Annotated in this window: 80 protein-coding genes and 1 pseudogene; 48 read left to right on the top strand and 33 right to left on the bottom strand. The window is 44.6% G+C overall.

The window, feature by feature from the left end; genetic code table 11:
- Positions 1-229: 229 nt before the first annotated feature.
- Positions 230-1387 carry a phosphodiester glycosidase family protein gene (locus CA598_RS09380; protein WP_094876355.1) on the bottom strand — a complete coding sequence of 386 codons (1158 nt, stop codon included), beginning with the start codon at positions 1385-1387 and terminating at the stop codon, positions 230-232.
- A 176-nt stretch (positions 1388-1563) separates the two neighbouring features.
- Here CA598_RS09380 and CA598_RS09375 point away from each other — a divergent pair, with 176 nt between their 5' ends.
- Entirely contained in the window at positions 1564-2142 is a 579-nt protein-coding gene (locus tag CA598_RS09375) for a histidine phosphatase family protein (RefSeq protein ID WP_094876354.1), read from the top strand.
- Positions 2143-2233: 91 nt separating this feature from the next.
- On the top strand, positions 2234-3037 hold the full coding sequence (locus CA598_RS09370) for a GGDEF domain-containing protein (RefSeq protein ID WP_179281683.1): 804 nt from the start codon (positions 2234-2236) through the stop codon (positions 3035-3037).
- A 67-nt stretch (positions 3038-3104) separates the two neighbouring features.
- Here CA598_RS09370 and CA598_RS09365 read toward each other — a convergent pair whose 3' ends face one another.
- The 7 genes from CA598_RS09365 to CA598_RS09335 all read right to left on the bottom strand — a co-directional run bounded on the left by CA598_RS09365 (position 3105) and on the right by CA598_RS09335 (position 10390).
- On the bottom strand, positions 3105-4322 hold the full coding sequence (locus CA598_RS09365; RefSeq protein WP_094872477.1) for an SLC45 family MFS transporter: 1218 nt from the start codon (positions 4320-4322) through the stop codon (positions 3105-3107).
- Positions 4323-4339: 17 nt separating this feature from the next.
- A complete protein-coding gene (locus CA598_RS09360) occupies positions 4340-5068 on the bottom strand; it encodes a glycerophosphodiester phosphodiesterase (RefSeq protein ID WP_094876353.1) in 729 nt (242 codons plus the stop codon).
- 165 nt (positions 5069-5233) lie between these two features.
- On the bottom strand, positions 5234-6091 hold the full coding sequence (locus CA598_RS09355) for an STM4011 family radical SAM protein (RefSeq protein WP_094876352.1): 858 nt from the start codon (positions 6089-6091) through the stop codon (positions 5234-5236).
- Entirely contained in the window at positions 6088-7437 is a 1350-nt protein-coding gene (locus CA598_RS09350; protein WP_256990434.1) for an STM4012 family radical SAM protein, read from the bottom strand. The genes CA598_RS09355 and CA598_RS09350 overlap by 4 nt, the downstream gene beginning before the upstream one ends.
- 28 nt (positions 7438-7465) lie before the next feature.
- Positions 7466-8248, bottom strand: coding sequence for an STM4013/SEN3800 family hydrolase (locus CA598_RS09345; protein ID WP_094876350.1), 783 nt, complete (start codon positions 8246-8248; stop codon positions 7466-7468).
- Positions 8248-9582: an STM4014 family protein gene (locus CA598_RS09340; RefSeq protein ID WP_256990433.1), complete on the bottom strand. Its 1335-nt coding sequence runs from the start codon at positions 9580-9582 to the stop codon at positions 8248-8250. The genes CA598_RS09345 and CA598_RS09340 overlap by 1 nt, the downstream gene beginning before the upstream one ends.
- Positions 9545-10390, bottom strand: coding sequence for an STM4015 family protein (locus tag CA598_RS09335; protein WP_094876348.1), 846 nt, complete (start codon positions 10388-10390; stop codon positions 9545-9547). The genes CA598_RS09340 and CA598_RS09335 overlap by 38 nt, the downstream gene beginning before the upstream one ends.
- Before the next feature lie 203 nt (positions 10391-10593).
- On the opposite strand from CA598_RS09335, the gene CA598_RS09330 reads away from it, so the two are divergent.
- From CA598_RS09330 to CA598_RS09315, 4 genes are read left to right on the top strand one after another with little or no spacing between them, the layout of a single operon-like run.
- Complete coding sequence (locus tag CA598_RS09330; protein ID WP_094876347.1) at positions 10594-12069, top strand: amidase family protein; 1476 nt, start codon at positions 10594-10596, stop codon at positions 12067-12069.
- A gap of 36 nt (positions 12070-12105) precedes the next feature.
- Positions 12106-12639, top strand: coding sequence for an NAD(+) diphosphatase (locus CA598_RS09325; protein ID WP_094876346.1), 534 nt, complete (start codon positions 12106-12108; stop codon positions 12637-12639).
- Position 12640: 1 nt separating this feature from the next.
- A complete protein-coding gene (locus CA598_RS09320; RefSeq protein ID WP_094876345.1) occupies positions 12641-12991 on the top strand; it encodes a cupin domain-containing protein in 351 nt (116 codons plus the stop codon).
- Positions 12992-13016: 25 nt separating this feature from the next.
- Positions 13017-13562, top strand: coding sequence for a GNAT family N-acetyltransferase (locus CA598_RS09315; protein ID WP_094876344.1), 546 nt, complete (start codon positions 13017-13019; stop codon positions 13560-13562).
- Positions 13563-13673: 111 nt separating this feature from the next.
- Here the strand turns inward: CA598_RS09315 and CA598_RS09310 are convergent, their stop codons facing one another.
- The 5 genes from CA598_RS09310 to CA598_RS09290 all read right to left on the bottom strand — a co-directional run bounded on the left by CA598_RS09310 (position 13674) and on the right by CA598_RS09290 (position 19586).
- Positions 13674-15362: a glycoside hydrolase family 13 protein gene (locus tag CA598_RS09310; protein WP_094876343.1), complete on the bottom strand. Its 1689-nt coding sequence runs from the start codon at positions 15360-15362 to the stop codon at positions 13674-13676.
- 37 nt (positions 15363-15399) lie between these two features.
- A complete protein-coding gene (locus CA598_RS09305) occupies positions 15400-16221 on the bottom strand; it encodes a carbohydrate ABC transporter permease (RefSeq protein ID WP_179281684.1) in 822 nt (273 codons plus the stop codon).
- The gene (locus CA598_RS09300) at positions 16218-17084 is read right to left on the bottom strand and encodes a carbohydrate ABC transporter permease (protein WP_036680400.1); all 867 of its coding nucleotides are present in this window, start codon (positions 17082-17084) and stop codon (positions 16218-16220) included. Before CA598_RS09300 ends, CA598_RS09305 begins: the two co-directional genes overlap by 4 nt.
- An 82-nt stretch (positions 17085-17166) precedes the next feature.
- Positions 17167-18426 carry an ABC transporter substrate-binding protein gene (locus tag CA598_RS09295; RefSeq protein ID WP_094872497.1) on the bottom strand — a complete coding sequence of 420 codons (1260 nt, stop codon included), beginning with the start codon at positions 18424-18426 and terminating at the stop codon, positions 17167-17169.
- A gap of 155 nt (positions 18427-18581) precedes the next feature.
- A complete protein-coding gene (locus CA598_RS09290) occupies positions 18582-19586 on the bottom strand; it encodes a LacI family DNA-binding transcriptional regulator (protein WP_076284001.1) in 1005 nt (334 codons plus the stop codon).
- A gap of 394 nt (positions 19587-19980) precedes the next feature.
- Between CA598_RS09290 and CA598_RS09285 the strand changes: the two genes are divergently transcribed.
- The 12 genes from CA598_RS09285 to CA598_RS09235 all read left to right on the top strand — a co-directional run bounded on the left by CA598_RS09285 (position 19981) and on the right by CA598_RS09235 (position 30726).
- Complete coding sequence (locus tag CA598_RS09285) at positions 19981-20934, top strand: AraC family transcriptional regulator (RefSeq protein WP_094872500.1); 954 nt, start codon at positions 19981-19983, stop codon at positions 20932-20934.
- A gap of 7 nt (positions 20935-20941) precedes the next feature.
- Positions 20942-22018, top strand: coding sequence for a Gfo/Idh/MocA family protein (locus tag CA598_RS09280; RefSeq protein WP_094872501.1), 1077 nt, complete (start codon positions 20942-20944; stop codon positions 22016-22018).
- A gap of 50 nt (positions 22019-22068) precedes the next feature.
- Entirely contained in the window at positions 22069-22800 is a 732-nt protein-coding gene (locus CA598_RS09275; protein ID WP_042124690.1) for a ThuA domain-containing protein, read from the top strand.
- Positions 22801-23769, top strand: coding sequence for a sugar phosphate isomerase/epimerase family protein (locus CA598_RS09270; RefSeq protein WP_042185436.1), 969 nt, complete (start codon positions 22801-22803; stop codon positions 23767-23769).
- A gap of 152 nt (positions 23770-23921) precedes the next feature.
- On the top strand, positions 23922-24620 hold the full coding sequence (locus CA598_RS09265) for a copper homeostasis protein CutC (protein WP_094876342.1): 699 nt from the start codon (positions 23922-23924) through the stop codon (positions 24618-24620).
- 303 nt (positions 24621-24923) lie between these two features.
- Positions 24924-25838: a L,D-transpeptidase family protein gene (locus tag CA598_RS09260; RefSeq protein ID WP_256989944.1), complete on the top strand. Its 915-nt coding sequence runs from the start codon at positions 24924-24926 to the stop codon at positions 25836-25838.
- 382 nt (positions 25839-26220) lie between these two features.
- Positions 26221-28071, top strand: a complete 1851-nt coding sequence (gene abc-f / locus CA598_RS09255) for a ribosomal protection-like ABC-F family protein (RefSeq protein WP_094876341.1) — start codon at positions 26221-26223, stop codon at positions 28069-28071.
- Positions 28072-28250: 179 nt separating this feature from the next.
- On the top strand, positions 28251-28550 hold the full coding sequence (locus tag CA598_RS09250; protein WP_094876340.1) for a hypothetical protein: 300 nt from the start codon (positions 28251-28253) through the stop codon (positions 28548-28550).
- A 32-nt stretch (positions 28551-28582) separates the two neighbouring features.
- Positions 28583-28741 (top strand): hypothetical protein, encoded by a 159-nt coding sequence (locus CA598_RS32230; protein WP_179281685.1) that lies wholly within the window; start codon positions 28583-28585, stop codon positions 28739-28741.
- A gap of 23 nt (positions 28742-28764) precedes the next feature.
- A complete protein-coding gene (locus CA598_RS09245) occupies positions 28765-29304 on the top strand; it encodes an RDD family protein (RefSeq protein ID WP_094872509.1) in 540 nt (179 codons plus the stop codon).
- 131 nt (positions 29305-29435) lie between these two features.
- On the top strand, positions 29436-29870 hold the full coding sequence (locus CA598_RS09240) for a MarR family winged helix-turn-helix transcriptional regulator (protein ID WP_094872511.1): 435 nt from the start codon (positions 29436-29438) through the stop codon (positions 29868-29870).
- A 46-nt stretch (positions 29871-29916) separates the two neighbouring features.
- A complete protein-coding gene (locus CA598_RS09235; RefSeq protein WP_042185448.1) occupies positions 29917-30726 on the top strand; it encodes an SDR family NAD(P)-dependent oxidoreductase in 810 nt (269 codons plus the stop codon).
- Positions 30727-30813: 87 nt separating this feature from the next.
- Here CA598_RS09235 and CA598_RS09230 read toward each other — a convergent pair whose 3' ends face one another.
- Genes CA598_RS09230 through CA598_RS09220 form a run of 3 tightly spaced genes read right to left on the bottom strand, consistent with a single transcriptional unit; the run spans position 30814 to position 33966 of the window.
- Positions 30814-33126, bottom strand: coding sequence for a hypothetical protein (locus tag CA598_RS09230; protein WP_094876339.1), 2313 nt, complete (start codon positions 33124-33126; stop codon positions 30814-30816).
- Positions 33116-33472 (bottom strand): hypothetical protein, encoded by a 357-nt coding sequence (locus CA598_RS09225; protein ID WP_094876338.1) that lies wholly within the window; start codon positions 33470-33472, stop codon positions 33116-33118. The genes CA598_RS09230 and CA598_RS09225 overlap by 11 nt, the downstream gene beginning before the upstream one ends.
- A complete protein-coding gene (locus CA598_RS09220; RefSeq protein WP_256990431.1) occupies positions 33469-33966 on the bottom strand; it encodes a sigma-70 family RNA polymerase sigma factor in 498 nt (165 codons plus the stop codon). Before CA598_RS09220 ends, CA598_RS09225 begins: the two co-directional genes overlap by 4 nt.
- Before the next feature lie 505 nt (positions 33967-34471).
- On the opposite strand from CA598_RS09220, the gene CA598_RS09215 reads away from it, so the two are divergent.
- The 4 genes from CA598_RS09215 (at position 34472) to CA598_RS09200 (ending at position 38748) form a co-directional block, all read left to right on the top strand.
- Positions 34472-35134 carry a YjgB family protein gene (locus CA598_RS09215; RefSeq protein WP_179283629.1) on the top strand — a complete coding sequence of 221 codons (663 nt, stop codon included), beginning with the start codon at positions 34472-34474 and terminating at the stop codon, positions 35132-35134.
- Positions 35135-35279: 145 nt separating this feature from the next.
- Positions 35280-36431 (top strand): winged helix-turn-helix domain-containing protein, encoded by a 1152-nt coding sequence (locus tag CA598_RS09210; RefSeq protein ID WP_094872517.1) that lies wholly within the window; start codon positions 35280-35282, stop codon positions 36429-36431.
- 81 nt (positions 36432-36512) lie between these two features.
- A complete protein-coding gene (locus tag CA598_RS09205) occupies positions 36513-37811 on the top strand; it encodes an MFS transporter (RefSeq protein WP_094876336.1) in 1299 nt (432 codons plus the stop codon).
- Between the two features lie 370 nt (positions 37812-38181).
- Positions 38182-38748: a histidine phosphatase family protein gene (locus CA598_RS09200; RefSeq protein ID WP_094876335.1), complete on the top strand. Its 567-nt coding sequence runs from the start codon at positions 38182-38184 to the stop codon at positions 38746-38748.
- 76 nt (positions 38749-38824) lie between these two features.
- Here the strand turns inward: CA598_RS09200 and CA598_RS09195 are convergent, their stop codons facing one another.
- The 4 genes from CA598_RS09195 to CA598_RS09180 form a co-directional block, all read right to left on the bottom strand.
- Positions 38825-39607: a TatD family hydrolase gene (locus CA598_RS09195; RefSeq protein WP_094876334.1), complete on the bottom strand. Its 783-nt coding sequence runs from the start codon at positions 39605-39607 to the stop codon at positions 38825-38827.
- Positions 39604-40737: a copper amine oxidase N-terminal domain-containing protein gene (locus tag CA598_RS09190; RefSeq protein WP_094872524.1), complete on the bottom strand. Its 1134-nt coding sequence runs from the start codon at positions 40735-40737 to the stop codon at positions 39604-39606. Before CA598_RS09190 ends, CA598_RS09195 begins: the two co-directional genes overlap by 4 nt.
- A gap of 103 nt (positions 40738-40840) precedes the next feature.
- Entirely contained in the window at positions 40841-41488 is a 648-nt protein-coding gene (locus CA598_RS09185; RefSeq protein WP_094876333.1) for a hypothetical protein, read from the bottom strand.
- 137 nt (positions 41489-41625) lie between these two features.
- Positions 41626-42045 carry a MarR family winged helix-turn-helix transcriptional regulator gene (locus tag CA598_RS09180; protein WP_094872527.1) on the bottom strand — a complete coding sequence of 140 codons (420 nt, stop codon included), beginning with the start codon at positions 42043-42045 and terminating at the stop codon, positions 41626-41628.
- Positions 42046-42305: 260 nt separating this feature from the next.
- On the opposite strand from CA598_RS09180, the gene CA598_RS09175 reads away from it, so the two are divergent.
- The 11 genes from CA598_RS09175 to CA598_RS09125 all read left to right on the top strand — a co-directional run bounded on the left by CA598_RS09175 (position 42306) and on the right by CA598_RS09125 (position 53645).
- Complete coding sequence (locus CA598_RS09175) at positions 42306-42890, top strand: sigma-70 family RNA polymerase sigma factor (RefSeq protein WP_094876332.1); 585 nt, start codon at positions 42306-42308, stop codon at positions 42888-42890.
- On the top strand, positions 42880-43638 hold the full coding sequence (locus tag CA598_RS09170) for a DUF3600 domain-containing protein (protein ID WP_094876331.1): 759 nt from the start codon (positions 42880-42882) through the stop codon (positions 43636-43638). The genes CA598_RS09175 and CA598_RS09170 overlap by 11 nt, the downstream gene beginning before the upstream one ends.
- 256 nt (positions 43639-43894) lie before the next feature.
- Complete coding sequence (locus CA598_RS09165; RefSeq protein WP_094876330.1) at positions 43895-45295, top strand: helix-turn-helix domain-containing protein; 1401 nt, start codon at positions 43895-43897, stop codon at positions 45293-45295.
- Positions 45296-45417: 122 nt separating this feature from the next.
- Positions 45418-45591 (top strand): aspartyl-phosphate phosphatase Spo0E family protein, encoded by a 174-nt coding sequence (locus tag CA598_RS09160; RefSeq protein WP_094876329.1) that lies wholly within the window; start codon positions 45418-45420, stop codon positions 45589-45591.
- Positions 45592-45825: 234 nt separating this feature from the next.
- Positions 45826-46911: a LolA family protein gene (locus CA598_RS09155; protein ID WP_094876328.1), complete on the top strand. Its 1086-nt coding sequence runs from the start codon at positions 45826-45828 to the stop codon at positions 46909-46911.
- 217 nt (positions 46912-47128) lie between these two features.
- Positions 47129-48310 (top strand): alanine racemase, encoded by a 1182-nt coding sequence (gene alr, locus CA598_RS09150; RefSeq protein WP_094876327.1) that lies wholly within the window; start codon positions 47129-47131, stop codon positions 48308-48310.
- Between the two features lie 214 nt (positions 48311-48524).
- Positions 48525-48806, top strand: coding sequence for a CopG family ribbon-helix-helix protein (locus CA598_RS09145; RefSeq protein WP_025698676.1), 282 nt, complete (start codon positions 48525-48527; stop codon positions 48804-48806).
- Positions 48807-48809: 3 nt separating this feature from the next.
- Positions 48810-49160, top strand: coding sequence for a type II toxin-antitoxin system PemK/MazF family toxin (locus tag CA598_RS09140; protein WP_042124727.1), 351 nt, complete (start codon positions 48810-48812; stop codon positions 49158-49160).
- 157 nt (positions 49161-49317) lie between these two features.
- Entirely contained in the window at positions 49318-49926 is a 609-nt protein-coding gene (locus tag CA598_RS09135) for a TetR/AcrR family transcriptional regulator (protein WP_094872536.1), read from the top strand.
- A gap of 172 nt (positions 49927-50098) precedes the next feature.
- Positions 50099-51298 (top strand): MFS transporter, encoded by a 1200-nt coding sequence (locus CA598_RS09130; protein WP_094872538.1) that lies wholly within the window; start codon positions 50099-50101, stop codon positions 51296-51298.
- Between the two features lie 118 nt (positions 51299-51416).
- A complete protein-coding gene (locus CA598_RS09125; protein WP_094876326.1) occupies positions 51417-53645 on the top strand; it encodes a Tex family protein in 2229 nt (742 codons plus the stop codon).
- Positions 53646-53730: 85 nt separating this feature from the next.
- Here the strand turns inward: CA598_RS09125 and CA598_RS09120 are convergent, their stop codons facing one another.
- Positions 53731-55188, bottom strand: a complete 1458-nt coding sequence (locus tag CA598_RS09120) for a methyl-accepting chemotaxis protein (RefSeq protein ID WP_094876325.1) — start codon at positions 55186-55188, stop codon at positions 53731-53733.
- Between the two features lie 448 nt (positions 55189-55636).
- Complete coding sequence (locus CA598_RS09115; RefSeq protein WP_094876358.1) at positions 55637-56398, bottom strand: DeoR/GlpR family DNA-binding transcription regulator; 762 nt, start codon at positions 56396-56398, stop codon at positions 55637-55639.
- A 209-nt stretch (positions 56399-56607) separates the two neighbouring features.
- Between CA598_RS09115 and CA598_RS09110 the strand changes: the two genes are divergently transcribed.
- From CA598_RS09110 to pbfA, 6 genes are read left to right on the top strand one after another with little or no spacing between them, the layout of a single operon-like run.
- Positions 56608-57360: an ABC transporter ATP-binding protein gene (locus CA598_RS09110; protein ID WP_094876324.1), complete on the top strand. Its 753-nt coding sequence runs from the start codon at positions 56608-56610 to the stop codon at positions 57358-57360.
- Positions 57353-58972: an ABC transporter permease subunit gene (locus CA598_RS09105; protein WP_094876323.1), complete on the top strand. Its 1620-nt coding sequence runs from the start codon at positions 57353-57355 to the stop codon at positions 58970-58972. The genes CA598_RS09110 and CA598_RS09105 overlap by 8 nt, the downstream gene beginning before the upstream one ends.
- A 47-nt stretch (positions 58973-59019) precedes the next feature.
- Positions 59020-60021: an extracellular solute-binding protein gene (locus CA598_RS09100; RefSeq protein ID WP_179283628.1), complete on the top strand. Its 1002-nt coding sequence runs from the start codon at positions 59020-59022 to the stop codon at positions 60019-60021.
- 28 nt (positions 60022-60049) lie between these two features.
- Positions 60050-61144 (top strand): 2-aminoethylphosphonate--pyruvate transaminase, encoded by a 1095-nt coding sequence (phnW, locus tag CA598_RS09095; RefSeq protein ID WP_094874048.1) that lies wholly within the window; start codon positions 60050-60052, stop codon positions 61142-61144.
- Positions 61141-61956 carry a phosphonoacetaldehyde hydrolase gene (gene phnX / locus CA598_RS09090; RefSeq protein ID WP_094874047.1) on the top strand — a complete coding sequence of 272 codons (816 nt, stop codon included), beginning with the start codon at positions 61141-61143 and terminating at the stop codon, positions 61954-61956. Before phnW ends, phnX begins: the two co-directional genes overlap by 4 nt.
- Positions 61946-63301: a (R)-1-hydroxy-2-aminoethylphosphonate ammonia-lyase gene (pbfA, locus tag CA598_RS09085; protein WP_094876322.1), complete on the top strand. Its 1356-nt coding sequence runs from the start codon at positions 61946-61948 to the stop codon at positions 63299-63301. The genes phnX and pbfA overlap by 11 nt, the downstream gene beginning before the upstream one ends.
- Positions 63302-63417: 116 nt before the next feature.
- Here the strand turns inward: pbfA and CA598_RS09080 are convergent, their stop codons facing one another.
- On the bottom strand, positions 63418-64584 hold the full coding sequence (locus CA598_RS09080) for a UvrB/UvrC motif-containing protein (RefSeq protein ID WP_256990430.1): 1167 nt from the start codon (positions 64582-64584) through the stop codon (positions 63418-63420).
- A 57-nt stretch (positions 64585-64641) separates the two neighbouring features.
- Here CA598_RS09080 and CA598_RS09075 point away from each other — a divergent pair, with 57 nt between their 5' ends.
- Positions 64642-65388: a hypothetical protein gene (locus tag CA598_RS09075; protein ID WP_094876321.1), complete on the top strand. Its 747-nt coding sequence runs from the start codon at positions 64642-64644 to the stop codon at positions 65386-65388.
- A 188-nt stretch (positions 65389-65576) separates the two neighbouring features.
- On the opposite strand, the gene CA598_RS32225 is transcribed toward CA598_RS09075, so the two are convergent.
- From CA598_RS32225 to CA598_RS09055, 5 genes are all read right to left on the bottom strand, one after another.
- The gene (locus tag CA598_RS32225) at positions 65577-65753 is read right to left on the bottom strand and encodes a hypothetical protein (RefSeq protein ID WP_179283627.1); all 177 of its coding nucleotides are present in this window, start codon (positions 65751-65753) and stop codon (positions 65577-65579) included.
- Between the two features lie 243 nt (positions 65754-65996).
- On the bottom strand, positions 65997-67388 hold the full coding sequence (locus CA598_RS09070; protein WP_256990429.1) for a DHA2 family efflux MFS transporter permease subunit: 1392 nt from the start codon (positions 67386-67388) through the stop codon (positions 65997-65999).
- A 25-nt stretch (positions 67389-67413) separates the two neighbouring features.
- Complete coding sequence (gene trxA, locus CA598_RS09065) at positions 67414-67728, bottom strand: thioredoxin (protein WP_094876319.1); 315 nt, start codon at positions 67726-67728, stop codon at positions 67414-67416.
- A gap of 671 nt (positions 67729-68399) precedes the next feature.
- On the bottom strand, positions 68400-69374 hold the full coding sequence (locus tag CA598_RS09060; RefSeq protein ID WP_094876318.1) for an S-layer homology domain-containing protein: 975 nt from the start codon (positions 69372-69374) through the stop codon (positions 68400-68402).
- Positions 69375-69460: 86 nt separating this feature from the next.
- Positions 69461-70252, bottom strand: a complete 792-nt coding sequence (locus CA598_RS09055; RefSeq protein WP_094876317.1) for an SDR family oxidoreductase — start codon at positions 70250-70252, stop codon at positions 69461-69463.
- Positions 70253-70427: 175 nt separating this feature from the next.
- Here CA598_RS09055 and CA598_RS09050 point away from each other — a divergent pair, with 175 nt between their 5' ends.
- The 3 genes from CA598_RS09050 (at position 70428) to CA598_RS09040 (ending at position 73526) form a co-directional block, all read left to right on the top strand.
- Complete coding sequence (locus CA598_RS09050) at positions 70428-72407, top strand: GTP-binding protein (protein WP_094876316.1); 1980 nt, start codon at positions 70428-70430, stop codon at positions 72405-72407.
- A gap of 51 nt (positions 72408-72458) precedes the next feature.
- Positions 72459-72944 carry a DUF6933 domain-containing protein gene (locus CA598_RS09045; RefSeq protein ID WP_094876315.1) on the top strand — a complete coding sequence of 162 codons (486 nt, stop codon included), beginning with the start codon at positions 72459-72461 and terminating at the stop codon, positions 72942-72944.
- Positions 72945-73007: 63 nt separating this feature from the next.
- Positions 73008-73526, top strand: a complete 519-nt coding sequence (locus CA598_RS09040; protein WP_094876314.1) for a GNAT family N-acetyltransferase — start codon at positions 73008-73010, stop codon at positions 73524-73526.
- A 490-nt stretch (positions 73527-74016) separates the two neighbouring features.
- Here the strand turns inward: CA598_RS09040 and CA598_RS09035 are convergent, their stop codons facing one another.
- Entirely contained in the window at positions 74017-74583 is a 567-nt protein-coding gene (locus tag CA598_RS09035; RefSeq protein ID WP_094876313.1) for a CGNR zinc finger domain-containing protein, read from the bottom strand.
- A 167-nt stretch (positions 74584-74750) separates the two neighbouring features.
- On the opposite strand from CA598_RS09035, the gene CA598_RS09030 reads away from it, so the two are divergent.
- The gene (locus CA598_RS09030; RefSeq protein ID WP_094876312.1) at positions 74751-75245 is read left to right on the top strand and encodes a DinB family protein; all 495 of its coding nucleotides are present in this window, start codon (positions 74751-74753) and stop codon (positions 75243-75245) included.
- Between the two features lie 322 nt (positions 75246-75567).
- Entirely contained in the window at positions 75568-75738 is a 171-nt protein-coding gene (locus CA598_RS32220) for a hypothetical protein (RefSeq protein WP_156113060.1), read from the top strand.
- Between the two features lie 75 nt (positions 75739-75813).
- Here CA598_RS32220 and cmpA read toward each other — a convergent pair whose 3' ends face one another.
- Together cmpA and CA598_RS09020 are read right to left on the bottom strand one after the other, a co-directional pair.
- Positions 75814-75951: a cortex morphogenetic protein CmpA gene (gene cmpA / locus CA598_RS09025; RefSeq protein ID WP_094874036.1), complete on the bottom strand. Its 138-nt coding sequence runs from the start codon at positions 75949-75951 to the stop codon at positions 75814-75816.
- Positions 75952-76016: 65 nt separating this feature from the next.
- A complete protein-coding gene (locus CA598_RS09020) occupies positions 76017-76379 on the bottom strand; it encodes a hydrolase/acyltransferase (RefSeq protein ID WP_094874035.1) in 363 nt (120 codons plus the stop codon).
- Between the two features lie 120 nt (positions 76380-76499).
- Between CA598_RS09020 and CA598_RS09015 the strand changes: the two genes are divergently transcribed.
- Positions 76500-76970 carry a SprT family protein gene (locus CA598_RS09015; RefSeq protein ID WP_081382729.1) on the top strand — a complete coding sequence of 157 codons (471 nt, stop codon included), beginning with the start codon at positions 76500-76502 and terminating at the stop codon, positions 76968-76970.
- Positions 76971-76983: 13 nt separating this feature from the next.
- Here the strand turns inward: CA598_RS09015 and CA598_RS09010 are convergent, their stop codons facing one another.
- Entirely contained in the window at positions 76984-77622 is a 639-nt protein-coding gene (locus CA598_RS09010; protein WP_094876311.1) for a pentapeptide repeat-containing protein, read from the bottom strand.
- A 204-nt stretch (positions 77623-77826) separates the two neighbouring features.
- Here CA598_RS09010 and CA598_RS09005 point away from each other — a divergent pair, with 204 nt between their 5' ends.
- Positions 77827-84648: an S-layer homology domain-containing protein gene (locus tag CA598_RS09005; protein WP_179283626.1), complete on the top strand. Its 6822-nt coding sequence runs from the start codon at positions 77827-77829 to the stop codon at positions 84646-84648.
- Positions 84649-84857: 209 nt separating this feature from the next.
- On the opposite strand, the pseudogene CA598_RS09000 reads toward CA598_RS09005, so the two are convergent.
- A pseudogene (locus CA598_RS09000) lies at positions 84858-85281 on the bottom strand (Lrp/AsnC family transcriptional regulator).
- Positions 85282-85407: 126 nt separating this feature from the next.
- Here CA598_RS09000 and CA598_RS08995 point away from each other — a divergent pair.
- The gene (locus tag CA598_RS08995; RefSeq protein WP_094876309.1) at positions 85408-86160 is read left to right on the top strand and encodes an MBL fold metallo-hydrolase; all 753 of its coding nucleotides are present in this window, start codon (positions 85408-85410) and stop codon (positions 86158-86160) included.
- The last annotated feature ends 180 nt before the right edge of the window (positions 86161-86340 follow it).

Below are 86340 nucleotides of genomic sequence, written 5' to 3'. Positions count from 1 at the left end.
TGAGGAATAGTTGTACGAAATGCAATTAGCAGATGCGTGCGTGCAGGCAATTGATATCCTTCGAGTATCCTTCGAGTAACCATCGAGGATGGATGTTAGTCACGTCGTGCTTAAATGCGTGCTAGCAATGACACGAAAAAAGAATGCTTCTATTGCATGATCTGCAATAGAAGCATCTTCGAAGCCGAAGCCCAGCGTCTCACATTGACACTGGGCTGGCTAGATAAAGCTATTGATATTTAACTACAATCGCGTTGCTAATCTGACGCCCAGGGGTCGTGAGATATTTGCCATTGTAGTATAGTCCGCTGGATGCGCCGCCATCCAGATTCATGGCTTGATACGCACCAGCCTGCTTCATCATTTCTGCCAGCTGTGGGATAGTAGCTCCGCCAGTGGTCAGCAGAATCAGCTTGTGGTCGCGAGTGAGGCCAAGTGCGCTGCGGGCGCCGCCGCCGGTTAAGATCTTGGCATCCTTGAAGCCTTCTGCCACGACATTAAGGGATACCTTGCCATTCACAAGCAGACGTGGCCCAGCTTGGAGTGCTCCTTCCATAGATCCGGAAGCGAAACGGTCTGTAAACTCTAGCCCGGGAATAAGCGAGGCTAGATGGTTGCTGTCATAGGTGAAAATTGTGCGGCGATCGCCGGAGCTATTTTTGAGCATTTTTCCACCACTGACCATATAACCGTAAGGCGCTTTGTATGCCCCTTTGGTGTAGGCATCAAAGAACGTACCGTTAATAGCTACTACGGCATTATTGCGTTTGGCTAGACTGCTTAGTTCCTCCACTTTTCCTACCGTATTTCCTGCTAGTACAACGTCGAGCTTCACTTTAGGATGCAGTAAGGAAACGGTAACCGTTTGGGCTTTGAAGGATTTGCTACCCACCTTGAAAGTTTTACTAGCACTGACAACAGGGGAGGAATCTGCTTTAAGAAGTGAGCCAGACTGTACAGGGACAGTCGATGAAACATCGTTATTCGTAAGGGTTACAGATGAGGCTTCCAGATTCCATTCCAATTGAATGCCCAGCGTTTTGCTGACCAAGGACAAAGGGATATATACCGTACCATTCTCACTAAAAGCGGAGTCGGTTAGTGTTACTGATTTGTCGTTGACGAGCGCAACCGCTTGTCCTACAGTGAGTATAATCTTAGTGTCTGCGTTCGTAATGGTTATACGTTTGTCACTAGTATTCATTTCAGCATGTACGCCGGTGAAATTATTTAAGAGACGCAGTGGGATGTACGAGTGGTTATTTTTGGTTACATACACGGTGTTTTTCGGAACCGCAGCAGCTCCAACAGTGGAGGAACTAAATGTGTAAACCGGAAATAAACATAGAAGGAATGCAAGAAAGAACGGAAACAATAACTTTTTCATATTAACCAAAATCTCCTTATCCTGTAGCTGATGTAAAAAGCAATAAAGGTTTATTATACCTCAAGTTCTAAAACATGGATAACCCTTATTTTTCAAATACTCAAGGGAAGATTCTGATAGAATGTAGATACGATTAAAGAATAGTACTAGAAATCAACAACTAAAGGGAGATCTTTATGACTACAGTAGGTTTAATTCGCCATGGAAGTACAGCGTGGAATAAGGAAGGTAGAGTACAAGGACATACAGATAACTCATTGGATGCAGAAGGCTTTCAGCAGGCAGCGCTTATTGCCGAACGACTTAGCGGTGAACAGTGGGACTACATATATTCAAGTGACTTGCTCAGAGCACAGCAAACGGCAGAGGTTATCGCAAAGCGACTAGGTATTGAGTTAGCAGGTATAGTACCGGGCATTCGAGAGATGTATGCAGGGCTAATTGAAGGTACTACGCAACAAGAGCGGATAGAACGATGGGGACCCGATTGGAAGACGTTAGAGTTGGGATTAGAAACTCCGGAGGCCAGCGAGATCAGAGGCAGCCAGGCCATCGAAGAGCTTGCGGAGAAACATCCGGGTTGTAATATCTTGATCGTTAGCCACGGAGTAATTTTGCGTAGCATTCTTAGAAGACTGATTCCAGAACTAGACGGTACAGTATTACTGAAAAATACGTCCATCACCCGGATCACCAAATCGGGTACTTCTTGGCATTGCGATCTGTACAATTGTGCAGAGCATTTAGAAATCTAACGAAGTGTTCAGATAATGTTCAGAGCATTTTAATATAGTGATTGTCCAGCAATCTAATCATTTTTGTAGTAAAAGGATGTGCGAATTTAAGGTGGCAGAGGTTCAGATTTACTTACAAACGTTATTATCCCTTCTCATCGCAGCCGCGGCCGGTTATTTAGTACTAAGGCTTTACCGGGATATTTCTTCTAAAACGCCTCAAAAAAGAGCGATTCATACCGGTCTTTTCGTTATAATAATCATCATTGGACTATGGAGCATGCATCAGTTAGGCGTAAAAACCTTATTGGGAAATGAAGTGGCCGATGATGGAATTATCATATCACTGGTGGTCTATAGTCTTACGATAGCCCTATTTATGTTTTTGATTACACGAATGAACCTAGTATGGGCTGAAAGAGAGCAATTGAAAGAACTGGCGTATAAGGATGCTTTAACAGGGTTATTGAATAAGAATGGAATGGATCATTTTTGGGATCGGTGCAAGGTAAATGAGCAGCTTGCCGTTTTGTTTCTGGATCTGAATCGCTTTAAATCGATCAATGATAGCTTGGGGCATCATGTGGGGGATTTACTGCTGGAAGAAGTGGGTAAAAATTTAATTCAATTCTCCAGCAAAAGAAAACGTCATATCTTCCGCGTGGGCGGTGATGAATTTGTGATTGTCGCTAAAGGCAGCAACCAGAAGGAAGCAGAGCAGCTTGCTGTGCGAATTCTGGAGAAGACGACTAAGAGTTACCAGCTAGGTGAGCATAACCTGTTCGTATCTATGAGTATAGGGATCAGCATAAGTCATGGTAAGGTGGATCATTTCAGGCTGCTTAATGAAGCAGACACAGCGATGTACGCCGCCAAACAGCTCGGTACAGGGCGTTACTCCGTCTATAAGAATTAGAAGAAGTGGATGTAAAATAAAAACGGCAGCCATAGACCTTGTACATCGTCCATGGCTGCCGCTATTGTTATTGGAAAGGCGAATGAATGCTGTTCGTCACATCCTTACGGCCTTTCATGAGGAACAAGCAGACAAGAGCAACGGCCATACTAATCGCCGCTACGTAAAACAGGATAGAGTAATCAAAAATATCAATCATGAGCCCCAGTAGTGGAGGCGAACTGATGGCGGCAAGGGAAGAGACCAGATAATACATCCCTGTTCGTGTGCCGATACTCTCTTCGGTTCCTGTTGCCACAACATAAGGATAGGAATTGATATTAATACAAGCCCAGAAGACTCCACCTAGCAACAGTAACCCTCGAAGGAGCATCAAGTCCTTTGCAAAACCGACGAGAGCAAAAATGGTCATTAATCCGCATACGCCGATGATGATCATTTTTTTCTTCCCGAATCTTCCGCCCAGCCAACCGCTCGGAATGGCGAACAGCACAAAAGCCAAAGAGAAGAAAGTGAGCGAGAAAGAGGCCGCCTGTTCGCTTAGGCCGAGATGATGTTTGCCATATAAGGTAAACAGCGTCTCAACGCCTTGATACGCTACGAACCAGAAGAAAATCGCCGCTAGCAAAAATACTGTGGTACGGTCAAGCTGACTTCGAAAGGAAATACGAGAGGGCTTGGTGGCAGCATTGTCTTCTGAGGGAAGCTTCATTTGCACGTTTACGCCGTCCCGATTTTCTTTAATGAAGCGTGACACGATAAACATACATAATAAGGTAATCAGTCCAGCGACGATAAACGGAAGTGCTGGATTGGATTTATACAGGATCGAACCTACGCCGAAAGCGAGAATAGAACCGAACCCACCCATGAAATTAATCAGCCCGTTGGCCTTTGTGCGCTGCTCTTCTGGCGTAATGTCCGGCATGAGGGCGACGGTTGGTGAACGGTATAAGCTCATGGCCAGATTCATTAGCATCATAAACAACAGAAGTGTAAATAGTCCGGTATGAAACGGAATCAGCATGGTTAGCACGGCAGCGAAAGGCATACCGATCATAAGATAAGGCATTCTGCGTCCAAAACGCGAGGTCGTGCGGTCACTACGGTTGCCAATCCAAGGCTGCAGGAATAAGGCAAAGTAATTATCAATCGTCATCAAGAAGCTGATAAGCGCCACACTATGTACGTATTTTTCTAGAAAAAAGGGTACAAATGCATTATACAGACTCCACGTAATGCTGATGCTGAAAAAGCCGAATCCGAGCAACCAGACTTTTTTCACATGTTCACACTCCCTTATTATTTAGCTAGAAGCCCAGCCAGCACATCTGGATGATCTGTAATAATACCTGACACTCCAGCTTCGATTAAAGCCTTCATCCGCTCTGGATCATTAACAGTCCAAGGATGATAAGCAATGCCATGCTTAGCTGCTTCTTCGACGAATTCAGGAAGTACTGCTTGATGATACGCATGCAGCGCATTTGCGCCAAGCGTAGCTGCATAATCCCAAGGACGATACAGACCTTCCCCGTATAGAATTCCTGTCCTGATCTCAGGTGCAATTGTTTTACTGTGAGCTAGTGAATAATGGTTGAAGCTTGAAAAAATCACGCGATCACTCATCTTGAACTCCCGTACAGCCGCGATAACCTTTTCCTCCATACCCGGGTAAAAGAAAGTACCATTCTTAAACTCGATGTTCAGTACTGTATCTCGTCCTTGCAGCAGATCTAATAAATCTTCTAGCAAGGGGAGCTTCTCGCCTTTGAACTCGGGACTGAACCAAGAGCCTGCGTCCACTTCCAAAATTTCTGCAAGGGTCTTATCTTTTACATAGCCTGTTCCGTTTGTCGTACGGTTCAGGGTTTCATCATGAATAAGAACGAGCCCGCCATCCTTGGTCATTTGTACATCGGTTTCAATTCCGGTTGCACCTAACTCAAGACCTTTGCGGAACGCTGCCATAGTATTTTCCGGACACACTGCCGATGCGCCGCGATGCGCAAAATTAATAATGTTCTTCATCAGCTATTCATCCCTCCAACATAGTGTTTGCTGTCGCCCTGTAGACGAGGGCTACTTTTCATATTCCACATAGAGTAAAGAAACCCTGTTTAGAAATGCTGGCAGGGCTCTATTTCTTGAAATTTAACATGCAGTTTACCTTACAGCAATTCTCGCTTCAATGATTCATAGCCCATAAGGAATTCGTTCCAGCAGACCTGATCCATAGATGTCTTGCAGCTTCAGCTCTGGCATATGGATATAACCGATATAACAGTCGCACACCTTCATTCGGCAGCTTCTTATAGCGGACAGACCTTCCAAGCCATCGCGATAGAGGTTGCCAATGACACCTCTGTCCTTATAACAGCGTTTCACCAGTCCAGCACCTTGTACATAAAAGACTTCTTTTCCTGCATTGCAGGTCTGCCCCAGACTCTCGTAATCCATAGCATTCACAGCAAAATGTGGATCAATCTGGCTCAGAATGGAAAGATCCTCGGCTGTATAGTAATCTGGTTTATCTTTATAAGCATTGACCCATAGATATACGCTCTCTGGTAATGCTGCGCGAAGCGAGGTTATAGCTGGAAAGGCACTGCGAATCCCAACGCTTCCTACACTGAAAGGTACATCATTCTCGTACAAAGCCATACATTGCGTTAGAAACTTATCCTCGCTCACCTGTCCGGGGTGGTAAGTAGCCCAAAAGGCAGCTTTGCTTCGATTCAGCTGATGAACGAAATCAAGATTTGCTGATAGGTTAGTCTGAATCGCTACCTTTTCCACATGTTCCATATTGGAGAGTGAAATCATCGCTTCTTTATACCAGCGGTGAATCAGCCCTTCGCCATAAGGATTGAAAAAGATAGATAGCCTGTGGCCAGCTGCACCCTGCAGAGAGGCCCACTCGACAAAAGTTTCCAGCCCTTGCCGATCCTTGGCGAGAGTGGCTGCATTGTCCTTATTTTTGCCGAAAGGACAGTAGGGGCAGTCATAATTGCAAGAGGTGAGAGATCCGCGGTAATAGAGAACGGTATTCATGGTAATACGAACCTTTCCATTTGCTCCCGAATCTCTCCTGAAATAAACCAATCCCCAATCGAATCAGAGTAGCCCATGCCTTCGGTAGTGAGGCGCAGTACGCCATCTATTTCCATTCCCAAGCCAGTTTGAAGCAGGTTCGACAGCTCAGGATAATCATCCCAGAGCGAATTTTTGAAGCGCAGGCTGTAGTCTTCTATCCTCAGACCTTCACTATGTAAAATTGCCTTCAGAATAAAGCGGCGCTTCTGTTCCTCTAGACTTAGCACAATGCCGTAATCAGCCGTATCGTAACGATCCGCTGCGACGTAATCAGCAATAATGCTTTCGGTTGCTTTACGGCTCACCCCGTAACGAGAAGCGTAATGCACATGGCGCGTGTAGGATCTTGCCCCGCAGCCCAATCCAACCATCCCTTCTTCTTGGCAACTATAATCGATAATAGGTTTGTCTGTTCCCGCGCTTTCTTTGGCGAATCGACGCATGGAATATTGGCGATAACCTCTAGCTTTAAGCAACTGTCCAGCAACTTTGTAGCAATCTAGGCGAATATCCTCCTGACGCTGGATATCGTCAGGCTTCACAATCGTATGCTCACGGGTGTAGAGCGGATAAATAAAGATTTCCTCTGGCTCATAGCTAAGCGCCTGATTTAGTGAATACAGCCAAGAATCTACGGTCTGCCCCGGAAGACCATAGATCAGATCCAAATTTAGAATAGGAAAATCATATTTCCCCAGCAGCTCCAGTGCCCGGTACACCACATCCGGGTTTTGGGGGCGATAGATGGCTGCTGATTCAGCAGCGACGAAGCTCTGGATGCCCATACTAACCCGATCTACTGTATATTCTTTCAGAATATTTAGCTTTTCTTCGCTAAGAGTCTCGGGGGAAGTTTCCACCGAGATGGAGGCTGTACGCGTATCCAGTCCCATCGTATCAACGGCAATGTGGAACAAACGGCGAAGCTGATCTGCCGCCAGCAATGTAGGCGTTCCACCACCAATCGCGAAGCGGGCATACGGCTTATGATCGGTAAATACTGCCCACTGCTTGGCTTGACGTTCTAGCGCGTCCACGTAAGTAGCGTGAACATTCGCGCGTTTATCAGGCAGGGTGAATAGGTTGCAGAATCCACAGCGAGCGCCGCAAAAAGGAATATGCATATATAAAAAAAAGGATTCTGCAGGCTCATCTCGCCATAAGGCTTCTAGTGGAAGCGGAGGCTGTAGATCACTGTAAGCTGTTTTGTGTGGATAGGAATACAGATAAGATCGGTAAGGGTAAGCCGTAATTTGGTCTTTCCATTTGTGAAGTTCTTCTAAAGAGAAGGACGATAACGTCATACAGTGCTCCATCCTTTCCTTTTCCTTGTTATAGAATAAATTCGCGGTAGGGGACATTCCATACGGTTTCGTGAGCTAGGCGATGCCCCTGATAGCCATCCTCGCCAAAGGCGGTCCCATGATCGGAAAACGCCAAACAGAAGGTAGGATTACCGCGTTCCCGGTAAGCGTCGAATAATCGGCCCAGTTCACCATCCACATATCGTAGTGCGGCGCGCTGGCTGTCTACGGAGTCTTTTTTAGCACCAGGTATAAAATAGTGGTTTGGCCCGTGGATGGCAGAGACATTAAGGAACATGAACAATCTTTGTTGGCCCGGAGTATCCTTCAACAGCTTCAAGGCATGATTCACCTGATGCTCTGTGGAACGCGGATTGGTGACCCCGAACGTCATCCGCCAGTAGCTTTGCTGGAAATAACTTGGTAACACACGAGCGAGTGGATTTTTTTTGGTGAAAAAAATAACGCCCCCTATACATACTGTGCGATAGCCCTCAGCAGCAAGCCCAGACACAATATCCGGTGTATCGAATAGCCAGGTATGGGGATGTGTCTTCATCCCGGTATTTCTGGAATGGAACATGCGGATATGCTCGCTCTTATCCGTTGTGGCCGGCGTAGGCAAGAAGCCGCCGAAGAAGGCGTGATGAGCCGCATAAGTAAAGCTGCCTGGGGTATGTCTTCTCTCCCATGATCCGGTCCCGCACAAGTTGGGACAGTTCGCTTCTTCCATTACAGCAGCATCATAACGAAGCGTATCGAGTGTGATCATAAGAATATCATGCGTGCCGACGATGGTGTTCATATCCATTAAGATAAACCTTCCTTTATAAGCGGTGTGGAGGGAGGCGTGATATAGTCTCTAGCCGACAATACCTTCATTTCCCATTCGTAGGTGCTGCATCCGCGGTATTTCACATCGTAGAGCAAATCGCCAAATGGATTGACATCCGCGACAAAACACTGCTGAGAACCCCCGGATACCAGTACATCTATTCCGGCTACCCCGGAACGGGGAAAAGCAGCCAGTGCTTGCAGGGCGGTATTCCGCACCTGCTCCTGTACGGATTCAGACAGACCAGCTTCCGAAAGAGACATCCGCTGGTTGCGTAAATGCAGATTCGTAATCGGAGTAGGACTGACCCGAGCAACCGCGTGGCAGGCCTCGCGGAGAACGACTAGCTGGCGAATATCAAATGCTTTTCCCTTAAGCCCCGCTTTAGGGATCCATTGCTCAGCATAACCCCCGTGCTGGTAGATCCAGTTCATAATTCCCGAGATCGTGACAGTATCTGTGTACCGTCGCAGTTTACCGGAATTATAGTAAATGGGTGGTCGAGTGATGTAATTCTCGACCCCCACAGTTGTTAAGGCGATTTCGGCACCGGTCACGGGATGGATTTGATAGGCGACCACCCCAGAAGCCGCAGAGCCGAAGGCCAGCTTAATGAATACCCGGTGCATTCGCCGGGATAACATCATCTCCCGGAGAGAGGTATAATCCGTAGGCTGTTGATCCTCGCCTACTGGGCGAGGGACTGGAATTCCTGCCTCACTTAGAATCTGTTGTGTCTGGCGTTTATCGGTCATGGCGGCAATGTCAGCAGGATCATTTAACCATAGCGAACCTGGATATGCGATTGTCGCCTCACGTTGTAGTCTAGCCAGCATTCGGCAGTAGCCGCGGAACCATTGGGATGGATGATGCAGAACCCCCTGCCTTTCCTTCAATTGACGAGCCACCTTCACACGGAGTGGTCGCGGGTCAGGTCTATCGGCGTAGGGATGAAGCGAATCGTCCATATCATCCGAATCTGGTGCACCTAGAGCGATTAAGGCTCGTTCTACCTCAAAGCTGCTTCCAGGTGATTCCAGTCTCAGCAGCGGGGGAGCTGTACTAAGATCTATTCCGTTATAAATGGAGGGCTGACTGGATATCTGCTTCTTCTGCTCTTCCATAAGATCACCTAATGATCTACCTTGCAGAAACTCAGTGTACGATAAAATAAGGGCAGGGGGCATTCCGAGATCGGAACGCGCTTGCTGGATGCCGCTAGTCCGTTTATCACCGGGAATACCGATAATGATCATCGGCCTCATGAGAGGCTCACTCTGTGATGGAAGGATAACGCCAGTCTTCCTCATCGTCGCTTTCCTGCTTGTCGCTGACATCAACAGGCAATCCACTCTGTTTCCAGCGGTTAATCATCTCGTCAGACATATAATGATGGCTTAGGTTTAATGCTTTTAATTTTTTGATTCTGTCGCTGGCTAGAAGCAATTCAGCCCCTTCGTCGCTTAGGGTACCGAGCGAAAGATCGAGCGTATCCAGTTGATCCATAATAGGAGCATTTGCTAATGCACCTGCGATCTCATCTTGGATTTGGCTATTTTTTAATCCTAGATAAGTAAGCTTAGGGAACTTCCCTACTTCTATAAGAGGGAGAAGATCTGCGAGGTTGCCGTCAAATCCGTAATTGTCTACACCCAGATATAGCTCCAGCTTGCGTAAATTCGGTAATTGGCTAGTTGCAATATGTTCAAGAACGGCTTTACTTAAGCCCCCACTGATAATAATCAGTTCTTCTAGCTTGTCGTGTTTGAGTTCTGCCAGGCTCAGCTCGTTCCCACCTTGAATCGTGAGTGATTGTAGCTCTGGAAAAGCGGGTAACAGTGGCGAAAGATCGCTTTGGGTAATCCAAGAAATCTCACATTCTTCATACCCCATCTCGCCTATGAAAAGCTTACGCAAAGCAGGGAAACTAGCACTATGCGTAACGAGTGCCTCTACAACCTCTTCTGAACTATTCTCGTAGGCTTGCCCCCAATCACCGATGATTAGACTTGTCAACGAAGAACTTTCAGGGCTGCTGCTAAGCTTCTCAATTTCTGTGCCAATTCTTTGGCCTTCTTCGAATTCGTCGTATCCGATACTGAGCTTTACTTCCGTCATGGGCATTCCCTCCCGGAAAAATTTAACTTCGAAAATACCCTATCATCTGTAGCCAAGGGAGTCAAATCACAGGTTTAAATAATTATAGTCAAATTGGTCATGTCATTGACCTAAGAATGTATGGTAGGTTTATGCTAGGGAGAGTTACATTATTTTGAAATATAAGGACGCCGAAGGCGATTATACTTGAAGGAGCTGCTCTAATGAAGATCAAACTTCAGGAATGGATAATAGAAGCGGATATTGCAAAGCTGCAAGCGGCTATGGAAGAAGGAGTAGTCAGCTCAGAGGATTTGGTAGCAGTATATTTGGAACGGATTCATAAGTACGATATAGACATAAACGCAATCTTAGAAATCAATCCTGAGGCTATAGAGATTGCCAGAGCACTGGATGTTGAACGTAAGGAACAAGGAAGCCGGGGAAGTCTACACGGTATTCCTATATTGTTGAAGGATAATATAGATACAGCGGATAAGATGCATACGAGTGCTGGCTCCGTAGCTTTAGCAGGATCATTTGCGGCACAAGATTCCTTCGTAGCTGCGAAGCTTCGGTCGGCAGGGGCTGTTTTACTTGGAAAGGCGAATATGTCGGAGTGGTCTAATTTTATGTCCAGTTCAATGCCAGCTGGATATAGCTCACGTGGAGGGCTTGTGCTGAATCCATATGGACCTGGGAACGTATTTGTCAGCGGATCTAGTTCTGGACCTGCGGCAGCGATTGCGGCGAATTTGGCAGCAGCATCGATCGGAACAGAAACCGCGGGATCGATTGTTGGGCCAGCCAGCCAACATGCGCTCGTCGGGATCAAACCAACGGCCGGATTAGTCAGTCGTGCTGGAGTGATTCCGATTTCGATTAGCCAAGACACCCCTGGGCCTATAACAAGAACGGTGACGGATGCAGCGATTATTTTGGGGGCATTAACGGGCGTAGATGACAAGGATGAAGCAACATTTTTAAGTGAGAAGCATGCTTTTACGGACTATACTCCATATTTAGATAAAAGCTTTATACGGAAAGCAAGAATAGGCATCCCACGGCATTATTACAAGCATTTAGATGCAGAGCGACTTTCGTTGATGGAAGCAGCGATCCAGACTTTGAAGAACGAAGGCGCTACAATTATAGATCCAGTTACGCTTTACGTTGAACAACAAAACTGGAATAATGATGTGATCTGTTATGAATTTAAAAAGGGGCTTAATGCCTACTTATCCCAAGTAGATGATTCTGTTCCGATTCACTCTTTGCAAGAATTGATAGCATACAATGAAAGCCATGCTGAAATCGCATTACAATATGGGCAAGACACATTAACTAGGTCAGAAGAAATAACATTGACTGAAGAGGAATACCAGCAAAAGAAACAAGAATACAGGAAATTAGCGCTTGAGCAAGGAATAGACTACGTGTTGGAACAATATAGTTTGGATGCGTTATTGCTGCCTGGTGATGTAGATGGGATGTATATTGCCGCACGTTTGGGCTATCCGTTAGTTGCCGTTCCAGCTGGATTTGTTGCTCATGGCATTATTGATGCCGACGGTGATCCTACTAGAGGCCCTTTTGGTGTAGTTTTTTCTGGAAAAGCCTATAGTGAGCCTACGCTCCTATCCATAGCCTACGGATTTGAACAAGCTACACAGCATCGTATTCCACCTCAACTGGAATAGGTATTGACTACTTTATTATAGAAGGAAGAGATCAGCTTGAAATATTGCCTAGAGTGCGGAACTGCGTTAGTAATGAAAGAAAACGATGGGGAAGGGCAGGTACCTTATTGTAAAACATGCGAAATGTTCCGATTCCCTATTTTTAGCACAGCGATCAGTACAGCAGTATTAAACCGAGAGATGAATAAGATTCTATTAATCCAGCAGTATAACCGACCAGATTATATATTGCTTGCAGGATACGTGAATAAAGGTGAAGATGCAGAGACGACACTTATTCGTGAGGTAAAAGAAGAGGTAGGTTTTTACATTATAGCCTATGAATATATGCGCAGTTTGTATTTCGCGCCTTCTAATACGCTGATGCTGAATTTTATAGGTGTTGCAGATTCGGAGGATTTAAGTCAGATGAGTGCTGAGGTGGATCATGCAGAGTGGTTTGCTTTGGAAGAGGCCGCGGAAGCCATTAAAAAAAGCAGTCTAGCCGAAACCTTCCTATTGGCGATTATTGAGAAATTGAATGCAGGGCGGGTACAGGTGAATCCAGTAGCGGTAGGAGGATCGGTGTAAGATGCGAGTATATCGTTTTTCAGAAGAAGTCGGTAAGTCTATTGATGCATTTGGCAGCCAGCAGCTTTATATGTCGAGGATACTGACAGAGGCGGTTTCTCCACATGTTGGTTGTATGCACTTGGGCGTGAATGGACTTATTGGCTGGCATCAGGCTCCGATACCACAGCTGTTTCTGGTCGTTAGCGGAGAAGGCTGGGTCAGAGCTGGGGAAGAAGCAGAAATTCCAGTTAGTGCGGGCTCTGCCGTGTATTGGGACAAGGGCGAGTGGCATGAGACACGCACGGAGACAGGACTAACAGCGATAGTGATAGAAGCTGAGAATATGAGTTTGGCGATGCCGTTGGTGTGAGAGATACTAGAGCGGAGGGAAAACAATGTTCAATCAAGAGAAAAGAACAATGACGACCGAAAGATTGATTTTGAGACCTTTTGAATCATCTGATGCAAAACGTGTCTCTGACCTCTGCAATAATTATAATATCTACAAAAGTACGTTGACTCTTCCTTATCCATATTCCTTGGATTGTGCGATATCCTGGATTGAAACGCATGAAGATCATTTTAACGATAATAAATCCTATGAGTTTGCCATTACGGATAAAAATACACACGAGCTTTATGGAGCTATAGGACTGACAAATAAGCAAGCACACAGAAATGGTGAAGTTGGATATTGGATCGGTGAGGAATATTGGGGGAAAGGGTACGCGACTGAAGCAACAAAAGCGGTCATTGCGTTTGCTTTTTCAGAAAAGCATTATCATAAAGTATTCGCAAGACACTTTGCTTCAAATCCCGCCTCTGGGAAGGTGATGCAAAAATGTGGCATGGTGGAGGAAGGCATATTCATGCAGCATATCTATAAAGAAAATAAATATGATGACCTTATTCATTATGGAATTATTAACACAGAAGGCTAATCTACATAAGGTGGGAAGTTCTTACAAGCAAATAAATAAGTAAAAAGGAGCCTCTCGGCTCCTTTTTGTAGTTTCACCATTGATCTTTGCTGACAGATCGGAAGGATTGTATTATTTAAGCTTATATACACGAGCTTCATAAGGACGAAGCTGAATCGTGTTTATTTCTTCTTCTGCATTTACTTTGTAGTTGGCAATGAGCAGTTCCTTCGCTTGGAATTTCACAGTAGAAGGAAGCTCGAAGGTTGCAGGCTCTCCAAAGAAATTCAATACAACCAGTAGCTGTTCTTCTCCAAGAGTACGCAGATAAGCATATACCTGCTCATGCTCCTCAGCCAAGATGGTATAACTTCCGTATACGATAATCTCATGCTGCTTACGCAGCTCAATTAGCTTCTTATAGTAGTAAAAAATAGAATCAGGATCAGCCAGCGCATTCTCCACATTAATGTCCTTGTAGTTAGGGTTCACAGTCAGCCACGGAGTGCCGGTGGTGAATCCTGCTTGTGGCTCGGAGTTCCATTGCATCGGTGTACGGCCATTGTCCCGGCCTTTGATGTAAATGGAATTCATGATTTTTTCTTCCGAGTGTCCAGCAGCTAAGTATTCCTTATACATATTTAGAATTTCAATATCTTTGTAGTCGTCGATGGAAGCAAACTGTACATTCGTCATCCCGATTTCTTCACCTTGATAGATATAAGGTGTACCTTGGAGCGTGTGAAGCAGTGTTGCTAACATTTTGCCAGACTCTTTCGGGAACAGCTTATCGTCCCCAAAGCGGGATAACATACGCGGCTGATCGTGGTTGTTCATATACAAGCTGTTCCAACCCTTACCATCCAGTGCGACTTGCCACTTGGAAATAATGGACTTGATGTCCGCCAGCTTCCAAGGCTGTACATTCCATTTGCCTCCAGGCCCGGAATCGACGTCCATAAGCTCAAAATGGAATACCATGTTCAGCTCGTTACGATCCTCGGAAACATACAGTGAAGCTTCTTCTGGAGTGACATTAACAGCTTCGCCTACGGTCATGATATCGTACTTGGATAGCACCTCACGATTCATTTCCTGCATATATTCATGTACGCGTGGACCGTTAACGAAATAGTCTCCTCCGAAATGGTACGTAGGCTGGTCCGCGTTATTTTCCCCAGCAACGCTAGGCAATTCCGGAACTTTGGAAATCAGGTTGATCACGTCCATGCGGAATCCGTCAATTCCTTTATCCAGCCACCAGGTCATCATATCGTAGATTTCCTGGCGGAGTTTTGGGTTCTCCCAATTAAGGTCCGGTTGTTTTCTAGAGAAGAGATGGAGATAATATTCTTCCGACTTCTCATCGTATTCCCAAGCCGACCCACTGAAGAAGGAGCCCCAGTCGTTCGGCGGCTGTCCATCTTTACCAGGACGCCAGATATAATAATCACGATAAGGATTATCCTGTGATTTACGGGATTCCACGAACCAGGCATGTTCATCTGAGGAATGGTTAACCACGAGATCCATAATCAGCTTCATGCCACGGCTGTGAAGTCCAGATAGCAGTTCTTCCCAATCGGAGAGTGTTCCGAAGTCATCCATAATACTTTGATAATTACTGATATCATAACCGTTATCGTCATTAGGCGACTGGTATACTGGGCACAGCCATACCACGTCAACACCAAGATGATTTAAATAATCGAGTTTCGAAATAATTCCTTGCAGATCACCAATGCCATCCCCGTTGCTGTCTTTAAAGCTGCGGGGGTAGATTTGATACACTACGCTTTCTTTCCACCATTTCTTTTCCAAGGTTATAATCTCCTATCTCTGTATAGATCTAGCTGTTTTATTTAATGGACCCTGATGTTAGTCCGCTGATAATCCATTTTTGCGCGAACAAGTAGACGATGAGCATCGGGGTTAATGCGAGCAGATATGAAGCAAATGCTAAGTTGAAATCTGTACTGAACTGCCCCTGGAACACATATTGTACCAGCGGTAGCGTGTAAGAATCCTGATCGCCGAGCAGAACCAGTGGTAGCATAAAGTCATTCCAAGTCGATAGACAAGACAGGATACCGATCGTTGCACTGACAGGAGCAAGGAGTGGGAAAATAATCTTCCAGAATGTTCCGAATGTCGATGCACCGTCTACTGTGGCCGCTTCTTCCAGTTCGTACGGAATGGAACGGATATAACCGGTGTATACAAATACGTTAAAGGCCAGACCATAAACAACGTAAAGAATAATAATTCCCACAATGTTGTTCATGTGCAGGTCCGTAGTCACTTTGACTACAGGCAGCATGATAATTTGGAAAGGAATAAACATTGCGCTAATAAAATAGAAGTAAAGCACTTTGAAAAATCTTCGCTTCATATTACGTGCAATAGCATAGGCTACCATGGAGTTGGTAAGTAATATGAACACGACTGTTGTAATGGTAATTATGGTACTATTTCCTAAGGCGTTGAAGAAATTCGTTGCCTTAATGGCATTGGAGAAGTTCTCAAAATGCAGGCCAGTTGGCAGCGAGAAGATAGATTGAGCCATTTCCTCGGGATTCTTGAGTGCGATGGCAATGGTCATGTACAGCGGAAACAGGATCAGTATTGAGCCTAGGGCGATAAGAATCGTTACAGGCCAGTTGGTTGATTTTTTGATCATAAGTCCATCTCCCGTTTCTGCAGAAATTTAAGCTGAAGGGCGGAGATAACGACAATCACGATAAAATAAATCACGGCGTTCGCCGATTGATAGGCAAATTCTCCGCCTTGGAAGCCGCCGGTGTAGATTAAGTGGGCAATGGATTGCGTTGAACGACCTGGACCCCCGCCTGTCAAGGCAACGATTTGGTCGAATACCATTAGACCGCCCTTCATCGCGAGCACCATATTGATGGTGAAGAAGGAAGCAAGCATTGGAAACGTAATGCTCCAGAATTCTCTCCAGCGGCTAGCGCCGTCCAGATTGGAAGCTTCGTAAAGATCATGAGGAATGGTTTGAAGACCCGCCAGATAGAGAATCGTGTTATAAGCAATCCCCTGCCAAACGGCTACAATGACGATACCGATCCAAGCCCAGTCGGAGTTACCGAGAATGTTCTGTGATAGGAATTCGCTGCCGAGTTTCGCACCCCAAATAGGGAATACATTAGCGAACAAGTAGTTAAAAATAAAACCAACAATCAATACGCTGAGGATATTCGGCAAGAAATATACGCCACGGAAAAAGTTTTTAGCTTTAATTTTGGCGTTAAGTCCAAGCGCAATCAACAAGCTGATGATATTGATAAGAATAGTGGTTAGAATGGCATATTTAAAAGTGAACACATATGAATTCAACACATTTTCATCTTGAAAAATGTTAATGAAGTTCTTAAATCCTACGTAATCAAAGCTGTCACTAAAGCCGTCCCAGTTCGTGAACGAATAATATATACCCTGGATTGCAGGAAAGGTATGGAAGGCAAAGAAAAGAAGTAATGCCGGTATAGTCATCAGATAAAAGGCGACTCGGCGTTTGGCCATCATGTAATCCTCCTCATTGTAAAAGCGAAAGAGAAGAGGGGAAGCCCCGTTCTCTTTCGCGGTTCATGTTTGTCTGATCAGTTTATTTCCGGTTAGCTACTTTATCCCATTCCTTATCAAGCTGTTCTAGGTAAGCTTTAATGTCTTTCTTTTGCAAGAAGGATTGGTTGATGGTATCCACTTTCATCGCACTTGGGATGTAGTGGTCAGCAAAGTCAGCCAAGTTGCCAGCGGTAAACGCTTCTTTGAAGCCATCCATCGTTGGATCATCTTGTGTTACACCTTGTACAGCTGGGAATGCTTTTTGCTCATTGATGTATAGGCTAACATTCTCAGGTTGAAGCAGGAAGTCTACGAATTTCTTTGCTTCTTCTTTATGTTTAGTGTTCTTGGAAATCGTCAGCAACGTATCTACGCCAGAAATGACTTTGTTATCGGCAGCATCATTTGTTGCTGGGAATGGGAATACGCCAAGTTCAATGGATGGATTGGCTTTCACGATTTCTGGGATCGCCCATACGCCTTGCAGGTACATTGCTGATTCACCTTTAGCGAATGCTGTGTTTCCGTCATTGTAACCTTTACCAAAGATATCTTTTTGTCCGTATTCCGTCAGCTTAAGCAGCTTTTCAGCAACCTCGTTAAAGCTGTCTGCGAAGGTTACAGTGCCTGCCGCACGCTCCTTGAAGAAATCATTCCCTTTAATGATCGTGGAGAGGGAGTTGAACGGCGTAAGTGTTGTCCATGAATCCTTCAGTGTCAGGTAAAAAGCATTTTTACCGCTGTCCTTGAACTTTTGAGCGACAGCCATGAACTCATCCCAAGTAGTTGGAACAGTAACACCGGCTTCAGCAAACATCGCTTTATTGTAAATGACACCACTTGCGTTTGAAGAGAATGGAAGACCATTCAGTTCGTCCGAACCCGTCAAGTCTTTCAGCATTTGAAGATATGCTGGCTGGATATTCTCAGCGAGTGGATCGCCTGTGAAATCTTCAAAAAGACCGCTGCCAGATAACGTCTTGTAGGTGTCAGTTGCTCCAATCCCTACCACGTCAGGAATATCTTTCTTCGCTGCACGAGTTTTCAATACCGTTTCAGCATCTGGCGGGTTAACCTGTGTGACAACAATATTTGGATTGGCTTCATTGAATTTCGCAACCAGCTTGTCGAAGGTGGCTTTGGCTTCGGTTTTATTTTGGAAAAACTCGACTTTTACCTTGTCACCGGAGGAGGCATTTCCACCACTATTTGCGCTGTTGTCAGCCGCATTGCTACCACAGGCACTAAGTACGGACATTGCCAGTACGCTAACCACTACGGGTTTGATTGTTTTTTTCATGATTAAATCCTCCTAATAATTTGTTGGTATTATGAACATGTAAGAGATTAAACATGTACGTAAATGAAAACTAATTGATATTCTGCTACTTATAGGCGGCAGATATGCATTACCAATAGAGAGAGTAAACGTTTACGTAAAAGGGGTAAAAAGACTCAGGTAAGTGATCTTACCGTTTGTCTTTCCACGATTAAGTGATCGACAATTTTGCTATCCACAGTCTCGCCTGTTTCAATCATCTGAATAAGCTTCTCCACGGCGATCTTACCAATATCGTACAGTGGTTGACGCACTGTAGTTAACGGAGGAATAATCATTTTCGCCATTCCAAGATCGTCATAACCCATAATGGATATATCGTCGGGAACACTTAAACCATATTTGATGACCGTGGAAAGAGCACCAATCGCCATTTCATCACTAGCGGCAAAGACGGCAGTGACATCAGGGGCTTGCTCCAAGAGAGCTTCCATTGCAATGCTCCCGCTTTCATACAGGAAGTCTCCAAAGGTGAGATATCGGCTGTCGAAAGGAATTCCACTTGCTTCAAGCGCTTTACGATATCCCTCAGCTCTGGGTGCACCAGCGATAGCATCGCTTGGATTTCCGCTGATCATGGCAATTTTGCTGTGACCTTTGGAAATTAAGTAGAGGGTAGCATCATAAGCAGCCTGGTAATCGTCTACTTTCACGTAAGGTACACTGGCAAATTCCGTTTGGGAGGAAACCAACACAACTGGGATTTTCATGGTTTCTAGCACATCGTAATACTCTTTCTTCAAGACCTCACTAGAGTAAATAATGCCATCAACCTGCTTCTCCCTTAAGAGTTGTAAGTACTTTAATGTTCGTTTACCATCCTGGTCGGTATTACAGACCATTACACTGTAATTGCGGTCATTGGCCAATTCCTCAATGCCTTTAAGCAGATCAGAGGAGAACGCTCCAGAAACACTTGGGAACATTACACCAATGGTCTGGGTACGCTTATTGATTAGGCCACGAGCAATTGCGTTAGGTTGATACCCGAGTTCTTTGATAGCTTCATTTACCTTTTGTTTCGTCTTGTCGGAGTACCCACTTAAATTGTTTAGCACGCGAGAGACTGTTGCAATGGAAACGTTCGCTTTTTGTGCAACATCTTTAATGGTTGGGTTCATTCATACGTGCTCCTTAGATTACGGTTAGCCTTAGATTAAACGTTTACGCTTTGAAAATCAAATTCCTTGAAAAGATTTACGTAAACGCTTACCCTGAATATAAATCCTGGCAGGTATGCTTGTCAACTCCACTTAAAAAATATGTGAGGGATAAGAACCATGAAAGGTAATTATTTTTTAATAGTATGAAACCGATTAAATTACCAGAAAATCTCTGTTAAAGTGGTGTGTAAGAGGGAGAAATGTAGCTGGAGTAGGATATTAAGAATACAGAGACCCAGAATTGACAAAAGAATAGTAGAGGTCTAACATTTAGACAGTAAACGCTTACGTGAAATCGGATTGACATGTTCATCGTTTGGTTTAGTGTTTAACCGGATAAGGAGCTGCGCTTATGAATATTTATCTCGAAATTCCAGATGTGGATAAGCATTTTCCTTTTAGAAGTTTACTATGTGGAGGAGATACACTGTGCTATCCGCATTGGCATAAAGAAATTGAAATTATATATGTAACTAAAGGAAGTCTAAATCTGGGAATAAATGATACCCCTATTCACATGGAGCAAGGTGAGGTTCAATTTATCAACGGTGGGGATGTCCATTATTTTCTGGCCTCACCTGAAAGCGAACGGGTAGTCATTCAATTCGATCTTAACCTGTTTCAGGAAGTCGCAGCCTTGAGTGGAAATGATTATTCGCTTCGTGAGGTTTTTACGCTTATGGAGCATTCAAGTTCAAAATGGCCCGAGGCAACCGCCGTGAAGATCAAAGGGCTGATTGAGAGTATTTATGAGGAAGACGTGCAGCGAAGAGATGGGTACGCTTACTTAATCAAAGCAAGATTGTTTGAACTATTGACCGTTATTTTACGGGAAGTGCCGAAGAGTACACTCAATAAACAGCCTAAGTTCTCGGAAGATACGCTGAACCAGTCTAGAGAAACACTGGAAAGATTAGAGCGGATTTTTATCTATGTAGAGCAGCATTACCAGGAAGCCATTACGCTGAATGAGGTAGCTAGCTATATGGGCTTTAGTCCGTATTATTTTACCAAGCTGTTCAAGAAGAATACTGGTATGACCTTTATAGCTTTCTTAAACGAATATCGCCTTAACAAAGCCAAATGGATCTTAATCAATGAAGATTTGCCGATGTCTGCGGTGGCGGAAGCTGCCGGGTTTGGCAGCGTGAAGACATTTCATCATTTTTTCAAGGATGCTACGGGGATATCACCCCTAAAATACCATAAGACAATATTCGGGAATAATACAGCAAGAATGCAGGAAGAAAGACGCCCCCGGGCTTTGTATGATAGAGATATCAAAACAGGAACAAGTGGAGGTTAAGACAAAGATGACATTAACAGTAGGAATTATCGGCTGCGGAGGCATTGCTAACGGCAAACATATGCCAGCATTAAAAAAAGTTGAAGGTGCGCGAATGGTTGCTTTTTGCGATATCGTTCCTGAGCGTGCAGAAAAGGCAAAGGCGGAGTTTGGGGATGAGAACTCTGTAGTTTACACGGATTATACAGAACTTCTTAAAGATGCAAGTATAGATGTAATTCATGTATGTACACCGAATATTTCCCATGCGGAGATTTCCATTGCGGCAATGGAGGCAGGTAAGCATGTAATGTGCGAGAAGCCAATGGCTAAAACCACTGAAGAAGCACAAGCAATGATCGACGCTTCAAAGCGAACTGGGAAGAAGCTAACCATCGGTTACCAGAACCGTTTCAGACCAGATTCCGCTTATCTGCATACGGTATGCGAGAATAATGGTCTTGGAGAGATTTATTACGCTAAAGCTAAAGCGATCCGTCGTCGTGCCGTTCCAACATGGGGCGTGTTCCTGGATGAGGAAGCACAAGGTGGAGGACCATTAATTGATATCGGTACTCATGCTCTCGATTTGACCCTGTGGATGATGGATAACTACAAACCTAAATATGTTGTGGGTAACGCTTATCATAAGCTGTCTGGTCGTAAAAATGCTGCGAACGCTTGGGGCCCGTGGGATCCTGAGAAATTTACAGTTGAGGATTCCGCCATTGGATTCATTACTATGGAGAATGGAGCTAGCATCGTTCTCGAAGCAAGCTGGGCGCTCAATACACTTGATGTTGGTGAAGCTAAGACTGTGCTTTGCGGTACTGAAGGTGGAGCGGATATGGAAGACGGTCTGCGCATCAACGGAGAAGAATACGGCAAGACATATGAGAAGCATATTAGCTTGGAAGCCGGTGGCGTTGACTTTTATGATGGTGCGGGAGATGATCCTGCATTGACGGAGGCTACTCAGTGGATCGAAAGCATCGTCAATGACACCGAGCCTGTAGTGAAGCCAGAGCAGGCGCTCGTTGTTACCCGTATCTTGGAGGCTATTTATAAATCCTCTGAGACTGGCATGCCTGTATTTTTTGAATAAACGATCAGGTTTAAAGACATAGATAACTATGAACTAGGAGTGTGTCCAAAGTGACCAGAGTAACGGTATGGAATGAATTCCGCCATGAACGGCAGGAAGAGAGAATTCTCAAAGTCTACCCGCAAGGGATTCACGGACAGTTGGCAAGCTTCCTTCAGGAGGCTGGACTGGACGCTCAGACAGCTACGCTGGATGAACCGGAGCATGGACTGACACAAGAAGTGCTGGATAACACGGATGTACTGATTTGGTGGGGACATGTCGCCCATCAAGAAGTTAGTGATGAGATTGTAAATCGTGTTCACCAAAGAGTGCTTCAAGGCATGGGGCTAGTGGTGCTTCATTCGGGTCATATGTCCAAAATATTCATGAAGTTAATGGGCACCAGCTGCGATCTAAAGTGGCGTGAAGCAGGGGAGAAAGAGCGTCTTTGGGTCATGGACCCAAGTCACCCGATTGCTGAGGGCATTGGCGAATATATCGATTTGGAGCAAGAGGAAATGTACGGTGCACATTTTGATGTACCAGCACCAGAAAGTCTTATTTTTGTCGGCTGGTTTGAAGGCGGCAATGTGTTCCCTAGCGGATCGACCTATCGTCGCGGGAACGGGAAGATCTTTTATTTCCAGCCCGGCCATGAATCTTATCCAACCTATTACAACAAAGAAATCCAAAGAGTGATCATCAATGGGGTGAACTGGTGTGCACCAACGAAGCGTGATTATCCAGTTTACGGACATTCTGAAGCTTTGGAGCCAATCAAAGAAAAGGTGGTATTATAAATGAAATTAGGTGTATTTGATCCTGTATTTGGAAGTTTAACTCTTGATGAGATGCTTGATAAAATCGCTGCTGCTGGTTTGAATGCGGTAGAGATCGGTTCAGGAGGCAATCCGGGAAATGCCCACTGTCCAACAGATGAGCTGCTTGCCAGCGAATCAGCACGTAAGGAATATCTGGAGAAGTTCACGAAACGTGGCATTATGATCAGTGCATTCAGTTGCCATAATAACCCGATTTCGCCGGATAAAGAAGAAGCTCGTGAAGGCGACGAAATTCTGCGTAAGTCGATCAAGCTAGCTTCGCTAATGGGCGTTAAGGTAGTGAATACTTTCTCGGGAACCGCGGGAGACAGCGACGATGCAAAAGCACCGAACTGGCCAGTTACACCTTGGCCTACCGTGTACAGCGATATCAAAACCTGGCAGTGGGAGCATAAACTGATCCCTTACTGGAAGGAAATCGGTAAGCTGGCTGAGGAGCATGGCGTTAAGATCGGTATCGAGCTTCATGGGGGATTCCTCTGCCATACACCTTACACGATTCTGAAGCTTAGAGAAGCAACCTGTGATGCGATCGGCGCGAACCTAGACCCGAGCCATCTGTGGTGGCAGGGCATCGATCCTGTGGGCGCAATCAAGATTCTTGGTAAAGCCGGCGCAATCCATCATTTCCATGCCAAGGATACGTACCTGGATCAGGACAACATCAATATGTATGGTCTGACAGATATGCAGCCTTATGGCGATGTGCAGACCCGCGCATGGACCTTCCGTTCCGTTGGCTGTGGACACAGCATATCTGAATGGTCGGATATCATGAGTGCGCTACGTACTTACGGTTATGATTATGTGGTCAGCATCGAGCATGAAGACCCTCTTATGACGGTAGACGAAGGCTTCCAACGTGCAGTAACCAATTTGCAATCCATTCTTATTCGTGACCAGCCTCAGGGTATGTGGTGGGCGTAAGGATATTTTAAGAACGAAAGATCTTGATTCTCTAGTGTTTGTAGAGGGTCAAGATCTTTTTTGCGTGTTTATGTGGATGTGGGTTAGGATAATGTGCGGATGAAGAAAATAGCAGAAAGCAAGGTTCTAAGATGAATAAAGGAGAGACAACAATGTTACTAGAAGTTATTGCTACAACATTAAGTGATGCAGTGCTGGCCGAACGTTATGGTGCTGACCGAATTGAACTGATCACAGCGATTAGTGAAGGGGGATTAACACCCAGTCTGGGACTAATAGAAAAAGTGCGCGAAGCCGTCTCGATCCCGGTCAGAGTAATGGTTAGGCCTCACGCCAGATCCTTTTATTACGATAAGGATGATATAGAAACTATGGAGAGGGATATTCAGCATATCGCATCTATCGGCGGATTCTCAGTTGTTATGGGCATGTTACGATCTGACGGAACGATTGACGAAGAGGCACTTCAACGACTGCTTCAGGCTGCACAGGGTCTGGAGGTGACATTCCATCGAGCGTTTGACGTGGTGAGGGATCAATTTGAGGCGTTAGAAATATTGATACGTTATCCTCAAATTACTGACATTCTAACATCAGGAGCCGAGAGTACAGCCCCTAAGGGCGCGGAGCGTATTGCTGCGCTTGAACAGCTTACTGCGGAGCGATCTATCAACATACTGGCAGGTAGTGGATTAACGGTGGAAGGGATAAGCGATTTTGTACAACAAACAGGTGTGAGGCGGGTACATTTCGGTTCAGCAGTTAGAGTAGAGGGTGATGCGCTGAAACCTATAGATCCTCTTCGCTTGCAGGCTGTTCGAAACCTTCTGGATCAAAGAAAAGAGCACTAGCCTTAACGATAATAATGGATTACAGACTGGGGGAGCTGAAAGGATTTTGAGATTAAAGATCCGGATGGGTATGTGATTGCATTGGGTTCAGGTAAGAAACTGTAGCCGCTGAAACATAAAATATTGTTTAAAAATACAGAGCTGATCTTTGGTTATCCAAAGGTCGGCTTTTTGTCGTGTGCACTTGGTTACAGTATTGCAATCTCTGCGTCAAATGCGGGGGACGAGTTGAAAAGAATAGGTACAGGCTGGTATGCAACTAAATTGAAATGATTTCGTCTTTATATATGGAGGTGGAGAAAATTGGGATTTTTTGTTTCGAGTAGCTGGTTTCAATCTTCATTACAGCGGAACATAAAGCTGATGCTTGTGTTTGGGCTTCTGTTCGCTGCATGTTTTACAGGTGTGGGAAAGGCGGAAGCTGCTGCTGGATCCGATCTAATTATCGTGAATAAAAAAACAAACAAACTCGCGTATTTCAGTGATGGCAAGCTGGTGAAGACTTTTCCGGTCGCAACAGGGAAATCGAAGGAACTGACACCGGAAGGTAGCTTCAAAATGGTAGTTAAAGTAAAGAACAGACCCTACTACAAAGAGAAAATACCTGGGGGTGATCCGGCCAATCCGCTTGGCGACCGCTGGTTAGGGCTAGAGGTAAATGGAACTTATGGAACTACGTACGCGATTCACGGCAATAGTAATGAGTCATCCATAGGAAAGTATGTTAGTGCTGGATGTATTCGAATGCATAATGATGATATCCACTGGTTATATCCAAAAATAGCTAAGAACACAAGAGTCATCATTACAACTAGTACACTGGCTATGGAGAGCATTGCGACAAAGAACGGGTACTCTGTGGGAAGTAAGACGTTTGCTGGAGCTTTTGAGCTGGATGGCGTCACGACAAAGCTGAATGATCCCTTTATATTGGATAACTCCCGTGTATTTATTCCGCTGAGAGAATCTGTAGCGTTGTTAGGTGGAACTCTGCAGAGCGAAGCTGGTACTGGTGCACTGCTAATTACGATAGGTGGTCGTACGGTGACACATAAGCCTTTATCCGAGCAGGCTATCGTGAATGGGAAATCCATTAAGATAATCGCATCTCGTAATGAAAATAACCGATTGTTAATTCCACTAAGCATCTTGCCCCAATTATTTAGCATTCAGGTGCAATGGAATCCACAGTCTCAGTCGGTAAAGATTAATTTATAACTGTTCTTGGAATTGTATTTCTGATCTTAGTTAGTCTATACTGTACTCATTCAAACCAATTCGGACAATGACGGAGGACCACCGACTGATGAATAACTAACACGTTTCCTAATGAATTAGACCATCCAACTTGTAAAGTGCATATGCACAAGTCACGGAGCACCCGCGCAGGGTGATAACGGTCAGGGATACGTGTGTCGGTCGGGGGCCTTACGTTGCTTTTATATGAATAGATCGATCTATTGTTTGGTTTACTCTGCATGCAGCAGGTGATCACAGCCGTAGTCTATTCATGTTATGGCATATTCCCCCATCATACGCTATTCGACCGCAGACCGCTGGCTGCGGTTTTTTATTTGCAATATAATCGGAGGAATGGAATATGACCCTAATAAAAGCAAAGAATTTACGTAAAGAATGGAGCGGGACCCTGTTATTTGAGAAGGTGTCCTTTGAGATATCGGAAGGAGAGCGTGTGCTCTTGTTCGGCCGTAATGGAATCGGCAAAACCACACTGCTTAAGGGACTGATCGGTCGCCTCAACTTTGAGGAAGGGAGTATTTATCACGGCTTACCTCCTGAAGAATGGGGCGTGCTGGATCAGCAGTTAGAAGTATCAGAAGAAGTAAGCGCCTTGGATTACGTTCTCGCCGGATCGGCAGAGCTACCCCAATTAAAGCGCCGGCTTCAACTCCTTGGTCAGAGGTTGCAGGAAGTGAACGACGAGAGTGAAGCTGGACTTACTGAATACGCCGAAGTGTACGAACGATACCTGCAGCTTAATGGATATGACTGGGAGGCTAAAGCGGAAAAGTGCTTGAAACAGCTTAAGCTAGAACGCTCAGTTTGGGATTTGCCATACCCATCGCTAAGCGGAGGGCAAAAGACACGTGTCCAATTAGCAGCATTACTGGCCCAGCAGCCAAAGCTGTTGATTCTAGATGAGCCGACAAATCACTTAGATGGAGAGACGATGGAGTGGTTGGAACATTGGGTGCACACCTACCCTGGAACCGTACTTTATGTTTCGCATGATCGTACGTTCATCGATCGAACGGCGACAGCTTTACTGGAACTTAGTCCAGGGGGATGTAGCCGGTATTGGGGTGGATATACGCAGTATCGGGAGCAGAAAGCGATAGAGGCACGAACGCTAGAGGGACAATATAAGAAGCAGGAACAGGAAAAGGAGAAAATACTGGAGAGCATCAGAAGGTATTCGGAGTGGTTCCAGCAGGCACACCGTGCTGCCGGACAGCATGATTTCCTGCGTGCGAAATCTAAGAAGAACGTGTCTCGTCTTCATGCGAAGGAAGCTGCACTCGAACGCTTAAATAAGAACCGTGTGGAATTGCCGCGCGAGACAAGCAAGCTGAAGATGAAGCTGGAGACGGAAGCATTAATGGCGGACACTTTGCTGTCACTCCGCGAGATTGATTTTGCTTATAAGGATAGTGCGCCTGTATTGAAAAATTTCAGTTTGTCCTTGAATCGAGGAGATCGTCTTGCTATTCTGGGGCCCAATGGGGTTGGGAAGTCTTCTTTGCTGAAGTTGATTGCGGGTATTCATAAACCCACCCAAGGTGAAGTACGGCTGCATCCACGGACGAAGATTGGTTATTTTGCCCAAGAGCTCGATAATCTAGCGGTGTCATCCACGATTCTGGATAGCTTGCTTGAACTGCCGGGTATGACCCAAACGGAGGCACGAACGATTCTAGGCTGCTTTTTATTTTCGCGGGAGGATGTCTTTAAACGAATTGGTGATTTAAGTCTGGGAGAGAAATGTCGTGTAGCTTTCCTTAAACTGTACTTTGGAAAAGCTAACCTATTAGTACTGGACGAACCCACCAATTATCTGGACATTGACACTAGGGAGCGTGTAGAAGAAGCGTTAAGGGTATATCCGGGAGGGCTTGTGATGGTCTCGCATGACCGATATCTGCACACTAATGTAGCTAATCGTCTGGTAATCTTAGAGCCGGCTCAGACACCGAAGTTTTTCCAGGGTTCCTATAATGAATACATTTCCAAAGATAGAAGTCGTGTGCTTACCCAAAAAGAACAGGCGCGGGAGGACGAGCTTGTCCTTCTGACGCTCCGTCTGAATCAATTGATCCAAAGTGGAAGTAGGGATACAGAGGCTGAGAATGAGGCGCTAATGGCGGACATAGTTAATCTGCGGTTACAGATTCAGGAACTAAGAGATAAGGATGAAACTACACTCTTCTAAAAAGAGAGTCAAAATCACCCAGCTCAGGATACAATTTATCTAGGGCTGGGTTGTTTTTTAGCGTGAAAAATATATACGGAATCGAATATTCAGATAGGAGTTATTAGATGTAAGGTGTATAATTTGGAGGAATATGGATGTAATTTGGGATAGGCAGATCTTGAAAGGACGGTTATAAAATGATGAAATTCGCTTCCTTTATTCTGGAATTATTTCGATTATGTATATTACTTGTGTTGACCTTGTTTATTTTAGGCGGGGCAGAGCGATTCGTATATCAATCTATATTTGGTCAGCCCGTATATAACTGGAGTATGGCGTTTGGAAATGTATTGATATTTTTTATGCTGTATCGGAATCATTTTCAGTTTAAAGGTTGGTACAAATCAGAAAAAAATGTCAAGCTAACCCTCCTCACTACAAGAATTATAACTGTTATATCGCTAGGGCTTATCCTCCTGCCGATCGGGCTCAGCTGAGCCTATGTAAATTAGAATCATTGGAGCCTGTGATGATTTTTAAATGGAACCGTGGATATAATTGGGAAGACATTCATAGAATTATTAAATTAACAGATAAACTTTCTGATATACGGGTGATTCTAAAACATAATAAGGAACTGGAATCCATTATTGAAGAGCGGATCAAAAGGCTGAATGAATACAGTTAAGCATAGAGAGCGGGGGCCCTGATATGAATAACTATAAAGTGGAGCGTTTGGAACAGGAGGATTTCATAGGATTTTGGAAAAGAGTACTGGCTACCATTCTTGATCTCCTTGTCATTCTGATCCCTGCGGTTATTGTTTACATGCTATTCAACTCATTAGCTGTTTCCTTGCACTCGGAGATTCCTATTATCCTTGAGTATATTATCTTCATCGTGTTTGATATTTTTATGATCGTTAGATTTGGCGGATCACCCGGGAAGCTGATTTTAAAGATAAAGATTGTTAATGATCAAGGGAGTTATCCAACGCTGAAGGAAGCTCTAGTTCGAAATATTTTCCGAATCATTAGTACAATTTTTTCAATGATTGTTGGTGTCAGTCTCTACGACCTCACTGCGATTTCCACCAACCTTGCCTTATGGGCACCATTGGCTAATGATCTCAGTAAAATACTTGGCTTTATCATGCTTGTGGATTATCTATTTGTCGCATTTACTCCCCGTAAACGTGCGCTTCACGATATGATGGCCGGTACTTATGTTATTGATAAATCTGCAATTTAAAGGATGCTTGCTGAGCATTCTTTTTTTTTGATTATTAATAGTTTATCGTTAAATAGTTTACTATTAAATATTTTAGTGTTAAAATAAATACAGAAGCACCCAATGATCATGAGCGTTATAGGAGGATGTACTTGGAAAACCCAGATTTTTTTAGACTCATACATGCAGTTGAATTATTCACGGATGAAATTATTGTTCGGTGGATGAATGCTTTTGACCATAATATTGGGATATCACCCGTTCTCGTCTTGGGAGAATTGAATAAAAAGGGTCCGCAGAAGCAAACTACTTTGGCTAAAAAATTAGGTTATACGCCGGGGGCGATGACGAACATTGCCAATCGCTTAATTAAACAGGAAATGGCCGAGCGTAAATATAATGAAGATGATCGCCGAAATGTACTGCTCTCGATCACGGACAAAGGTAAGGATGTACTGAAGGAAGCACAGCTAAAAGGACAGGAGCTCCGAGCTGAAATATTTCTGAAGCTCGATGAAGAAGAACTGCAGCAATTCTTGAAAATTTATGAAAAGTTGTTAACGAGCTTTGATAGCTCTGAAACATAAATGAAGTCATCTAAGAATCTTAATCACATTATAAAGGGGTATGGATATGGGAAGAGTTCAAGGTAAGGTTGCATTAGTCACTGGAGGCGCTTCAGGTATTGGCTTATCAGCCGCTACTCTAATGGCTAGAGAAGGAGCCAAAGTTGTCATCGCCGATTTTAATGTAGAGGCTGCCAAGGAAGCAGCGGCTAAGATTAAAAGTGAGGGTGGAGAGGCAGAAGGTCTTTTCCTGGATGCATCCCAAGCAGATTCGATCAAGGAAGCTGTTGATTTCACAGTCGCTCAGTATGGCACCATTACAGTTTTGTTCAACAACGTAGGTCTAACTAATCTGCAAAAAGACCTTGATGTGGTCAACATAGATTTGGAAGAATGGGATCGCCTGATGAACGTGAACACCAAAAGTGTTCTATTAGGCAGCCGATTTGCTATTCCACATATGATTAAAGCGGGCGGAGGTTCTATTATTAACACCGCTTCGATGTCAGCATTTGCAGGAGATTCATTGCGCACGGCTTATGGTTCCTCTAAGGCAGCTGTTGTGAACCTTACACGTTATATCGCTACACAATATGGTAAGGATAAGATTCGTTGTAACGGAGTGGCTCCAGGCCTAATTCTAACACCTGCGGCTGCAAGAAATATGCCGCCAGCTGTGCTGGATATTTTCCAGAAGTTCAATGCCCTCCCTTACCATGGGGAAGCGGATGATATCGGAAACACAGTATTGTTCCTGGCATCGGATGAATCTAAATTCATCACCGGACAAACAATAGAAGTAGAGGGTGGTCACTATATGTCCAACCCTAGTATTACGGACTTCCAGAATTACATGATGGAAGCTAAAGGTAAATAAATTCAAGCGTAATTAAAAAATCCGGTTCTAAGCTCGTGTTCAATGAGCGGGACCGGATTTTTGTTTGTATAAGTGAGTTAGGCTAAATTAGCTTACCGCTAAAACAGCCTGTATAAAGGTTTTCAGTGCTGAGGATTTTGTGCTATCCATCCATTGTTTCAAAACATCTGTCTGACCATCCATATACCATCCGAGTTTTTCCTTCAGCTCTTGGTCAAAGTTATCAGGTTGTTTTGTTCGTTCGGCTATGAGCTGTTTAATCATTTGTGACCAACGATACCCATTAAGACCAAAGCTGTGTTCGGGGTAACGCTCAGCCAGTGTTAAGACAGAAGAAAGCGACTCACCAACGTATAATTCTGCCGCCAAATAGCTGCCAACAAAACGATGGCTGTCATCATGCTCTAAGGCGATAGAAAATTGCTCCCGAGCTTCTGTAAGCTTGCCTTGATGCATGAGAGCTGTAGCATTAATCGAGCGGTCATAGTCATCCCCCATAGTTTGACTCAGCTCAATGTAGCGGGAATAATACTCGTTATATGATTTCCAGTCCTTATGGTCAAAATAGTACTGCGTCAACGTGAAGGCATAATTAGAATAAGGATGCAACTGTATGAGCTTTTGGAGTAGCGGAATCGCCTGATCTTCTAATGAGTCATCCTTCGTCAGGGAGGATTTAGCGAGCATCAGCTTCACAAGCATGTGTAGAGCATGAGCATCCTCTGGATCATCTGCAACATTCTGTTGGTACATTTCTATGGCTTGATCAGGTTTCTTATTTAGCAATAGTCTATCGGCTGTGGTTAGTTCTCGTTCCTTGAGATAGAAGAAGGGCAGATTACCTACAGTCTCTTCGTTCAATCTGTAGCCACTACTGCGGGTAAGCAGATGTCCATCCGCATCAAATGCCTCGATATTCCAAGAAAAGCGTGCTTCAGGATTCATGAACACAAGAAAAGATAGAGGATCAATCGATTCAAAGCCCTCTCCGCCACTGCCGTAGGAGAAACCACTGTTGTAATAGAGTTCATCTACTGGAATAGAGACTTGATTGTCCGTGATATGGTCCCGAATCTGCGAACTGAAGGAGCTCCCCACCATCGAGACCCCACCGCTTAAACGATAATAAGCTGCACCCTTAACAGCTTTCCAGCGGAAATCTACGGTCTTTCCAGTTAGTGTCTCCTGATTAATAGGAGACTGAAGCTCAATGAGAGGTTGCAGAACAACACTCTCCTTCAACAGGTCACCCGGTTTAACTTCAATCCAATCGTCATACTGTATAGGCCAAGCCCAGCCATCGATCTGATCATAGCTAAGTCCAAGCTGCAGTTGATAGAAGCCCGGAATCACACCGTAGAATTCGAAACGTCCTTCATCGTCTGTAACGATTCGGTAGGAATCAGCAGATGTAATGCTGTGATGAACCTCGCTTTCAGCACGGAGAAAAATACCTGCACGCGAGACCGGAGTACCATCGCTACGAGTAAGTGTTCCGGATACGACGGCAGTCGAGTTGTTCCCCATATCGACAGCGGACTGAATGGCAATCCGGAGTGCCTCCAACTGCAATTCGGTCTCTGAAGTTCCAATCGTTGGTGGTGAAATTGACGCTGATCCCGCTGCATCCTTGTCTGCGGTGTCTTTATCTGAGTTGCTAGTGGTAAGACTCATTTGTTTATGAATATCCTGCCAGAATTTTTGGTAGCTCTCCAAGCCATTGTCTACTACGGCAAGTGCTTCTTGTGCTTTACCTTTTGTGAAGAGCAGACGCCCGGTAAGCCATGCTTTTTGCGCATCTAAATCCTGCTGATTCTCAGATAACAATGTGGTTTGTTCAAGAATAGCTTCAGCGGTTGTTATGTCCCCACGATTCAGGGCTCGTTCTGCACGAAGGAGCGTCAGCTCTTGTGCCACGTGAGAATTGCTGGCTAGTTGTTTAGTGGCCGTTATTAGCGCTTGATCGCCGTCTTCCTTACGGCCAAGAGCATCATATTCGTAGGCAAGCAGCTTTACCGCAAATATACGTGTATTATTCGCTGGCCCATCAAGGATGTATTCTTCTAACAAAGCGATTTTATCCTCTGGCAGCAAGTCGGAAATACTCGGTTCATCATGATTCCACTGACTCATAGAGGGACCAATATTTACGTCATATCTATAGGGATCGTAGGCGTGCTCCTTATCAATGATATTTGTTTGAATAAGCTCCATACGTTTACTGCCAGTTGTAGACTCTAGCTTTTGCAGAAGTTCTGTACGGGCCAGGTTAAATTGAATAGCTGGGCTTTCCTCCATTTGTGCCTTTGAGGAGGGCAGAAAGTTAAATAGAAGAATGAGCAGGAAGGCTGGGAGTAGCACGAATGACACTAGATGTTTGACTCTGATCTTAATTCGCATGTCTCTTCACCGCCTGATCATAGATATCTTTCCAGTACGTATTGCCCCCAGCCTCAATAAGTTCACGGTTTGGATGCTGCTGGACGTTTTGTTGGGGTTGATGTTTAACCTCTGGTTGATGCAGTGTCAATGATACGACTAGAATAATGGCACCAATCGCGCCTAAAGGTTTCACGGGGATCTCGATTTCTTTATTCCAGAAAGCCATGAGTCGGGCTCCAAAGGTTGGAGGGTGGGTCATCTTGAGGACGCGCTCATGTCCTTCGAAGTGTATGGGTTGTAGTTCTTCATCTAGCTGATGCTTGATCACTTCGCGTTTCGTATTCTCTGTGCTCCCCGTATTCATAAGAAATGTCCCTCCTTCTCCAATATCTTTTTTAAGAGTGTCCGTCCTCTAACTAACCGGGATTTAATCGTATTCTCCGGCGTATTCAATTGCTCAGAAATTTCACGGATGCTCATCTCATGAAAGTAATATAACGTCAGACATTCGCGGTATACATAATCGAGAGTTCTGATGGACTCAGCGAGTCTAACATTATGCCATTCCACCATAAAAAGCTCTTCTGCCCCGGCAGTGAAGCCCGCATCATCACTGGCTTGGAGCTCTGCATCGCCTGAGGGGGAAATATTACGCCAGCTCCAAGTCCGTTGCTTCATGCGGCAGCGGTTGATCACGATGCGAATGAGCCAAGCCTTTAACCGTTCCGGTTCCTGCAATTGATTCATTTTGGCAAAGGCTTGAATAAAAGTATCTTGCACCGCCTCTTCGGCACTGTGTCGATCTTTGAGCAATAAGCAAGCGGTTCGGAGCAGCATATCGCCATAATCGTCCATCAACAGGCTGAGAGCTGACTCATCCTTTGCTTTGATTCTGTCTATAATATTCAGATGAAGCTCCCCTCCCTTTACTAAATAAGATGCGGCTCAGAGGATTAAGGTTGCGTTTGTGTGGAATATTTTTACTGAGGGGACTCCAATTGCACTATGTGCAATAGAATTTGTCCTGAAGCGGGAGAAGATGAATTCTGTTGCACTTTGTACATTCAAAATAGCTAAGAAACGCCTAATTAGGGGTTTTTTTCGGATTCTATTGCACAAAGTGCAATGCATTGCTTTTTTCGAAGCAAACTGCCCCGATCTATTGCATGTTCTGCAATGAAATCCTCCGATGGTGAGAATTAATCAGGTAATTAATTGATGTTAGGCAGATTTGGGTAAATGATAGTTAGGCTATGCCTAATCTTCCTTGTCTAAGGAAACTTTTTCGTTTCAGTATCGTCTATATGTTCAGTTCCATTTTTTTGCAAGATGGCTTTGAGCAACCTACTAAGGAGATGACATCATGTCAGCACAGATTAAGTTTCTAGCAGCCACTATCCTGCTCATTGGAATGATCGGGCTTGCTGGTTGCAGTTCGAACAATGAGGCGGCTAATTCTGAATCCCCTACAAATACCCCAACAGAAACAGCTATAACAGCAACTTCGGGACCGGAAGTTAGCCCGTCATCCACTCCTGCAGAAACCGCAGCAACGGAGACTAATAAAGATACAGCCAAGGCGAATCCGCAGAATAGTGACAAACAACTTCAAGAATTACTTGAGCTTGCTAAAAAAGGGAAGGTGCCCGGTGTTGAATATGCTGCTCATACCGGACTAATTGATGAGGTAGAAGCCGATTGGGGTAAACCTGATCAACAAGAGCCAGCGGGAAAAGGGATTTATGCTACCTACACTGATGAACATATCGTATTCGGATTCAATAAAGGGAGCCTAATCTTCGATGTTCGTTCCAGTGATACTGCGCTGCAAAAGCTGACACTGAAACAGATCGAGTCCACACTGGGCAAGCCGGACGATACCAAAGTAAATGGTGAGGATAAGATCTACACTTACCAAGCCAATGATCAATTCCAGTTGAAATTCATTATTCCAAACTCGACGGGTAAGGTGGGCCATATCTCCGTTTTTAGTGAACAGGATTCCATTAATAATATGGCTGGATAAGACGAGCAATGGGTACAAGGAGCAATCAATGCAGAGAAATCTGCGGGTTGCTCTTTTTGATGTTTATTTTTGATCTGGAGTACGCCTTGGACGGACTGATATAATGTAACCTATGAGCGGATTCGGGGGAAAGAGAGGTTCTATCATGCAGTTGGAATTAATCGAAAGTGAATACAAAGTGACCGGAGATGGGATAACGATCGAATTATTCCCAAAAGAGTTTACGCTTTTTCAGTTCTTGTACAAAAATAGAGGGCGTACGTTCAGCCGAGAACAGTTGCTGGATAAGGTCTGGCCCTTGGAATATCCGGTAGAGCGAACGGTAGATGATCATATTTATCGCATTCGTAAAAAGCTTGGCAAGCTACAGGGTCTTGATATTAAGACTGTTAGGGGATTTGGTTATAGTCTGATTATACAAGAGCCTTCAGCGGCCATGACCAATCCGACTACATATGATTTAGAGATGCAGAAGACGATGCGTGAGGTATTCAAGAAATATCACCTATATGGTCAAGGGCGCTCAATGTTAATCCTCGCACGCCAACAGGATGTTTTGGGTTATGCGATGGACCCGTTTTATTCGGTATATATTCATTTTGTGCAGGGAGATGTGGAATGGCTGCTGAACACAACGGAGGTTGAGATCGAGGAACGGTTTTATTCTTTGTTGATCTGTTATGTTCTTTTAGGTGATCCTAAGAAAAAATTAGCGTTCTGCGAGTTAGTCCTTGAGAAAAAGCTTCTTTTGCCGCCTCAGCATCGCGAATTGGAAATCCTTAATATTCTGGATTTGTACACGCTGGCAGGGCAAACGGAAAAAGCACTGGAACGGCTAAAGCTAACGTATGAAGTGATTAAAGAGCCGGGGTATGAGAGTTTCATTCCTATAACGGCGACCTCAGAAATGCTTCTACACTTGTGGATGGGAACAGAAGATCACGTAATAGAACGGATGGCGAAAGACATTGAAACGCTTTTGCAGGAGATGCCTTACTTACGCGAGATTGGGAGTTATAAAGTTGCGAGGGGCTTGTGGTTTCTACGGCGTAGGTCTTGGCGTGAAGCAGAGCGACTATTGGATGATGCGCTTCAAGTGCTGGAGATGTCGGGGTTTGTACCGATGCGTATATATGCGTTATATCGAATTGTTCACTATTGTAACGAGTTTCCACCCCAACCAGCTTTGCAGCACAAATATGCAGATTTATTTGAACGAGAGAAGGAAGAGCGGGGATTCCATCGTTTGGAGCAATCCTTGGAACACGTGCTTATGAATATCGTGACAGCTCTCTGATAATTCTCTGACAATTCTCCGTTACATTAAGATCATGCTTCATATGTTCTAGTTCTTAATCGTAACTTGGAGGAATGTCCGATGAATGCTTCATCACAAGCAGGAACGAGTCTGCTAAAAAACAAAGTGTATATGCGTGTGTACAGCGCATATGCGACAGCCACTTTTGGGGATTGGTTCGATGCACTGGCGATTCAAGTGCTCGTAGGGTACCGTTGGCACGCCAGTCCGTTAATGCTGGCTTTGATTCCAGTCTCCATAGCTTTACCTGGGATTCTGCTTGGCTCCGTGGCGGGGGTAGCGGCTGACCGAGTGAATAAGCTAAAGCTAATGCGAATGTGTGATCTGCTCACGGCATTATTAACAGTACTAGTACTTTTTGCTCCCAATATGGTGTGGCTACTCCCGTTACTGATGCTGCGTGCTGCCATCTCGACGTTAAATGTGCCTGCCCAGCAGTCGATGACCCGCACTATGGTTAGAGAAGACCAACTGCTTCAAGCCACCTCACTAAATGGGCTTGTGAATCAAGGCTCCAAAATCGCGGGACCTTTACTTGGTGGTTTTGCGTTATCCGTGCTGACACCGCAGTGGTGTATATTGATCAATGCTTGTCTCAGAGGCTGTTCCTATTTGCTCCTACTTACAGTTAAGAAGAGTGAAGTAGAACAAGTTGGCACAGAAGGCAAGGGGGATCAAGAGGAGCATGTTTCCCTCCGCACGATGTGGATGGAAGGCTGGAGTTTTATGCTGCGCAGCAGGTTGTTGCTAAATACCATGCTGTTTGGCATAGTCTGTTCAATGGCGATTCAGATGATTGATTTTCAATTCACCAGTCTCTTTAGGGTACTTGCACCCTCTAATGAATCTTTACTGGGCTGGCTCGTGGCGGCATCCGGAGGCGGTGCTGTATTCATCATTATGGTCATGAACAAAATGAATCGCGGAACAGGTTATGGCTGGAAGCTTGGAACAAGTTATGTGTTGATGGGTTTATCGGTCGGGGGACTTGGACTGCTTCAGCCAGGAACTTCCAGTATTTCTGTATTGCTATTAGGATTCTTACTAGGTATTGGGAATGGAATTTTTATTATCACGTTCAATTATTGCCTGCAAAAAGAAACTCCCCCGCACATGACAGGGCGTGTATTCGGTATTCAGAGTACTATTCTTAGCGGAGTTATGATTGGTGCTCCACTCCTCGGTGGAATGTTGGTTCAGGCCGCTGGGCCTAGCCGTATCTTTTTTAACTTTGGGATCGTAATCGCTTTGATAGGTGTGCTTGGGATATTATTTGGCCGCGTGCTGTGGCCTGTGCAGAAGGAGAAAAGTGATAGCTCAACGGAGCAACCGGGGAAGGTTAAAGTGATGGAAACTTAAGGCAGCTGATAGTGAAGGTCAGGCAAACTAGCCTGACTAGAGAGCTTGAGTAGACTGACTACCTAGCAGGCTTACCTAGCATTTAGTAGCAGAATCTGCAATTAAATGCTGTTCCATCGTTCAAAGCGAACTTTAGTTGTATTTAGTGCAGCTATAATTTGATTTTTTCTCTTTTGGGGTAGAAATGATGGTTTTTAGTTGCAGAAACTACACTTATTTGCTCAGCAGACCCCTTTTTACGCTTAACAGTTGTATAGAGTGCAATTAAGAGACTTTCTAGCTCGCTAGGATCGATTCTTGCCCATAAGGGCTTTTTATGAAGGAGTTCGGATAGAACACGAGAAATTGTAGAGGTAGAGGAGGGGGAAGAATGGCAACTTTTATTTATATGGTAAGGCATGGAGAGTCACCCAAGCTGCCCGGAGGAACTGAGAGATCACGTGGATTAACAGCGAAGGGAGAGGCGGATGCCCGTAAGATAACGGAGAAATTACGTTTCGAAGGAATTGAAGTCTTTTATTCAAGTCCGTATCTTCGGGCTATACATACGATTACTGGATTGGCGCAGGAGTTAGGGGCAGAGATTCAAAGTATTGAAGATCTTCGGGAAATTCATTTTTCGGATGGAAATAGGATCATGCCTGACCAGCAGCTATATCCATTACTGGCAACAATGTTTGCTGATACGGATTTTGTTCCGGTTGGTGGAGAGTCCATTCATGCGTGTCAGAAGCGATCAGTTAGCGTGCTGCAGGATATACTGAAACAACACAGTGGGCAAAAGGTTGCGATTGGAACTCACGGTGCAGTCATGACACTTATGATGAATTATTTTGACGCTAAATATGATCTGGATTTTCTACTTCAAACCACAAAGCCGGATATTTATAAAATGGAATTCACAGGCGCAGCGTTAGTGGGTGTGGAAAGGTTGTGAACTCCCAAATTGGGATAAAGCTGTGATTATTCAAAAGGATGGCCTGGCATTCGCTAGGAACCATCCTTTTGTTTATTTACAAGCTATAAAATCGCTTAGTATTCGCAGTCAGTATCTCTTCTGCATGGCTGGAAGTGTAGCCATGTAGAGCTCCCCAAGCGGCAGCAACCTCTCGAATCATAGATGGATGCGTGACTCTGCCCGCAAAAGATCCTTCAAATGGCCAAGGACCATCGGTCTCCGCCATGACAAGCTCTGGGGGATAGCGGCGGGCGAGCTCTAGGATCTCCGTCTCATAAAGGATATCAGGGGTGAAAGAGATGTAGTATCCATTCTTAATCATACGGGCAATGGCTTTTTCGGGTCCCTTAAACCAGTGGAAGTGGGCACGCTTTATACCATGTTTCTCTAATAGATCACAGGCAATCAGCGCATCCTCATAAACAGCGTGCAGGACCACTGGTTTATCTATACGGGCGGCAAGCTCAAGCAACTGATCAAGAAGCTGAATGTAAGGCTCCATATCAAAAGCTTCGCCGCGCTCCTGTGCTTCAGCACGCGAATAATAAGGCAGTCCAATTTCACCTACAGCGATGAAATCCTCCCGGGCTTGACGCTCAATCCATTCCAGCAAAGAGGATAATTCAGCTTTCTGCGGTATGGGTTGCTCTGGATGAAAACCATAAGCTGGGTGTACCACTCCGGGATAGGTAACAGCAAGCTTTTGAGTGCGAACGCAAGAGTCTAAATTCATGGAGACAGCAATCAGGGCTTCGATCCCCAAGTTAGGAAGCTCACTCAACATTTGTTGTGAAACCTCAAGTTCATATTGCTCTAAATGTATATGGGCATCCATCATAACTGCTTACCCACCACATAAGAGGCATACTCTTCATGAGGCGCAAAGCGTATGGATTCAGGTTCCATTCCATCATTTCCTGATTTGTAGGAAAAGGTTAGTGTGCCAATACTCTCCAAAAATCCGATATAAACATTGGTTTCAGCTTTCAGCTTGCCTTCTTCCACCATGTAGTAAGTCACAGCACCAATCCCGGCTTTTTCGCCAAGATTGCCATCTTCGCCACGATCCGGATAACGCATAGTAACTATAGATGGAGTTGAACCTTTTACCTGAATTTGAATTAAGGCATCGCCTTTTTCATTGGAGATTTTTGAGGTAACAAATGCTGAGGCAGCTTTATCCGCGGAAGGTACATTCATTTCTTTCCACTGGTTAGGCTTAATGACGTGAAGCTCCTGCATAGACATGCCCGTACCTGTTCCTAGCCACAGTATGACTACCACTTCTTCCTGCCCGTCCTGATCTATATCGGCATAATGAATCTCAGGAGTGTAATCTAACAATCTTGGTGCTTCCCAATTAAACGTATGCTTGTTACCGTTCACCTCTACAACAAATCCTTCGTAGGTACCGCCATTTTTGAGGGCAGTATACAGCTTAACTTGGTCATTTTCTGTAGCAATCGCGAGAGGTTCGCTGGGTGTTCTTACGGTAGTACTAACATCCCCTGATGTAATGGAAACTTCATTTTGCGAGGCATTCAGCTGCGCAGTGGCACCAGAGAGAGAGTTTAGAGAGTCTGCCGGAATATAAAAAATACCATTTCGTAGAATTGCAGGTCCCCCCAGCTCATTTTGATAACCGTCACCTTGCATATACTCATTGCCTGGCTTCAAAACATATTTACTGCTTCCATCAGAGATAGTTAAGGTTTTCGTAGCATTATCCCATTGTTGTTCAGATGAGTAGTACTCCATGAGTACTTTTGCAGGTACATAGACCTTATCACCTGAGAAAAAAGGTGGGAGAGAAGGAAGAACGGTTTCTCCATCAACGATTAGCTTCAGTGGTGCTTCGGTAGTTTGTGTTTGGTTAATTGCCATTGTTGTATCCATATCTATAGATGCCGATGCTCCGCATCCGGCTAAAAAGAGCGTGATAGCTCCGATTACGATGATTTTATTCATAATTACCTCCGAGGATTAAGTCCAGTCCTCTTAAGTATAGATTAAATCAGCGCGTAGTAGGTCACTTTCTGTAAACAAAGCGGAGACAAGGTTGTTACGTTTGCTATTTATTTAAAAATACGGTCCGAGCAACTTGTGATTTAGAGTCTACCGTTAGACTTTTGCTATAGCGGATCTCCCCAATAGAACAACCCGGTCCGATGACAATATCTTCACCGCAGACGAGTTCTGCTGTCGTTCGATATAACATGATGCTAGTTCCTTCAATCGTTTCGCAGGTAAGCTTCCGGAAGTAGGGGATTAGCGCATTCATTAGCTTCAAAGATGGCTTAACAGTAATGGTACCGCTAGATTTTATGACATCGATTGTGCTTCTGTTTCCTAAACGTAGCTCAATGGAGGATTCAGCAGTTAACCTATGGATCTTCACAGCACCTTCGGCATAAAAGGTTTCGACTGCAGCATTTTGTGCTGCAGAAAAGTATCCAGACGATTGCAGTCTGTCAGCTTGGATGTGTTGAACACGGAGACCTCCCAGATTGATAACCTGTTCGGCTCTACAATGACCTCCAATCGAACAATCACCAGATACTTTTAACTTTGCGGTAGTAACATTGTTCTTTGCACTTAAATGGCCGACAACATCGATGGTATCCGCACGAACATCTTCTTTGAGGGTCAGTGAACCTCTTACTTTCAGCGGTGGACCGATCATTTCTTGGCATTCAAAAGGATCATTAGCATTGGACATTTATAGGGGCCGCCTTTCGAAATATATTTTAATGATTAAAATATATAATTATTATAATATATAGTCAATATAGTATTTTGAACATAAAAAAACTGCCGTCAGTTTCCTGACAGGCAGCATATATAACCCAAAAGCTTTTAGTTCATCATTTTATCCATTAGCACATTTATTTGTTCTAAGGTTCCTGAAATTTTATCCAAATCAGAGGTAGGAAAGGCTTCAAAGATCTGGAGAATCCGCTGATGCCCTTGTTCTGTAAGAACAATGTTGACGACTCTGCGATCCTCCTTCGTCCGCACACGTTCGATAAGACCGGCATCTTCCAACTTATCGCACATCGAGGAAGCGGCTCCGGGTGTAATAACGAATCGTTCGGAGATGTCAGTAATGTTCAAGCTGCCTATAAGCCTGAGCTGGAACAACAGTAGGATCTGATTGTGAGTCAGGGTCTCCTGCTTGGTGATCATATCAATGAAGAACTGGGATTTCTGCTGCACATTTGCCATGGATTCCATAACCTTATGGATAGCATAGTGTTTATCTTGCTCTGTGCTCATAGCCACACTCCAATTTACTTTAGTTCCTAAAATATATAGAAGCTATAATAAGCTTGTCAAGGGAGTTGATGATGTATTGGTTAATGTTAAAGTGTTGGACTGGGAAGATCATCAAACAAGCTTCGGCAGAGTAAAAACACCAGACAGCGATACTTCAACAACTGGAGAGTCACTGTCTGGTTGTCTCCTTAAAATAATTCGAACGATATCTCTTTGATTTACCAATATATAGTGTAAGACCGAAGGAGGGATTGAGAGGGATGAAACATCCAAATGAATATTCTCAGCTCATTGCGCTTACGATAGCCGGCAGTCGTGAAGCGTATGGTGAGCTATATGAAGCAACGATCCGGGATGTGTATCAGACCGTTCATTTCCTCGTTCGCGAAGCCTCCGATGTGGATGATATCGTTCAGGATATTTACATTCAGGTGCACCGTTCTCTTGAACAATTTGACGTGAACCGTCCCTTTAAGCCTTGGCTGATGGGAGTGGTCATGCGGCAAATTCATGCCTATCGAAGAAAGAGATGGAAGCATCTCCGAATGGTTAAAAAAGTAGAACAAACAGATCTAATGCTGGAGCATGATTTCACGAGTGATGTTGTGGACAGGTTATCTAACCGCCGCCTGCTAGCAAGTGTAGAGCGTCTTCCTTTTAAGCTGAAGCAAGTGATTATTCTGCATTATTTAAATGAATATTCACAGGAAGAAAGTGCTGCGATACTGGGTATTCCGCTCGGAACCGTGAAATCCCGTATTCACGCTGCACTACAGAAGCTTCGTCAGAAGCCAGACAATCATACTCTTTTTAAGGGAAAGGTGGAGGACCTGCATGAATTTTAATGAAGAGTTACGGACAGTTCTGCAGGAAGAGGCGAGAAATATAAGTGCCCCACCGGAACTGATGGAGCAAATTCTAAATAGGGCCGCAGCCAAACAAGGGGGAAGACGTATGAAGAAATGGTTTGTAGCAAGTATTATGGCGGCTGCACTATTAATTCCTACTGGAGCTTATGCCGGATATCATTATTTGGCAGACAACATGTATGGGTCCTCTGCAACTGCTGCTACGATAGGAGTAACCCAACAACAATATGACAGGCTTGAGGCGAAACTGGAAAACGCGAAGCAAAGCTTTGACGAAGAGGAATTCACAAAGCTGATGTCCTTACTAGAGGAATTGGGATCTTATCATCTGCAAATGACCGATGCTGAAGGCGTCTTTCACCTAGAACGGTTAGGTGCGAAGGACCAGCAGGCATATAAAGAGCTACACGCAAAGCTTGAACCTTATTTTGAACAAATAAATGAAGCGAAAACATCAAACAAATCAGTGCAATCCGTAGATCGTGATGCTTTCTGGAATGGCTTGCTTGAAAAAGCTGAACAGAGGCTTACTAAAAAAGAGTTTGAGGAAATCGAACGATTAATCATAGACTTACAAAGCTATGATGCGAAGGTATTTGATGCAGATGGCAGTGTTCATATGGATCGGCTTTCGAAAGAAGAGATACAAAACCAAGAGAAGTTAATCAAAACGCTAGACCCTTATATTAAAAAGCTGGATATGATGATTAAACCTAGCTCTTAGTTGAATTTAAATGCATGTATTGAATAACTATTGATAGCAATATCATAAGGAAAACCATCAGAAAAGGTCTATTACACCTTGTATTCTGGTGTTTTTTTCTTTTGCTAATCTAAAGTCTATACATTGATCACCGAATAATTGCATAATGAAAAGGAATAGAAAAAAAAGTATTTGACCACTGGAATAATTAGACATATATTTATTAAAATGCTATTTGTTTATCTATGAATTATGTTGGCGGAAGGTGGCTTTGAACATGAAGCAGATGACCATTCGTGCAGAACTGGCGGACTATCTCAAGAAACATGGGACAACGATTAATCAGTTCGCAGAGGTGTCTAAGGTAAATTCAGGCACAATCAGTAATATCATCAATGGGAATCGCCCGATAGCCATGCAACAATTAGATCGGATTACAGAAGGTATGGGATTAGAAGAAGGCTGCTACTATGATTTGTATGTGGATGAATGCTTTGTTCACTCTAATCCGAATTGGAGACGTCTTCGACCATTTCTATATCGCTGTGCAGAGCTGGATAAGCTGGAATGTATTGCACGGGTAGTTGGGATCATGATGGACAGCTTATCTTATACGCCCTCGTTATTTGATACTGCAGAGGATTTTTTTACGCTAGGGAAACACAAAGCAGCAGCGATGTTATATCAGAGTGTGGCTGAGAGTGAGAAGTATCAGCATTCAGAACGGCTGGCCCTTTGTCAATACAGGCTGTTCACGATCGCTTTGGGTGAAGATCAGGATGCTAATTTGCGCGCAGCTGTGCAATTTGAAGGATTTGTTAACCGGCTTGATGAGGTGGACCAGCTTGCTGCGTTGAAAGATTTGGCGTATACATATTGTGCTTTACGACATTGGGACAAGGTAATGGCAATGGCTAAGGAAATGGGGGATAAAGCAACCATTCAATATCATGCCAAATATGACCGTGCTAGAAAAAGCAGGCTTCAAAAGGAACCTGAAATCCCCCTTTTCTCATATATTCAATACTCTTACTTGTTACGTTCAGTAGTTTATAGAGAGCTAGGAGATTATGATAGAGCTTTACAATATGTTAACATGTATATGGATATCAACTGGATTCGGGAAGACACGGAAGAAGCTTTGCAGCATATGAGCCAATGTATGGAGTGGGCCCGTGCTCATATTTATTTGCTACAAATTTTAAAAGGGGATATAACAGTGCTGCCGGACTATGTGGCATACATGGAACAAAGGGAGGAAGAGATCCTCTCGGGTCTAATCAAAATCCTTCAAGCAGCTAATTACTATCAATTTAACGTGGATGATATCCTTCTGCGGTTTGAGGGGAAAATATTAGATTGTAGAGATCATCAGCTAGAGATTAGATCCTATAACCATCAACAAATCTTCATAGATAGATATACCAACTTGATGGCTGAGATAGCGTTTTATTATATAAGAAGAAATAAATATGAGATTAGTATAAAGTATATAATGGAGGGTTTGGATTATTCAGTAAAAGTTAATAACGAATCATGCATTATAAAATGTGTTGGAATGTTTGAAGAGCTTCGACATACGGTATCTTTAGAAACGCAAAAAGAATACCAAAACCTAATTAGTAAGGTCCAGCGAATCAACGAAAAGAGAAATGTTTTTGTTGTTGGCAGTGCATAGTAATGTAATTAATACTGCCCTTTTAGTATTTCTTGGAATCATTTATTTATAGTACTGCACTTTTTTGTAAAATTTAGAATTTGACATATACCTCTAGTATATTAATTTGAGGAGGTAGTGTAATGAATAATCCAGAAATTATCCAAAAAAGAATAGAGGGTGCTAGAGCCAAACTTTATTTAATGGAAAGGGAATACGGCGGATTGTTACATCCCGATGTGATTCGACAGTCGATGAGGTTGGATGAATTAATCAATGAGTACAATAAAGCCATACATAATGATGATGAGGGTTGAAACAAGAAACTGATCGTATAATTTTCTCTCTATTCAAAAGATAAAACCTACATAATGTTATCACATTTCTGTATAAAACATAAAGCCGGCGCTATGCGTGGGCTTTTTTTGTTTGTATGTTCCTAAAAAATAAATCTAACTCCCAGCTTGTCATGCCCGTCTGCATATTGCGGCCAAGTCCTTCATAGACATGTACTAATCAATGCATTCAAAACAGGTTAAGGGGATGATGTCATGCGCCGGACAATATGGGTACTCGCGATCATTATGAGCGTGGCCCTGGTGATGACGGGGTGCGGGAAGAAGGATGCCGCTTCCGTGGTCAAGGATTTGAACAATGTGGCCGACAAGTTGGAGAGCAAGCAGGGAACGTACCAAGCTTCAGGCATTATGACCCTATTCACCGGCGAGCAGCCGCAGGAGTATAAGGTTGAGGTATGGTACAAGAACCCTTCTTATTACCGGATCAGCTTGGCAAATGTTCAGAAGGATATTACGCAGATCGTGCTTCGTAATGATGAGGGAGTGTTCGTACTTACACCAAGTATGAATAAGAGCTTCCGCTTCCAGAGTGATTGGCCGGACAATCAAGGTCAGGTTTATTTGTATCAGACACTAGTTCGTGGCATCGTCTCAGATAACAATCGTCAATTTGTGGAAGATGGAGATAACTATGTGTTCGAGGTAGCTGCGAATTATCAGAGCAATGCGCTTGTGCGGCAGAAGATTTGGCTGGATAAAAAGACTTATGAGCCTAAACAGGTTCAAGTCTCTGATTCTGAAGCTAAGGAAGTTGTTGACGTGAAGTTTGACACCTTTAAATTCGATACAGATTTCACTAAGGATTCCTTTGATATGCAAAAGAATATGACTACAGGTGCTGCTTCAGAAAGTACAGTAGCTCAGGTTGACGAAAATGGAAATCCGGTTGTAGTTCCTGAGGGTCAGGAGCAAGAGGGGCAACCTGTCGCTGCTGAGCTGGGTGACTTTGGTATTATCGAACCGGGGTACGTTCCGGCAGGTGTCGAGTTGAAGGACTCCCATAAAATGGAGGGGAACAAGGATCATGCTGTTCTCATCCGGTATGACGGGGTTTATCAATACACCATTATGGAAGCCCGTCCATTGGATCGTGCAGTAGCATTGGCTCCTGGAACGCTGATAGATCTTGGTTTTACCGCAGGACTTCTGAGTGGTGATGAGCAGCAGACTTTGACTTGGATGTCTGAGGGTATAGAGTATCGAATTACAAGTGCTAATCTTCCTGTTAACGAAATGATGCAAATTGCCGCTTCTATGGAGGCACAATCGGGTAAATAATATAAAGTAGGCGGATACTGCGTTTTGTGGGATTCTTTCCTCTACAACGTAGTATCCGCCTTTCTATATTTGCCAGCGCTCCAGCCGCTTTGAACTGAAGCGAAAAGATAACTGGAGCTCACATTGACAGCCACCTTCCGTAGCATTACCATGAGTACTAAGACAATGATCATTACAGCTATGACGTTTTACTACAACGTAAGAAGGTGACTTTGAAGTGCAAGCAAGCTATCGACCGACAGTAGCCGAAATTAATCTGGATGAATTGCGTGCCAATTACGAAGCCTTTCGCCGCTACTTGCCGGCAGAGACAAAGTTTATGGGATGCGTCAAAGGAAATGCGTACGGCCATGGAGCAGTGGAAGTGACACGGGAACTGGAAAGACTCGGAGCAGATTATGTTAGTGTGGCTTTTTTGGATGAAGCATTGGAGCTGCGTCAGGCGGGAATACTGATTCCTATACTGGTGCTTGGCTACACTTCTCCTGAAGGAATAGCCGTTGCCTGGGAGAACCATGTAACTGTAACACTGTTCACACCGGAAGTATTAGAGGCTATTAGACAGCTTCCTAGAGATCCGGAACATCGGCTGAAGGTGCATATCAAGATTGATAGCGGGATGGGGCGACTGGGTCTTTTACCAGCTGACGCACCTGCATTTATCTCTGAAGTGCAGTCTGTTGCGCAGGCGGAGCTGGAGGGTATGTTTACCCATTTTGCCAAGGCAGACGAACTAGACAAAAGCTATACACTGGAACAGCATCGACGGTTCATGAGCGTGGCGGAAACGCTGCGGGAGCAGAACATTCAGATCCCGATCATACATACGGGCAATAGCGCTACGGCCATTGATTCACCTTATTTATCCAGCAACATGGTGCGGGTAGGCATCAGCTTGTACGGATTCTATCCCTCAACTGAGGTAAACCGTCAGCTGGTAGAACTACATCCGGTAATGACGCTGAAGACGCAGGTTGTATATGTGAAGAGCCTGCCTCCTCATTGGGGCGTCAGCTACGGCACTCGGTACTTCACAGACAGCGAGGAGATTATCGCAACGTTACCTGTGGGGTACGCAGATGGATATTCCCGCATGCTAACTGGCAAAGCGGAGGTGTTAATACGTGGACGCCGCGTTCCTGTCGTCGGAACAATCTGCATGGATCAGTGTATGGTATCACTCAAATCTTTCGCTGAAGAAGCGGAACAAATTAAAGCAGGCGAAGAAGTTGTACTCATCGGCCGTCAAGCTGACGTGATGGTCACGGCAGACGAGTTGGCTCTCCATCTTGGAACGATTCACTACGAGGTAATTTGCATGCTGGCTCATCGGGTGCCGCGCGTTTATATCCGTGAAGGCACACTTCCTAAATTAGTAAATGCTCTGTTACAATCTTAAAGTTCTTGACAGTGATGTTATTCAAGGGAGAAAATAGAAGGAATTGTATCGTTTTAGGAGATATGACTAAAAGCCTATACGAACCGCCATTTCTAGTTTATAATGGGATGCAGCATACTTGATATACTGGCGGCATATATTCCTTGTATAAAATTCCTTGTATATTGCAACACTGGAACACAAGGGCAGAAGGTTTGTGGGGGTGGAAGAGAAGGTGGCCAATTTGCAGAACACCAAAAGAATCATGATCAGCTTGCCCGATCATCTCTTGCAGGAAGTGGACGGAATTGTTCAATTGGAGAATTCCAACCGGAGTGAATTGATTAGGCAGGCCATGAAGCTGTATTTGAGCGAACGGAGGAAACGTTCTATCCGGGAGTCCATGCAGCGCGGCTACATGGAAATGGCTAAGATCAACTTGACCATGGCATGCGAGGCGTTCCTCGCGGAGGAAGATGCAGACAGCACTCTTGGCCGCTTAGTAAGCGGGGTGTAGACATTGATCGTTAAACGTGGCGATGTTTTTTTTGCTGATCTTTCGCCGGTTGTAGGTTCTGAGCAAGGCGGAGTAAGGCCAGTACTGGTAATCCAGAATGATATTGGCAATCGCTTTAGCCCGACGGTAATTGTGGCCGCAATCACGGCCCAAATCCAGAAGGCTAAATTACCTACGCATGTGGAAATTGACGCAGCAGCTCATGGCTTTGACAGAGATTCTGTTATACTGCTAGAGCAGGTTAGGACGATTGACAAACAACGCTTAACTGACAAGATCACCCACCTTGATGATGAAACTATGAAGAAGGTGGATGATTCGCTGCAAATCAGCCTTGGACTGATTGATTTTTAATCATCCTAGGGTTATAGATAATCCATGAGATAGGCGCTCGGGTACGAATCCGGGCGTCTTTTGATGTGCATTTTTACGAACTCATGGTAAAAAAGGATTAGGGGTTCACTTTTACAAAATGTTCTGATAACATTAGACCGTACGGTCGGTTTAGGAGGTGCTTAGAATCAGAGGACGTTCAGACGGAGAAGAAACAAAGAAACGAATTGTACTTAAAGCCACACAGCTGTTTGTTCAGAAGGGGTATGCAGCTGTAACGATGAATGAGGTTTGCGTAGCTTCGAATGTTAGTAAAGGCAGCTTATATCATCATTTTCCGAGCAAGGATGAACTTTTTCTATTTGTAGTAGAAGAGGATACGGCGCAGTGGTTACAGGCGTGGGAAGATAAGAAGAAGGAAATCTTTGGTGTTCAGGAGCGTTTATATGCTTTAGCCGAGCACTACGCAAATGATTTTCAGAATCCGTTGATTCGGGCGCTTGAGGAATTCTCAAGAAGTAGAGCTCATCCGGAGGATATCACTAAGCGGCTTGTTCTTTTATATGAGGCTGCCTCGCATGCGTGTCGCGACCTACTGAAGGAAGGCATGGACACTGGGTATTTTATAAAAGGTGACTTAGAGGATTATGTGATTATTGTAAATGGCATGCTTGAAGGGATCGGAAGAGTTTCCGAATACTCCACTCATGAAAAGACTCCGGATGATATCAAAAAATATTACCGGGAATCAGTACGATTGTTATTACAAGGGATATATACGGGGTAACATATATGGGGGCATGAAAGAAGCTTTACATTCAGGAATCATGAAGGCTGAAGCTTCTTGAAGGCACCGGAAATGGAAGGAATATTTTTTGGCTATAATTTAGACCGGATGGTCGGTCTCTACAGGGAAACTATTTGAAGACTTGGCTTTAGAAGCTACGGAGGTTAACACAATGTCATTACTACTTAGAAACAGGGGCGCTATGCTGCTTGTTATGCTTAACATTTTTCTTGCTTTTACAGGGATCGGACTTGTAGTCCCTATCATGCCTACTTACATGAATGAACTTGGGATCACCGGAAGTACCGTTGGGCTGTTAGTGGCTTCATTCTCCCTTGCCCAATTATTAGTATCGCCATTCGCGGGCAGGTTATCCGATAGAATTGGCAGAAAAAAAGTGATCGTTGCAGGTCTGATCGTGTTTGCTTTTTCAGAGCTGCTCTTTGGTCTGGCGAATGTGTCCTGGCTCTTGTTCGTTTCAAGATTGCTCGGTGGTGTAGGCGCTGCGTTAATTATGCCAGCGGTTATGGCTTATGTAGCGGACACGACCTCTTTTGAAGAGAGAGCGAAAGGTATGGGGCTTATTAATGCAGCCATTACTACCGGATTTATTATCGGTCCAGGGATTGGAGGTTATCTTGCTGAGCTTGGCATGCGGGTACCCTTTTTCTGTGCGGCTGGTGCGGCTGGGATCGCAGCTCTAATCACAGTTTTAATCTTGCCTGAGTCTCTATCTGTAGAGAAACGGATGGAAGCGAAGCAATCGAAAAATAATCAGGAGAGCTTCTTCACGCAATTGATGCGTTCCTATCGTGAACCTTACTTTTTCGGGTTAATTATTGTATTTGTTATGGCTTTTGGGTTGGCTAATTATGAAACAGTGTTCGGATTGTTCGTGGATCATAAATTTGGCTTTACCCCTAAAGATATTGCTTTTGTGATTACCTTTGGCTCGATCGCCGGTGCTGTGGTGCAGGTATCCGCATTTGGCTGGATTCTGAATAAATTCGGAGAGAATAAGGTTATCTCCACTTGCCTTATAACTGCTGCAATGTTTATTCTGTTGACCCTGTTTGTAAGTGGCTTCTGGGCGATCTGTGCGATTACCTTTGTCGTATTCTTGGCTATGGATATTCTTCGACCAGCGGTAGGCACCCAGCTATCCAAAATGGCGGGGGAAACGCAGCAAGGCTTCGTAGCAGGGATGAACTCTGCTTATACGAGTCTTGGAAATATCGCAGGGCCAATCGTTGCAGGATATCTTTTTGATCTAAGTATTAACTTTCCATATGTGGCAGCGGCGGTTGTTCTAGCGTTATGTTTTGTGCTGTCACTTAGTTCTGGAAAAAGGGGAATGGGACAACGCGCGTAAACTACCCAATCTGCCTCCTCTCTAGGCTGGACTTTGGAACAGAGCCGATCTGTGATACTATTTTAGTTATGAGAACAAGAATTGTATAAGCAGATTGTGTACGGGAAGAGGGATACTAATGACGGTAGATAACAGCAATACGGGAGTCATTACGGATGAGGCGGCCGCACAGCGGGAGCAGGAATTGATTACTGTAGCGATTGCCAAGGAATTGAACATTAGCCTGAAGCAGGTGCGTACAACGGTTGGACTGCTGGATGAGGGGAATACGATCCCGTTCATCGCCAGATACCGCAAGGAAATGACGGGTGAGCTGGACGAGAATGCGCTGCGTGATATTGAAGAACGCCTGGCTTATCTTCGCAATTTGGGCGAACGTAAGAAAGACGTTATCCGCAATATTGAAGAGCAGGGCAAGCTGACCAAGGAACTTCATGATCAAATCACCAATGCGGTCAAGCTGCAGGAAGTGGAGGATTTGTATCGTCCCTTCAAGCAAAAGCGTAAGACTCGTGCTAGTGTTGCGAAGGAAAGAGGCTTAGAGCCGCTTGCGAACTGGATCATGGAGCAGCAGAGACAAAGGGACCCACAAACCGAGGCTACCCAATATATAGATGTTGAAAAAGGAGTGGAGTCCGCAGATCAAGCGCTGCAAGGCGCATTGGATATCATCGCCGAGAACATTGCCGATGATCCTGCGATCCGCTCTTGGGTTCGCCAGTATACGGCAAGTCAAGGTATCCTTGTGTCTGAAGCTAAGGATGCCGAGCAGGAATCTGTATATGAGAACTACTATAGCTACCGTGAACCTGTACACAAAATGCCACCTCACCGTATACTCGCGATTAACCGCGGTGAACGGGAGAATATACTCAAGGTAGGCATTGAAGTGGTCACTGACAAAATACATGCTTACATTGCGCGGAGAATCATTAAAGGCCCATCCCCAGTGAAGGAACTGCTAGAAGCAGTGTCAGAGGATGCCTACAAACGTCTGATTTCTCCCTCTGTGGAGCGTGAGGTTCGTGGGGAGATGACCGAGCGGGGCGAGAATCAAGCGATCTCGATCTTCTCTGGTAATCTACGCAGCTTGCTGCTTCAACCGCCTGTTAAGGGACGCTGTGTGCTGGGTGTTGACCCTGCCTACCGTACCGGCTGTAAGCTGGCCGTCGTAGACGATACTGGTAAGCTGCTTGAAGTAGCCGTGACCTATCCTACGCCGCCGAACAACAAGAAAATTGAAGCTGCTGCTAAGTTTAAAGAACTAATCGCTAAATATGGCATTCAGCTCATCGTGATCGGGAATGGGACAGGCTCTCGTGAGACCGAACAATTTACGGCAGAAGTGATCGCCGAAATTGGCGATCCAGAGCTGGCTTACCTGATCGTTAATGAGGCTGGTGCGAGTGTCTATTCTGCTTCTAAGCTGGCGCAGGAGGAGTTCCCGGATCTGGATGTGGCAGAGCGCAGTGCAGCTTCTATCGCCCGCCGTGTGCAGGACCCGCTGGCGGAGCTGGTGAAGATCGATCCGAAAGCTATCGGTGTGGGTCAGTATCAGCATGACGTCTCCCAGAAGCATTTGGAAGAGAGTCTTAAGGCTGTCGTAGAATCGGCGGTTAACCATGTGGGCGTGGATGTAAATACGGCATCTCCTGCCTTGCTCTCTTATGTGGCTGGCGTTAACGGTACGATTGCTAAAAATATCGTTAAATATCGTGAAGAGAACGGTAAGTTCACGACTCGGAAGCAGCTGCAAAAGGTCCCTCGTCTGGGTGCGAAGTCCTATGAGCAATGTATCGGCTTCCTGCGGATTCCAGGTGGAGACAATACCTTGGATCGCACACCCATTCACCCCGAGTCATACCCGGTGGTGGATCGCTTGTTCCGCGAGCTAAGCCTTGATGTAAATAAGCTGGGCAGCAAAGAAGTGGCTTCACAGCTGGAGGCACAAAATGCCGAGGAGCTGGCTGTGAAGCTGGATGTCGGCGTGCCTACGCTTCGCGACATCCTGGAGAGCTTGCAGCGTCCGGGCCGTGATCCGCGCGAGGAGCTGCCGTTGCCGGTCTTCCGCACCGACGTGCTGAAGATCGAGGATCTGGTTCCCGGCATGGAAATGCAGGGAACCGTCCGCAACGTGATCGATTTCGGCGCATTCGTCGATATCGGGATCAAGAATGATGGGCTGGTGCATATATCCCAGCTCAGCGGCAGCTTTGTGAAGCACCCGATGGACGTTGTCTCCGTAGGAGATAATGTCACCGTCTGGGTGATGGGTGTTGACCTGAAGAAGGGCCGGGTGAGCCTGACCATGCGTCCGCCGCGTGTTGAGGCAGGGAGTCTTAGCTAACGAACTAAACAAAGGAAGCCATCTACTTCAGTGAGGAGTAGATGGCTTTCTTTTGATTGTAGGGTATGGAAACAAACAGCTGCATCTATGAAGATCTCGTTAAATCGTCTAACTTAATAGCTAACTCATTTAGATTGCTGATGCTAATCACCGTTTCAGAAACATGTTGTTGCTGGACCTCAGCGCTAGCGAGGACTTGTTCAATAGCTGCGGTATTCTCTTCGGTAATTGCAGCCACTGAATTAACTTCGCCCAGTACAACGTTGGATGCGTGCCTGATATGAACGCTCCTGTCCTTCAGGTCTTCTGCTTGTTCAAGCACCTGGTGTGTATTATTTCGAATGCCCTCGAATAATCGAGCGATATCACCAGTGGAATTTCTACCTGATTCTACAACTAGCAACCCGTTAGAAACCATATCACCAACCCGCGTAATATTATTTTGAATGCTTCTGAGAATCTGGGCAATGTCCGCGGATGCATTGTGGGAGCTCTGTGCCAATTTTCGGATTTCATTGGATACGACTGCGAAACCTTTGCCGTGTTCCCCCGCATGAGCGGCTTCAATGGAAGCATTTAGAGACAAAAGATTCGTCTGCTCAGCAATGCCTACGATGCTGGAAACAATCGATTCAATCTTCTGATTTTCTTCATTCATTTGTGTCATCAAGCCAGCAGTACTCGTCACGATTTCTGTAACTTCAGACATAGTTCCAGTTAAGCGAATGATTTCATCTTGCCCCTCTTGTGTAATTTGAACCGTTTCACGGCTTCTATTACTCATGGAGACGGAGGCAGCATTTGCCTGCATAGCTGATTCGTTTAACTGCTGCATAGCATTTGAGATATCGCTAACACTCTGTGCTTGTGATTCAACTCCACTAGCTATCTCTTGGAAGGCGGTTACGACTTCTTTGGAAATTCGATCTGTTGTCAGTACGTTGTTATGCATTAGGTTACTAGATTGACTCAGAACTCCTACGGATTCAGTAACGCCTGTAAGAATGGTCTCCATTTCCGCTCTGGCATGTTCAGCTTCGATGCTGCTCTTAGACATATTTTTGAACATTTTCGCACCAATCTGACTCTGATAGATCAGAACCAGTATCATCATGATGAGAAAAACGTTAACACTTAAGGCATCAACGGATTCAAAAGCCGGTTTGGTCATCAGAAAATAGTTGAGTAAGATGCAAGCTATCACTCCATTAAGGAGTAAGGGGCGATAGTTGTGATAAAGGGATACGATGCCTAGACCCCAATATAGAATTAACGTACTAATGATGTTTGCCCCTGCATCGATGTAGAAGTATGTAATGATATTAAAGCCAATAGCTGTTATGTACATAATATAGGGTGTAGCCACACGTTTCCAGATTAGTATCGTACACAATAATCCAAGGGGTACCGCTGCTGATATAATCGCCATGATTGTTTGTGGAAATCTGTAAAGCGAAATTGAACCGAACAACAAACAGCCCCAAAACAAGTAAAGAATTAATTTGTTTCTCTTGTGTAACTCGGACATCTGATTCAAGGGCATATTCACACTCCATAATGTAATAGTACTTCTGATTTTTTAGTTTAAGAGATTCACGAAATGATGTCTATGATGTTAAGTTCAAAGATGTTCAGAAAATAATGTCTGGAAGAGTAATTAGGGAAAACCTCCCTGAAAATAGCCGATAATTGCATAAAATCAATGGAATAAGGGAATTCGTCCCTAAAAATTGGGGTGATTTCTAAATTTGCTAACGAATCTGCTGAATTATAGGGAGGTTCTCCCTAATTAGTAGTCTGCAGCGCAGAAATTACTGAATTATAGGGACATTTTCCCTAATGGTCTATGAGGGTATCGGTTTTCTGAATCGGAGAGTGTGTTTCGCGGCATGGAGAAAATGATGCTTGAGCAAACATGCAAAATAACGCTTCTCGAATATCGGGAGAAGCGTTATTTACGTACGTTTGTGATCGTCAGAATGATAAAGCTATTATTCCGCAATAATCAAGCTCGTGCGTTTAGGTTTAAACTTCTGCAGGAAGCTTCGATCTATATTACGGTCGGTAATAATGTACCCAATTTTATCGAGTGAGGCGATACCGATGGTCACATCTTTCCCGAATTTAGTATGGTCAGCGGCAACATAAACTTCTTTGGAGAGATCGATAATTTTTTTGCGCGTTTGGGCTTCCTCCAGATTATAGTCGGAGATGCCTTTTTCAAGGGTAATGCCGCTTGCGCAAATAAAAGCCTTAAGGATATTTAATTCACTGAAATTAAACAGATAATCATATGCAATAACAGACTGCTCATTTAGTCGGACCTTTCCGCCAATGATAATAAGCTCAACCCCACTGTTCATCAGCTCGTTTACCACAGGAACGGAGTTCGTAATGACCGTGAGATTCTTTTTATTCTTGATATATTTGGCGATCTGATAGGTGGTAGAGCCGCTGTCCAGATAGATGCAATCCCCATCGTTGATATATTCGCTGCACTTTTGGGCGATCATTTTCTTTTCCTCTAAGTGACCGACCATTCGCGCATCCATTGGAGATTCAGCAAACTCCGATTCCACCAGTTTAATTCCACCATAAATCTTCTTGATCTTCCCTTGCTTGTCCAGCAGGTTGATATCTCTGCGAAGGGTATCGATAGAAATATTAAGCTCTTCTGCTAGCTCCGGCAGCTTCTGAACCTTTTTGAACATTAAGATTTCTATGATTTTCTTTTGTCTTTCCAGTGGAAACATGTAATCACCCATTCAAAGTTTATATCGCTTTCGATAGTTGAAGTATAAAGGGATTAGTATAGGGTGGCAACAACTCCTTTGTAAGTTAGTCATAATATGATTATAATGTAGTCACAACTTATTTAAAGTTTACATACATTTTACGTAACTGTTTATCCTCAAAAACAAAACCTTTTTATACTGAGGTTGTACTTGAGGAGGTGGAACCTTTGCTTAAATTACAAAACATAAGCAAGCATTACGATAACAAGGTTGTTCTAGAGGATATTAGTCTAGACATCCAAGCAGGGGAAATTGTCTCCTTACTCGGCCCCAGCGGGAGTGGCAAAACCACCTTGCTAAACATCATCTTGGGATTGGCTAAGATGGAGCAGGGGCAAATCATTTTTAATGATCAAGATTTAAGCAATGTACCCATGAAGAAACGCGGATTTAATATAGTGTTCCAGGATTATGCGCTCTTCCCTAACTTAAATGCTTACGAGAATATCGTTTATGGTCTAAAAAATAAAAAAGGATTAACGTCGGAGCATGAGCTTCAGGAGTATATCGAGTTTCTGGAATTAAAGCCGCATTTAACGAAGAAGATCGGCGCTCTATCGGGTGGGCAGAAGCAAAGGGTGGCTTTGGCAAGAACGCTCGTAATGAAGCCCAAATTATTACTGCTCGATGAACCTCTAAGCGCACTGGATGGAATCATCAAGGAATCTATTAAAGCCCGGATTAAATCCATCGCCAGAGAATATAAGCTTACTACGATTATCGTCACCCATGACCCTGAAGAGGCGTTAACCCTGTCGGATAAAATTCTCATCATTAATCAAGGTCATATTGCCCAATTCGGAACGCCTCAAGAGATCATTCAACAGCCTAGCAATGATTTTGTGAAAGAATTTATTCTGGGGCAACTGCAAGTGAAACGGAAAAATATTTATAACCTGTTCGGTGAGCATTATGCCTAAAGCCAAACCGGAAATGCGGATCATTTTTATCCCCATTGTATTGTTATTTGTTGTTTTTCTGATTTTGCCGCTGACTGTGTTATTCATCCGCTCGTTTGAGACGGGTCAAGGCTATTCGGTATCCAATTATCTCACCATTCTGGCAGATCAAGAGATTCGAGAGTCCATCGGAAATAGTATGAAGGTCTCTGGTGTTACGGCAATGATCACAACGGTTCTAGCCTTTATCCTAGCCTATTCTATCCACTGTACAAGAATCTATCGCCCGTTAAAAAGCATTATTAGAACTGGAATTCTAATCCCGATGCTGCTGCCTACGATTACTTATGGATTTGCGATCATGTACTCTTTTGGCAACCAGGGGCTGATTACTAGAATCTTCGGACGGAATTTATTCGAGATTTATGGATTTAATGGTCTATTGATAGGCTACGTAATTTATACCTTACCTTCTGCTTTCCTGCTGATTCATAATTCGTTCAAGTACATTGATAAAAAGTTCATCGTCGTATCCAAGCTTATGGGGGATGGGACGCTGCGAAGCTTCATGAACACCATCGTTCGGCCTTTGTGGGGCACGTTGGGAGGGGCGTTTGTACTTTCTTTTATCCTAAGTTTCACGGATTTTGGGATCCCTGCATCGGTGGGGGGGACGTATAACGTGGTTGCTACTCAGCTGTATCAGGTCATGCTTGGGGCTATACCGGATTTCAACAATGGGGCAGTTATTGCTGTACTGATGTTAATACCGGCGGCGTTCGGGGTTGTGTTGTTAACGTATCTTGAAAAATTCAATTTCCATTATGACAAGGTGACTGAAATCGAGATGATCCCGAATAAAGGCAGAGATTCGGTTCTTGGACTAATCTCATCCGTGATTCTAATCGGGCTGCTGGCGGTATTCGCTGTCATGTTCGTTGCCCCGCTGATGAATGGCTATCCTTATGATCTAACATTTACGTTCAAACATTTTGTGGATGTTTTTCAATCAAGCGATTTGATCAATGTATATAAAAATTCCTTGCTGGTAGCAGTATTGACGGCAATTGTAGGTACGATCGTGGCTTATGCGGCGGCTATTATCAATGTGCGTACGCCCGTAAAAGGGAAAGCGACATTCGACATCCTATCGATGGTGACGAACACGGTGCCAGGTATGGTCCTTGGTCTATCGTATTTACTTCTGTTTAATAACAGCAGTCTCAAGGGGACTTTTACGATTCTTGTGCTCTGCACGCTTGTCCATTATTTTACAACGCCATATTTAATGGCTAAGAATTCTTTGGCAAAAATGAACCCATCATGGGAGACCACTGCTGAATTACTAGGTGATAGTTGGCTGAAAACGATCCGCCGGGTTATTCTACCGAACTCTGCATCCACGGTGATAGAGATGGTCAGCTACTATTTTATCAATGCGATGGTGACGATTAGCGGAATTATCTTTCTAGTGACTGCCCAAACCTCGGTAGTTGCGAGCAAAATAAAAGAGCTGCAGCATTTCGCCAAATTTAATGAGGTGTTTGTCCTATCCATCCTGATCTTTTGCACCAACCTGATCATTAAGCTCCTAGGTGACTATCTCCAGAAACGGCAATCAAACTCTCGTTGATTAACGATTTTTATATAAAAAAAACCAGTTAAAGTGAGGGAGAATTTATGTCTAAGAGAATTAAGGGAATCAAGGGAATCATGTTGTCTATTGTGGCTTTGAGTTTGGTGTTTACATTAGCAGGCTGCGGAAATAAAGCATCGGGTGATGCGAGTAAAGTAGTGATTTTGACCAATGCGGATGAAGAAGCTGTAGCCTCTATGGAGTCTGCGCTAAAAGGTGCGGGGTACGAGGGGCAATATCTCTTTCAATCCTTGGGTACTTCTGAGCTGGGTGGAAAGCTGATGGCAGAGGGAGACAAAATTGAGGCTAACCTGATCACGATGAGCTCTTATTTTGTAGAAAGTGCGCAAGAGAAACACAAGATGTTTAAAGATCTATCGTTTACGACGAATGCGCTAGACTCCTATCCAGCTTACTATACGCCAATCTTGGCGAATACCGGTGCTATTTTTGTAAACACAGCGGTGCTTAAAGATAAGGGCTTGGCGATGCCAACGTCCATTAAGGATTTAACAAAACCAGAATTTAAAGGCTTGGTATCTGTTCCGAACATTATGGACTCTTCGACAGGATGGTTGTTGGTTCAGGCGATTATTTCGCAATACGGGGAAGAAGAAGGTAAAACGGTTCTGCATGATTTAGTTGCTAATGTAGGCCCACATCTGGAAAGCTCCGGTTCCGGTCCGATTAAAAAGGTAAAAGCAGGAGAAGTAGCTGCAGGATTTGGACTTCGTCATCAGGCAGTACTAGCTAAAGAAGAAGGCGCACCCATTGACTATGTAGATCCGACAGAAGGCAACTTCTCACTTACAGAATCCGTAGCCGTGGTGAAAAAAGACGATGCAACGACAGAGCTGGCTATGAGAATGGCAGAAACGATTATTAAAGATGCTAGAAAAGACTTAATTACAAATTACCCAGTAGCTCTTTATAAAGATGAAACGGTTAGTGATATCCATAAACCTGCACACAGTATGAAATTTGTTAAGCCGTTGACTGTGGAACTGCTGGAACAACATCAGCAATTCTTTAAAGAAGCGAAATAATTAAGATTAGAACAAGGAGTGAAGGGCCATGAACAACTATAAATTGCTGACACCCGGTCCATTGACAACTACTAACACGGTCAAAGAGCAAATGCTCTTTGACCGTTGTACTTGGGACCAGGACTATAAGAACATTACGCAACAGATCAGATCGAGCCTACTGGATTTGGCAGGTGCAACGAACCAAGAATACACAGCTGTTCTTATGCAAGGCAGCGGAACATTTGCAGTGGAATCCGTGCTGACTACGGCGGTATCAGCCGATGATAAGCTTCTGATTATTACAAATGGTGCCTACGGGGAACGTATCGTGCAAATGGCTGAATATATTGGACTTCATTATCGTGCGCATAGTGCCCTATATAATGAATTCCCCCTAGAAGCAGAGATTAGAGGGATTCTTGAAGAGGATCCAGCCGTTACCCATATCGTGATGGTGCATTGCGAGACAACGACAGGGATTCTAAACCCGCTTGAGATGATTTCACAACTGGCAAAAGCGTACGATAAAACTTTAATTATCGACGCGATGAGCAGCTTCGGTGGAATAGAGATTGATGTACCTGGGCTTGGAATTGACTATTTAATCAGCAGCGCCAATAAATGTATTCAGGGTGTTCCGGGATTTGGGTTTGTCATTGCCAAGCTGGATAAGCTGCTCACCTGTAAAGGGAATGCACGTAGTCTATCACTAGATCTATACGATCAATGGAAGGCGATGGATGCGGATGGGAAATGGCGCTATACATCTCCGACCCATGTAGTGGCTGCATTTTCGAAAGCGATTGAAGAACTCATTGAAGAAGGCGGTATTCCTGCAAGGGCAGCAAGATACCAGAATAATAACCGCGTACTGAGAGAAAGACTTGCGAGAATAGGAATAGAGGCGTATATCACAGACGATAAGCAGTCTCCTATTATAACCACCTTTCTTTTTCCGAATGAGACATTCAGCTTTGAAGATTTCTATGAATATGTGAAAGAAAAAGGCTACGTCCTCTACCCAGGCAAATTAACGGAGCACGACACCTTCCGGATTGGGAATATTGGTGAGATTTACGAAGAAGATATTCAGAACTTATGTAATATTATCGAAGCATACATGGGAGGAATGACACAATGAATCAAGTCGAAGGCGTAATTCTGGACTGGGCAGGAACAGCGGTAGATTTTGGCTGCTTTGCACCGGTGAATGTGTTCCTTGATATTTTTCGGGAAGCTGGGATTGAAGTTACGATGCAGGAAGCTAGAGCCCCTATGGGGATGCTGAAAATAGATCATATACGTGCGATGTTATCCATGCCAAGAGTAGGTGCCATGTGGGAAGAAAAGTATGGCAGAGCTTTTACTGAACAGGATGTAGAGAACCTGTATGCTGAATTCGAACCGGCCCTGATGGCATCCTTATCCGAATATACTGATCCGATTCCGGAGGTCATTGAAACTATTCAAGTCTTGAGAAATCAAGGGCTGAAGATTGGCTCGACCACTGGATATACAGAGTCCATGATGGATGTTGTGATTCCGAATGCCGCTCGAAAGGGCTATCAGCCTGATTATGTAATCACTCCGGATGGAACACATTCACTGGGAAGACCTTACCCGTATATGATTTATCATAATATGGAAGCTTTAAAGTTATCGGCAGCATGGAAGGTTGTTAAGGTAGGCGATACGATTTCAGATATTCAAGAAGGTGTTAATGCAGGCGTCTGGTCCGTAGGTGTAATCATTGGAAGCTCTGAAATGGGGTTAAGCGAGGATGAATTTAATGCACTTTCAGATGTGGAGAAGGAGACGGTGATCTCTGCGACACAGACCTCTTTTATACAAAACGGGGCAGACTTTACGATTCAATCGATGAGTGAGCTGCCTCAGCTGATTGGGCGAATCAATGTCCTGATTTCTCAAGGAATCAGACCTTATGCGAGATAATCATGAGCTACAAAGAGAAGGTGACATTAACTTTAGCCCCTTGCGGAAAGAGTGGATGAACCAGTTAAGCGCTGTGAGTGTAGACAGGATCGAAGCGGACGAGCGTGCATATATGCGTCAATCCATGTCAACGCCGTGCTTGAACAGTATCGTAGATGCAGAGGGATGTTATATCACAGATGTGAATGGACGCAAATATCTTGATTTTCATGGAAATAGCATTCATCAGATTGGCTATAAGAATCCTTACGTAACTGAAGCTGTGAAAAAACAGCTCGACGATCTACCGTTCATTCCAAGAAGATTTACGGCAGATATTGCGGTGAAAGCTGCGGAAGCTTTAATCAACAAAACGACCTCAAAGGACTATAAAGTATTATTTACGCCTTCCGGAAGTGCTGCTGTAGGTCTGGCCCTTAAGATTGCTCGCAAATGGACAGGGAAGCATAAGGTCATCTCCATGTGGGAGTCCTTTCATGGCGCGGGGCTGGACACGATCGCTGCCGGAGGAGAATACGTGTTTAAAAAGGACATGGGCCCGCAAATGCCGGGAATGCTGAAAGCCATTCCTTTTAATGCATACCGTAACCTGCTGGGAAGTCATTCTCATGAAATAGTTTCTACCTTCTGCCTCGACTATCTGGAGTATATGATTCAGCATGAAGGAGAGATTGGAGCGATCTTACTTGAGCCTATTCGGGCGACGGATACGCATATCCCGCCTATATCTTATTTCACAAGATTAAGAAAAATATGTGATGAATATGGAATCCTATTGATTTTTGATGAAATTCCAACAGCGCTAATGCGAAGCGGAAGGTTCTACGTCCATCAGAATTTCGAGATCGAACCGGATATTCTCGTGCTCGGAAAAGGGTTAGGTGGAGGGGTGATCCCGCAAGCGGCGGTGCTTACCAGAACGCAATATGATTGTGCGGCGGATATTTCTTTGGGTCACTATACCCATGAGAAACCCGCGTTAGGAAGTGCGGCGATCTGTGCCACCATCAATTACATGGATGACATGAAGCTGCAGGAACAATGCATCAACCGGTCTGAATTCGTAAGAGGAAAGCTTGAGGCTCTAGGGTCTAAACATGCTTGCATAGGCGATATCCGAATCGCTGGACTGCTGATCTCCATTGAACTTGTGAGGTCCAGAGACACTAAAGAGAAGAATGAGGAATTAGCTGAGCGAGTCCTGTATTATTGCTTGGAGAATGGGCTTTCTTTTAAATTAGCTGGAGGGAACTGCATCACTTGGCATCCTCCGCTTATTGTGTCTGAAGTGCAATTAACTTTTGCAATTAATCTTCTGGATGAAGGATTAAGTAAATATAGCTGAGAGATAGGCAAGCTTCAAAACAGGTTTCTTCCGCTCCGTACATGGGGGGAGAAACCTGTTTTGTCGTTTAAGGCGTTAACGCCCGCCTTTGTCGTAGTCAAGACCCATATCTAGAATTAAAAATTATACAAATGGGCTGGAGCAGCATTTAAAAAGATACGCAACAGCTCGTCCACCGCAATGTCTAGACGGGAAGGACTTTCGGCTGCAAGCCAATTCTCTTGCACGATGATATAGCTGCAGGAGTTGCTTTTTAAATAGCTGTATATAATTTGTGCTTCGTCAATTTCATGGCGAGTAATTGCTGCCGGGGCCTGGTTAAGTTCACCGCGGAAAGTATCTACAATCGCTGATGTTGTAACGGCTTGCAGGTGAGTAATATCGGGTTGATCGTATTCAAGCTTAGTATGCGCCAGGATGCGATTGCCTTTGAGCAATATGAGTTTAAGCGTTTGTTCATCCATGGCTTCAAGGATTGCGATATTCTGATTCTCTGCAGCGAATTCAATAACCTTCTCTTTATGATTCAGGAAGCTGATGGCTCCGATGTAATCCCTATATTTGGCGGCGGTTTCGAAGTCAAATTGCTCTGCAGCTTCAGTCATCTGCTGCTCCATCTCCACAAGGAGGCTGGAATCTGTTCCGTTTAGTAGGGCAATGACTTTATCAATGATTGTATTATATTGAACGGCAGCATCGCCGCCTGCACACATCCCTATACATAAGCCAAGCGAATGATTTAGGCATAAAGAATTTTTGAAGCTTGGATTGCTGCAAAGGATTTTTGAGCTTTCCTTGATGCCTTGCACGGCTCTTTCCACGGTACTTCTACTTGTGTAGGGACCCCAAATATGGTTACCTTTATGGACAGCAGGATCATAAGTTATATCTAACGAAGGCATTTTATCATCCGTTCCTATTACAATATACGTATAGGCCTGTGGATTTTTCATTTTTCTATTGTACATGGGCTTTATTTCTTTAATTAATTTGCACTCCAGCATAAAAGCCTCAAATTCGGTATCTGTAAGGATAATATCCAAATCTTTAATATGGCGAACGAGCTGTTTTACCTTTGGGGAATGAGACTTCGAGTTTTGAAAATAGGATTTTACTCTTCGTTTCAGCTGTTTCGCCTTACCCACATATATAATATGGCCGAGGCCATCCTTCATGAGATACACGCCGAGAGTCAGGGGAAGGCTCTTTAGTTTCTCTGATAAATCGATAGTAACCCCTCCGTCAATCCAGATCTTATTAATAGTCTTAGTATAAGCTTGCAACCTTCATTAGTTCAAATCAGTCTGAAGAATAGAGGATCAATGATAAGGAGGGATCTAATGTACTTCGCAAGAAATATAGGTGGGCTCGCGCTGATAGCAGCTATGCTATGGCTTGCAGCATGCAGTGGAACGCCGGAAGCGGGAACGGAACCGAAGATGACCCCCGAGCAGACGCAAATGCAGATGCCAGAGCAAACGCCAGAGCAGACGCAAGCTGCACAACCAGCGGCTACTACGGAGCCACTACAGGAGACGGAGCCATCAAGCACGGATCAGCCACTGGATCAGGAGGGACTTCCGCCAACTGTAGAGGAAGCTGCGACGACAGTCATAAGGTCAATTAAAAATAAGGATATGAAGCAGTTGGCGGCCTGGGTTCATGGGGAGAAAGGATTACGCTTTTCTCCATACGCACATGTGGATACGAAGAAGGATCTTGTATTCACCAGGGATGAAGTAGAAGGATTAATGAATGATTCCACCAAAAGGGTGTGGCGGACATTTGCTGGCACGGGTGATTTAATTGAGATGACATTTGCAGATTACTACAAGCGATTTGTCTACGATGCGGACTTTATGCAGATGGCTGAGACTGCTGTGAATAAGGGACTTGGGCAAGGGGCGACAATCAATAACCTAAACGAAGTGTATCCCAAGGATCAATACGATTTCGTCGAGTATCATATTGCTGGCATCGATCCTTCAGTGGAGGGGATGGACTGGCGCAGCTTGCGCCTAGTTTTTGAGAAGATTGGAGAGGATCATGCTCTAGTAGGCATTATTCATGATCAATGGACTCCCTGAGAAGTAGAGGTTTTTTTATTAGTCTTATCCGCTATGTTCACCATATCCACTGCGTCTACCGTATCCACACCATCTACCGTATCTGCCAACGTTATTTATATGTTTTAGCCTTTAGATCGGATTCAACGAGTATTCTCCGTAAATGGGTATTGCCAGTCTTGGTCTATTTCCCTTGAATGCTTCCCTCCCTACCGGAATGTTCGCTTGGCACCAGACCGCAGTAACTCATAAACGAGGCGGCGCTGGCAAACCGCGTTACTGACCATCTCCGAGACCAGTGTTGTTGCCGTTAGGACAGCGATATCCCGAAGGGCTTGAAGTGCCTGAATGAGCGGTGTCTGGGTATGGGCGTCATTCGGTGACAACCATCGCTAAACCGCAAGGTGTCCAGCCATTCCTCGTACTACCCCTTGCTTAAATATGTGTCAGACCCTGGTGGAGCCTCCGCTGTAAACGTGGGGCGAAAATTATATTCAGTACAACTTTTTTTCGGAAAGTATGCTTTAAGCATGAAGTCTCAAGTTCGCTTCAGGATTGCCCTGCCCCGGAAGCCACACCAAAAAAACCGGCAGAGAATTCTGCCGGGTAATACAGGATAGATTAAGAAATTAAATATTAGCAGGCTTGAGCTTTCTCGCTTCTTGCAGATGAAAAGATAAGTACAATCCTAATCCGGCAAGAACCGTCAACGTCCAGAATGCAATGTGGACCCCTTCGAGCATATTCAGTGGAAAGGATAAGGAACTGGCACTCGCAGTAGAAGTCATTATCGTTACAAGCAAGGCTCCTCCTATTGAACCGCTGAGCGAGCGCAGCGTGATCGTCATTGGAGAAGCATGAGCAACCATGGTGTTTGGGATACTTGCCATGGCATAGGCTGTAATTGGGGCCATTACTGCCCCTACTCCAAACATAAGCAGGGCATACATTATAACCAGTAGATTAAAGGATGTCTTTGTTGATAACGTGAGGGCAAGAGCCACTGCCATGATCACAATGAGCAGAAATCCTCCCTGGGTTACACGGCTAACCCCAAAACGATCATATAATCTGCCTGAGATCAGACCAGAGACACCAATCAGCAGTGCACCTGGCAACAGCATAAGCCCAGACTCCCTTGGTGTTAAGTCTCTTATCGTCTGTGCATACAGAGGAAGAAGGAGTTCAACTCCCACCATCACCGCAAACAAGATCACCCCCACAATAGAAGAACGGGTAAAGGAGCGGTGCCGAAACAGCTTGAAATCGAGCAAAGGTGCCGTGAGCTTTAGCTGTCTTTTAATAAACAGCGCCACGATCAGGAATCCGGCCAGAAGGACGACCCCAGCGACAACGAGATTCCCCTTTTCTTCTCCGACAATGCTAAATCCATACAATATGCCAGCGAAGCCGAGTGAAGAGTAGATAATGGACCTGGTATCGAGCTTGGTGTGATGAGTCTCTCCTACGTTCCGCAGCGTGAAATGAGCTAAGAATAAATTGGCGGCTGCAAGCAGCGCTACAGCGTAAAACAACAGTCTCCATGAATGGTTCTGAACTACGAACCCAGACAGAGTAGGCCCAAGTGCAGGAGCCAACCCCAGAACTAAACCGACTACTCCCATCGCTGCACCGATTTTCTCCTTCGGAAAGACTCTGAGTATCGTCGTCTGAAACAGAGGAAACAGCAGGCCCGCACCGATGCCTTGAACCAAACGCCCTGTCAGGACTAAAGGGAAACTCCAGGCGATCCCAGCAATCAGTGTTCCTGCTGTGAACGCTCCGACAGAGGCCATGAACAAGGCCCTCGTAGTAAACTTTCCGATCAAAAATCCGGCAACAGGTACAGTTATACCTATCATCAGGTAGTATACCGTAATCAGCCACTGCGCTTGATTCTCATGAATGGCAAGATCCTGCATGACACGCGGCAATGCCGTATTTAACATCGTTTGCATTAATTGAGCTAGAAAATTGGCAACCACCAGGGAGGCAACAATAATGCTGGGTTTATTAGTCAAGCTATCTTCACCGCTTTCAGAGGAACTATTCGGATGCAACGAGCTGCTGCAAGGCATGTATGGATAGCATTCCCACCTCTTGTTGCCGTGGTTGTCCATCCTTGAATATGAGGGTGGCCGGTATACTCATCACGTGGTAGTTCCCAGTCGTCTTCGGGTTGTCATCCACGTTGACCTTCACTACAGTTATTGTTTCATCCGACTCCCGCTCAAACTCTTCAAGCACAGGTGTAAACATCCGGCATGGTCCACACCAGGGCGCCCAGAAGTTGACTACAGTTGTCCCTTTCGATTGAATGAGTTGTGCAAAAGTAGCATCTTCCGCATGGAGAATTGCCATTATGAATCATCCTTTCAAGATTAATTAAATCTATTATAGATCTATTATATCTATAATTAGGATAAATAATAGACTTCGAATATCCACAATATATCTAATTAATTATTTTGTCAAACAGATTTTCACTTATTTGAACTTATAAAACAAAAAGATCTCTCAACTGCTCTCGAAGCAGTTGAGAGATCTTTGATTGTAAATGATGCGGTCGAGAGGACTCGAACTTCCACGATATTGCTGCCACTCGAACCTGAATCGCGTAAGTAATTCGGTCATTAGGGAATTATCAAATCCTTATAGAATCAAGAATTTTTGCAGTTTTTCTTTTTTTCTCAAGCACAGCAAGGGTTTGCCGGGTTGACTCAAAACAGGTTCCGATAGTCGTTACCTAATCAATCAGAGTTTGGAGTTAGGATATAGGGAGAAAGGAACAACAAACAAGGGATGCTTCAGCAGCCATAGGATGGCTTTTGAGGCACCCCTTATTTGCTTATAAAAATGAACTTAGAAACCTGAGGAAAGGGAAGAGAGGCGAAGGGGAACTTTGGAACTGTAAGATCTTCATAAGCATAAGCTTCTACGTATTTCAGCCGTCATTGACGGCAGCAAGAAGCCAAATATTCACCGCAGCTGCGACTGAACCTTAATTCTAAAAACCTCAAGTTCAATCTATATTATTGTGCCGCACTGGAAGGCGAATAAGATGCAGAGCCGGTTACAGGTTTAGCGATTGCTTTATAGCCCTCTGGCAGATAAGTGACAACAGATGCTTTTGAGATCACCTGTGCGTACATTTTTCCTGGTTCAGGAGCAGTCACATTAAAATAAATGACAGCGGTCTTGTCTTTGCCAAATTCGATTCGCTCAATCACTAGTCCATATCCTGGATGCGGTAAGTTGTTAACGGTCAGTGTAGCCTTATTTACTCCTTCACCCGCTTTGGTTAATGTAACCTCAGTTTCATAGGTTGGAGTAGTAGGGTTGCCATTAGACACAATTACGCGTTTGGCAAAAGCAGCTGCATCGTAGGTTAGAACGGCTGCTTCCGAGCGGGTAATGGCATCATTTGGCCGGAAATTACCGTTCTTATCGAGTGTGGCGATATGCGTATTCAGCAGGATCTGGAGACTATTTATAACCTCTGTAGAAAGTTTATCGCCATCCTTAATGTCTACATACATCAGTGTAACCGGGAAGTTACCTTTACTTTGCAGTGCTTGCGTCAATAAGTGAGCGAACTGAGCACGGGTGATGGTTCCGTTAGGATCTACTGTTCGATCAAGTGAAAGACCATTTTGCTTAGCAGTCAGGAAGGCTGAAGCATACCAGGATTTGTCGTTCACCTTATCAAAATAATCACTGGCTTTGGATGAGCTGTTACCCGCCTCTGGCTTCGGAGACAGATTCAGACCACCAACGATGAACTGAATGCCTTGGGCAAAGCTTACTTTAGATTTAGGCGCGAACTTATCTCTGTCTACTCCATTTATAATTCCCTCTTTATGCAGGGAGTTAATTTTTGCTTCCGCAGGATCACCTTTCAAATCCGAAAAAGCAAAAGCGGATGCTCCAAATGACAGGCTTGCTGCTAGAATACCGCAGGCTATCGTCATTGTTTTGACATTACTTATGAATAATGATTTCTTCATTATGCGTCACCTCCATACCCTTAGATGGTAGATTAGACCAAAATGTTGCAGGTTATTTAAAATATTATGAAGATTCAAGTAAAATGTTATCCGCGAAGGAGTGACTCGGCACCATCTACATAGATCTCAGTTCCTGTGACATGGAAAGACTCATCCGAGGCGAGAAATAATACTAGATTGGCTACTTGTTCAGGTTTACCGGGCGCATCTTCCAGAGGATGATTGCCTTTCGGATATTCCACAGGAATCTTCACTTCTTGAAGATCATCGCTCTTATCCGTATTATCTCCAATTTGAGTGTCGATCGATCCAGGACAAACCGCATTTACGCGGATACCGTATTGCGCCAGCTCTAACGCAGCCATTTTCATAAAAGCGACTTGTCCAGCCTTGGAAGAGGAGTACGCAGCAGCACCAATGTTCGAGAACACTCGATTTCCGTTAATAGAGCTAGTGATAATGATGCTCCCGCCATTTTCTTTCATATGGGGGATAGCATATTTTACCGTGGCAAAGGTACTGCGTAGGTTGGTATCTAACGTTTGGTCCCAATCTTCGATTTCTAGTGTTTCGATTGGAGCCCATGTACCATTAATGCCGGCATTCGCAAAAATAATATCAATCTTTTGAGTATCATCCGCAACCTTACGAATACTTTCTTCGACAAGACCTGGATTGGAAACATCGCATTCGATAACTGTAGCTGTACCCCCAATGGATTCAATTTCACGTTTAGTTTCGTAGGATTCCTCAGGGGTGCGATCAAGCATATACACCTTAGCTCCGTGCTGGGCGAACCGTATGGCGGTAGTTTTTCCGATACCAGAACCTGCGCCTGTGACTACTGCAACTTTATTTTGCAAACGTTTCTCTGTCATGATGAAATTCCTCCTCGACGTTAGATCTCTTAATAGTAATTACATACCCGGCATAGCTGAATTTAACCAATTTAGCATGAGGGTGGAACAACAAGGAGGGATGTATTACTATGAGACATAAGGACTTGTACAATATAAATTCAGACCAATCTAGCTCATGATAGGGGAACTATAGATGATTCAGCAGCAAGGAGCAGAGCGGATTAATGTGGGGATCTTTGCCCACGTAGATGCCGGCAAGACGACAACAACAGAGCATATCTTGTATGAAAGCGGTCGCATTAAAGCGCTTGGCAGCGTAGACACGGGGACAGCATTGACAGATTCTATGGATGTGGAGCGGCAACGAGGAATATCCGTTCGGGCGGCATTGGCTTCTTTTGCTTGGCAAGGCGTGCAAATCAACCTCGTTGATACACCGGGACACGTCGATTTTTTGTCAGAGGTTGAACGGTCTTTGCGAGTGATGGATTGTGCGGTGTTAATTTTGTCGGCAGTAGAGGGTGTGCAGGCTCAAAGTGAGATGATCTGGAACGCGTTGAGGAAGCTGGGAATACCGACGCTTATTTTTATGAACAAAATGGATCGTGTAGGTGCAGACCCTGAGGCTGTGCTGGCACAAGCGAGAAATTATTTATCTAGTGATATCATTCCTGTTCAGCAACCGATAGGCAAAGAGCAGGAGTACATAGAAGCTATTGATTTATGGGGAAGGGATGCTGATCCTGCTATACAGACAGAATTATTAGAGGCATTGGCTGAGCGGGATGAAGACCTGCTGGAGACGTATATGTCAGGCAGTCCGATTGATCTTGCAGCCTGGAAAAAAAATATGAAAACAGCTTCCGCTTCAGGACGCTTCTTCCCAATGGTTTATGGTGTTGCCGCCAAGGGGCTTGGCATTACTGCATTGCTGGACGCGATGGTTGAGTATTTCCCGCGGGCTGGTGGGAATGTTGAGGGTGCGGTGTCAGGTATCGTTTACAACATTCAACGTGATAAAAGCATGGGGCGAATGGCGTTTGTCCGCCTTTATGAAGGGATGATCCGTAACCGCGATACGGTGATGAACTACACACAGGATATTCAGGGGAAAGTGACCCAGATCCGCAAGGTCGAGGGCGGCCGTACTGAGGATGTCGGAGCGCTTGAAGCGGGCGATATCGCTGTACTCTATGGTCTATCGGGGGTGCGGATCGGAGATGTGCTTGGTCATCCGGAGGCGATACCGGCGGAAGCGAAGCTCGCTGTACCGCTGCTAACGGTGCGCGTATTCTGGGGAACCGATATGGATGACCATAAGGTTATCGGAGCATTGCAGGAGCTGGCGGATGAAGATCCGCTCTTGGATACGCAGTGGCTGCAGGATGAGCGGGAGCTGCATATCAAAGTAATGGGGCCTATCCAGCTGGAGATTCTGAACAGTGTTCTGGAGGAGCGATATGGCCTCAAGGTCACCTTTGGCCAGCCCTCTGTCATTTATAAAGAAACGCCAGCCTCTGTTGGGGAAGGTTTTATAGCATATACGATGCCTAAGCCATGCTGGGCGATTCTGCGGTTTCAGATTGAGCCTGGACCTCCTGGCAGCGGTTTAGTCTATGATTCGATAGTGCGGAGCTCCGATCTACTGCCGCAATATCAGAGCGAGACCGCACGCCGTGTGCCGGAAGCGTTGCAGCAGGGCTTGTACGGCTGGGAGGTTACCGATCTTAAAGTGACCTTGATTGAGGGACAGCATCATGTATGGCATACCCATCCGCTGGATTTTGCCGTAGCGACTCCGATGGGGATTATGGATGGACTCGCACGGGTAGGCACTAAGCTGCTGGAGCCGATTCTTCAGGTTCGTATCGTTGTCCCTGAGGAGAATGGCGGCCGAGTGATGAACGACTTGGTTCAGATGCGCGGCACCTTCGAGCCACCTGTGCTGCAAGGCGAGCGGATGATCATCGAAGGGCGTTTGCCGCTGGCAACGTCGCTTGATTATCCCGTTACTTTAAGCTCCTACACGAAGGGGCGCAGCACATTCACTTCTTTTTTTGCCGGCTATGAAGAATGTCCACCTGACGTATCTGCTGAGCGCACCCGCCGGGGTGTGAATCCGCTGGATCAGGCGAAATATATATTAGGCGTGCGTAAGGCGTTGCAGGGGTAAGTTGAGAAAGAATTAACAGGCAGAATGAAAGAACTAAGGAGAGTGGCAGTGATGTTAGTACTAAGATATACGCAGAAATTATTAAAAGATATGAAAGTAGCTCCAGTAGAAGTGGAAGATGTCTCCACATTTTTTAGTTGGCATGTGAATATACTGCAGCTTAGAAAAAAACATATTTTATTTGTGCATGATGCAAGTCGGCTATGTATATTACTGGATGGAATAAGAAGTGGCCAAGCTAATAAGCTGGTAGAGAAGTTTAGAATAGAACTTAAGGAGTATTTGTTGCAGGAGGGTTTCAAGAAGCAGCTTATTAATCAGTATTTATTAGAGGCCGGAGAAATAACTATCTCTCGTACAAACAATAAAAGTGTTCTTGGAACCATGAATGAAATAACATTATACAACTCGGTAGCTCAAAGTGATTTCAACTTATTGGAGCGGAATAAGTGGCTGAACACTATTATATACAAACCTATTGACTATAATGAGCCAATTGATGTCTTCAGAGAATCGTTAAGTAGTTATTACTCATAAGTAAGTAATGTCAATGCTGGACTAGCTAAAGCTTATATCCGATATCTAAAGGGGGATTATGAATTGAAGATCAGAGAAGCAACATCTAGGGATATAGACGGGATCGCATTCGTCCACGCTATGAGTTGGAAAACCACCTATAAAGGGCTAATATCGGACGAGTTTCTTGATAAAATCACCGTGGAAGCTAGAAAGAAACGTTGGATTCTGAATTTTGAAAATCTCCATAAAGACGAGGTTATGTATGTAGCTGAAGATGAGGCGGGGACGATTATTGGATTTGGAAATGGAGGAGCCCGAAGAGTGCCCGATATGTACGATGCAGAGCTATACGCCCTTTATTTACTTAAGGAATACCAAGGACAAGGTTTAGGGAAGCTGCTTATTAGAAGCGTAGCACAGCATTTAATGGAGAAAAGTTATAGCTCGTTCATGACTTGGGTGCTAGTGGGCAATCCGGCGATTCATTTTTACCACAAAGTGGGTGGTGAATCTGTTGCGACGAAGGAAGTGGAAATTGGAAATGAGATGGTTGAAGAGATCATGATGGGGTGGAGAGATATTGGGCTTGTGGGTAGATAAGCAAACCTAATAGACGGGACTTTTAGCTCGGATGGAGCTCCTCATATCAAAAGGATGAAAGCCGACGGAACTCCCTCAGCATCCGGAATTATAGGCAAAGAAAGCCGACAGAGCTACCTCAACATCCGGAATACAGGCACAAAAAGCCGACAGAGCGAGGTATATAAGCTTTTAGATGTACTTTGTACAACTATTCCCCTTGCGAATAGCTCTCCAAAGGAAATAGCTGTATTTCATACACCTATTTTGGTGATTTATTTCGTTCTGGGCCTAATCTCAGGTTTTTAAGTGTATAGAATACAGTTAAAGTCACCATAAGTCCATATACAAACGGAATAAGTGTATGAAATACAGCTATTCCACAGATAAATAATCGGAGAAGCGTTGCCTGAATGTTTTAGTAATAGGGATCGTTTAATTGCTAGAAAATGCTGCTAGAGGACAACAGCTCAGCTAGGTCATATATCGGACCCCTCATCAAAGCGACTTTTTATTCCCCCTCAGACTCAGCCTTCTTTCGCGCACGGAACCGTCTTACCTTCATGAGATTGCCGCAGGCCTTGTCATCGCAGTAACGCTTAGAACGGTTACGTGTATCATCGTAATACACCCAAAGGCAATCAGGATTATCGCAGATGCGGAATCGAGAGGGCTCTTTTTCAAGCAATGCCTCCGCAAAAGACGCCGCTATCTCCGCCATTACCTGCTCCCAGCCGCTATATAGTGGTAATAATGAAATCTCCGCTTGATCGTCGCTATACCATACAATTCGTCGCGTAACAGGACCCTTGTCCATATAGACATTGAGCTGCTTCACCATTTCTCCATCCATCGACGATTTTCCTTGTACAATAGCCTGTACCCATCCCCATAGTAGGGAACGAAGCGCTTTGAGCTTCTTCAGTTCTATAGTATTTGGCATTTCTGTTTCTAGTAGAGTATACTTCTTCAACTGTTCTGCTAGCCACTCCGGATCTTCGAGCTTATCCTGATCGTTATTTTTATTCCCTGTTCGCCAATCCCGCCAGTAACTGTTAATGAAATCCTCCCACAACACGTTCGGTTCATCCTTTCCGCACAACGCTCTATAACATTAATTGTAACACTTAAAAATAAGATTAGCTAGTTACTTGAAAGGATGGTGGAATTATGCTACATTTCTTTTGTAACCACTATATGTTGGTTTAAGTAGTTACATAATTCAGCTTGTATTAGGAGGTTAACATGCAAAATAAAATCAGTGAGGTTTTGCTGCAAAATTGGGATTATTGCATGGATGTCGAGGATTGGGCTCCGCCGTTAAGTGATGCTTTGGAAGGTGTGGACAGCAATCAAGCGCTTTGGAAGCCAGAGGGGAGTACAATCAATTCCATCTGGGAGACGGTCAACCATCTAACATATTATAAGGTACGGTTGCTGCGAAAGTTAAAAGGGTTGCCCAAACAACCTGATGCTGAAAGCAACGATGATACCTTCACTGTAACAACGGAAGGGGAAGAAGCATGGGCGAAGACCGTTGCAGAGCTGAAGGACATGCATGCTGCTCTTAGAGAAATCATTGAGGCATTGGAAGAAGGCGCATATGATTGGGGTGGATCGGGTCATGCCCCAGGGGAAGAGGTAATGAGTCTTATCCTGCATGATTCATACCACACTGGACAAATTATTATGCTTCGTAAACTGCAAGGTTCCTGGGTTTCCAACCGTAGTTTTAATTAGAACCTCTACAATGAAAATATAAGCCACACTCCTCTATACTGGTTTACCTGGTGTAGCGGTTGTGTGGCTTTTCTTGATGTTAACCTTTTGGGATGCTGTGATATGGAATCGGTGAGCAGCCCATTATTTTTTGAACAATCTAGAGAAGTAATGGGAGTCCTGCATCCCTATAGCACAAGGCGATGTGCTTGAAAGCGTAAAAGAAATAGAGCAGTTTCATGATGCCGGATAATAACTGGTTCGATTTGGAATTTTGTTTCAACTCTGAAAGCCCCGGGTTAATGGAGACTATCTACCAGCCTATATTCGAAAGGAGAGATTGATGATGGAACCGGGCTATAAAGATAGAAGCGTTGAAGTGGAGCATACAGAGGTGCAAAGGAAATCGGATTCCAGTGTTGTCGCATCTACCTTTATTAAATATGCAGCTTATATTATTATTTTTTTCGGAGCACTTTTCTTCTTGGTCAGATATGTATTCCCTATGTTCTAATTGGGAACACAACGAATCCTATACAAAAATCCATCCCCTGTAGGAAGCGGGATGGATTTTTGAATGTAACGAATCCTATAAATTTCTCTGGATGGAATCCGGTGATTCCGCAGAATTACGATAAAAGAACCAGCACTCGTTCAGCAGCTTGATCTGACGGCGGTCTTTTTTGTAATAGGCTTTCATCAGTTGATGGCAGAGCCACTGTGGCAAGGGTATCACTCCTCTAACTGCTTACGTAAGTTAGCATATGGAGAAATGAGCCTAAAGGTGACGATTTACAGAATGCTTTCTGCTTCCTCTTCATACCACTGCTCTAATTGAGCTTGCAGCGCCCGAATCTCGGTCAGCAGGGAAATGAGCGGATAGTTCTTCTGCTCCTGAACAGAGGCAAAGGCCTGTTCCAATCTATTGATATAATCCAGGCCAGACTCCAGGGAGTAGTCCTCACGCAGCAGATCCAGGGAATCGCACTCAGCAATGGCTAAGGGCAGATCCGGTACATTATCGGCTGTCAGCTTGTCGATTTCTTTGTTTAGACGTAAATTGAGCGCACTTAGCTGGTACGCATATTCCTCGGGCATTTCCACGAATTGCAATTGTTGATGTTGTTGCAAAATTACATACCGCATTTTCGGCATTGGTCATTCTCCCTCCGTACTTGTCTTCCTTCTTGACAGTTTAGCCTATGCACAAGTTACAATTCAAGTAGAGATCTTAATTCCCGTGGAAAGGACTTGTGATAGAACGCTATGGAAACGATGAGCAACGAAGAGCTGCAGCTGTGGATTGAGCAGGTATCACGGGACAGCTTTGGCGTACCCTTTAGGCACAAGGCAAGCTTTAACAGCCGATTATCTTCAACAGGTGGTCGATATTTTACCAAGAGCCATAATATAGAGATTAATCCCCATCAGCTTGCTATGTTCGGTAGAGAAGAGACGGAGAAAATTATAAAACACGAGCTTTGCCATTATCATCTGCATTTGGCGAAGCGAGGGTATATGCATCGTGACACGGATTTCAAAAGACTGCTGGCACAAGTCGGCGGGAGTCGCTATTGTCAGACATTGCCGGGTGCCAAAGCACGGAAGTCACTGCCTTATCGGTACAAGCTGATCTGTACAGCGTGTGCCATGGAGTATCCGCGTAAGCGAAAAGTAGACCCAAAGCGCTACCGATGCGGCAAATGTTCGGGTAAGCTGAAGCTGCTGGCACTGGAAGTCCAGTAAGCAGGCAAGGGTGTTATTTTATAACCAAACCCATCAATCCTACAAAGGAAACAGCTTGCTGAGGCGAAATGATGCATCCCTCTAAATCTTGTATATCCACGATCAAGCCACTGAACTCGCAGTCACTAAGATCGATCCCGTTAAGCTTTGATCCTGACATTGTGGCTTGATCAATATTACATTCGCTGAAGCTGACCTTCTGAAAATTCGATTGGTAGTAATCAGAGCTCATCAATGAACTATTCTCAAAAGCAACCTGTTTCAGATTAGCCAATCGAAAGGTTGCGAAATCCCCGATACAATCTACCACGCGAACATTCTGGAATCTGCCTCTTGTAAAGTCCGTACCGATGAGCTTACAGTTTCTAAACTCGGTTCGATGAATAATCGCATTCGTAAAATCCACATTGGATAGATCGCATCGCTCAAAAATCACATCCATCAGCTCAATACCCGTTAAGGAGGACTCGATAATCGTTACATTTTTAAAAATTACCTGATCAAAGCTGACCTTATTAGCCTCTTGATTATCAAAAACTGTATCGCTTATGCTGCAACGACTGAATTCATCTTTAGTTTGTAGTGAGTATATTTGCTCAGGGAGTAGAGCTTCTGGATCAGTTATTTTAGGTGAATCCATTTTGAATTTCATATGTACCTCCATTTAATGAATGCTTGTTTCTAATTAAATTAACTATCATAGGGTTTAGCAGATTTGTCAATTTTCATATGCGCTAAGGTCTTGCGGGAGATACGTACAAATACACCTTTTTCTGGATAAAATCACACATCGTTTTGTAAGCGTTGTCAAACTAAGATGGAAGGGAAGTCCATATTAGGAAGAGGGGGCACATTTATGAAACGATTCAGGTCCGCGATGGCGGGTCTGCTCGCGATGCTGCTGATTTTCTCAAGCTTGCCTGTGAGGGGAATCGGTAGCGGTTCCGTAGGAGCAGAAGGGGCCAACGGAACAGGCGCAGGGCTAATTCCATCAGGGACGGTACTCATCAAGAATAAGTGGAAAAATAACTTTTTATATGAAACTTCTGACGGAATCGTGCGTTATGGCATGACCAATCCAGCGGACACATCATCGCATTGGACAGTGGAGACGGTGAATGGTCTGTCACGCATTAAGAATGTGAAGACCGGTCACTACATTACACTGGCTGGTAATAACGGCAAAGAGGATACGCTTAAGGCGGCAGATCTCCAAGGAGCGGGAAGTGTTAAGGATGAGTGGTTGATCGATACTTCCAATAGAAACGGATACATGATCATCCGAAGCGCGAGCGTGCCTGAGAGTAAGCTGGTGATCCACGAGGAGAATCAGCTTGGTTATGCGCAAGTAAGCTCGGATATCAATATTACGTTTGAGAGTCCACAGTGGGCTTTTATCGACCCTAATGCAGGAACAGTGCCTGTACGGTTGGAAAGCCGGATGCGTCCCGGTGAGGTGATGTATGAGGAAAAAGGAAATGTACTTTACGGCAAACAGCCTTTAAAGAATGAGGCAGCCCAGTGGTTTCTTGAGCCGGGAACGGACGATGGAACACTGATGATTCGAAACCGTGAGACGGGCCATTATATTAAGCAAAATGAAGTGACTTGGGCAGGTGTTTTTTCGCAAGAAATCGATGCGGAGAACGTAAAGCTAAGTGAATGGGTGAAAGAAGATGCACCAGGCGAGGATGGAGCGGGTTTCATTACCTTAAGTAATAAAGGATTAACCGACGGAGCTACACCTTTATGGCTGAATCCTCAGTTTGATGAAGACAATAACGTGCGCTCTAACAGTTGGCCGGGTGAAGCAACCAGTCATAATGCTCAGTGGAAAATCGTACCTATTTCCGAGTTGCAGCCTATACGCTTGGCCACTTATACAGATGCACAAGTAGCTACAGATTTCTTGTATGAATCCACAAATGGCGCGCTTAAGCACGGATTAATTGCTCCAGATCCTGCTGATTCATCCGATTATCTATGGTATATAGAGGATTATGACGGCAATAAACGTATCCGTAATGCAGCTACTAATCATTATCTTTCATATAGTGATGGCACAGCCAAGGCTGAGCAGATCAGTGGAAGCCAACCATCGGATCAATGGAATTTTAAAGATTCTGATGATTATGATGATTATCTGACACTAGAAAATGTAGAGAGCAAAGGCATCTATCTATCTACCTTGGGTGGAGACAGTGCTGGAGCAATCGGGGATGCGTCTTCATTGAGCGCCCAGTGGCAGCTTCTAGATCCTAATACACCAACGGATGGCACCATTCCATATTATCGTATTCAGAATGGCTGGAAGTCTTTTTATTGGTATGAGTCTGCTGACGGCCTCTTGAAATATGGAAATATACAGAAGGATGGCTCAGATCAATGGCTGATTGAGAAATATAATGGCCGTAAGTTATTCAAGAACAAGAAAACAGGCCACTACATTAACACGATGAATATGCCAGATGGCCATATCCAGGTCACTGAGCTTCCAGACAGGAATAATGTGGAACGAGAATATATCTGGACAGGCAAAAATATTGGCGACAACACATACGTAATCAGCAGTGTTCTCGACAAGGAACCTAATAAATTCCCTGAAAAGTTTATCTCCCTCCAGAATCTTACGAAATACGCTGAGTATGGTGTGATCAATCCAGGCTGGGGCAGCCCACAGTGGCGATTTGTTACCGTTACTGAGAAAAAGCCGGACTTGTTCCGCTTCAAGCTAGACGCTGTAAATGGTGAGGATCAATATCTTAAGGATGGTCCTTTGTTGACTTCTCCAGATGTACTAGAGAAATTGCTAGCATCTAAGACTGTCACCGAAGCTGTCTATGATTCGCAGGCTACTGAAGTAGTGGTGCCGCAGGATAAGCCGGAATCTGTAACCGCTGATCCAAATCCTGTAGCTTTAACTCCTGCGAACGAGGATGTAACAGTAGGTCAGGCTACTTATGGTTCACTTGATATGAATGACGATACCTTTGTCTGGCAGCTGCAAGAAATAGCTGGCAGCAATGGATCTGTGAAGATTAAAAATAAAGGTACCGGACGTTATCTCTCCCTGGAGCATATAGGTGGGGCTGTAGATGAAATTGAGCCTAACGTAAGCGTTCAGACATTACAAACTGTATACGATGTATGGGCCAGCATTAAGTGGAAGGTGGATACGCAGGCATCCGGTGTGACTACCATTATGAGCTCGTGGGCGGGTCATTATATCTACGGTGCTCCGGGTGACAATGGCAATCCTATTCTACGAATCAGTAAAGCAGCAGATGCAGTGGATCGGAAAAGTGCACACTTTACCGCCGAAGCCGTTGAAGCGATTGCGCCACCGATCCCTGCTTACCCTGTAAGATTTAAGAATGCAAGCAGTGGGGAGTATTTATACGAGAATGAGCACGGCGTTGTTCTGTACGGACAGCCGTCAGCAGACAATGGATTCTCACATTGGAATATATCTTTGGAGGATGGTAAACAGACGATTATCAATCGAGCAACAGGACATTATTTAACATTGAATGGAGATTATTCATACTTGGAGAGCAGTATCGCGGAACCGGCTATAGACGGAGCATCTGCTTGGGAAGTAAGCTTGGCTTCCGATTATACGCACTACACTATTCGTAGTCTCTATGGAGAATACGACGATGAATTAATAAACATTGCGAATAAGACGGGATATGCAGAACGTGCGCTCCTACTAGAGAGTGACGGCTTAGCGCAATGGACACTTGAAGCGGCTCAGCAGGAGTTTACTACTCCGTCTGGAGAACTGCGCAATAACGATACAACAACTCCAGTTCAGAATGATACCAACATGATAACGATCGTGCCGAAAGGGCTGACTGGCAAAGTATTGGCTGAACAAGAAGGGGCACTCGTATATGCAGAAGCCTCCAACACGGCGGCTCACTCCCAATGGATCGTCCAAGATGTAAATGGACGTAAACGCATATTGAATGTTCAGACCAAACAATATCTTTCTTTAAATGAAGCAGACCAAGCCGTCTTGTTAGCTTCTGGGGAAACAGAACGTTCCCAGTGGACCCTGGAAGAGAAGTTAGGCTACAATCTCCTGAGAAGTGCGGATAAAACGGGCTTCCTTACTCATGACGCATCGGCTGTTCAACTGGGTTCTGCTGTGGGTACTGACAGCGTTCTTTGGAGCTTCTTGCCTATCCCTACAGATGCAATTTATGCAGGAGGAGAAGCATTCCAAGGCGATCATGTTATACGGTTTGCAGTCAATGCTCAGCAGGCTGGACAATATGATGCCGTTGTTCGTTACAAGAATAATTCCAGTAATGTAACGGATCTGCTGCTTGAGGTGAACGGCCTGAAGGAAGCGGCTAATGTGAATGTGGTCAATACTTCCTCTTGGAAGACTGAACAGGTGAAACTGAAGCTGCGTGCAGGAATCAACACCGTTTCTCTAAGCAACGACAATATCGATTGGAATAAAGTAAACATTGATAGCCTGACAGTAAAAAATAGCGTGAACAAAGTTTACCGCGGGGCAACAGTTCCTTATATTAGCTATGAAGCTGAGGATGCAGTGACTAACGGAACACTAATCGGTCCTTCGCGGAAATATCGCACTATGGCTTCTGAGGCTTCTGGACGACAAGCCGTCGCCTTGAAGAATACTGGGGACTATATAGAGTTCAAGCTTGCAGAAGCAGCAAATTCTATTGTTCTTCGCTATTCCATTCCGGATAGTCCGGATGGTGCTGGTGGGGAGGAAACTTTGACCCTATTTGTAGATGGAGTTAAGAAACAGCTGAATCTAACTTCAAAATACGCTTGGGAATATGGCAGCTACCCATGGTCAAATGATCCACGCCAAGGTAGTGGACATCGCTTCTTTGACGAAATCCATGCTCTGATTGGCGATGCTCCTGCTGGAGCGACTATTCGTTTAGAAAAGGGAACAGGAGACCATGCAGCTTCTTATGTCATCGATCTGGTGGATATGGAGCAGGTAGCTCCTGAGTTAACTCGTCCTGACGGCTTTATTTCGGTAACGGATTTTGGCGCGGTAGCGAATGATGAGGGTGATGATACCGCAGCCTTCAAGGCAGCCCTTGCCGAAGCGAATGCGACAGGAAAAGGGGTGTGGTTCCCAGCGGGTACCTTTAATGTTGGAGAGGGTCTGCTCGATCTGGATAAGGCTGAAATCCGAGGAGCCGGCATGTGGTATACCGTGCTGAATGGAGCCAAATTCTACGGTCACGGCGGCATGATTGGCGTATACGATCTGCTGATTGAAGGGGGCATTAATGTACGGGATGATGAGGCGTTCACGAACGCTTTCCATGGTGCTTTTGGTCAAGGCTCGGTCATTCAGAATGTATGGATTGAACATACCAAAGCAGGCTTGTGGTTAACACAACCGATTGGTGAGAAGGCTCGCACGAATGGTCTGTATATGGCAGGTCTTCGAATCCGCAATCTGATGGCGGACGGAATTAACTTTGCCGTAGGCACTGGCAACAGCATGATGGAACAAAGTGACATCCGCTATCCAGGGGATGATGGAATTGCGATGTGGTCGTTCACAGATGCCAAATTGAATGATATGAATGGTACGGAACGTACACTGAGTTATAACAATACGGCACGCTTTAATAACGTCTCATTACCGTGGTTGGCCGATAACATTGTGGTCTTCGGTGGTAAAGATAACAGAATTCAAGATAACGTGGTAAAAGACACTGTGACTAACGGAGCCGGGATCGCTGTATCTACCCGTTTCTCCGCAGAGCCGTTCCAAGGAACGACTATCGTGGAGCGGAATACATTGCTTCGCACAGGTAGTTATGATTCCGGTTATGGGGTGAATCTCGGTGCGTTATGGCTGTACGCTGGTGAGAGTGATCTGAAAGGAAAAGTGTTCATCCGTAACAATACGGCGCTCGACAGCACCTATTCTGGCCTGATTGCCCACGGTAATCTTGAGGGAGAAGCGCTCACGACGATTGATGGAGTTGTGCTGACGAATAATGTCTTAGACGGGGCAGGCACAAGTGGTATAGAAGTTACGAAAAATCTGAAAGGTAACCTGCTCGTCGACAACTTGATTATTCGTGGCGAACGGATGAACCTCCTGACTAATGCATCTCCTGAATTAAGCATTATAGAACAAAACCAAGGAATAGCCACAGCTGTTAAACCTTTCTCCATCAAGCTAGCAGATGGACAGAGCGGACCTGTAGTATTAGAGCAGGGTAAGTCTGCTACCCTTCAGGTACTGGACAAAGAAGGAACGGATATTACTACACAAGCTACCTTTAAGATTATGAACAGTGATATTGCTACATTTACAAACGACAGTCTTAGTGGAACTAAAGTGGGAAGTACAGATTTCACGGTAACTTTTGGCAACGAGATGAGAATGTATACACTTGAGGTGGTAGGACCAAATGGTGGAACAGATCCGGTGGAACCAACAAGTACTCCTAGTCCGACAGACTCTACGGGGTCAGTAAATCCTGTTGCACCTGTTGCTACTCCAACGCCTACACCAGCTGCTAATTATGATGTGCAGCTAAAAGCTAAGGCGACTGCTGGGCAGACGGTTATCGAGATTTCAGCTAACGGCGACGGTATAGCCCGCTTTAGTGCAGAAGCTTTACGCAATGCGGCAGCACTCAGCCCGAATGCGGTGCTTGTCATTGGAAGTGGCGATATGAGCTATCGCTTCCCATTGGGACTTGTAGAGAGTGTACTGAAAGCTGCACAGATGCCAGTGGGCACACTGGAGTTCCAACTAAGTCCGCTAAGTGGAAAAGGACTGGAACAACTGCTTGCCAAGGCTAAGCAACAAGGCTTTATGGTGCAAGGAACTCCGGCAAGTGTCACCTTAAAGGTCACAGATGGTAAAACCATTGTACTTGCAAATGGGTTCGGTACCACATATGTGGAACGTACATTTATCATTAAGGAGTCCATAGACGCTAAGAATGGAGTAGTCCTTATTTACGATGAACTGACGGGTTCCTTCCGTTATGTACCTGCATTGTTCGAGCTCGTAGGTGGGATGACCAAGGTTACTGTTAAGAGCAGTAGTGCGAGTGGTATATTCGTCGCTGCGCTGCACCCTGTGACCTTTGGAGATCTCTCTTCACACTGGGCGAAGAATGAGATCGAGATGCTTGCCAGTCGATTGATCTTGACCGGACAATCCACAGATATGTTTGCACCTCAGAAATCTGTCAGTCGTGCCGATTTCGCAGCCATGCTGATTCGTTCACTAGGGCTAGTCGCTGCGAACACAACGAAGACTTTCAGCGATGTGTCCGATTTATCATGGTATGCAGCAGATGCCAGAGGCGCTGCAGCCTTAGGACTGGTTCAAGGCTATGAGGATGGAACCTTCCGTCCGAATGCTCCTATTACACGGGAGCAAATGGCTGTTATGGCAGCTAGAGCACTGAAGCTGTTGAACCTTAGAGGTGAAGAATCTGGAGCAAATGCGGCTACAAATGTTTTCACAGATGCTTCATCGATTTCTTCTTGGGCTAAAGAGGCGGTGAATGCCTTAACCGCAAAAGGAATCATGAAAGGCCAATCCGCACACAGCTTTGCACCTGACAGTGATACTAGCCGTGCAGAGGCCGCTGTGATCTTAGCGAGATTACTTAAAACTGCTGGATTATTAAATTAGTTTTCGTTATAAAAGCTACAATATTCTACTAAAAGAGCAGCGATTCTCGAGTAATTGGAGAATCGCTGCTCTACGTTTTTTTTGGACAAACATATTTGATGATTTTCAATGCCAATCGCGACTAGAGGGTCCGTAAGTATACCAAATATTCGATTATGCTGCTTATAAGGACAACTGGGTCCGATAGCGACCTCATATACGATGTAGTTTTACTTCAGCTTTCCCATCGATAGATTAACTCTGTAATTTCCGAACTTCAGAAACTCGTCGAGAAAGAGATTCAAATCCTCTTGGCTTCCAGTACGGACACGTATCCAATAGAAGCCTTCTCCACTGACCCGATGCATTTCTTTTACACTGGCATGTTGTTGTGCGAATGTCTGAAAGGCTGGATGGACCATATTTGAATTCAAAAAAACAGTAATAAAGGCATGGATCGCTTCCCCAACCTTATCTGGATTCCAGCGGACGGTGTAGCCTTCAATCACTCCAGTATCCTGCATTTTGCGAATACGCGCGCCCACGGCTTGGCCAGTCTAGCTGCCCAATGTCTCTGTGACTGATCGTGGAATCTTTAATTAGAAGCTGCAGGATGCGGAAATCCACATCATCTATAGAATAAGAACTCATCATTATCAAAAATCCTTTCTGCGTGAAAGTAGAACAGGCCAATCTCTTTCCAATCTCAATGTATTCTGTTTCAAGGTCCTTCTATAATGAATTGTAGCAGAAGAGATCTGAAAGAAAGAAGGGCTTATGATGAAAATACAGCATATTCGCAACGCAACTTTATGGCTGGAGTATGGGGGAAGTACATTTTTGATTGATCCTATGCTGAGTGAGGAGGGTGTTAATCCTCCCATTTTTAATACGGAAAATGATCGTCGCAATCCACTCGTTCCTTTGCCGGGAGCAGTAGAACAATGGTTGAGTCCTAATGCAATTCTTGTCACGCATCTTCATCCAGATCATTGGGATGCCGCTGCCATTTCTTTGTTGTCGCATAATCTGCCACTATTATGTCAGGAAGGAGATGGGGATAAATTATCGAAGCAGGGGTTTGAGCATACCACGGAAATTAGCGATTCTCTGACATTCAATGGAATAACTATAACACGTACTGATGGACGGCATGGCACTGGAGTGACTGGTAAACTTATGGGTAAGGTATCCGGGTTTGTGTTTCAGGCCGAAGGCGAACCTGTTCTATATGTGGCAGGTGATACGATTTGGTGTGATAAGGTAAAGATAGCATTGGATGCTTTTAATCCTGAGGTGACAATTGTTAATGCTGGTGGCGCACAGTTTTTAAGCGGATACCATATTACAATGAATGAGCAGGATGTCGTAGACTTATGTGAATATGCTCCTTCTACTAAAGTGTTTGCAATACACATGAACGCCATCAATCATTGCCTTGTTACCCGGGATAAGCTAAAAGCTCACTTGGAGAAGGAGGAACTACAGGATCGAGTACAGCTTCCGGAAGATGGAGAATGGTGTTACGTATAAACAAAGGGGGAGTAATCCCCTCTTAAATCTACCTACAGGCAGAAATAATGTATGAATTTGAAAACGATCACAAAAATTATTTTACTTGCTTGACTAGACCTTGAAATCATGATAAATTAATTCATGTTCACTTCTAATTTACTTCTAATGTTCCCTGATAGCTCAGTTGGTAGAGCACTC

This window comes from Paenibacillus sp. VTT E-133291 (assembly GCF_002264395.1).
In the GTDB taxonomy this organism is placed as follows: Bacteria; Bacillota; Bacilli; order Paenibacillales; family Paenibacillaceae; genus Paenibacillus_AQ; species Paenibacillus_AQ nitricinens.
Note: the sequence above shows the minus strand (reverse complement) of the source record. Positions and strands in the feature narration are given on the sequence as shown.

Bases quoted from the DNA above. Each gene is read 5' to 3' on its own strand.
- CA598_RS09380 (WP_094876355.1), bottom strand. From the start codon at position 1,387: ATGAAAAAGTTATTGTTTCCGTTCTTTCTTGCATTCCTTCTATGTTTA.
- CA598_RS09375 (WP_094876354.1), top strand. From the start codon at position 1,564: ATGACTACAGTAGGTTTAATTCGCCATGGAAGTACAGCGTGGAATAAG.
- CA598_RS09360 (WP_094876353.1), bottom strand. From the start codon at position 5,068: ATGAAGAACATTATTAATTTTGCGCATCGCGGCGCATCGGCAGTGTGT.
- CA598_RS09355 (WP_094876352.1), bottom strand. From the start codon at position 6,091: ATGAATACCGTTCTCTATTACCGCGGATCTCTCACCTCTTGCAATTAT.
- CA598_RS09350 (WP_256990434.1), bottom strand. From the start codon at position 7,437: ATGACGTTATCGTCCTTCTCTTTAGAAGAACTTCACAAATGGAAAGAC.
- CA598_RS09345 (WP_094876350.1), bottom strand. From the start codon at position 8,248: ATGGATATGAACACCATCGTCGGCACGCATGATATTCTTATGATCACA.
- CA598_RS09340 (WP_256990433.1), bottom strand. From the start codon at position 9,582: ATGAGGAAGACTGGCGTTATCCTTCCATCACAGAGTGAGCCTCTCATG.
- CA598_RS09335 (WP_094876348.1), bottom strand. From the start codon at position 10,390: ATGACGGAAGTAAAGCTCAGTATCGGATACGACGAATTCGAAGAAGGC.
- CA598_RS09330 (WP_094876347.1), top strand. From the start codon at position 10,594: ATGAAGATCAAACTTCAGGAATGGATAATAGAAGCGGATATTGCAAAG.
- CA598_RS09320 (WP_094876345.1), top strand. From the start codon at position 12,641: ATGCGAGTATATCGTTTTTCAGAAGAAGTCGGTAAGTCTATTGATGCA.
- CA598_RS09315 (WP_094876344.1), top strand. From the start codon at position 13,017: ATGTTCAATCAAGAGAAAAGAACAATGACGACCGAAAGATTGATTTTG.
- CA598_RS09305 (WP_179281684.1), bottom strand. From the start codon at position 16,221: ATGATCAAAAAATCAACCAACTGGCCTGTAACGATTCTTATCGCCCTA.
- CA598_RS09300 (WP_036680400.1), bottom strand. From the start codon at position 17,084: ATGGCCAAACGCCGAGTCGCCTTTTATCTGATGACTATACCGGCATTA.
- CA598_RS09295 (WP_094872497.1), bottom strand. From the start codon at position 18,426: ATGAAAAAAACAATCAAACCCGTAGTGGTTAGCGTACTGGCAATGTCC.
- CA598_RS09290 (WP_076284001.1), bottom strand. From the start codon at position 19,586: ATGAACCCAACCATTAAAGATGTTGCACAAAAAGCGAACGTTTCCATT.
- CA598_RS09285 (WP_094872500.1), top strand. From the start codon at position 19,981: ATGAATATTTATCTCGAAATTCCAGATGTGGATAAGCATTTTCCTTTT.
- CA598_RS09280 (WP_094872501.1), top strand. From the start codon at position 20,942: ATGACATTAACAGTAGGAATTATCGGCTGCGGAGGCATTGCTAACGGC.
- CA598_RS09270 (WP_042185436.1), top strand. From the start codon at position 22,801: ATGAAATTAGGTGTATTTGATCCTGTATTTGGAAGTTTAACTCTTGAT.
- CA598_RS09265 (WP_094876342.1), top strand. From the start codon at position 23,922: ATGTTACTAGAAGTTATTGCTACAACATTAAGTGATGCAGTGCTGGCC.
- abc-f (WP_094876341.1), top strand. From the start codon at position 26,221: ATGACCCTAATAAAAGCAAAGAATTTACGTAAAGAATGGAGCGGGACC.
- CA598_RS09250 (WP_094876340.1), top strand. From the start codon at position 28,251: ATGATGAAATTCGCTTCCTTTATTCTGGAATTATTTCGATTATGTATA.
- CA598_RS32230 (WP_179281685.1), top strand. From the start codon at position 28,583: ATGATTTTTAAATGGAACCGTGGATATAATTGGGAAGACATTCATAGA.
- CA598_RS09245 (WP_094872509.1), top strand. From the start codon at position 28,765: ATGAATAACTATAAAGTGGAGCGTTTGGAACAGGAGGATTTCATAGGA.
- CA598_RS09235 (WP_042185448.1), top strand. From the start codon at position 29,917: ATGGGAAGAGTTCAAGGTAAGGTTGCATTAGTCACTGGAGGCGCTTCA.
- CA598_RS09230 (WP_094876339.1), bottom strand. From the start codon at position 33,126: ATGCGAATTAAGATCAGAGTCAAACATCTAGTGTCATTCGTGCTACTC.
- CA598_RS09225 (WP_094876338.1), bottom strand. From the start codon at position 33,472: ATGAATACGGGGAGCACAGAGAATACGAAACGCGAAGTGATCAAGCAT.
- CA598_RS09215 (WP_179283629.1), top strand. From the start codon at position 34,472: ATGTCAGCACAGATTAAGTTTCTAGCAGCCACTATCCTGCTCATTGGA.
- CA598_RS09210 (WP_094872517.1), top strand. From the start codon at position 35,280: ATGCAGTTGGAATTAATCGAAAGTGAATACAAAGTGACCGGAGATGGG.
- CA598_RS09205 (WP_094876336.1), top strand. From the start codon at position 36,513: ATGAATGCTTCATCACAAGCAGGAACGAGTCTGCTAAAAAACAAAGTG.
- CA598_RS09200 (WP_094876335.1), top strand. From the start codon at position 38,182: ATGGCAACTTTTATTTATATGGTAAGGCATGGAGAGTCACCCAAGCTG.
- CA598_RS09195 (WP_094876334.1), bottom strand. From the start codon at position 39,607: ATGATGGATGCCCATATACATTTAGAGCAATATGAACTTGAGGTTTCA.
- CA598_RS09190 (WP_094872524.1), bottom strand. From the start codon at position 40,737: ATGAATAAAATCATCGTAATCGGAGCTATCACGCTCTTTTTAGCCGGA.
- CA598_RS09185 (WP_094876333.1), bottom strand. From the start codon at position 41,488: ATGTCCAATGCTAATGATCCTTTTGAATGCCAAGAAATGATCGGTCCA.
- CA598_RS09180 (WP_094872527.1), bottom strand. From the start codon at position 42,045: ATGAGCACAGAGCAAGATAAACACTATGCTATCCATAAGGTTATGGAA.
- CA598_RS09175 (WP_094876332.1), top strand. From the start codon at position 42,306: ATGAAACATCCAAATGAATATTCTCAGCTCATTGCGCTTACGATAGCC.
- CA598_RS09170 (WP_094876331.1), top strand. From the start codon at position 42,880: ATGAATTTTAATGAAGAGTTACGGACAGTTCTGCAGGAAGAGGCGAGA.
- CA598_RS09165 (WP_094876330.1), top strand. From the start codon at position 43,895: ATGAAGCAGATGACCATTCGTGCAGAACTGGCGGACTATCTCAAGAAA.
- CA598_RS09160 (WP_094876329.1), top strand. From the start codon at position 45,418: ATGAATAATCCAGAAATTATCCAAAAAAGAATAGAGGGTGCTAGAGCC.
- CA598_RS09155 (WP_094876328.1), top strand. From the start codon at position 45,826: ATGCGCCGGACAATATGGGTACTCGCGATCATTATGAGCGTGGCCCTG.
- CA598_RS09130 (WP_094872538.1), top strand. From the start codon at position 50,099: ATGTCATTACTACTTAGAAACAGGGGCGCTATGCTGCTTGTTATGCTT.
- CA598_RS09125 (WP_094876326.1), top strand. From the start codon at position 51,417: ATGACGGTAGATAACAGCAATACGGGAGTCATTACGGATGAGGCGGCC.
- CA598_RS09120 (WP_094876325.1), bottom strand. From the start codon at position 55,188: ATGCCCTTGAATCAGATGTCCGAGTTACACAAGAGAAACAAATTAATT.
- CA598_RS09115 (WP_094876358.1), bottom strand. From the start codon at position 56,398: ATGTTTCCACTGGAAAGACAAAAGAAAATCATAGAAATCTTAATGTTC.
- CA598_RS09105 (WP_094876323.1), top strand. From the start codon at position 57,353: ATGCCTAAAGCCAAACCGGAAATGCGGATCATTTTTATCCCCATTGTA.
- CA598_RS09100 (WP_179283628.1), top strand. From the start codon at position 59,020: ATGTCTAAGAGAATTAAGGGAATCAAGGGAATCATGTTGTCTATTGTG.
- phnW (WP_094874048.1), top strand. From the start codon at position 60,050: ATGAACAACTATAAATTGCTGACACCCGGTCCATTGACAACTACTAAC.
- phnX (WP_094874047.1), top strand. From the start codon at position 61,141: ATGAATCAAGTCGAAGGCGTAATTCTGGACTGGGCAGGAACAGCGGTA.
- pbfA (WP_094876322.1), top strand. From the start codon at position 61,946: ATGCGAGATAATCATGAGCTACAAAGAGAAGGTGACATTAACTTTAGC.
- CA598_RS09075 (WP_094876321.1), top strand. From the start codon at position 64,642: ATGTACTTCGCAAGAAATATAGGTGGGCTCGCGCTGATAGCAGCTATG.
- trxA (WP_094876319.1), bottom strand. From the start codon at position 67,728: ATGGCAATTCTCCATGCGGAAGATGCTACTTTTGCACAACTCATTCAA.
- CA598_RS09060 (WP_094876318.1), bottom strand. From the start codon at position 69,374: ATGAAGAAATCATTATTCATAAGTAATGTCAAAACAATGACGATAGCC.
- CA598_RS09055 (WP_094876317.1), bottom strand. From the start codon at position 70,252: ATGACAGAGAAACGTTTGCAAAATAAAGTTGCAGTAGTCACAGGCGCA.
- CA598_RS09050 (WP_094876316.1), top strand. From the start codon at position 70,428: ATGATTCAGCAGCAAGGAGCAGAGCGGATTAATGTGGGGATCTTTGCC.
- CA598_RS09045 (WP_094876315.1), top strand. From the start codon at position 72,459: ATGTTAGTACTAAGATATACGCAGAAATTATTAAAAGATATGAAAGTA.
- CA598_RS09030 (WP_094876312.1), top strand. From the start codon at position 74,751: ATGCAAAATAAAATCAGTGAGGTTTTGCTGCAAAATTGGGATTATTGC.
- CA598_RS32220 (WP_156113060.1), top strand. From the start codon at position 75,568: ATGATGGAACCGGGCTATAAAGATAGAAGCGTTGAAGTGGAGCATACA.
- CA598_RS09020 (WP_094874035.1), bottom strand. From the start codon at position 76,379: ATGCCGAAAATGCGGTATGTAATTTTGCAACAACATCAACAATTGCAA.
- CA598_RS09015 (WP_081382729.1), top strand. From the start codon at position 76,500: ATGAGCAACGAAGAGCTGCAGCTGTGGATTGAGCAGGTATCACGGGAC.
- CA598_RS09010 (WP_094876311.1), bottom strand. From the start codon at position 77,622: ATGAAATTCAAAATGGATTCACCTAAAATAACTGATCCAGAAGCTCTA.
- CA598_RS09005 (WP_179283626.1), top strand. From the start codon at position 77,827: ATGAAACGATTCAGGTCCGCGATGGCGGGTCTGCTCGCGATGCTGCTG.
- CA598_RS08995 (WP_094876309.1), top strand. From the start codon at position 85,408: ATGAAAATACAGCATATTCGCAACGCAACTTTATGGCTGGAGTATGGG.